Source organism: Paenibacillus glucanolyticus NBRC 15330 (assembly GCF_004000885.1).
Lineage (GTDB): Bacteria > Bacillota > Bacilli > Paenibacillales > Paenibacillaceae > Paenibacillus_AQ > Paenibacillus_AQ glucanolyticus.
On sequence record NZ_BIMC01000007.1, the window covers coordinates 1 to 115,343 of the forward strand.

106 protein-coding genes, 1 pseudogene and 1 riboswitch (1 of these 108 running past the window's edge) are annotated in these 115,343 nt (G+C 50.5%); of the genes and pseudogenes, 48 read left to right on the forward strand and 59 right to left on the reverse strand.

Going from position 1 to position 115,343, the window contains the following annotated elements:
* The first annotated feature begins 332 nt into the window (after nucleotides 1–332).
* On the forward strand, nucleotides 333–1,364 hold the full coding sequence (locus tag PGL02S_RS12610; RefSeq protein WP_006208017.1) for a ribonucleotide-diphosphate reductase subunit beta: 1,032 nt from the start codon (nucleotides 333–335) through the stop codon (nucleotides 1,362–1,364).
* A 395-nt stretch (nucleotides 1,365–1,759) separates the two neighbouring features.
* Here the strand turns inward: PGL02S_RS12610 and PGL02S_RS12615 are convergent, their stop codons facing one another.
* The 10 genes from PGL02S_RS12615 to PGL02S_RS12655 all read right to left on the reverse strand — a co-directional run bounded on the left by PGL02S_RS12615 (nucleotide 1,760) and on the right by PGL02S_RS12655 (nucleotide 11,346).
* Nucleotides 1,760–3,022, reverse strand: coding sequence for an MFS transporter (locus PGL02S_RS12615; RefSeq protein WP_051449342.1), 1,263 nt, complete (start codon nucleotides 3,020–3,022; stop codon nucleotides 1,760–1,762).
* A gap of 405 nt (nucleotides 3,023–3,427) precedes the next feature.
* Nucleotides 3,428–4,369, reverse strand: coding sequence for a GNAT family N-acetyltransferase (locus PGL02S_RS12620; protein WP_036643744.1), 942 nt, complete (start codon nucleotides 4,367–4,369; stop codon nucleotides 3,428–3,430).
* Between the two features lie 123 nt (nucleotides 4,370–4,492).
* On the reverse strand, nucleotides 4,493–4,636 hold the full coding sequence (locus PGL02S_RS28165) for a hypothetical protein (protein WP_162158349.1): 144 nt from the start codon (nucleotides 4,634–4,636) through the stop codon (nucleotides 4,493–4,495).
* Between the two features lie 155 nt (nucleotides 4,637–4,791).
* Nucleotides 4,792–5,589, reverse strand: a complete 798-nt coding sequence (locus PGL02S_RS12625; RefSeq protein WP_036643746.1) for a DUF817 domain-containing protein — start codon at nucleotides 5,587–5,589, stop codon at nucleotides 4,792–4,794.
* Between the two features lie 302 nt (nucleotides 5,590–5,891).
* On the reverse strand, nucleotides 5,892–7,319 hold the full coding sequence (locus tag PGL02S_RS12630) for an MDR family MFS transporter (RefSeq protein WP_036643749.1): 1,428 nt from the start codon (nucleotides 7,317–7,319) through the stop codon (nucleotides 5,892–5,894).
* Between the two features lie 82 nt (nucleotides 7,320–7,401).
* Nucleotides 7,402–7,815 (reverse strand): MarR family winged helix-turn-helix transcriptional regulator, encoded by a 414-nt coding sequence (locus PGL02S_RS12635; RefSeq protein ID WP_036643750.1) that lies wholly within the window; start codon nucleotides 7,813–7,815, stop codon nucleotides 7,402–7,404.
* 253 nt (nucleotides 7,816–8,068) lie between these two features.
* Nucleotides 8,069–8,836: an AAA family ATPase gene (locus tag PGL02S_RS12640; protein WP_036643752.1), complete on the reverse strand. Its 768-nt coding sequence runs from the start codon at nucleotides 8,834–8,836 to the stop codon at nucleotides 8,069–8,071.
* Between the two features lie 180 nt (nucleotides 8,837–9,016).
* On the reverse strand, nucleotides 9,017–9,607 hold the full coding sequence (locus PGL02S_RS12645; RefSeq protein WP_036643755.1) for an AAA family ATPase: 591 nt from the start codon (nucleotides 9,605–9,607) through the stop codon (nucleotides 9,017–9,019).
* Nucleotides 9,608–9,660: 53 nt separating this feature from the next.
* On the reverse strand, nucleotides 9,661–10,206 hold the full coding sequence (gene ssuE, locus PGL02S_RS12650; protein ID WP_006208007.1) for an NADPH-dependent FMN reductase: 546 nt from the start codon (nucleotides 10,204–10,206) through the stop codon (nucleotides 9,661–9,663).
* 324 nt (nucleotides 10,207–10,530) lie between these two features.
* Nucleotides 10,531–11,346, reverse strand: coding sequence for a VanW family protein (locus PGL02S_RS12655; protein ID WP_036643756.1), 816 nt, complete (start codon nucleotides 11,344–11,346; stop codon nucleotides 10,531–10,533).
* A gap of 214 nt (nucleotides 11,347–11,560) precedes the next feature.
* Here PGL02S_RS12655 and PGL02S_RS12660 point away from each other — a divergent pair, with 214 nt between their 5' ends.
* Nucleotides 11,561–12,469, forward strand: coding sequence for an SDR family oxidoreductase (locus PGL02S_RS12660; protein WP_036643758.1), 909 nt, complete (start codon nucleotides 11,561–11,563; stop codon nucleotides 12,467–12,469).
* A 26-nt stretch (nucleotides 12,470–12,495) separates the two neighbouring features.
* The gene (locus tag PGL02S_RS12665) at nucleotides 12,496–12,978 is read left to right on the forward strand and encodes a hypothetical protein (RefSeq protein ID WP_006208004.1); all 483 of its coding nucleotides are present in this window, start codon (nucleotides 12,496–12,498) and stop codon (nucleotides 12,976–12,978) included.
* Nucleotides 12,979–13,028: 50 nt separating this feature from the next.
* On the opposite strand, the gene PGL02S_RS12670 is transcribed toward PGL02S_RS12665, so the two are convergent.
* Both PGL02S_RS12670 and PGL02S_RS12675 read right to left on the reverse strand, forming a co-directional pair.
* Nucleotides 13,029–14,777, reverse strand: coding sequence for a bifunctional ADP-dependent NAD(P)H-hydrate dehydratase/NAD(P)H-hydrate epimerase (locus PGL02S_RS12670; protein WP_036643760.1), 1,749 nt, complete (start codon nucleotides 14,775–14,777; stop codon nucleotides 13,029–13,031).
* Nucleotides 14,778–14,849: 72 nt separating this feature from the next.
* Entirely contained in the window at nucleotides 14,850–15,482 is a 633-nt protein-coding gene (locus tag PGL02S_RS12675; RefSeq protein ID WP_036643763.1) for an NAD(P)-dependent oxidoreductase, read from the reverse strand.
* 341 nt (nucleotides 15,483–15,823) lie between these two features.
* Between PGL02S_RS12675 and PGL02S_RS12680 the strand changes: the two genes are divergently transcribed.
* On the forward strand, nucleotides 15,824–16,720 hold the full coding sequence (locus PGL02S_RS12680; protein ID WP_063455981.1) for a hypothetical protein: 897 nt from the start codon (nucleotides 15,824–15,826) through the stop codon (nucleotides 16,718–16,720).
* Between the two features lie 394 nt (nucleotides 16,721–17,114).
* Here the strand turns inward: PGL02S_RS12680 and PGL02S_RS12685 are convergent, their stop codons facing one another.
* Together PGL02S_RS12685 and PGL02S_RS12690 are read right to left on the reverse strand one after the other, a co-directional pair.
* Nucleotides 17,115–17,867 (reverse strand): MerR family transcriptional regulator, encoded by a 753-nt coding sequence (locus PGL02S_RS12685; protein ID WP_036643767.1) that lies wholly within the window; start codon nucleotides 17,865–17,867, stop codon nucleotides 17,115–17,117.
* A gap of 22 nt (nucleotides 17,868–17,889) precedes the next feature.
* A complete protein-coding gene (locus PGL02S_RS12690; RefSeq protein WP_063455980.1) occupies nucleotides 17,890–18,873 on the reverse strand; it encodes an alpha/beta fold hydrolase in 984 nt (327 codons plus the stop codon).
* A 148-nt stretch (nucleotides 18,874–19,021) separates the two neighbouring features.
* Between PGL02S_RS12690 and PGL02S_RS12695 the strand changes: the two genes are divergently transcribed.
* Nucleotides 19,022–19,933: a hypothetical protein gene (locus PGL02S_RS12695; protein ID WP_006207998.1), complete on the forward strand. Its 912-nt coding sequence runs from the start codon at nucleotides 19,022–19,024 to the stop codon at nucleotides 19,931–19,933.
* A 260-nt stretch (nucleotides 19,934–20,193) separates the two neighbouring features.
* Here the strand turns inward: PGL02S_RS12695 and PGL02S_RS12700 are convergent, their stop codons facing one another.
* The 4 genes from PGL02S_RS12700 to PGL02S_RS12715 all read right to left on the reverse strand — a co-directional run bounded on the left by PGL02S_RS12700 (nucleotide 20,194) and on the right by PGL02S_RS12715 (nucleotide 23,410).
* Nucleotides 20,194–20,415, reverse strand: a complete 222-nt coding sequence (locus PGL02S_RS12700; protein ID WP_006207997.1) for a YezD family protein — start codon at nucleotides 20,413–20,415, stop codon at nucleotides 20,194–20,196.
* A 147-nt stretch (nucleotides 20,416–20,562) separates the two neighbouring features.
* Nucleotides 20,563–21,429, reverse strand: coding sequence for a sulfate ABC transporter permease subunit CysW (cysW, locus tag PGL02S_RS12705; RefSeq protein WP_036643770.1), 867 nt, complete (start codon nucleotides 21,427–21,429; stop codon nucleotides 20,563–20,565).
* Between the two features lie 15 nt (nucleotides 21,430–21,444).
* Nucleotides 21,445–22,293: a sulfate ABC transporter permease subunit CysT gene (gene cysT, locus PGL02S_RS12710; protein WP_036643772.1), complete on the reverse strand. Its 849-nt coding sequence runs from the start codon at nucleotides 22,291–22,293 to the stop codon at nucleotides 21,445–21,447.
* A 37-nt stretch (nucleotides 22,294–22,330) separates the two neighbouring features.
* On the reverse strand, nucleotides 22,331–23,410 hold the full coding sequence (locus tag PGL02S_RS12715) for a sulfate ABC transporter substrate-binding protein (RefSeq protein ID WP_036643775.1): 1,080 nt from the start codon (nucleotides 23,408–23,410) through the stop codon (nucleotides 22,331–22,333).
* A gap of 358 nt (nucleotides 23,411–23,768) precedes the next feature.
* Here PGL02S_RS12715 and sleB point away from each other — a divergent pair, with 358 nt between their 5' ends.
* Complete coding sequence (gene sleB, locus PGL02S_RS12720) at nucleotides 23,769–24,428, forward strand: spore cortex-lytic enzyme (protein ID WP_036643777.1); 660 nt, start codon at nucleotides 23,769–23,771, stop codon at nucleotides 24,426–24,428.
* A gap of 171 nt (nucleotides 24,429–24,599) precedes the next feature.
* On the opposite strand, the gene PGL02S_RS12725 is transcribed toward sleB, so the two are convergent.
* Complete coding sequence (locus PGL02S_RS12725) at nucleotides 24,600–25,664, reverse strand: lactonase family protein (RefSeq protein WP_036643779.1); 1,065 nt, start codon at nucleotides 25,662–25,664, stop codon at nucleotides 24,600–24,602.
* 239 nt (nucleotides 25,665–25,903) lie between these two features.
* Between PGL02S_RS12725 and PGL02S_RS12730 the strand changes: the two genes are divergently transcribed.
* The 4 genes from PGL02S_RS12730 to PGL02S_RS12745 all read left to right on the forward strand — a co-directional run bounded on the left by PGL02S_RS12730 (nucleotide 25,904) and on the right by PGL02S_RS12745 (nucleotide 28,540).
* Nucleotides 25,904–27,064, forward strand: coding sequence for a copper amine oxidase N-terminal domain-containing protein (locus PGL02S_RS12730; protein WP_036643782.1), 1,161 nt, complete (start codon nucleotides 25,904–25,906; stop codon nucleotides 27,062–27,064).
* 145 nt (nucleotides 27,065–27,209) lie between these two features.
* Entirely contained in the window at nucleotides 27,210–27,584 is a 375-nt protein-coding gene (locus PGL02S_RS12735) for a hypothetical protein (RefSeq protein WP_006207990.1), read from the forward strand.
* Nucleotides 27,585–27,742: 158 nt separating this feature from the next.
* Nucleotides 27,743–28,159 (forward strand): hypothetical protein, encoded by a 417-nt coding sequence (locus tag PGL02S_RS12740; RefSeq protein ID WP_006207989.1) that lies wholly within the window; start codon nucleotides 27,743–27,745, stop codon nucleotides 28,157–28,159.
* A gap of 171 nt (nucleotides 28,160–28,330) precedes the next feature.
* On the forward strand, nucleotides 28,331–28,540 hold the full coding sequence (locus tag PGL02S_RS12745; protein WP_036643786.1) for a hypothetical protein: 210 nt from the start codon (nucleotides 28,331–28,333) through the stop codon (nucleotides 28,538–28,540).
* Between the two features lie 2 nt (nucleotides 28,541–28,542).
* Here the strand turns inward: PGL02S_RS12745 and PGL02S_RS12750 are convergent, their stop codons facing one another.
* The 3 genes from PGL02S_RS12750 to PGL02S_RS12760 form a co-directional block, all read right to left on the reverse strand.
* A complete protein-coding gene (locus tag PGL02S_RS12750; RefSeq protein ID WP_036643789.1) occupies nucleotides 28,543–29,940 on the reverse strand; it encodes a DUF4179 domain-containing protein in 1,398 nt (465 codons plus the stop codon).
* Entirely contained in the window at nucleotides 29,933–30,463 is a 531-nt protein-coding gene (locus PGL02S_RS12755) for a sigma-70 family RNA polymerase sigma factor (protein WP_036643791.1), read from the reverse strand. Before PGL02S_RS12755 ends, PGL02S_RS12750 begins: the two co-directional genes overlap by 8 nt.
* Before the next feature lie 219 nt (nucleotides 30,464–30,682).
* Entirely contained in the window at nucleotides 30,683–30,874 is a 192-nt protein-coding gene (locus PGL02S_RS12760; protein WP_006207985.1) for a hypothetical protein, read from the reverse strand.
* Between the two features lie 244 nt (nucleotides 30,875–31,118).
* Here PGL02S_RS12760 and PGL02S_RS12765 point away from each other — a divergent pair, with 244 nt between their 5' ends.
* The 3 genes from PGL02S_RS12765 to PGL02S_RS12775 all read left to right on the forward strand — a co-directional run bounded on the left by PGL02S_RS12765 (nucleotide 31,119) and on the right by PGL02S_RS12775 (nucleotide 33,009).
* The gene (locus PGL02S_RS12765; protein WP_036643793.1) at nucleotides 31,119–31,838 is read left to right on the forward strand and encodes an MBL fold metallo-hydrolase; all 720 of its coding nucleotides are present in this window, start codon (nucleotides 31,119–31,121) and stop codon (nucleotides 31,836–31,838) included.
* A complete protein-coding gene (locus PGL02S_RS12770; RefSeq protein WP_036643796.1) occupies nucleotides 31,835–32,410 on the forward strand; it encodes a TetR/AcrR family transcriptional regulator in 576 nt (191 codons plus the stop codon). Before PGL02S_RS12765 ends, PGL02S_RS12770 begins: the two co-directional genes overlap by 4 nt.
* 107 nt (nucleotides 32,411–32,517) lie before the next feature.
* Nucleotides 32,518–33,009 (forward strand): cytochrome c biogenesis protein CcdC, encoded by a 492-nt coding sequence (locus PGL02S_RS12775; RefSeq protein WP_006207982.1) that lies wholly within the window; start codon nucleotides 32,518–32,520, stop codon nucleotides 33,007–33,009.
* Between the two features lie 151 nt (nucleotides 33,010–33,160).
* On the opposite strand, the gene PGL02S_RS12780 is transcribed toward PGL02S_RS12775, so the two are convergent.
* Nucleotides 33,161–34,174, reverse strand: coding sequence for an NADP-dependent oxidoreductase (locus tag PGL02S_RS12780; RefSeq protein ID WP_036643800.1), 1,014 nt, complete (start codon nucleotides 34,172–34,174; stop codon nucleotides 33,161–33,163).
* Between the two features lie 60 nt (nucleotides 34,175–34,234).
* Complete coding sequence (locus tag PGL02S_RS12785) at nucleotides 34,235–34,495, reverse strand: metal-sensitive transcriptional regulator (protein ID WP_036643802.1); 261 nt, start codon at nucleotides 34,493–34,495, stop codon at nucleotides 34,235–34,237.
* A gap of 328 nt (nucleotides 34,496–34,823) precedes the next feature.
* On the opposite strand from PGL02S_RS12785, the gene PGL02S_RS12790 reads away from it, so the two are divergent.
* Nucleotides 34,824–36,572, forward strand: coding sequence for an alpha-glycosidase (locus PGL02S_RS12790; protein ID WP_036643803.1), 1,749 nt, complete (start codon nucleotides 34,824–34,826; stop codon nucleotides 36,570–36,572).
* Between the two features lie 67 nt (nucleotides 36,573–36,639).
* Here the strand turns inward: PGL02S_RS12790 and PGL02S_RS12795 are convergent, their stop codons facing one another.
* From PGL02S_RS12795 to PGL02S_RS12805, 3 genes are read right to left on the reverse strand one after another with little or no spacing between them, the layout of a single operon-like run.
* Entirely contained in the window at nucleotides 36,640–37,512 is an 873-nt protein-coding gene (locus PGL02S_RS12795) for a UbiA-like polyprenyltransferase (RefSeq protein ID WP_006207978.1), read from the reverse strand.
* 21 nt (nucleotides 37,513–37,533) lie between these two features.
* Entirely contained in the window at nucleotides 37,534–38,832 is a 1,299-nt protein-coding gene (locus PGL02S_RS12800; protein WP_036643805.1) for an aspartate aminotransferase family protein, read from the reverse strand.
* Nucleotides 38,822–40,831 (reverse strand): peptidase U32 family protein, encoded by a 2,010-nt coding sequence (locus PGL02S_RS12805; protein ID WP_036643806.1) that lies wholly within the window; start codon nucleotides 40,829–40,831, stop codon nucleotides 38,822–38,824. Before PGL02S_RS12805 ends, PGL02S_RS12800 begins: the two co-directional genes overlap by 11 nt.
* Nucleotides 40,832–41,071: 240 nt before the next feature.
* On the opposite strand from PGL02S_RS12805, the gene PGL02S_RS12810 reads away from it, so the two are divergent.
* The 5 genes from PGL02S_RS12810 to PGL02S_RS12830 all read left to right on the forward strand — a co-directional run bounded on the left by PGL02S_RS12810 (nucleotide 41,072) and on the right by PGL02S_RS12830 (nucleotide 45,721).
* Nucleotides 41,072–41,821, forward strand: a complete 750-nt coding sequence (locus PGL02S_RS12810) for an alpha/beta fold hydrolase (RefSeq protein WP_036643808.1) — start codon at nucleotides 41,072–41,074, stop codon at nucleotides 41,819–41,821.
* Nucleotides 41,822–41,828: 7 nt separating this feature from the next.
* Nucleotides 41,829–42,413 (forward strand): TetR/AcrR family transcriptional regulator, encoded by a 585-nt coding sequence (locus PGL02S_RS12815; RefSeq protein ID WP_036643809.1) that lies wholly within the window; start codon nucleotides 41,829–41,831, stop codon nucleotides 42,411–42,413.
* 252 nt (nucleotides 42,414–42,665) lie between these two features.
* Complete coding sequence (locus tag PGL02S_RS12820; RefSeq protein WP_036643811.1) at nucleotides 42,666–43,613, forward strand: helix-turn-helix domain-containing protein; 948 nt, start codon at nucleotides 42,666–42,668, stop codon at nucleotides 43,611–43,613.
* A 151-nt stretch (nucleotides 43,614–43,764) separates the two neighbouring features.
* Nucleotides 43,765–44,847 (forward strand): Gfo/Idh/MocA family protein, encoded by a 1,083-nt coding sequence (locus tag PGL02S_RS12825; RefSeq protein ID WP_036643813.1) that lies wholly within the window; start codon nucleotides 43,765–43,767, stop codon nucleotides 44,845–44,847.
* A 34-nt stretch (nucleotides 44,848–44,881) separates the two neighbouring features.
* Nucleotides 44,882–45,721: a Gfo/Idh/MocA family oxidoreductase gene (locus PGL02S_RS12830; RefSeq protein WP_006207971.1), complete on the forward strand. Its 840-nt coding sequence runs from the start codon at nucleotides 44,882–44,884 to the stop codon at nucleotides 45,719–45,721.
* A gap of 135 nt (nucleotides 45,722–45,856) precedes the next feature.
* On the opposite strand, the gene PGL02S_RS12835 is transcribed toward PGL02S_RS12830, so the two are convergent.
* From PGL02S_RS12835 to PGL02S_RS12860, 7 genes are all read right to left on the reverse strand, one after another.
* Nucleotides 45,857–46,591, reverse strand: coding sequence for an ABC transporter permease (locus tag PGL02S_RS12835; protein WP_036643816.1), 735 nt, complete (start codon nucleotides 46,589–46,591; stop codon nucleotides 45,857–45,859).
* A 2-nt stretch (nucleotides 46,592–46,593) separates the two neighbouring features.
* Nucleotides 46,594–47,310, reverse strand: a complete 717-nt coding sequence (locus PGL02S_RS12840; protein ID WP_036643818.1) for an ABC transporter permease — start codon at nucleotides 47,308–47,310, stop codon at nucleotides 46,594–46,596.
* Entirely contained in the window at nucleotides 47,307–48,221 is a 915-nt protein-coding gene (locus PGL02S_RS12845) for an ABC transporter ATP-binding protein (RefSeq protein WP_036644119.1), read from the reverse strand. The genes PGL02S_RS12840 and PGL02S_RS12845 overlap by 4 nt, the downstream gene beginning before the upstream one ends.
* 79 nt (nucleotides 48,222–48,300) lie before the next feature.
* A complete protein-coding gene (locus tag PGL02S_RS28170; RefSeq protein ID WP_164762863.1) occupies nucleotides 48,301–48,480 on the reverse strand; it encodes a hypothetical protein in 180 nt (59 codons plus the stop codon).
* Between the two features lie 476 nt (nucleotides 48,481–48,956).
* Entirely contained in the window at nucleotides 48,957–50,345 is a 1,389-nt protein-coding gene (locus tag PGL02S_RS12850) for a sensor histidine kinase (protein WP_036643822.1), read from the reverse strand.
* A complete protein-coding gene (locus PGL02S_RS12855; RefSeq protein ID WP_036643824.1) occupies nucleotides 50,342–51,016 on the reverse strand; it encodes a response regulator transcription factor in 675 nt (224 codons plus the stop codon). Before PGL02S_RS12855 ends, PGL02S_RS12850 begins: the two co-directional genes overlap by 4 nt.
* Before the next feature lie 308 nt (nucleotides 51,017–51,324).
* Nucleotides 51,325–53,019, reverse strand: a complete 1,695-nt coding sequence (locus PGL02S_RS12860; RefSeq protein ID WP_036643826.1) for an alpha-amylase family glycosyl hydrolase — start codon at nucleotides 53,017–53,019, stop codon at nucleotides 51,325–51,327.
* 589 nt (nucleotides 53,020–53,608) lie between these two features.
* On the opposite strand from PGL02S_RS12860, the gene PGL02S_RS12865 reads away from it, so the two are divergent.
* The 3 genes from PGL02S_RS12865 to PGL02S_RS12875 all read left to right on the forward strand — a co-directional run bounded on the left by PGL02S_RS12865 (nucleotide 53,609) and on the right by PGL02S_RS12875 (nucleotide 57,816).
* On the forward strand, nucleotides 53,609–54,643 hold the full coding sequence (locus tag PGL02S_RS12865; RefSeq protein WP_006207964.1) for a LacI family DNA-binding transcriptional regulator: 1,035 nt from the start codon (nucleotides 53,609–53,611) through the stop codon (nucleotides 54,641–54,643).
* Between the two features lie 126 nt (nucleotides 54,644–54,769).
* Complete coding sequence (pgmB, locus tag PGL02S_RS12870) at nucleotides 54,770–55,420, forward strand: beta-phosphoglucomutase (protein ID WP_036643828.1); 651 nt, start codon at nucleotides 54,770–54,772, stop codon at nucleotides 55,418–55,420.
* 92 nt (nucleotides 55,421–55,512) lie between these two features.
* Nucleotides 55,513–57,816 carry a glycoside hydrolase family 65 protein gene (locus tag PGL02S_RS12875; RefSeq protein ID WP_036644121.1) on the forward strand — a complete coding sequence of 768 codons (2,304 nt, stop codon included), beginning with the start codon at nucleotides 55,513–55,515 and terminating at the stop codon, nucleotides 57,814–57,816.
* Between the two features lie 238 nt (nucleotides 57,817–58,054).
* Here PGL02S_RS12875 and PGL02S_RS12880 read toward each other — a convergent pair whose 3' ends face one another.
* Nucleotides 58,055–59,101 (reverse strand): EAL domain-containing protein, encoded by a 1,047-nt coding sequence (locus PGL02S_RS12880; RefSeq protein ID WP_036643831.1) that lies wholly within the window; start codon nucleotides 59,099–59,101, stop codon nucleotides 58,055–58,057.
* Between the two features lie 209 nt (nucleotides 59,102–59,310).
* Nucleotides 59,311–60,840: a GGDEF domain-containing protein gene (locus PGL02S_RS12885; protein ID WP_036643834.1), complete on the reverse strand. Its 1,530-nt coding sequence runs from the start codon at nucleotides 60,838–60,840 to the stop codon at nucleotides 59,311–59,313.
* Between the two features lie 319 nt (nucleotides 60,841–61,159).
* Here PGL02S_RS12885 and PGL02S_RS12890 point away from each other — a divergent pair, with 319 nt between their 5' ends.
* From PGL02S_RS12890 to PGL02S_RS12915, 6 genes are all read left to right on the forward strand, one after another.
* On the forward strand, nucleotides 61,160–61,549 hold the full coding sequence (locus tag PGL02S_RS12890) for a VOC family protein (RefSeq protein WP_036644123.1): 390 nt from the start codon (nucleotides 61,160–61,162) through the stop codon (nucleotides 61,547–61,549).
* Nucleotides 61,550–61,722: 173 nt separating this feature from the next.
* Nucleotides 61,723–61,834, forward strand: a riboswitch (TPP riboswitch).
* A 113-nt stretch (nucleotides 61,835–61,947) separates the two neighbouring features.
* A complete protein-coding gene (locus PGL02S_RS12895; RefSeq protein WP_036643835.1) occupies nucleotides 61,948–62,979 on the forward strand; it encodes an ABC transporter substrate-binding protein in 1,032 nt (343 codons plus the stop codon).
* Nucleotides 62,980–63,066: 87 nt separating this feature from the next.
* Nucleotides 63,067–63,360: a thiamine-binding protein gene (locus PGL02S_RS12900; protein WP_006207956.1), complete on the forward strand. Its 294-nt coding sequence runs from the start codon at nucleotides 63,067–63,069 to the stop codon at nucleotides 63,358–63,360.
* Nucleotides 63,357–64,112 (forward strand): ABC transporter permease, encoded by a 756-nt coding sequence (locus PGL02S_RS12905; protein WP_036643837.1) that lies wholly within the window; start codon nucleotides 63,357–63,359, stop codon nucleotides 64,110–64,112. The genes PGL02S_RS12900 and PGL02S_RS12905 overlap by 4 nt, the downstream gene beginning before the upstream one ends.
* 58 nt (nucleotides 64,113–64,170) lie before the next feature.
* On the forward strand, nucleotides 64,171–65,010 hold the full coding sequence (locus PGL02S_RS12910) for an ABC transporter ATP-binding protein (RefSeq protein WP_006207954.1): 840 nt from the start codon (nucleotides 64,171–64,173) through the stop codon (nucleotides 65,008–65,010).
* A 98-nt stretch (nucleotides 65,011–65,108) separates the two neighbouring features.
* Nucleotides 65,109–65,924: a TatD family hydrolase gene (locus tag PGL02S_RS12915; RefSeq protein ID WP_006207953.1), complete on the forward strand. Its 816-nt coding sequence runs from the start codon at nucleotides 65,109–65,111 to the stop codon at nucleotides 65,922–65,924.
* Between the two features lie 30 nt (nucleotides 65,925–65,954).
* Here the strand turns inward: PGL02S_RS12915 and PGL02S_RS12920 are convergent, their stop codons facing one another.
* The 4 genes from PGL02S_RS12920 to PGL02S_RS12935 form a co-directional block, all read right to left on the reverse strand.
* Nucleotides 65,955–66,131, reverse strand: a complete 177-nt coding sequence (locus tag PGL02S_RS12920) for an aspartyl-phosphate phosphatase Spo0E family protein (protein WP_006207952.1) — start codon at nucleotides 66,129–66,131, stop codon at nucleotides 65,955–65,957.
* Between the two features lie 184 nt (nucleotides 66,132–66,315).
* Nucleotides 66,316–67,869 carry an extracellular solute-binding protein gene (locus PGL02S_RS12925; protein ID WP_036643839.1) on the reverse strand — a complete coding sequence of 518 codons (1,554 nt, stop codon included), beginning with the start codon at nucleotides 67,867–67,869 and terminating at the stop codon, nucleotides 66,316–66,318.
* A 71-nt stretch (nucleotides 67,870–67,940) separates the two neighbouring features.
* Nucleotides 67,941–68,825, reverse strand: coding sequence for a carbohydrate ABC transporter permease (locus tag PGL02S_RS12930; protein ID WP_006207950.1), 885 nt, complete (start codon nucleotides 68,823–68,825; stop codon nucleotides 67,941–67,943).
* 30 nt (nucleotides 68,826–68,855) lie between these two features.
* On the reverse strand, nucleotides 68,856–69,836 hold the full coding sequence (locus PGL02S_RS12935; protein WP_036643842.1) for an ABC transporter permease: 981 nt from the start codon (nucleotides 69,834–69,836) through the stop codon (nucleotides 68,856–68,858).
* A gap of 354 nt (nucleotides 69,837–70,190) precedes the next feature.
* Here PGL02S_RS12935 and PGL02S_RS12940 point away from each other — a divergent pair, with 354 nt between their 5' ends.
* On the forward strand, nucleotides 70,191–72,509 hold the full coding sequence (locus tag PGL02S_RS12940; protein ID WP_036643845.1) for a helix-turn-helix domain-containing protein: 2,319 nt from the start codon (nucleotides 70,191–70,193) through the stop codon (nucleotides 72,507–72,509).
* A gap of 103 nt (nucleotides 72,510–72,612) precedes the next feature.
* Here the strand turns inward: PGL02S_RS12940 and nfsA are convergent, their stop codons facing one another.
* On the reverse strand, nucleotides 72,613–73,353 hold the full coding sequence (nfsA, locus tag PGL02S_RS12945) for an oxygen-insensitive NADPH nitroreductase (RefSeq protein WP_036643848.1): 741 nt from the start codon (nucleotides 73,351–73,353) through the stop codon (nucleotides 72,613–72,615).
* 177 nt (nucleotides 73,354–73,530) lie between these two features.
* Nucleotides 73,531–73,734: a cation transporter gene (locus tag PGL02S_RS12950; RefSeq protein WP_006207945.1), complete on the reverse strand. Its 204-nt coding sequence runs from the start codon at nucleotides 73,732–73,734 to the stop codon at nucleotides 73,531–73,533.
* A 302-nt stretch (nucleotides 73,735–74,036) separates the two neighbouring features.
* Between PGL02S_RS12950 and PGL02S_RS12955 the strand changes: the two genes are divergently transcribed.
* From PGL02S_RS12955 to PGL02S_RS12990, 8 genes are all read left to right on the forward strand, one after another.
* Complete coding sequence (locus tag PGL02S_RS12955) at nucleotides 74,037–74,654, forward strand: DUF5317 domain-containing protein (protein ID WP_006207944.1); 618 nt, start codon at nucleotides 74,037–74,039, stop codon at nucleotides 74,652–74,654.
* Between the two features lie 264 nt (nucleotides 74,655–74,918).
* Entirely contained in the window at nucleotides 74,919–76,775 is a 1,857-nt protein-coding gene (locus tag PGL02S_RS12960) for a bifunctional diguanylate cyclase/phosphohydrolase (RefSeq protein WP_036643851.1), read from the forward strand.
* 129 nt (nucleotides 76,776–76,904) lie between these two features.
* A complete protein-coding gene (locus tag PGL02S_RS12965) occupies nucleotides 76,905–77,135 on the forward strand; it encodes a hypothetical protein (protein ID WP_006207941.1) in 231 nt (76 codons plus the stop codon).
* A 175-nt stretch (nucleotides 77,136–77,310) separates the two neighbouring features.
* Entirely contained in the window at nucleotides 77,311–78,411 is a 1,101-nt protein-coding gene (locus PGL02S_RS12970; protein WP_234972778.1) for an ArnT family glycosyltransferase, read from the forward strand.
* 167 nt (nucleotides 78,412–78,578) lie between these two features.
* On the forward strand, nucleotides 78,579–79,163 hold the full coding sequence (locus tag PGL02S_RS12975; protein ID WP_228029887.1) for a SurA N-terminal domain-containing protein: 585 nt from the start codon (nucleotides 78,579–78,581) through the stop codon (nucleotides 79,161–79,163).
* A 97-nt stretch (nucleotides 79,164–79,260) separates the two neighbouring features.
* On the forward strand, nucleotides 79,261–80,022 hold the full coding sequence (locus PGL02S_RS12980; protein ID WP_036643854.1) for a stalk domain-containing protein: 762 nt from the start codon (nucleotides 79,261–79,263) through the stop codon (nucleotides 80,020–80,022).
* Between the two features lie 267 nt (nucleotides 80,023–80,289).
* Nucleotides 80,290–80,790, forward strand: a complete 501-nt coding sequence (locus PGL02S_RS12985) for a sigma-70 family RNA polymerase sigma factor (RefSeq protein ID WP_006207937.1) — start codon at nucleotides 80,290–80,292, stop codon at nucleotides 80,788–80,790.
* Complete coding sequence (locus PGL02S_RS12990; protein WP_036643856.1) at nucleotides 80,787–82,043, forward strand: anti-sigma factor; 1,257 nt, start codon at nucleotides 80,787–80,789, stop codon at nucleotides 82,041–82,043. Before PGL02S_RS12985 ends, PGL02S_RS12990 begins: the two co-directional genes overlap by 4 nt.
* A 123-nt stretch (nucleotides 82,044–82,166) precedes the next feature.
* Here PGL02S_RS12990 and PGL02S_RS12995 read toward each other — a convergent pair whose 3' ends face one another.
* Entirely contained in the window at nucleotides 82,167–82,361 is a 195-nt protein-coding gene (locus tag PGL02S_RS12995; protein ID WP_036643857.1) for a hypothetical protein, read from the reverse strand.
* Nucleotides 82,362–82,570: 209 nt separating this feature from the next.
* On the opposite strand from PGL02S_RS12995, the gene PGL02S_RS13000 reads away from it, so the two are divergent.
* The gene (locus PGL02S_RS13000; RefSeq protein WP_036643860.1) at nucleotides 82,571–85,030 is read left to right on the forward strand and encodes a UvrD-helicase domain-containing protein; all 2,460 of its coding nucleotides are present in this window, start codon (nucleotides 82,571–82,573) and stop codon (nucleotides 85,028–85,030) included.
* 86 nt (nucleotides 85,031–85,116) lie between these two features.
* Here the strand turns inward: PGL02S_RS13000 and PGL02S_RS13005 are convergent, their stop codons facing one another.
* Both PGL02S_RS13005 and PGL02S_RS13010 read right to left on the reverse strand, forming a co-directional pair.
* A complete protein-coding gene (locus PGL02S_RS13005) occupies nucleotides 85,117–86,844 on the reverse strand; it encodes a phospho-sugar mutase (RefSeq protein WP_051449343.1) in 1,728 nt (575 codons plus the stop codon).
* A 43-nt stretch (nucleotides 86,845–86,887) separates the two neighbouring features.
* Nucleotides 86,888–87,919, reverse strand: coding sequence for a LacI family DNA-binding transcriptional regulator (locus tag PGL02S_RS13010; protein WP_228029888.1), 1,032 nt, complete (start codon nucleotides 87,917–87,919; stop codon nucleotides 86,888–86,890).
* Between the two features lie 353 nt (nucleotides 87,920–88,272).
* Between PGL02S_RS13010 and PGL02S_RS13015 the strand changes: the two genes are divergently transcribed.
* The 9 genes and pseudogenes from PGL02S_RS13015 (at nucleotide 88,273) to PGL02S_RS13055 (ending at nucleotide 98,347) form a co-directional block, all read left to right on the forward strand.
* On the forward strand, nucleotides 88,273–89,592 hold the full coding sequence (locus PGL02S_RS13015) for an ABC transporter substrate-binding protein (protein ID WP_036643862.1): 1,320 nt from the start codon (nucleotides 88,273–88,275) through the stop codon (nucleotides 89,590–89,592).
* Nucleotides 89,593–89,597: 5 nt separating this feature from the next.
* A complete protein-coding gene (locus PGL02S_RS13020; protein WP_234972779.1) occupies nucleotides 89,598–90,476 on the forward strand; it encodes a carbohydrate ABC transporter permease in 879 nt (292 codons plus the stop codon).
* A complete protein-coding gene (locus tag PGL02S_RS13025; protein ID WP_006207931.1) occupies nucleotides 90,463–91,302 on the forward strand; it encodes a carbohydrate ABC transporter permease in 840 nt (279 codons plus the stop codon). Before PGL02S_RS13020 ends, PGL02S_RS13025 begins: the two co-directional genes overlap by 14 nt.
* Before the next feature lie 146 nt (nucleotides 91,303–91,448).
* On the forward strand, nucleotides 91,449–93,089 hold the full coding sequence (locus PGL02S_RS13030) for an alpha-glucosidase (RefSeq protein WP_036643865.1): 1,641 nt from the start codon (nucleotides 91,449–91,451) through the stop codon (nucleotides 93,087–93,089).
* 42 nt (nucleotides 93,090–93,131) lie between these two features.
* Nucleotides 93,132–94,076 carry an MTP-1 family protein gene (locus PGL02S_RS13035; protein ID WP_006207929.1) on the forward strand — a complete coding sequence of 315 codons (945 nt, stop codon included), beginning with the start codon at nucleotides 93,132–93,134 and terminating at the stop codon, nucleotides 94,074–94,076.
* A 55-nt stretch (nucleotides 94,077–94,131) separates the two neighbouring features.
* On the forward strand, nucleotides 94,132–95,193 hold the full coding sequence (locus PGL02S_RS13040; RefSeq protein ID WP_006207928.1) for a BtaManbiosPhlase: 1,062 nt from the start codon (nucleotides 94,132–94,134) through the stop codon (nucleotides 95,191–95,193).
* A gap of 345 nt (nucleotides 95,194–95,538) precedes the next feature.
* Nucleotides 95,539–95,947 (forward strand): annotated as a pseudogene (locus PGL02S_RS13045) (VOC family protein).
* Between the two features lie 287 nt (nucleotides 95,948–96,234).
* Complete coding sequence (locus PGL02S_RS13050) at nucleotides 96,235–97,737, forward strand: MDR family MFS transporter (RefSeq protein WP_036643867.1); 1,503 nt, start codon at nucleotides 96,235–96,237, stop codon at nucleotides 97,735–97,737.
* 4 nt (nucleotides 97,738–97,741) lie between these two features.
* Nucleotides 97,742–98,347 (forward strand): PadR family transcriptional regulator, encoded by a 606-nt coding sequence (locus tag PGL02S_RS13055; RefSeq protein ID WP_036643869.1) that lies wholly within the window; start codon nucleotides 97,742–97,744, stop codon nucleotides 98,345–98,347.
* Nucleotides 98,348–98,433: 86 nt separating this feature from the next.
* Here the strand turns inward: PGL02S_RS13055 and PGL02S_RS13060 are convergent, their stop codons facing one another.
* From PGL02S_RS13060 to PGL02S_RS13070, 3 genes are all read right to left on the reverse strand, one after another.
* The gene (locus PGL02S_RS13060) at nucleotides 98,434–99,264 is read right to left on the reverse strand and encodes an aldo/keto reductase (RefSeq protein ID WP_006207924.1); all 831 of its coding nucleotides are present in this window, start codon (nucleotides 99,262–99,264) and stop codon (nucleotides 98,434–98,436) included.
* Between the two features lie 246 nt (nucleotides 99,265–99,510).
* Nucleotides 99,511–99,882: a hypothetical protein gene (locus PGL02S_RS13065; protein ID WP_006207923.1), complete on the reverse strand. Its 372-nt coding sequence runs from the start codon at nucleotides 99,880–99,882 to the stop codon at nucleotides 99,511–99,513.
* Between the two features lie 100 nt (nucleotides 99,883–99,982).
* Nucleotides 99,983–100,567, reverse strand: coding sequence for a nitroreductase family protein (locus tag PGL02S_RS13070; RefSeq protein WP_036643872.1), 585 nt, complete (start codon nucleotides 100,565–100,567; stop codon nucleotides 99,983–99,985).
* A gap of 327 nt (nucleotides 100,568–100,894) precedes the next feature.
* Between PGL02S_RS13070 and PGL02S_RS13075 the strand changes: the two genes are divergently transcribed.
* A complete protein-coding gene (locus PGL02S_RS13075) occupies nucleotides 100,895–102,895 on the forward strand; it encodes a S9 family peptidase (RefSeq protein WP_036643874.1) in 2,001 nt (666 codons plus the stop codon).
* A gap of 192 nt (nucleotides 102,896–103,087) precedes the next feature.
* Here PGL02S_RS13075 and PGL02S_RS13080 read toward each other — a convergent pair whose 3' ends face one another.
* From PGL02S_RS13080 to PGL02S_RS13125, 11 genes are all read right to left on the reverse strand, one after another.
* A complete protein-coding gene (locus tag PGL02S_RS13080) occupies nucleotides 103,088–104,248 on the reverse strand; it encodes an N-acetylglucosamine-6-phosphate deacetylase (RefSeq protein ID WP_036643876.1) in 1,161 nt (386 codons plus the stop codon).
* 97 nt (nucleotides 104,249–104,345) lie between these two features.
* A complete protein-coding gene (locus PGL02S_RS28175; protein ID WP_155984656.1) occupies nucleotides 104,346–104,498 on the reverse strand; it encodes a hypothetical protein in 153 nt (50 codons plus the stop codon).
* Between the two features lie 59 nt (nucleotides 104,499–104,557).
* Nucleotides 104,558–105,295 (reverse strand): glucosamine-6-phosphate deaminase, encoded by a 738-nt coding sequence (locus PGL02S_RS13085; RefSeq protein WP_036643880.1) that lies wholly within the window; start codon nucleotides 105,293–105,295, stop codon nucleotides 104,558–104,560.
* 30 nt (nucleotides 105,296–105,325) lie between these two features.
* Entirely contained in the window at nucleotides 105,326–106,600 is a 1,275-nt protein-coding gene (locus PGL02S_RS13090; protein WP_036643882.1) for a Gfo/Idh/MocA family protein, read from the reverse strand.
* Complete coding sequence (locus tag PGL02S_RS13095) at nucleotides 106,593–108,713, reverse strand: alpha/beta hydrolase family protein (RefSeq protein WP_036643884.1); 2,121 nt, start codon at nucleotides 108,711–108,713, stop codon at nucleotides 106,593–106,595. Before PGL02S_RS13095 ends, PGL02S_RS13090 begins: the two co-directional genes overlap by 8 nt.
* On the reverse strand, nucleotides 108,710–109,951 hold the full coding sequence (locus PGL02S_RS13100; RefSeq protein WP_036643887.1) for a Gfo/Idh/MocA family protein: 1,242 nt from the start codon (nucleotides 109,949–109,951) through the stop codon (nucleotides 108,710–108,712). The genes PGL02S_RS13095 and PGL02S_RS13100 overlap by 4 nt, the downstream gene beginning before the upstream one ends.
* A 16-nt stretch (nucleotides 109,952–109,967) precedes the next feature.
* On the reverse strand, nucleotides 109,968–110,798 hold the full coding sequence (locus PGL02S_RS13105) for a carbohydrate ABC transporter permease (protein ID WP_036643889.1): 831 nt from the start codon (nucleotides 110,796–110,798) through the stop codon (nucleotides 109,968–109,970).
* Nucleotides 110,791–111,672: a carbohydrate ABC transporter permease gene (locus PGL02S_RS13110; RefSeq protein WP_006207913.1), complete on the reverse strand. Its 882-nt coding sequence runs from the start codon at nucleotides 111,670–111,672 to the stop codon at nucleotides 110,791–110,793. Before PGL02S_RS13110 ends, PGL02S_RS13105 begins: the two co-directional genes overlap by 8 nt.
* Nucleotides 111,673–111,753: 81 nt before the next feature.
* Nucleotides 111,754–113,067 carry an ABC transporter substrate-binding protein gene (locus PGL02S_RS13115; protein ID WP_036643891.1) on the reverse strand — a complete coding sequence of 438 codons (1,314 nt, stop codon included), beginning with the start codon at nucleotides 113,065–113,067 and terminating at the stop codon, nucleotides 111,754–111,756.
* Nucleotides 113,068–113,394: 327 nt separating this feature from the next.
* A complete protein-coding gene (locus PGL02S_RS13120; protein ID WP_036643894.1) occupies nucleotides 113,395–114,435 on the reverse strand; it encodes a LacI family DNA-binding transcriptional regulator in 1,041 nt (346 codons plus the stop codon).
* Between the two features lie 194 nt (nucleotides 114,436–114,629).
* Nucleotides 114,630–115,343, reverse strand: the 3' portion of a protein-coding gene (locus PGL02S_RS13125) for a glycoside hydrolase family 5 protein (protein WP_036643896.1). The gene runs 663 nt beyond the window's last position; only the last 714 of its 1,377 coding nucleotides appear in the window; its start codon lies beyond the right edge, outside the window; it ends in the stop codon at nucleotides 114,630–114,632.

Sequence of the window (115,343 nt, forward strand, 5' to 3'; positions counted from 1 at the left end):
CTCCCTTGGGGAATCGCTTCTCATGCGGTGCGGGGACCTTTGAGGTACTTCGCGCGGTTGTTGAGTTGCTGTCTGCTGGGATCGCTCTCCCTTTGGGAGTCGCTTCGCATGCGGGTGCTACAAGCATCGAACGGCTGTAAGCGGGATTGAATATACTTTCTAATACAAGACTACAAGGGTAAGGGTATCCAAGCGGAAGATTTTACGTCCGCCTTTGAGAGCCCTTTGATACCATTAAATACATTCAAGCAAAGGGCGGACTACAGCGGCTGGAGAGTGGATACCCGTCCCTCAACCCGCCCTATTATGATATGCAAGGAGAGAGAATTGGCATGCAAATGCAAAAGATATTTAACACCGAAGCACCCAACCGCTCCACCCGTGTAATTGAAGGTGAGTGCTCCGGGATCTTGAACTGGAACGACATTCGGATGCCTCATATGTATAAACTGTACAAGGTGCTGCTGCTGAACCACTGGATCGCGGACGAAATCCCGATGTCCAAGGATGCGCAGCAGTTCCCTACACTGGACTCAGAGGAACAGCGTACCTTTAAAATCAACATCTCCCTGCTGGCTGTGCTGGATTCCATGCAGACGATGTTTGTCAGCGATGTGAAGCGTTATTTTACCGACTCGTCACTCGAAGCCATCTCGGCCATCATCGGTCAGCAAGAGGTCGTTCACAATCAATCCTATTCCTACGTGCTCTCTTCCATTGTTTCGGATCAAGAGCAGAAGGAAATCTTCGAATACTGGAAGCATGATCCGGTTCTGCTGGAGCGCAATCAGTTCATTTCAGATATTTATCAGAACTTCCGCGATAATCCGTCGCCGCAAACCTTCTTTGAAGCGATGGTGGCCGACCTGATCCTGGAAGGTATCTTCTTCTATAGCACGTTTGCCTTCTTCTACAACCTGGCTCGCGACCAGAAGATGATGGCAACCAGCCAGATGATCTCTTACATTCAGCGTGACGAGAACCAGCACTGCTACTTCTTCGCCGAAGTATTCAAACAGCTGCTCAAGGATTTCCCAGAGCTGAACTCCCAAGAGAACATCGACTACCTGTACCGCACCATCGACCGTGCCGTTGAGCTCGAGACCAACTGGGCACACTACACGCTCAGCAATGTACGCGGCATCGATCTGAACGAGTTGGGCGACTACATCAAGTACATCGCAAACCGTCGTATTACGATGATGGGTCTGGAAAAAGCTTACCAAGGCGTAGACGTCAACTGCATGCCATGGATCAAGCCTTTCTCGGATGAAGCTCTGAACGCAACCAAAACCGATTTCTTCGAAGCCAAATCCCGTAACTACGGCAAGGTTGGCGACGACAACGGTTTTGACGATCTATAACAGAGTCTTCAAAGTCCTTGGGACACCCGCAAGCTTTGCAATATTCTTAAAAGCGCTTCTAGGCTAATATAGCACTAGGAGCGCTTTTTCCCTTTGGGAACGCTAAAAGATTGGCGTAGGGACGATGAAGCCATTGTGTACTGATATTGAGTCTCTGCCTACAGGGGGCCGGTCTTCTATCGGTCGGTTAAACTGAGCTACCTCAACAACATCTCACCACGAGACCATTAGGCAAGTCCCCAAAAAACGAACAAACCTCGGAGTCATTGTCTCCGAAAGTATGATGTGATTTTCTAAGGGGGGAATCGCTTTCTCGCTTAATAAAGAAATTCGCTCACTCAAATAATATTTCAATTTATGGATATTTTCTAAATTCCATTAGAAAACTTTATATTCTAATGGGTTGTATTAATCTGTTTTACTGTTCCGACAACAATGTGTTTTTTCACATAGAATATAAAGAATATTCCTAGGCCAATTTCTAACACACTGGTCAGTATAGGTACAGAGCGAATTCCAAAATGGTATATAAAGACTCCAGTTAGAAACGCCCCCACTTGTATAGAAGCTAAACTACAAGTGTTCCAAAGGCCAAACAATCTTCCTCGTAAATGAGCAGGCACGTCAGTTTGCATTATTTGTCGTTCAAAAGGTACGATAAATGCACCTACAAAAGCGAATAACATTAAACTAATCGCACCTTGATAGAGGTGCTCTGTAAAACCAAAGAGCGTCCAGGTCAGCCCCATCAATATATATACATAACCATACTTATAAGGGTTCTTAAACAAGAACTTGTTATTAGCTAACCAGTAGCCTACCAATACTGAGATAATACCTTCAGATATATAGAGTAAACTGATACCATAATGCTTTGTTTCATAGACATTGGATACAAATTGCTCTAACATCAAATTAAATGATCCAATGATTATTCCCCCTGATAGAGCTGCAAGTAGGACAAGTTTTACAAATTTTTGTTCTTTTATTACTTGTATTCCTACAACAAACTCCTTTTTGATGTTCTTGGAACTTACCATTTTCCTATTGTTTTTCATGGTAATTCTACTAATTATAATTGCTGAAACAAAAAATGAAAGCGAGGTAACCATCCAAGCAATATCCAGATCTAAGAAGGAAATTAAGGTTCCACCAGCTGCAGCGCCTAGTAATCTAATAGAACTTGTTATTGTGAAATTAAAGGAGTTAGCTACAATTAAATCATCCTCTTCAATTAAATCAGGTATGATCGTTTGACGTGCAATAGTTGCTAAAGAGTTTAGAAGTCCACCTAAGAACCTTAATAAACAGAATAAAATCCAAGCATACATACCACCTAGTAACGGAACAACGATATATCCTAGAAATAAAATTCCCCGAAATACTTCTGAAAAAACAATCACCTTCTTCGGATTAAATCGATCGACTAAGAAACCAACTAAAAAACTAAACATTAAAGGCGCAAGTCCACTTACAGCCCATAACATCCCTAGTTGAATTCCATTGTCTGTAATTTGATTAAGTAATACAAGCATCGCTATGAAGGAACCCCATGAGGTTAAACCTGTTAGAATGTTCGTATACGTTAAATATTTGTAACTGGGGTATTTCCTCCAAATTAATGAAATCTGGTTCGTTTTTTTCAATTTAATCCCCATCCCCTCTCTTTAAGTAGGATTCGAATTCTTGCCAATCTATTTTATTAAGTATCTTAAGGCATTCTAAAGTCATTAACTCTCACAAATTATCATTTCGCCTCCTTCATTTTATGTGGAAATTTTAACAATATATTAAGAAAATGTATATTGAGAAATTATTCTCTGTTGATAGGTCTTATAAAATTCATAACTTAAATATTGGAATAATATTAAAAAAAATATAAATACATTACGTCTGCCTGAATCCTTGATCCAATGATATTAAAATTGAAAAAATCAAAAAAAGCTCCTTCAACAAACACAAACCTCCGCGATATTCCTGCCAGGAATATCACGGAGGTTTTTTTAACGCACTTGGATCGGCTGCATTCCAATCATCATCTTATCATCTTGCTATCTAGTGGGTTACCACTTGGCTGCCCATACCTCGATTTCTACCTGAATGGACGGCATCGCAAGTGCCGGCACGTAGGCCATCGTCATGGCCGGCGCCTTTCCACCATGGAACTTTTCCCACACCTGATGGAAGTGTACCCAGTCTACCTGCTGTACTGCCCAAATATTGATTTTGACGATATGATCCGCCGAGAGTGCTTCTGCTGCCAACAGGCGCTGAATGTTCGCCAGGGTATTCTCGACTTGTTCCTTCATATCATCCGGCAATCCCCCCTCCATATCGGTTCCCACCTGCCCGGACAAGACCAGCAGCTCGGCTCCCTTCGGAACCTTGGTAACATGGGTATAAGGCCCGATTGGCGGAGCGATGACAGAGGGATTGTACCGCTGAACTTGGGACTGAGACCGGTGATCCTCTTCATTCAGAATAGCCAGCGTCTGATGGTCCTCCCACTGTCCGTTGATGTTTACATTTTTTCTGGCAATGCCTTCCTGATGGAATCCGGCTTTACACAGCACTTTAATCGATCCCAGGTTATGCGGCATTACCCCCGCCTCAATCCGGTGGAACTTCAATTCCTGAAAGGCATGCTTCACCACCAGCTGAACGGCCTCCGTCATATAACCCTTTCCATTATGGCGTTGGTCCAGGAAATAACCGATCCAGCAGCTCTGCAGATTCCACCGCACCACTTCGGTCAGCATGATCTCCCCGATAACCTCTTCGGTGTCTCGCAGCCCAATCACATAGAGATATCCCTGATCCCTTTTACTTGATTTCAGGGCTTCTTGAATCCGTTCCAGCTGTCCCTGGCGGGTATAGAAGGCTTCTTCTCTTAAACCCGTGAACCGTTGAAAAAAATCCCGATTCTCCACCTCAAGCTTCAGCAGCGCATCCGCATCCGATTCCTCTACTGGCTTTACATAAATCTGTTTTCCTTGCAATAACATAGCGTACCTCTCCTCTACCGGAAAAATGAAAAACACAAAAAACACCACAGAGCTCCTGTGGTGTACATGCCGATCTATGCAGCCACAGGTAAGCGACCTGTGGTGTTTAATTCCACTGCATCCTCATTCGAACAACCGAATGGAAGGATCCTTGATCGCTGAATATCCGATTATGGACATACTTCTCCCGTCCTCGGATAGATCAAAGAAAACAGCGGTGGAGCATCCCATGCCTTTGGACAAAGACGCCAACGATCTTTTTTTCATGTGAACACCCCTCCGTTCCATCTCATGTTGTTCCTATATTCCAATCCTCTATATTCAGAACATACTCGTTCTCATCCTGCATCTTCAACGTAAGTCTATAGTTAACCATAGTTACACGTGTTCTGCAAGCAGGATCCAATATCAACGGAGCCGCCTCACATAACCGTTCCCTTGGGATTGTCCTTGGACGGCCCTCTGCCCAGCTTAAGGTGCTTCAACTGAGCCACGATGATGACACTGATCACCACCAGCAGGAACCACGAGCTGATTTTGCCGATATGCACCAGACTCCATGTCCGCTCCTGACCCGGATAGGTCCAGGCCCCAAGGAAGGTTGAAATATTCTCCGCAATCCAGATGAAGAATCCAATCAGCAGAAACGACAGCACCAGCGGCATCCGCAGTGTTTTGCCGTCAACGTCAAAGTACACCACCGTTCTGCCGAACACCACGAATAATAGCGCCGTAAGGAGCCAACGGGCATCCCATACATAATGATGGGTGAAGAAATTAGCATAGATCGCGGCGCTCAGCAGTACGGTGAGCATAGGCAGCGGCCAGCCGGTAATACGCAGATTCATTCGCCGCCAAGCCTGACAGATATAACTCGCAACACTTGCATACATAAAGCCGCTGTACAGCGGCACCCCGCCGATTTTACTCCAGGCTTCCTCAGGGTAAGACCACGACCCCATATGGACCTTATACAGCTCCAGCATCAGGCCGATGACGTGAAAGACACAGATCACCTTCAGCTCATCCCACGTCTCCAGTTTACTGACAAGCATCCCGATTTGAGCCAGCACACATATAAGAAGAATGAGATCATAACGCGGGATTCCTGGAATTTCAATGATTTTGCTCAATGCGAGCGCTCCAAATATGATAACCGGAAAAATACAGGACAACGCCTGCTGATAACCGAATACCCATAACTTTCGTATAAAATCCATAAGTCCCTCCTGCATAGCAGCTCATTAGGTTCACCCTACCACAGACCCTGATTTGAATAAAAGAACAGCATTGTCATAATTGACCCAGGTTATCCTCGATAAAAAGTAAAAGAGAGAGCAGCACCTTCTACTGCTCTCTCCGTTCGATATCGTTCCAGACTATTTGTATTCGCGTGTCAGCACCCTCATGCAATACAACGCATAATCGTTTAATCGCTTGATGTTATTAGAAATCATTTGCCATAGGTCATGCTTTAGCGATCAGATGAATGACCTTCCTCAAATACCCGATACCGGCGTGGTCAGACTGCGACATGCTGAACCGGTTTTTTCTTTTTGACTCGTAACAAAAATGTAAGAGGTATGGCCACGACAGCCACCATCGTCCCGATCAGAAATACGTCATCGATGCCCATCGTGGTGGCAACGCCCTTGGTCGTGGCACCCGCTCCCATATAGTATGAGGTTCTGGATACCACCAGCGCACTGAAAATGCCGATGGATAACGAGGCAAGCCCTTGACGAGCCCAATTCGTTATGGATGACGCATGGCCCGAATATTCACTGGACACCGCACTCATCGCTGCATTCGTTAACGGCATATTACACAGCGCGATACCGAGGCAGCGGATCAATTGCAGCAGTGAAATGTACAGCACCGAAGTATGAGTGCCGATTCCGCTAAAGGCCAGGGTGGCGGCCACAATGATCAGGACACCTGTAATCACCAGCCGGAACGGACCGATCCGATCATAAAATTTGCCGATAATCGGCGAGGCAGCCGCCATGACAATCGCTCCCGGCAGCATGATCAGCCCCGTATCCATTGGAGACAGCTTCAGCACAGTCTGCAAATACAGCGGCACCAGAAGCGTTCCGGTATAAAGCGATATCGTCACAATACAGTTCAGCATTAAGCTGTACCGAAACCGCGGAAACTTGAATACCTTGAGCTGCAGCAGCGGGGATTTGATGCGCAGCTCCCACCTAACAAAGAACAACAGCAGCAATATGCCGGAGAGGAGCAAAGACAGCGTCTTCCAGGAGCCCCATCCCCAGTCATTGCCGTGACTGAACGAGAGCAGGAGCAAGGAACTGCCCAGCACCACGGTCAAGAAACCGAGGAAATCAAACGTCTTTTTCTCCGTCAGTCTGTAGAAGGGTATGAATTTACTTACGATGACGATAGATATCAGGCCAATGGGAATATTCAGAACAAAGATCGATTTCCAGCCAAAATATTGAACCAGCCAACCTCCCAGGGTTGGTCCGATAACGGGTGCCAGCATGGAGGCAAGGCTCCACAGCCCCATCGCATAGGCCTGCCGCTCACGCGGGAATACCTGATAAATAATCGTCATCGTAATCGGGATGATCATCCCCCCGAATACGCCTTGCGTAATCCTGAACGCAATCAGCGTCTCGATATTCCAGGCGACAACGCATAACAGCGACGATAGGGTAAAACCTATCAAAGCAAAAATGAACAGCCTTTTATAACTGAGCTGGTCCCCCATATAGCCTACGATGGGAGCCACAATTCCGGTTGCGAGCAGGTAGCCGGCCATCAGCCACTGGGTGGTGCTCAGCGTAGCATCGAACTGCTCCATCACAACCGGGAAAGCCACATTAATCGTGGTAATGCTCAGCACGGCCAGAAAATTGCCGAAAAACACAGCGCTCATAATTAGCCAAAATGAAGATTTCTCTTGTGTCTCTTGTGTATTCACATGAAGCCTCCTAAAACAAAATAAACCCGCCCAGGTCTGGTTAACAGAGCGGAGGCGGGATACGAGAGCATCGACTTGAACGTTATGGAAATAATTTTTTGCCCAGCAATCGCAGCAAAATATACAGATGATCCGCCTCATCCTGATCCATCTGCTTGAAGGATTCCATGACGGCATAATCCCCCTCGCTGCGAGCATCAAGCACAAGCTGCCGGCCAGTCTCCGTAAAATTGACATAGTGGCTTCGTCCATCGCTCGGATTGGGCGTTCGAACCACCAGCCCCCGTTGCTCCAACGCATCCACCAAATACGTAATCGTCGCAGCTTTAAGCTCCATATGCTCAGCCAGTCGATTGGGAAGCCAAGGCCCCTGCTGCTCAATCAAACTTAAGATCTTATACTGATTCATTGTCAATTCGTTCTTTCTCAGATGACTTAGAAAAGATACGACCCGATGCCTCGTCATTTTATCCGACAACTCACGATACATGTCCATGAGTCTCTCAACGCTTGCTTCTCTTTCGTTCTCCAGAGCATTTCACCTCGGTTCTTATTTTAGTTCAACAATTCTAAGTTGTAAACACCATTTTCATGATTTTCATTCCTTTTAACCCTTATATACAGATGATATCCACTTAATTACTTAAAAAGTTCAAAGTTTATTTCACATGTTTGAAGTGGATTTCTTCCGAGAAAAAAGGGCGCCTCCGATCCATAAGATCTTACGGCACCCCTTGCTGTTATGTTAGCTATTCCTCATCGTCTGCAAACAATTCGCGAAGCATCGCTCCCCGATTGTTAACAAATTCCTTCGTGATCATATAATGGTCCGTATCTTCCAAGCTCGATTCCTCCACCCCGTCGGAGGTCAGCTTGTATATAATGGAATCCGGATAAGCCATGACGATAGGGGAATGGGTGGAAATAATAAACTGCGAATCCTTCTGCACCAGATCGTGAATTCGCCTCAGCAGCGCTAACTGACGGAACGGGGACAGCGCCGCTTCCGGCTCGTCCATAATATAGAGCCCGTTTCCCCAAAAGCGATGCAAAAAGGTGGCAAAAAACGATTCACCATGTGACTGCTGATGGAGCGATTTGCCGCCGTAGGAATCTTTAATGGGAGGGCCGATGCTCTCTTCGGCATCCAACCGGTCGATATTTGTCGCGACGTTATAATAACTCTCCGCCCGGAAGAAAAACCCGTCACGCGGTTTCCGCGCGCCCCGGACGGTTCGAATATATTCGTGCAGCTTGGAATGGGTCTCCTCGGTCGAGAACGAGAAATTTATCGTCCCCCCTTCCGGATTAAATCCGAGCGCCGTCGCAATCGCTTCCAGCAGCGTCGATTTCCCCATGCCGTTCTCCCCGACGATATAAGTAACCTTCGGATGAAAATCCAGCCCGTCCAAGCCCGCTACAGCCGGCAGATTAAAAGGATATTCATGAAATGAAGGAATCCGCTCCCTCATCAGCTCAACACTTCTCAGATAGGCAAGCATAACCGAACGATCCAACCCTTTCCCTCCTTGGTCTCCATAAGCAATTCCTGGATCTACTATATAACATTCCTGCCTCTGTTCCAATTCGGAGAGCGGTTGCTTGCCGCCACCCTTGCAGCCACAAAAAAAGCGCGCTATCACAGACAATGGATGGGAGCCTGTGACGGCGCGCTTCTTCTATATATGCCAAGCGAACTATTCGCGAACGATAAATTGATAGAGATCCTCGACCTTCTCTTCCGTTAAATCTCCACTGTTATCAAACACCTTGATTGATGCTTGCGGAATATCCCAGTTCACTTCCGGAACAAATTCGACGCGCTTCTTAAAGTCGTCCCAGTGATCAAGCTTCCACTGATCCCGCTCGGTCCGTCTGTCAATGATCCGCTCCTTCTGCAAATCCATATCCTGAAGCGCAACCACAATGACCTTCACATCCACATCCTTCTTCGTTAACCCCGCAGACGTAATAACCTCTTCGATCCATTCGCGGTTTTTGAGCTCGGCGGTAAACGGAGAAATCATGAACACGTTCTGTCCTGCATTCAAGTTCTCGATGCAAATATCCTTGGTTGTATCATACTCCAGATCACGCAGATTCTCTTTATAGAAAGAAGAGTCCCGATCGTTTGGATCATGGCCGTTACTTTCAAGGAACTTCTCAACAAAGCGTCCTCCAACCGTATCACGGTCGAGAAATGCAGCCGGCATGCGGACTGCCAGCTTTTTGGCTACTGTAGTTTTACCTGTACCTGCTACCCCAACAAAAAACACCAATTTTTGCAAAATGATACCCCTCCATATCCTATCTCCCCGGTTCTAATTCCTGACCATTATAACTAAACGCGTTCTGTCCGATAACGGGTTTCTTCAATAAGTTCCTCCATCGCGGAGGCCAGGCGTTCCTGCAGCACTTCCGCTACATCGAATCCGCCTTCCTCGGTACGGGCTACCTGAGCATCCACCGCATACACCCCGCCCAGAATATGCCGGGCACCGATGGATGAAAGCACCGGCTTCAGTGAATAGTCAATCGCCAGCAGATGTGCAAGACTGCCGCCAATGAACATCGGAAGCACAATCTTACCAGCCAAACCTTTTTCCGGAATAAGGTCTAGAAAGGTCTTCAGCACACCCGTGAACGAAGCTTTATAAACCGGACTTGCCACAATCACGGCATCCGCTTCGGCCACAAGACCGTTCGCTTTGACAATATGCTCGCTCTCAAATTTCGTATGAATCAAATCCTCCGGCGGCAGTCCCGCCACGTCGATCCGGCTTACTTGGAAATGGGCAGCAGCGAGCGCCTGCTCCGCTATATCCATAACCGCATTCAAGCGGGATCCGACTGTAGGACTCCCGTTAATGATAACAGCTTTCGCCATAACAATTCACCTCGGCTAACCTTATAATGTCATCCTTATCCGTTCCATAAAACAGCTATTAATCTCAGAAAAAAAAGACTTCACATGGTACTGCAAAGTCTTCTGGTGATTGGCTTGCTTGATCCGACTTTAACAGATATAAATCAGGGCAAACTTGTCAGAATTAATATCATCGTATCAATGTGTCCGCGCTTTTGTCAATGCAGCAGGGAACGGTCGGAAAAACAAACCGCAGATGGCAGTAACCAGTGATAACGAATGAGGGAGATAGCCTTCTTGTGGATCCGATTGATGAACATACGTATCGATCGCTCAATGGGCAGATCAGGATGTAACGGTCCCCTTCTCAGGAAGCAGCGGCGAATACATCATAAGCGCATGATTCTCCGTGATCCACTCATCATGAATCAGCTTGCCTTCCCTGCTGAACACCTTACGCCCGATGTCATTATGCCTCGCATATCCGCCCCACGCTTCCTGGGTTATGCGATGATCTCGTTCATAAACTTCATAGCTATAGAGCGGCACGGCGGTGGAGCGCCATTCTCCAATTAGTGCCTCCTCTGACACATGTACCGCCAGCTGGTAGGTGTCGCTGGTTGGATTATAGATCTGAAGGTCCAAATAATTATAGGCACACGTAGCTCCGCTGCCAAACGGTTGGGTCCGATTCGAGTCCGGAAAAACATCGTAGCTGTGCCGATGCCGCTCCCTCACTTCAAGCGGGGTGTGCAGGGTCATCCAGTAGATGAGGTTGGAGAGTTGGCACAGCCCTCCGCCCACACCGGCCTTAAAACCTCCATAAAACAAAACCATGCCGTCTACATACCCTTTCCTGCGGGTCGGACGTCCAATGGTCCTCCAATAGGACAGCGTCTCTCCCGGTCGGATCAGAAGTCCGTCCAAATGACGAACGGCAAGACGCAGGTTGATCGCCTTATTATGCTGATACCACATATCAACATTCTTCAACTGGCGTTTTAGCGGAGTTTGGTGCCCGAATACCGAATAGTCCAATGGCGCTGAAGCATGAGTACGCGCGAGTTTACTGCTGCTCTTCATCCATTCCCAATAACGCCGGCAGGTGAAATACTGCTTGCCTGCCCATAAGCGGAATTTTGACCGTTTGACGGGTTTCATCAGGTGACCGTCCTCCCTTGGGTCATTCGATTTAAATTTTGGAAATATTTTACCACACTGCAACCAAAAGATCGTGTGAAAATTGGCAGGAACTCCTCAGGCATACGATCTTTCTCCTATTTCGGCCGTAAACGGCACCCGGGACTGGGCGAATGCATAGAGATAAGTAATGCATCATCAATCCATGTCATTGATATACCAGAGGAGGAATGAAATGAAGCCCCAGCAGCCCATTCCATATATAGGCTCCAAAACCGAATGCAAGGAGCAGCCGATCGCCTTCCCTCCCCAGCATCAAAACTGCCAGCCTGGTTTAGAGAGCCTGATGTCGCCGCGCCCGATCAGTGAGGACCCCGCCTACCGGGGCAGCGGTAAGCTGGATGGCAAAGTCGCCATTGTAACCGGGGGCGACAGCGGCATAGGCAAAGCGACGGCCATTGCTTTTGCCAAGGAAGGTGCCGATCTGGTCATTCCATACTTATATGAGACCTCGGATGCCGAAGTCACTAAACAACGAATCGAATCGCTTGGCAAACGCTGTCTTCTGATGAAAATCGATCTGCGGTACAAAAAGAACTGCGAGACCGTGGTTAACGAGACATTAGCCTGCTTTGGCAAGGTGGATGTGCTCGTGAACAACCATGCCGTTCAATATGTACAGCACAGCATTTTGGATATTACGGAAGAACAGCTGTATCACACCTATCAGAGTAATATCTTTCCTTTTTTCTTCATGATTCAAGCCGCCCTGCCTCACATGAAATCCGGAGCCTCTATCATTAATACGGCCTCCATTACCGCTTATGAAGGATTTAAGGAGCTTATCGATTATTCCTCAACCAAAGGCGCCATTGTCTCCCTGACCCGATCCCTGGCCCTTTCGCTAGTGGATCAAGGCATCCGCGTCAATTCCGTCGCTCCGGGCTCAGTATGGACACCGCTCATACCTTCCAGCTTCTCTGCCGACGAGGTTGCCGTATTCGGAACGAATTCACCGATGAAGCGGGCCGCACAGCCCTATGAGTTGGCACCAGCCTATGTCTACCTGGCTTCGTCCATCACCTCTTCTTTTGTCACGGGTCAGGCCATTCACGTAAACGGCGGAGAGATGGTCACCAGCTAGTATGGATTCAGCAGACGTTCGTGGAAATGAATATCAAGCAGAGGATGTGTATCATGAATACCGGTATTCCCAGACGGTCCGGCCGTATGGACATGGGGTTTTACGCGTTAAACAAGCTGGCAAGCGCCGGCATTGCCGTGTTATTGCTGAGCCTGCTCGACTGGGTGTGGCCTTCCAGCGCTGAAAGGGCCTCGGCATGGTTAGGACTTTACATGCCGCAGGAGCACTGGGTATATGGATATGCGTTGACGGCCTCTCTCGCGGCCGACGCTATCCTCTCGTTCCTGCCCACACTGCATAAAGGCAAACAAGCCGCCGTGTACGGAGCGGTCGGATTTCTGTTCTTCGCCCTGTTTACGGGCGGCAATCCGGAACATCTGTGGATCCGCGCAGCAGCTGGAACGCTTACACTTCTCCTGTTCTTGTGGGGGAAGCATGCCTTCTCCAGCCAATCCCTGGCCACCCCTTTCTTTGCGTTGGCCGTCCCCGTGCTGTGCTGGGTGATCTGATCCGTCGTTTTTAACAAGAAGAAGGGCCTTCTGATGAAGGCCCTTCTAGTTCAAAGCATATCAATGACATCCCCGGCGATGACCGATGCGGGATGTCCCCGGTGCCGTGCGGCCCGCTCACCGGCACGGCCATGCAGCCACACACCGAGCGCGGCTGCAGACGGACCGGCATAACCTTGCGCCAGCAGGCTGGCAATGATGCCGGTGAGCACGTCCCCGGTACCTCCGGTCGCCATGCCGGAGGTACCGGTTGTGTTGATGTAAGCCTGTCCGTCCGGCGAAGCCACCACGGTACGCGCCCCCTTGAGCACGAGGGTAACCCCGTGCTCGGCAGCAAACCCTGCAGCGGCACCGATCCGGTCCTGCTGCAGCTCCGCGGTCGGCGTGCCCAGCAGCCGGGACATTTCCCCTGGATGCGGAGTCAGCACCGTGGCCGCGGAACGCGGTTTCCAGGCGCTGAAATCGCCGGACGATGACAGCATATTAAGCGCGTCGGCATCCACCACCAGCGGTCCTTCCCACGCTTCCCACAGTCGCCGAAGCCATCTGGAGTCCCCGTCAAAGCGGCCGAGTCCAGGACCTACAGCCAGCACGTCCCGGGTCTTGGCGAGCTCCAGCACCCGCTCAGCGGAGGCTTCGTTCCAGTTGCCTCCACTCTCTTCATCTGTTGCCGGAGCGAGCATGATTTCCGGTGCAGCTCCGCTTAGCGGCAGCACCAGGCTGGCGGGCAGCGCCCAGGTCACGAGGCCGCAGCCCGCGCTAAGCGCCGCACGGGAAGCGAGCAAACCTGCGCCGCTCATCGTGCGGCTGCCGCCTACGGTCAGCACATGACCGTAGGTGCCTTTATGTCCTTCCGCCGTGCGATAACGCGTGACATCCGCATCCAGCTCCGTCCGAAGGACCTGCGGGGTGAGCAGGTGCGTGCGGACGCCCTGCTCCCGGCACAGCGATGCAGGGATGCCGATGGAGCGCACCACCACCCGGCCTGTCGACTCGGCGCCGGGGTGCTGCACCAAGCCTCGCTTCAGGAAAGCGAGGCACACCGTCACCGCCGCCGAGATGCACGGCTCATGCCGCGCGCCGGTATCGGCGTCCAGTCCGCTCGGAATATCCGCGGACACGACCGGCAGGCCGCTGTCATTGGCGGCCTGGATCAACGCGGCGTAAGCGCCGCGGGGCGCGCCCGACGCGCCCGTGCCGAGCAGCGCGTCCACGATGCCGGTGAACGCGCCGTAGTCCACGGAGGCACGGCCGTGGACCAGAGTCGGGATGCCGAGCGCTGCCGCGGCATCCCGCTGCACCGCCGCCTCGCCGGTAAGCGAGGACGGCTCGGCGGCGTAGAGCAGCGTGACGCGTACGCCCGCGTCACGCAAGTGCCGGGCGGCGACCACGCCATCGCCGCCGTTATGGCCCTTGCCCACCAGAATGAGCCAGTGCTCCTGCGCAGAAAGCGCGGTGGGCAATCGCACGTCTCCGTCTAGGACAGGCGACGGACGGCTCATCTCCAGGGCAAGATCATTCGCGGCAAAAGGGGGGCCCATAGCAGTCGAATGCTCCGTTAAGGCTTCGCCTCGCTCCTGTCCGCTTGCCTGCGCAGGCGCGGAGGCAGTTCCGGCTGCTCCGCTCGTTCCGGAAGATGGTAAGCCGTTCCTTCTTCCTCGCTCCATCAGGCATAACTTCAAGACTTCCTCTGCGATCGCCTTGCCTGCATTTTCCATAAGTGCTGCCGCCGGAATACCGATCCTATGGATCACATGGTTGTCCAATGCCCTCATCTGTTCAGACGTCACAACATACATCCAAGCTCTCCCCTTTGCTTCGATATACCTTACACCCTTGCGGCAATGACTGAGGCTGCATCTCCATTACAACTAATAAGCAACGGTAAAACGGGACTTTACAAACTGGGGGTCATCCAGCTCATCGATTATCGCAACGGCGTAATCCTCGACCGAAATCCGGCTGCTACCGCTCTCATCCGTCACCAGGCGGTCCATGCCAATCCGAAACTGTCCGGTTCGTCTTCCCGGCTCGATGATGGCTGCCGGACTGACATAAGTCCACTCCAAATCACATTCCTTATAGATCTCGTAAGCATCCGCATGCGCGCGGGCGAGCGGTCGGATCTCCTCCGGAAATTCAGGTGTATCCATAAGAGGCACCCCGCTGTCCGCAATAAGACTTCCTGCACCCCCAGCAATCAGCAGACGGGATACGCCGCCGCGTCTCGTTCCCTCCACAATAGTGCGCGCAGCAGCAAGGAGTTCCTCTTCCTGCCCGAATTTGGGACCAAATGCGCTGATCACGGCGTCATGACCTTGAATAGCCTTCTCCAGCGATGAAGGATCCATCACGTCGGCCTCCGCTTTCTTCAACCGTTCATGCTCCGTATCCATCCGATTCGGATTACGCAGCACCGCCGTCACTTCATGACCCCGGCGCAGGGCTTCCTCTGTAATTCGTCTGCCTATCGTTCCACTTGCACCAATGATGGCTATATTCATGTTCATCGCTCCTTAGACTTAAAATTATACTATATCATCCTTCTTCATAAGCGGCATCTATTCTACAGTCCATAGCTTGTCCACCCCCAGCCTTGCTTAGGCAAGACTCTTCTCCTAATTAATTATCCGGTTATGTTCCTCTTCAAACTCCTATTATGCATCTTTACACCCATAATAAAGCCTAAAGACCTATAAAATACGGCAAAAGTAACTCCGATATATACGTAAGTGCTGCATAAATATGAATATAATTCTTTCACAATGACTTTAAGCGCAATCCTTACGTTGCATGCACCTGTCGATTCATGTCGTGTAAGATATCGAAAGGAGAACAACCCTTTATGAAAAAATTTAGTATTCGCTTGCTGACCCTTTGTCTATCCAGCAGTCTCTTGCTGCTTTGCAGTTTCTCCATGTATCCACCCGGCCCGGCCGAAGCCAAAGCCACCCAAAAATCTACCTGGTTCTGGGAAACTCCGCTGATTGAGAATGCTACACCGGAGATTCTGGATTTCGCCTCCGACCAAGGGGTCAATGTACTCTATCTGCAGATGAACCGTGATGTCCGTCCGGAACATTACCGCAAATTCATTCGCCTGGCCGGTCGGCAGGGCATTGAAGTGCATGTCCTTGGCGGTGCGCCGAACTGGGCGCTGGAATCCGAACGCCACCGTCTCGAAACCTTTATCCAGTGGACGGCCGAATATCAGGCTTCTGCTGCCCCGGATGAACGCTTTGCCGGTATTCACGTTGATATCGAGCCCCATGTGCTGGGCGAATGGAAAACCAATTATGATTCGGTCGTGAAGCAATGGCAAAACAACGTTCGCTATCTGGTAAAGGAAGCTCGCTCCTTAAACCTGCCGATTGCGGCAGATATGACCTTCTGGCTGCATACCTACAAGCTGCCCGATCAATCCATGACCCTCAGCAGCTGGATGATCCAGCAGTTTGATCAGATCGTCATTATGGCATACCGGGATTCCGCCCAGAACATTTACAACCTGGCGGCTGCCGAATTAGCCGAAGCCGACAAATATGGTAAGGAAGCGCTGGTCGCCGTTGAGACCAAATCGAGCAATGAAGGCAACTACGTTACCTTCTTCGAAGAAGGAACGGCCTTTATGGAAAAAGAGCTGTCCAAGGTCACTGCATTGGCAGGCGGCCACGCTTCGTTCTCGGGAACCGCTGTTCACGAATACAGATCCTGGAAGGAATTGCATGGCTTAAACCGCTAACATTGCAACGCACTCATCGTTATCATTCGAAAAAAGATGGCGTCTCAAGAGGCTCTTCCTCTGACGCCATCCTTTATGTTCAGTAGAAGGAATGAGTCCCCTCCATCGGGTAGATCCCTGATCAATCTCAAACGGCCAACATGAGAAGCAGTACGTAACCCACTGTCATCTTCGCTCGCTGAAACGGCGCTTTCTTTACCTGCAGTTCCGTGTTCATCCTGACCCCTCCCGCTCTTTCGATGCTACCGTCTTATTCATATACTATATGCGGGACGGTCTCTTATGTTGCCTTGAGGAAAAATTGTTTGCCAAGAAAAAAACGATTAGCCATGCAAACAGTAGAGTACGATTTAGGCTTCCTGCATAAGCAGCATAACCTTGGCTGCAATGCAGCTCATTCACGATCAGGATAGCGCTTCAAGACGTCCTGCAAATATTGTTCTGCTTCCATTACAAGCTGACGTTCTCCCGTGTTCCATTGATCCCGATTTCGATCGACTGCTAAGAAGGCAGCATGAATCCGTTCGTCGCCATATGTCACACGTTGAACCATCCGTTGCCATTCTTGGGCTAAGGTCCTGGCTAAACGGGATTCGATGGGAACCTTTGAGGCCTTATAAGCTGCAGCTTGCAGCGATATTTTTCTGAACGCATTATAAAAATCCAATGCAGCCTGCTCAGAGTTAAATACTTTTTGAAATAGCCGCGAGTCTTCCTCCGAAAATTGGTATTCTTTCCAAGCCGACATATCGACCTCATTCAACGAACGCATGAGATGGGCTAACAGCTCCCAGGGAACGTTGTAACCTTCTTTCATCATTTCCTTTGCGACATGCAATCCGTCAAGCTTGGCTTGGATACTCTCTTTCTGTGAATAGAGCACCGATTCCTGGTAATCTAGAATGTTCTCGATATCCTGCTCCTCGGTGCCTACGATCAATTGTTCTTTGATCTTTCTTAAAGAGAAACCGATGGCTCTATAGAACATAATCTGTTCAAGTACATACAACTGTTTATCATAATATACCCTATGCCCCAGCTCATCCCGCTCCGCCTTAAGAATCCCTTCATTATCGTAATACTGAATGGTTCGCGGAGTTATTCCCGACAATTGACTGATTTCTTTTACGGAATATTTTTTTCCCATGAACCCATTCCCTTCCTGTCCCTTACTCGATTTTCGCTAAAAAAGCTTCTATCGTTTCCAGTAACTCTTTAGGGTATTCCCCGTTAATTGCATGCGAGGCATCTTCAAATACGACCATCTCGCTATTAGGGTCTTTCAGGGAATCCATCCCCGTTTGATACGACTTTTCAGCATGATGCATCGTCGATTGTCCAGCTAAAATTCCGAGCACCGGTATCGTCAGCTCAGCTAGTCGTTCCGGCTTGATGGCTTCCGGCATGGGCAGCTTGCTCTTGAATGTCCGCATACCGGTTTCGATTAATTTGGCGGTCGGGTCGCTGTCATCAACTTCAGCCCCGCCGGATATATAGCTGAGCATTTTCTCCCGGATTGGTTTGGGCACCATGGGCACAGACGCCGGAATGGATACAAGTATCATTTTCAGTGGAATGGGGCCAAACACATAGACAGGGTCCAGCAATATGAGCGAGTGAATCTTCTCATGATGCTTGAGCGCCACATTCGCCGCACTCCACCCGCCGAACGACAGCCCTAATAGGTGGATCTCTGATTCCGGCAGCTGGTCCAGCACTTGCTCTAACCAATCTGCTTGGTCCGCAGCGGTTTCGATCCGTCTGGTTTCTGTGCTTAAACCCGGCTCTCCTATCAAATCAAGGGTATATACAGGCCGGTGTTCTAAAAAGCCGCTTAGATTGGCCTCCCACATGGGTGTAGCAGATCCTTTTCCGGGAAGCAGCAACAAGGGTGTTTTATGCGGTGTATCGCTCTCCCGGAACTTGTAGAGCTGCACCACGCCAAAATCGGTATTAACCTTAATCGATTCAACCGGTTCTGGTAATTGATTCATCGCCTCATCATAAGCCGCCGCGTATTCCTTCTGCCCATCCTCTGTAACAAAACCGCTTAACGACCCGTCATCTCTGAATAGAAAGCCTATTACCGTCAGTATAGCTAGTATAGCAATGAGAATGCTACCCAAGAACAACCATCCTTTTTTTCGTTTCAACTCAATCCCCTCCTAAGGTGACTATAGGATATGACGTAACGTTATACGCAACCCCCATGCTCTCCATAGCTGCCTGTTTCAGAATCGGCTTGAATTCCCTTCCTTCTTGTGCAATAGTGAAAGGTAGAATATTGAAGGAGGGATCGGCTTGTCCCTTACGGAATGGATGGTTGATATCTTTGGCTCTCTGAACGCGCTGGTGGCTGTGCTTCTGGCCACAGCGGTATTTTCGGGCCTGTACATATACAGTGCATCCCGTCTCTTGGGTGCACGCAAGGATTCGCTTGCCCGTATTCGTCAGTCCTTGTCCATCTACACCAGGCTTGCGGGACCTCTCGGCACGGTAATCAATCGACCGACTCGAACGGCTATCCCGGAGGATCTCCTCATCCGACTGCTTCAGGAATGCAAATCCGCAGACCTGCTGATTCGGGAACTCCACGAACAGATTGATACCTTTCTAAGCGACCGCGATGAATCCAGGCTGACAACACTGCACAAACTGCTGAATCGCGAAATCGACCGGCTGATGAAGGAACGCGATGAGCTGGTTGGACGTCTTGAGAAACCCGGATGGGGGATGGGACTATGGCTGCTTCTGAAACCTGCCGTACCTGCACTGTCACTGGGAGCTGCAATCCTGTGGACTGCGATTCTCGTCCAGGAGCTCCGTCAGTCCTCTGCCTGGACAAACCCCGAGGTATGGTGTTTATGGCTCTCCAGTATGATTGCAACGGTCTCTTTTTACCGTCTGTTGATGGATTCCAGAAGAAGGTCTCATGGCGTTATCTATACCGTACTGCATCTGCTGATTCTCATCTCTGCATTGACTAATCTAATCTGGATTGAGGCCTCTCCTTACGTTCTGGCTACCCAGTGTTTACTGTATCTGGCAGGTTTCCGGGTTACAGCCACGCGACAGCGGCGCAAGCGTCCCTACGCAGGTCACCCGGAGTTGATGGAGCAATTCCTGCACCCTGCCGGAGAATATGATCCTCTAATTGACTCAGCTGGTCTAACTGAACCGGAGACCGTCAACAGCCCTTTGCGGTCAAGATAAAACAGAACGATGCAGCACATCCAGCCCGCGCCGATCAATACGGCCGGGCTGTTATTTATAATTCATGATCTTCAGATCGCAAGATTTTGCGTAAGTACGGATTAATAATCCACTTTTCTCGTGCTTATACAAAAAAAAAGAACTTCCAAATTAGTCATGACATGCGCCTATCATCTGCATCGGTTAACACTCCGATGTCTGCTCAATAGGCCGCATTTCATTATATCTGCGGAAGTTCTGTTTCTGCTTATCCTTAGGGATCATCTTGTGTTCGTTCTTCGCTGCTGGCCGGGCGCCCGGGCTGGTCCCGACGTCTTGACCGTGCCGGAGGCCGTATTCTCGAAACGCTTGCGCTCCGTTCGTTCCATCTGGACGATTTGACCCTCATGCACTACGATTTGCAGCGAACCGAATTCCATGTCGTTCAGCAGGCCTGCTATGCGTTCGAGCCACATTTCATCCACCTTTAACGGTTTAGCCATGGATACGCCTCCTTACCGGGCAAAGCCCCAAAATATATACTCATCGACACGACCTGAAATGATGGGTTACACTTGCTTACACTCGTTAATCATTCTTTTCCAACCAACATAGTATGAATTTACATTAGCATGGGTTGGAAAGGACTGTCAATGAGCATTTTTTCGTGTAAACCAATTTTTAAGCAGCAGTGTAACCAGCGCTAATAACAGCAATAATGAGGCGACGGCGAACGATGCCGAAAATTGATACTCGTTATACAAAATTTCGACATGCAGCGGTAAGGTGTTGGTCTCGCCGCGGATATGGCCGGATACAACGGAGACCGCCCCAAACTCGCCCATCGCCCTGGCGTTGCACAGAATAATGCCATACAGCAGCCCCCACTTAATGTTGGGAAGGGTAACCCGCCAGAATATCTGCCAGCCCTTGGCGCCAAGCGTTACGGCTGCCTCCTCCTCCTTCGTCCCCTGCTCCTCCATGAGCGGAATCAGTTCCTTTGCCACAAATGGAAACGTAACGAATAACGTAGCAAGCAAAATGCCAGGTACAGCGAATATAATCTTGATATCATGGGCGCCCAGCCATGGGCCGAACCACCCCTGCCGGCCGAATATGAGCACGAAGATCAGCCCCCCGATGACGGGCGATACCGCGAACGGCAAATCCAGCAGCGTGACAAGCAGATTCTTTCCTTTAAAATGAAACTTCGTTATGGTCCAGGCTGCGATAACGCCAAAAATCGAGTTGAGCGGTACTGCAATTGCCGCTACCAACAATGTCAGCCGAAGTGCGGATAAAGCATCGGGATCGGATAAGGCAGCGATGTATACCTCCCATCCCTTCTTAAACGCCTCGGACATCACGGTAACAAGCGGCAATACGATTAGCCACAGAAGCACAAATCCAGCCAAGCTGATTAATGTCCATTTAACCCACGGTCTCTCCGCTGCTGCCGGAGAGGAGGGGGCGCTGCGTTTCGCTGCAGAAATAGCAGAAGGCACAGTTCCAGCCATTATGTAACCCTCCCCTTAGCGCGCGGTTTTCCGCGACCAATGCTGTAGAATGTTAATGCCCAAGAGCAGTACAAACGAGATGAGCAGCAGAATCAAGGCAACTGCCGTTGCACCGGCGTAATCAAACTGCTCCAGCTTGGTCATGATCAAGAGCGGTGCAATCTCCGTCTTCATAGGCATATTTCCCGATATGAACACCACGGATCCATATTCCCCAATTCCGCGGGCGAAAGCTAATGCAAAACCAGTCAGCAGCGGCGGGATCAGGGTAGGCAGGATTATGGTACGAAAAGTACGCCATCGACCTGCTCCGAGTGTCGCTGCCGCTTCTTCCGTATCCCGCTCCGCATCCTCCAGCACCGGCTGTACCGTCCGTACAACAAACGGTATGCCAATAAACATCAAGGCAAGCGTTATGCCCATGGGCGAGAAAGCCGCCTTGATGCCAAGAGGCTCAAGCAAAGATCCAATCCATCCGTTAGAGGAATAGATCGCAGTCAAGGCAACCCCCGCCACTGCGGTTGGCAGCGCGAAGGGTAAATCGATCAAGGCATCCCACAGTTTTTTACCAGGAAAGTCATACCGCACCAGCACCCATGCCAGCAGCAAACCCAGTAACGTATCGATCAGTGCCGCCATCGCCGCCGTCCCGAGACTCACTCGGTAAGAAGCAAGTACCCTCGGATCACTCGCAACAGACCAGAACTTCTCCCATGTGAGTCCGGTCTGGTTGAGAAGTAATGCAGACAAGGGCACCAGCACTACCAAACTCATATATAACACGGTAAGTCCCATTCCGATTCCAAAACCGGGGAGCACTCTGCGATTACCTCTGCCTTGTCCCTGTACTTGGATCAAAGCCATATCCTCTCATCCCCTTCTGCCTTCGGCTTGATGCCGATCAGCTGCCTGGCACGTAAATCTGATTAAAGATGCCGCCGTCATTGAAATGCTTGGTCTGTGTTTCTTCCCATGTTCCAAATACGTCCTTAAGCGTAAACAATTCGATAGTCGGAAATTTCTCTTTGTACTTGTCGGCTACGCTTGCAAGCGTCGGACGGTAATAGTTCTCAGCCGCAATCGTCTGCCCTTCTTCACTGTACAAATATTTCAGGTAAGCTTCCGCAACTTCACGGGTTCCCCGCTTGTCAACGTTCTTATCCACTACGGCAACAGGCGGCTCTGCCAAAATGCTGACCGATGGATTCACGATTTCAAATTTATCCGGTCCGAGCTCGTTGATGGAGAGGTAGGCTTCATTCTCCCAAGCCAGCAGCACATCCCCAATTCCACGCTCTACAAACGTCGTTGTCGCACCACGGGCACCACTGTCGAGCACGGGCACATGGGTGAACAGCTCTTTAACGAATGCCTGCGCTTTCGCTTCATCGTTATTGTTCACTTTCAAGGCATATCCCCACGCCGCTAAATAGTTCCAGCGTGCACCGCCGGAGGTCTGCGGATTCGGCGTAATGACTTCCACGCCGTCCTTGATCAGATCCGGCCAATCCTTGATGCCTTTCGGGTTGCCCTTGCGAACGAGGAATACGATGGTCGAGGTGTAGGGAGCGCTGTTATGCTCAAACTTGCTCTCCCAGCCTTCATTAATCAAGCCTGCCTGACGAATCGCATCGATATCATATCCGAGGGCCAGTGTGACCACATCCGCCTCCAAACCGTCGATGACCGAGCGGCTTTGCTTCCCTGAACCCCCGTGCGATTGCTTGAATGTGACCTTCTGTCCCTGCTCCTTCTCCCAATGGGCTGCGAAGGCTTTGTTGTACTGGTCATATAACTCCCGAGTTGGATCGTAAGAAACATTGAGCAGCTCCACACTTGGCTTGCTGCTTGAACCCGAAGCCGGCGCTTCTCCATCGGCGGTTGCAACTGTCTCTGTTTTCTGTGCACCGCAAGCCGTAAGCGCCGCCGTCAACAGCACTGTCAAACCTACGAGTATCCCTTGCTTCAACACCTTTTTCATATGGATCACTCCCCCTACTAATCTCTACTAAACAGGCCTTATGGCAAAAAAAGACGGAGGAAAGCTCGTCAGAACAGAGTCAAACCGGCTTCATGCCGTGCCTGCATTGTCTTCGAGCGTTCCTCCGTCGATACGGTGAGAACAATATAATATAATTCCTACCTGTTTAGTGTGTTATGTAGCTATTGTAATAAGTACCCCCCCAGCTGTCAAACCTTTTTTTCAAAAAATTTCAAGTTCGTCGCAACTCGGTCCACAGAACCATTTTTGGTGCCACTAACGCAGTCACTGCGCGATTTTCCATTTACTGATGGTTGTATGAAGCTGTTTCCATCCTTATAATTCAACCCCAAAGGAGATGATCACCATACGAAAGCAATCATGGAAAATAATTTCTGCTCTTTTCCTGAGTATCCTTCTGTTCATGCCCGCATTTGCCCAAACAACAGAGGCAGCTCCGCTGTTAAAGCCGGGCAGCGAGAACGGGGATGTCTGGGACCTTCAATATCGTCTGAAAACACTGGACTTCTACACGCAACCGCTGGATGGCAAATATGGAGCTAACACAAAAGCAGCCGTTACGCGTTTCCAGAAGGAATACGGGGTGCCCGCTGATGGAATTACCGGTGCACAAACCTGGAGACAGCTGAAAAAATATACGTTAAATCAATCCGAGATGGATATCATGGCAAAAGTCATATACAGTGAAGCCCGCGGTGAGCCCTACAAAGGACAAGTTGCTGTGGGAGCCGTTGTTATGAACCGCATTCAATCCGGCGAGTTTCCGAATGATATTCGGGGCGTTGTTTTTCAAAAGGGCGCTTTTACAGCCGTCGATGACGGCCAATACTGGCTAACGCCGGACCGAACTGCTTATCTCGCTGCAATGGATGCCGTCCGCGGATGGGATCCGACGTACGAATCCCTTTATTACTTCAATCCAAAAACAGCGACCAGCCAATGGATCTGGTCCAGACCGCAAGTGGTGCAGATCGGTAATCACATCTTTGCTCATTAATCCACTGAATGATTAAACACCTGAATTGCTACAAGCATCGCTCTGGCGAATGTGAACGCTGCGATTTGTAATCAGGTTATCAGGTATACAACAAGGGCTGCCCACTCGGCAGCCCTTTTCGTCTTGTTCTATTGTTTGTCTGGTGCACAATTCATGCTAGCTTAGCAGCTCTTATGCCTTCGCTTTCTCAACGGGACAGATGCACACCGGACGTGTCACTTCTAATGTATAGCCTGTAGAGACCAGATTGCCAGTATCCGGATCGATCCGGTAACTTGCGATCAGGCCATTGTCCTGATTCGCCGCAAGCAGGAACCCATCCGGCAGAATATTAAAATGGCGCGGCGTTTTACCGCCGGAAGACACCCAATTGACTGCACGAAGCGTACCGGCTTCCTGATCGATTACATACTGCACGATGCTGTCATGCCCCCGATTGGAAGCGTACAGATAACGACCGCAAGGAGACACCAGCAGATGCGAGGAGGTGTTGCTGTCCATCACAACGTCCTCCGGTAGGGTGGATATATGCTGCAATATTTTCAAATCCCCGAACGTTGCATCGTTGGCATAAGCCGTTACCGTACTGTTGAGCTCATTCGTGCCGTATACCCACTTGCCTGACGGATGAAAGGCAACATGCCGCGGCCCCGAGCCCGGCGGCAGACTGATCTCGCGGTGGGTCACGAGTTTGCCGTCCTCCAGACGGTACAGATTCACATCATCCATGCCCAGATCACTGACTACGATATATTGGTTCAGCAGGTCTTCAAATATCGAATGCGGATGCGCCTCCGATTGACGGTCATCCCGGAGCCCGCGTCCGCTGTGCTTGATTTTGGAAGTAATCTCCCCTACCCTGCCGTCTTTCTCCAAAGCAAGCACCGAAATATGTCCATCGCTGTACCCTGTCGTGAGCAGATACTTCCCGCTGGACGTACGAGAGACATGGCATGCCCCGGATGAACCGGTGGACTGAACATTCAGCAGGGTCAATTCACCGTTCACCAGATTGGCCGAATAAGCAGACACATCGCTTTCACCCTTCTCGCTGGCCGCATACAGCACGGAGATGGAGTCGTCAAAATCAAGATACGTCGGGTTCTCTATGCCAGCCGTTCCGCCCAATAGACGCAGCTCGCCCGTTCCCCGATCCATCGCCCCCCAATGAATTCGATTCTCTTCCTCTGAACCATAGGTTCCTATGTAAAATATCAGTTCCTGTCCTGCTGTCATGTGCTCCACTCCTTTGTATAATGAATGGGCCGGTTGACCCGGCCTGACTCTTACTATGTATTACCCAGCGGAGCCTCATGCTTACCCGACTTTTTACAAGTGGTTCCGGCAGGTAACCGTCTCCTGGTTACTACCAATAATTACTTGCAAAGAAATGTATTGCTACCGTTGGTTTTATCATGTACGATTACCACAATTACCTCTCTATTCTATCATTCGTTGAAGGAGATGACAGCAAATTGAAGAAAAAAATCAGCCTGCTGGCTATCGCATTCCTGTTCCTGTTCGCAAGTGCGGCACAAGCTGCTCCGGCGAAGAATCAGGGGAAAATCCGGGTCTACCTCGATAACCAGGAAATCAAGTTTCAGGCAGAGCCTATTATGAAGAACGGGGTCACCTTCGTTCAATTCCGTCCTTTGTTCCAGGCATTGGATTATAAGGTCAATTGGAACAGCGCCAACAAGCAGGTGACAGGTACATACCTCGATCAGAAGCTTCAAATGACCATCGGCCAGAAGACCGCGTATGTCAATGGAGTCAAAACCTCGCTCCAGATCGCACCCTTTACCGATGCCGGCAACACGCTGGTGCCCCTTCGTTTTGTAGCTGAAGCTACAGGGCTGCCAGTGAAGTGGGACCCCAAGGCGCGCACCATCAAGATTGACCGCGAAGGCGCAATCGACAAAGCCACCGATGAGGTGAAGAAGCTTTACCACGCACTTGAAGAGGCAGGAAATGCCAAGAAATTGGATGCCGCAATGGCCTTATTCCATTCGAAGTCTCCTGTTCTTGCGAAGACCAAAGAAGGCTATCAGAACCAATTCAAATACGACCTTCATGTATCGAGTGATGTATGGGAAGTAACGGTAGCGGGAACATCAATCCACGCATTCACCAGCGTTACCCTTGAGCGCAGCAGCGGCCCTTTTACATGGGATGTTACACTCCATTACGAGAATCTCCTGAAAAAGGATGCGTCGGGTGCCTGGAAAATCTATGATCTGAATCAATATGATACGGAATATCTGGCAGGGGATAATCTGCTCGATGCGAATCCGAAGGTGCCGGAAGCAGAACTGAAAGCCATCCGCGAATCCATTGACACGCAGTACAAGGGCTTCAATGAAGAGAATGGTCCCCTGCTCATGTCCGTTATTCATCCGGACTCGGCATTCTATGAGATGTTCCAGAACAGCATTGCTGAAGGCATCTTCGATGAAGTGAATTTCAACCTCACAGCTGAAGTTGTCCGTCCGGTCTTCTTCCAGGGAGAGGAAACCGTAGTCTACATCGAGGAAACCGACGATGCGGACGGGGATATCATCAACACAACTTCACTCTACTGGCTTAAAAAAGCAAACGGCCAATGGCTAATCTATGATGTGCTGGAGCTTGAATAGAATCTGAATGAACCAAACACTCACAATAACCGATGATCCTCGCAAGGGTCGTCGGTTTCTTTTTTTTGTTAAATCTTCCTCCATCCAGGTCTACTTCACCACAGGTGACATATATCATAGTAGTCATGCATTTAGGAGGGATTGTATGGGTGTCAAATTAATCAGGATTGCTGCGGTTTACTTTGTGCTCGGGGTGCTGCTTGGCATGTACATGTCGATATCCCACAGCTATGATTACGCCTCTGTTCACGCACACGTCAACCTGCTGGGCTGGGCGTCTCTGGCTCTTGCAGGCGTTATCTATCATCTGTTCCCTGCAGCCGGGGAATCGACCGTTGGCAAAGTGCATTTCTGGCTGCACAATATCGGTCTGCCTGTCATGATGATTGGTCTCGCACTACTGATGAGCGGTGTTGAATCCGTTGAACCGGTAATTGCGGTAGGTGGCGTTCTGGTAACGCTGGGCATTCTGGCTTTCCTCTATAATGTGCTGATCCACGTCAAGAGCAGCACGAAGTAGGATGAAGGTTAGGTATTGGACGATGTATTTGGAAGGATCACCCGAATAAGGGTGGTCCTTTTTCATGTTTTCTGGGGCTTCCCCGGCGGGAGATGGGTCATAGTTACCGAGTATTGGGTAAAAAGAGAATACCTTTCTCTTAGAAGGAGGCAACACACATGGAGACAAACACAAACACAGCAATTCAAGTCCAGTTCCACTGCCGTCAGTGTCAAACTGATATCCGGGTTGCGTTCGAATCAGAACAGTTTAACACGGTCCACTGCCCGCAGTGCGATTTCAGCTATTCACTCATGAAACCTACGATAGGTGAAGAAATATTGCTTGATTGGGAGAAAGAAGCCGTATTTCAAAAAATTCGGGCAGACCAAACCGAACATGACAAAATGGAGCTGATGCTCCTGGTCATTAAGGTAGTTGAGCTGCTGACCTGGCGGGATGAAGGGAATGGCCACATTCGGGCCATCGAGACGCTGCGTCAATGGCTGCTCCTTAACGGAGTACCCAAAGCTCTAATCGAGCTGCTCGATGCAAAGGGAACCGAAGGAAGCTCGCCTAACAAGCATAGGGAATAGCGCAATCAATCTACGATTTAGGATATAAAGAAACAAGAAAAGGAACTGCCCCCGTCATCAGGTCGGGCGGCAGTTCCTTTTGTGTCCAAGAGTCGTCCTTATAGCATGCTTGCAAATGTGGGACCATTCCAGATCATCATACGTAATTATGGTTAAAGGAGCTGATTATCCATGTTCAACTTCATTTTTACTGCGTTAATAGGCATTGCACTCATCGCGATTGGCAGATATTCCATCCGACATCCGGATTCATGGTGGTTCAGAAGATCGAGAGATGACATTGAGCTCAGCGATTTGAGAATATGGTACTTAAAATTTGCCGGCAAAATGATCATCGCATTCGGTGCATTGGTTATTCTGATGAGCTTTCAGCATCTCTAATTTCATTGAATCGGCACCTCGAAGGCCTGCTCCATGACGCCAGGGTAGCTGCTTAGTGTGAACGTGAGCGGCTGAGGATATTCTTGCGGTTTAAGGTATATATACTGAGTAATCCTGCTTATTCCCGTATCGGAAGAAGAATGGGATGATGAGTTGACTCCCCCTGCATCCTCATTAATCATATGTTTGTTCCCCTCACCATCCACGAACTCGGGCTCAATCGATACACTGCCCATATGCCTGTCGGCCCGCTCTTCATATTCCAGTGTCAGCATATGCTTCGTATACTCTCCGAACTGAATGTCTCCATCCGGCGAACGGATTACTTTCCCCTTCTCCGTATCAACAACGAGCTGCATCGTGGAAGGGTCAACTGCCTGGAATCCGTCCGCCTTCAGCATGATTGATTCGGGTTTCTCCAATATATTGCTTTCGAAGAAATAAGTCATATCTCCTCCCCCGGCACCCGGCAAGAACGCGGAATCGCTGTTCAATCTGATCTTCTCACCGTTAACGACAGTCTCCAGATAAACACCCCACAGACCGGATACCTTCATGGTATTGCTTGACGGAATGTTGGCTTTCACAACAATTCCAGCCGGTGACAGAACGGCTTCCTTCAAGTAGAACCTCTGCTTCTCAATCTGCAGCATTTTGTTGATTGGAATCGTGGTGAGGTACTTCTGGGCAGTCTGTACATCAATGGAAACGTTAATATCGATCACCTGCTCGTTTTCCGCCGAGGATTCATAGACCGTATTCGTGGAATACGGGGCCAGGATAAAAGAGAAGGTCAGCTCCTGCGGCAGCGGGGTGTCCTCATTCGTCTGAACATCCAGTTGGGATCGGTGCAGCACACCGGGTGCCAGCTTGTTCCCTCCGGAAGAGCCCACACTGTAGGGCAGCGAATCGCTTGAGCCCGGATGCTTCAGTACGACCCTCTTCAAGTCGGCCGGATCCTCCGCCATATTCTGGACAGTATAAAATACGTCCATCCGCTGGGAGCCCACCAGCACCCCGTTCACGGTTACGGTGTAGTCTCCCTTTGTTACCGATTGATTAACCGGCTGAATCATTCCATATTTATTCGCCGTATTCAGCGTAATATCTTCGCCAAAATCAAACCCCGTCAGCGGCGGATACGGCCCTTGAGCCGCCATCTGCTCCTTCGGCTTCAATCCGCTCTCGTCCCCGCCCCATACTGCCAGCAGCAGCGCGGCCGCTACGGTTACCATCACCGCGGAGAAGGAAACCAAACGGGCACGAAGCTGCCGGTGGCGCCGTCCTCTCCGCATCCCGCTTCGAACCGCCGCGTCCAGTGCTTCATCGGTGACAGCCTCTGTGCTGACCTCCGCGGATTTATTCATCTCTTTCAGCATGCGCTCTTCCTTCTCAAACATGGAATATGGCACCTCCTGGCTCGATTTTCTGCCGAAGCAGCTTTAATCCCTGATGAAGCCGGGTTTTGACGGTCCCCTCAGGACAATCCAGAATTTTCGCGATATCGGCGATCGTCATGTCCTGGTAATACTTCAGAATCAACACATGGCGATATTTGGGTTTCATGCGGCTGAGTGCCCGCTCCAGATCCAGCTTGCTGTCACTGACCATCTCGGCAGCCATCTCCTGGCTGCGTACCTCCTCTACCGGCACCGTGCGCTTTTTTCGTTTCTGCTCATCAATACAGCAGTTAATCAATATCCGGATAAGCCAAGGAACAAACGCCTCCGGATGCTTCAGCTTCCCGCACTTCATCCACGCCCGGTATACCGTCTCCTGCAATACCTCCAGTGCGTCGCTCTCATTATGCAAATAACTGTACGCGATTGCGTATAAACGCCTGCGGTGCTCCGTTACGAGTGAATAGAATGCTTCTTCATCCCCTCTGCATGCCGCAGCGGCAAGCTCTTTATGATCCATCATGCGATATACCTTCCCCTCATCCGACCTGCCTCGTTATTCAATCACTGTATATAAGACTGCGGTGTGTTTCAAACGGTTTTTTTATTTTTCTCCAACCTCACTAGACAAACAAACAAAAGGCATCGTCTGACGACAAGTTTCAAGCCCCAGCGCATGCTGTCCCGAACAGGCACAAAAAAAGCCCACCCGGATAGGGCAGACCTGTATTTCATTCTTCGTTTAACTTCGTCTTCTGCGTATCTTGAAAAAGTAGTGGTATCCCAGATAGGCGATGCCGCATAACAGCAGCATAAGCGCAGAAATCCAAATGACAGGAAGCAAATATGGCGTGTGCTGGCTGGCTATATATAACAGTACAGCGGAGAAGGCATACATCACCATCAAAATAACGATGCGTTTGAAAATATCCATGTCGTCCGCCCCTCATTCTTCATAGTAAAACAATCTACAATTTTTTCCGATTATCTATCATTATGGTAACGCAAAACGATGAATATTGCACTCAAAATTTGGTAAATTTATAAAAATTTTAGCGATTTAATTGACAAATTCATGAAAATGTTACAATTCAGGCTTAATTTTAGGCTTGATAAAACTAATTGTATTAGTTATAATACTAATATGATTAGTTTACGACGAAAGGGGAACTCTTTTTATGTTAAAAACTACGATAGAGCACGTGACCCAAATTTCTTTTCTTCCTCGTTTATTCCCGGTTAATGTCTACCTTGTTGAAGAAAACGACGGATTGACACTTATTGATGCCGGGATGTCTTTTTCCCAAAAAGGAATCCTTCAAGCTGCATCCGCTATAGGCAAACCCATAACCCGCATCGTATTGACCCATGCCCATGGTGATCATGTCGGAGCTCTCGACGGGTTAAAGAAGGAGCTTCCGGATGCCTCTGTTTACATCTCGCGGCGTGACGCCTTGCTCCTTAAGGGCAACACCGAGCTCCTGCCTGGAGAGCAGCAAACTCCGATTCGCGGAGGGATCCCCAAGAACATAACCACGGTTCCCGATGTGCTGCTGAGCGGGGGCGATTCCATAGGCTCACTCAAAGCCATTGCATCCCCGGGTCATACACCTGGACATATGGCATTTCTCGATGAGCGCAGCGGTATCCTGATTGCGGGCGATGCTTGGCTAACCCGGGGCGGATTAGCTGTATCCGGCATGCTTAATCCCTTGTTTCCTTTCCCTGCCATGGCTACATGGAGCAAAGAGCATTCGCTGCAAAGCGCCACATCATTGACTGCCCTGAAGCCCGCCGTTCTGGCTGTCGGCCATGGAAAAATGCTAACCAACCCGACCGCCAGCATGCAGCAGGCTGTTACGCAAGCGGAATCCGCTTTCAGGAGAAATACGAAATGAGCCCGAGACCCGGCATAGATCGACTCCAGCTGCTTCAATCCGCGGCCGAGCTCGCGGATCAGGGTGGGCTTCACGCTGTGACCTTGGCTGCACTTGCGGGTAAGCTTGGGGTTCGATCCCCTTCCCTGTATAATCATGTAGACGGACTTTCAGGTCTGCATGCCGCTCTGACGCTGCATGGACTGCAGACCCTCCACGAACAAATGCTGAAAGCTGTCGCCGGCCGCTCAGGTGAAGACGCGCTGCGTTTCGTATGCCTTACCTATGTTGACTTTGCAAGATCCCACCCCGGATTGTATGAAGCTGCGCTGCAGCCTCTACGCCCGGACCAGCAAGAGACGCAGCGCGTAGGGAATCAGATTGTGGAGCTGCTGCTGCGGATATTGACTCCTTACCAGCTTAGTGAGCCGGAGGCTCTTCATACGGTACGAACACTTCGCAGCCTTTGTCATGGCTTTTCCTCTCTGGAACGTTCCGGTCAATTCGCACTCGATCTGGATCTGGATGACAGCCTGAATTTCATGATCCGGATATTCATTGACGGGCTCCATCAACAGAACAGCCAGCGATGAAGCGCGGAACCTCTGCATTTGCCTGATTTTGCCTGGCATAAGAATGTGCTATAATCAGAAGAAGCACACTGTCGTGTCATCTTATTTATGGAAAGAGGTTCTGAATTGTGGTTGACTTCGATTCCCCAATTCTTCAAATAGGCTCTACGATCGCCATGCTGGTTATGGCCGTGACCGTGATTTTCATTCGGATGAAAGCGAGTCATCGTCCCGTAACCGTTAAGAAGATTATCATTCCGCCGGTTGCGATGAGCACCGGATTTCTGATGTTTGTAGAGCAGCAGGTCCGCATCCCCTTATGGTGGGCAGGAGCAGCCTTTTTGGTCGGCTGGTTCATCTTCTCCTATCCCCTGATCCGAAGCACGAAATTCGAGAAGGTCGAGGGACAGATCTTCATGCAGAAGTCGAAAAGCTTCGTCTACATCCTGCTTGGTCTGCTGGCTGTCCGGCTCCTGCTGCATGGATATATTGAGCAGCATATTTCCATCCCGCAGACAGCGGCGCTGTTCTTCATGCTGGCTTACGGGATGATTGTCCACTGGCGCATCTCCATGTATCGCCAGTATCAGCAATTCTCGACCCCGGAGGCTGCAATGTAACACGCTCTTCCAACACCATGACAGCAAAAAAGAGTGCCGAATCACACTGGAAGGAAGGCCAATGCCTTCTGGGCCCCAAACTCCGTCTTGAGGAGTTTCCTGCAGGCCCCATGTGAATCTGGCACTCTTTTATATTGTAAAACAGAGGTTCCTACTTCTGTTCTTCGCTTACTTTCACCAGCTGTTTTCCCAGGTTCTCGCCTGTGAATAGCCCCAGAAACGCCTCCAGGGTCTTATCAAAGCCATCAACCACATTTTCGGCGTGTTTGATTTTGCCGTCTCTCAGCCATTCGGCCAGCTCATGCAGTCCCTCATTGTACCGGCTGGCGTAATCGCCAACCAGGAACCCTTTCATCAGCGCGGTATTGGTAAGCAGCAAGCTCTGAATTCTCGGACCTGTGTCCGGTTTCTCCAGATTATAAAGTGCGATTTGCCCGCAGATCGGGATCCGCGCGTTTTTGTTAATCAAGCGCAGGACCTGATCGGAAACGTCACCACCCACATTGTCAAAATAAACGTCAACCCCTTCGGGACAAGCCTCGACTAGAGCTGCCTTCAGATCATCCGTCCGATAATTGATCGCCGCGTCGAATCCAAGCTCCTCGGTCAGATACGTTGTCTTCTCATCCGAACCGGCAATACCGACCACCCGGGCTCCCTTGATCTTGGCAATCTGCCCCACAATCATGCCAACGGCACCTGCACCGCCAGATACAACCACCGTTTCACCAGCCTGCGGCTGGCCGATATCGAGTAGTCCAAAGTAAGCTGTCAGCCCCGTCATCCCCAGTACACCGAGTGCTGTCGATACGGGTGCGAGATCCGGGTTGACCTTACGCAGCGTCCCAGTGCTCACAGCGGCAAAGCGCTGCCATCCCCAGCTGCCTGTGACAAGATCGCCCTCCCGATAGGTCGGATCCGTCGATTCCATCACCTGCCCTACTGCGCCGCCTGCAATCACCTGTCCGACCTCATAGGGTTTGGCATAACTTTTGGCATCACTCATTCTGCCCCGCATATATGGATCAACCGATAAGTATACGGTCCGTACGAGTACTTCTCCCGCCTGCGGGACAGGCAAAGGCTGTTCCTCAAACGCAAAATCAGACTCATCCGGCATACCTTGCGGCCGCTTGGCTAGAATAATTCGTTCATTTACCGACATTTGAGTACCCTCCTTAAAAAAGCCGTTATCATACCTTTACCCATTTTGCCCGTTCACAAATTACCTGCTCTTTACAAGCAAATTCACGGCCTCCAGCACAAGCTTCTCCGTATCCTCACCGTTCTCCTCGGCCTTGCGTACACAATCCACCAGATTTGAGCTCACAACAACGCCAATGGTCCGGTCAATCGCCGTGCGTGAAGCGGATAATTGTGTGATGACTTCCCGGCAATCCTTGTTCTCTTCCATCATCTTCAATATCCCGCGAAGCTGTCCTTCAATCCGCTTGATCCGGTTTTTCATCTGATCATCGTACTGCATTTAATTTCCTCCTAAAATACCTGTCTCCATGTTCAGGCCTGTCCTTGTCTCTCCATTATACAACAAACCTCCGCTCTTTCCTCACAAGCCTATCGCTCCAGCCGGACCTCCGGTATCATTCGTTGTCATTCTTCTTGAATGTCCTACGAGGGGCTTGTATACGCTCACAGCCCATGGTATATTTTTAAAGAGCAAATGAAATCATCGACACCTGAGATTCCAAATTCATAATCTAAAGGCAATGTTATCTTACAAAGGTACAACCTCGGCTATTCATAGTCCTGGCTGTGCCTTTTTTTATTTTACTTAATCTAAGGAGGAATTATCGATGTTCTTGGAAGCCATCTATCACCGTCCGCGCAAAAACTGGTCTTATGCTTACGACGGAACGACCATCCATCTCAGAATCCGCACCAAAAAAGATGATATTACCGAGGTGTACGCGCTTGCTGGCGACAAATATTTATGGGATCAGACGATGGAATACATTCCGATGACCAAGCTGTCCTCGGATGAGATGTTCGATTATTGGGAGTGCGAGGCAACCCCTCCCTATCGCCGCCTGAAATACGGCTTTCTGCTCCAGCAGGGCCAGGAAAAGCGCTGGATGACCGAATATGATTTTCTGACGGAGCCGCCGGCCAATCCGGACCGCCTGTTCGAGTATCCGTTCATCAATCCGGATGACGTTTTCCAGCCGCCGGCATGGGTGAAGGACGCCATTTTCTATCAAATTTTCCCGGAACGCTTCGCAAACGGCGACACGAGCAATGATCCGGAAGGCGCCTTGCCTTGGGGCAGCGCAGAGCCAACACCGAAGAACTTCTTCGGCGGTGACCTTCAGGGTGTAATCGACCACCTGGATTATATTAGTGAGCTTGGGGTTAACGCGATTTACTTCACGCCGCTGTTCACGGCAACCACAAACCATAAATACGATACCGAGGATTACCTCGAAATCGATCCGCAGTTCGGCGACAAGGACACGCTGAAGAAACTCGTGGACCTGTGCCATGCGCGCGGAATCCGCGTCCTGCTGGATGCGGTATTCAATCATTCCGGCAAAACGTTTGCCCCATTCGTTGACGTGCAGAAGAACGGCATGAACTCCAAATATAAAGATTGGTTCTACGTTCGTTCCTTGCCGCTGGAAGTCGTGGACGGCATTCCGACTTATGATACCTTTGCATTCGAACCGCTGATGCCGAAGCTGAATACGGAGAATCCGGAAGTCCGAGCTTATCTGCTGAAGGCGGCAGAGTACTGGATTAAGGAAACCGGCATTGACGGCTGGCGCCTGGACGTGGCCAACGAGGTGGGACACAGCTTCTGGCGCGAATTCCGTCAGGTTGTCAAGAAGGCCGACCCGGATGCTTACATCCTAGGCGAGGTATGGCATGAATCCTCGATCTGGCTCGAAGGCGACCAGTTTGACGCTGTCATGAACTATCCGTTCACCAACGCTGTTCTGGACTTCTTCATCAACCGCACCGCAGATGCGGAGAAGTTCTCCTTCATGCTTGGCAAGCAGCTTGCGGGATATCCAAGACAAGCCAGCGAAGTGATGTTCAACCTGCTGGACAGTCATGACACCGCCAGACTGTTAACGCAAGCCAGCGGCGACAAACGTCTGATGAAACTCGCCGCCATGTTCCAGTTCACGTATTTCGGCACGCCATGCATCTATTACGGCGACGAAATCGGCATGGACGGCGGGCACGACCCGGGCTGCCGCAAATGCATGGAATGGGATGAGACGAAACACGACAAGGACCTGTTTACGTTCTACCAAACGCTCATCAAGCTGCGCAAAGAGCATTCTGCCCTTCGGACCGGCAGCTTTAAATTCTTGCATGCCGAGAAGAACGGCGGCAAAATCGCTTACCTGCGTGAGGACGACAACGAAACGATCCTCATTGCCATCAACAACGATAAGGCCGGCAACACGATTACCGTCCCTGTACTGGATCCATCCTGGACCAACCTGTGGAACGGCGAGAGCCTTAATGCGAAGCAAGGCCAGCTGACCGTCAAGCTGCCAGCTTACGGCTTCGCTATTCTGAAAGCCGGGAAGTAATAACAAAACTCCCTTTGATGCCATAACCCGATGTACGGGCTGGCAGTCAAAGGGAGTTTTTTTACTATCACAGCAGAAACTGATCAGCCAATGTAAAGAACAGAATCGTCATACTGATCACCTGATTCAGGTTGTAGGAGGCCAGATTCATCACCTTGCGGCTGGAGGGCTTTATGATACGATGCTCCGTGGCAAGCAGCAGCATGGAGATGATAATTCCTGTCAGATAGAGCCAGCCCAAGCCTTGGATAACATAAAGAGAGACCAGCAGCATAACCATAATGCCATGCAGCGACCTGGAAATGAGGAGAGCCCCTTTTAATCCAAACACGCCAGGGATACTGAACAAACCTGTATTACGATCGAACTCGATATCCTGTGTCGCGTAAATAATGTCAAAGCCTGCAATCCACAGCATCACAACCGTACCGATGATGAACGGGATTATGGCGAATTGCCCCGTTACGGCAAACCATGCCCCGATCGGAGCCGAAGCAATCGTAAAGCCCAGGTACAGATGGCACAACCACGTAAAGCGTTTTGTGTACGAATACGAGCAGATCAGTACAACCGCTACCGGCGACAGCACCAGACACAGCAGATTCAGCATGCCTGCTGCAAGGATGAAGATTGCAAAGTTAACGATGACAAACACATGAACCTCACGAGACAACAGGAGTTTTCTTGGCATGTGGCGGTTAGCCGTTCTCGGATTCGCAGCATCAAACTTCAAGTCGGCGATGCGGTTGAAGGCATTGGCCCCATTACGGGCAGCAACGAGTGCAACGAGTGACCACAGCATGACGCGCCAAGACGGGATGCCACCCGCTGCCCAGATCATGGAAATGATCGCAAAAGGCAGCGAGAACAGCGTATGGGAGAACATCACCAGCTCTCCGAACATTTTAGTCTTATGAACGAACTTATTGATCATCTGCATTAGGATATCACCCTCATCTGTTCACTTCTGGGATAACCCTGCAAGCGCGCTATCCAAGGAGATCAGCATCGCTTCGATTTCCTTCTCCGGGGTAACCATCGCCGGCTGAAAAGCAAGTACGTTTCGGCCCACGCCATTTTTGCCGATGATAAAACCTTCCTCCTTCATACGCTCCAGAAGCATATCCGTCCATGCTGCACTTTCCTGGTCCGACGCGCCGTGGATTTCGGCTCCCGCCATAAGACCCTTGCCTCGAACATCAGCGATAACGCCATATTTGTTCTGTAAGTCCTTCAAACCTTCGATGAGCCGGCTGCCGACTCGGCCGGACCGTTCAACCAAACCCTCCTGCTCGATGTAATCCAAGACAGCAAGCGCTGTTGCGGATGACACCGGATTGCCTCCGAAGGTCGATGCAGAAGGCCGATTCAGACTGGCGGCGATCTCATCCGTTGTGGAGAAGGCGCCGATAGGCACGCCATTGCCCAATGCCTTCGCCATGGTGAGAATGTCAGGCACAATGCCATAATGCTCGATCCCGAACATCCGTCCCGTACGACCGCAGCCTGTCTGAATCTCATCGGCAATCAGCAGAATGCCGTGCTGCTCCAGCATCGCCTTCAACTCGCGGAAATACCAATCCGGCGGCACGATCATTCCCCCGTTGCCTTGGATCGGCTCCACGATCATTGCCGCGAACGTGCCCCCCTTCTCCGCCAATACACTCGCTAATGTATCCAGAGAACGGCGTGCGGCAGCTTCCTGATCCATGTCTGGATCATAGGGACGCGGAATAAACGTAGTCACGTCTCCATCCAGGAAGTCGTCGGTACGCCACATGGGGATGCCTGTCACATTCATGGTCAGGAAGGTGCGGCCATGAAGGCCGTATTCCAGCGCCAGGAAGTGGCGACGCTTCGTATGCAAACGTGCGACAAGCAGGGCGCCCTCATTCGCCTCGGACCCGCTGTTCACGAAGAACGTTCGCTTCAGGTTTCCAGGCAAAATGCCGTCTGCCAACCGCTCCGCCAGCTCCACCATGGGCTGGGTCAGGTAGATGGTTGACGTATGCTGCAGCTTCTGGAGCTGCTCGATCGTACGGGCGGTAATGGCTTCATTGCAGTGACCGCAAGCAACCACCGACACCCCCGTAAAGAAGTCGACATACGATTTGCCATCATGACCGTAGAGCATATGCATTTTGCCACCGACAATCTGAGGCGGCTCTTTGTAGAAATTAGCGGTGCACGGGTAGCCGTACTGCCGACGCTTCGCCACGATAGCTTCCGGGCCGATATATGCTTGGTCCTCATGCGCCATGGAAACTCACCTCTTCGGATGGTTTCCGTTCTCCCTCACGCTGCATAACCGTGCCGAATTGCAGCGAACCCAGGGTATATCCGGCATAGATCGGCGTCATGCCTTCGAACAGCTTGCCGCATAAATTCAGATTCCGCGCAGCCTGGCAATACAACCGCACCAGACCGCGAAGCTGCTCTGTCGTATACGTCTTCCCTTCAATGCGGAAATGATTCACACCTGCTTCATGCAGTTCCTGCAGGAATGGCATGTAGCACAGCTCCTTCGCCATAGCCAAGTGGTTCCGACCAGCGGCATCGCGGTATACAGGATTCTCTCCTTTATCGGTAAGCAGCACGAGATGACGGTTATCGACATACTTGTTATCTTCTTCCGCAATATACTCCATCTCTTCCGCATTTGCGTATAGGTCATGCTCAAGATACATCACGATGGGCGATCCGTGAACGATGATCTCGGTTGTAAATTCCGGATGCCGGAGCAGTTTCGTCAGATCGTTAAGCTGAAGCTCCAGCGACGGATGGATTCTGGTGATGCCAAAATGCTTCTGATAGAACGAAGCCGCCATATGGTTGTAAATGTTCAAGCTGAAATCGGCCATCATCGGCAGCTCCAGGGATTGGAACTTGTGCATGGCACCGATGTTGGAGACAAGCAAACCATCCAGCCCATAATGATTGTGCTCTTTGCCCTGCTTCAGAAAATGAGCATACTGCTCCATATGCAGCTCATCCATCATACGGGGCATGCCAAGGATAATCTTGGCGCTGCCTTTGTCCGCCGTTAAGGCTTCGATATCCTCACGGCCAAATGGAATATCCGGCTGGAACACATCGCCTGCCAGGTAAATGGAACTTGCTCCTTCTTCCAATGCCGCGCGAGCCTGCTCCATATTGTTCACATGCACTGTAATTTCCGGAATCGCGGCGCTCTGCCGTTCCCGCTTCGCATATCGAAGCGATTCCTTCACTTGGATCAACCGCTCCTCCTTCATCTCACGTTCGGCGGTTGGCGTACTGAAAACCTTCCCCGTGCTGTAGAACTTGCCTGTCCCCTCATAACGGCGATTAATGAAATCGAGCCCCGGCTTGCCGAAGGCATATGCCGTCGTGAAATCGCGCTTTCGGTTCTTATGCAGCGTATCCGATCCCTCCTCGCGGTTGTAGCCCAGCGGATCCGCAATATAGCGATCGATTGCATCTCCGTAGGAATTAACGACCATCAGCAAGAAATCAATATCTCTCATCCGACCTTCAATCTTGAAGGACGTAATGCCGGACTTGATCAGCTCCGGAATATGCTCGTACATGTACATATCCTTCGCTGCAAGCGGATATTCAGTTGGATAGACGTAACCATCCTTCTTCACCCGGTAATCCCAGCGGCATGGCTTCATGCAGCGTCCGCGGCTGGAGCTGTTGCCGAACAGCATCGAGCTGTACAAGCAGTTCGCACCGTGGACCGTGCACATATCGCCGTGAATAAAATATTCGAATTCCATCCCGCTCTTGGCATGCAGCACTTCCACTGTCTTCAGATCCATCTCCCGGGAAGCAACGATACGTGAAACCCCCAACGCTTTAACGGCTTCGATCATGTCCAGATTATGAACGTTCATCATCACTGAAGAATGAACCGGAATATTCGCATAGTTCATCTCTTGAATCAGAGGAAACACGGCCAGGTCCTGCGCAATGATTGCATCGGGGCCGATCTCGTTCAGGAAAGCAAAATAACGCTTCGCTTCCTCCAAATCCTCTTCATCCAACAGGTTATTCACGGTGATATAGGCACGCTTCCCGCGATCATGAGCCATTTGGACAGCTTCTCTGACCTCTTCGTAACTCAGGTTATATCCCTTGCGCATCATGCGCATGTTCAGGGAGGGTCCCCCGAAATAAACAGCGTCGCAGTTTGCGTCAATGACGGTCTTGAATATCTCGAATGTTCCGGCAGGTGCCAACAGTTCCACTTCTTTACCGCTAAAATATCGAGCCACAGTCCGTTCCCCCTTAGGCTTTACATTTAATTTTCTCGATTGTAACATTATTCACATCCCATATAAGTGAATTAATTCACAGCGATATTCCATACTCAATGCTTCCTGAGCAGCACCTGAATCGGGTGCGTAACTCCTGATTATGTATTTTCGTTTTTATATTGACCGACCGTTCATTCAATAATAAAATAAACCTATCAAGACAGTAGAATAAATGTAAATCAACTGGAGGATATTCTAATGGATCTGCATTACGAAGTGTATGGAAATGGAAAGCCTGTCGTCCTTATTCACAGCGGTGGAGCGGATATGAGGGATTGGAGCTCGGTTGTGCCTCTATTATCGGAGGACTTTCATGTTATTGCCTTTGACGGTCGCGGAGCCGGCCGATCTCCTTCCCCCATCGAACCTGCCAATTACGTGCAGGATTTGTTATCTCTCCTTGATCACCTGAATATTCCTCAAGCTGCGGTTGTTGGTCATTCCATGGGCGGGCAGATTGCAACAGAGTTCGCGATCCAATATCCTGAAAGAGTGTCGGAACTGATTCTCATTGCACCTGCCCTGTCCGGTTTTCCCTACTCTGAGGAAATGCAAGCTTACATGCTGCGGGTAAGCGCAGCCGCCCCAGATATCGAGAAAATGATCGAACTGTGCATAGAGCCCCCTTCCTATGAGATAACGAGAAACCATGCCGAGCGGGGGCTTATGATCCAGATGCTGCGCCACCATTTTGAGCATACCTTTACCTGGGCTACCTTTGACTCGGTTTGGCCGGAACCGCCGGCGATGGAGCGTTTAGAAGATATCTCTGCCAAAACGCTCTTTATCATAGGCGATCATGAAATGCCCGATAACCGGCAGGTAGGAGAACAATTTCGGAGGGTTCCGGGCGCTCGCTTTGTCACTATCTCAGAGGCCGACCATATGCTCACACTAACGCATCCGAATGAATTATCCCGACATATCATCCAATTTGTGAAGGACTGAAGGTTTCATGCCACGTACACCAAGCGAGAACGAACGCATACGCCAGATCGCGAAGGATAAGATTCAGGAAGCCGCCATGGATTTATTCATACATCAAGGCTACCATGCGACTTCCATCAGCGATGTAGCCAAACATGCGGCAATATCCAAGGGACTGCTCTATAACTATTTTTCAGGAAAGGAAGCGCTGCTGGCCGCCATGGTTGAGGATCGCGTTGCAGGTGTGGCCAAGGTTATGGAGGATGCCGCTTCGCTTAAAACTCCTGCAGAACAGCTGAGGTTCATCATTGAGCATGCGATCGACAACGTCTATCAGCAGCCGGAAGTCTTCCGATTCTACCTGCATCTTCAAACCCAGCCCGAGGCCGACCAAGAGTTGATACCTTACGGCAAGCGTCTTGTGGAAGAAGCCGCCCGGCAATTTGAGATTCAATGCGGAATCTTCCAGATGCTAGGGGTCCCCGAGCCGCGTAAACGTTCCATGTATTTTTCTTCTACACTTCAAGGCATTATGCTCATGATATCCACCTATCCCCAGCAATTCCCTATAGAAGAAGTGAAGGAGCAGATGCTGAAGGAGTTTTGCTCGTAAAGGAAAAGAGCCGCGGATTTCCCATATTTTTGGAATCCGGGCTCTTTATCATGAATCTATAGCTCCTCATCTACTTTCGCCAGCCCACACTTTCTCAAAATCCTCATCGTATCCTCACCTCTAAACATTCAGACACATGACTCTGACCACAGGAATCCGCTAACTTTTTCAACTTTTCCTCTTCCTTCATGTAATGAATCAGTTATGCTATGAATAACAGGATCTTACACGAGCGCGGGGAGGGAACGAATCATGGCTATTCACTGGCTGGAACCGGATATCGCCGAATGTACCCGGAAAGGTATCGCCTACTTTACATCGGAGCTGGAAATGACAAACGGCCTGCCTTGCAAAATGTACCGAATTACCGAGAAGTTCGGGAGTTTGTCCGATCATATGCACGATTATCTCCAAATCTGGTATGTCAGCAAAGGTGAATTCATCCACACCCTCTATGGTCAGAAATACCGAATGGTCCAGGGAAACATATTCGTTCTTCCTCCATATAGCGTCCATCGCGTGGAGATGATACCGGGGGAAGAGCTGGAGGTGCTCGGCTGCGAATTCATGCCTGCCTTCATTAATGAACGACTCGATGGGAAGCCAGCTGAGCCGAATCTGTTTGACCTCTCCTTCATCGAGCGTTTTATAACTACGGAAGACAGCGTTCCGCTCAAGATTACCTTGACCGGCAGCAGCGATCTGGCCGTGAAGGAACTGCTTACCGAAATGCTGGCCGAGTACGGAAGCCGGGGTCCATTCTTTGATATTTTGCTAAAAGCCAATCTGCTGAAGCTGCTGGCGATCTTGAACCGCGAGCATGCCGACCAGGGCAAGCTTAAATCGTCAAGCTCGAGCAGCGACCCGTACCGGGAGCCCATCCTGGAATCGGTCCAGTATATTCATGACCATTATGACCAGCCCCTGTGGCTGGAGGAACTGTGTGCCCGGACGATGATGTCCCGGACGAATTTTTGTCGCCGGTTCAAGGAAGTTACCGGCCGGACCTTCAGTCAGTACCTGGCCAATTACCGGATACGAATGGCGATGCGGCTGCTGACGGAGCCCGAACTGACGATAACCGATGTATGTTTCAAGGTCGGTTTTAACGAGCTTTCCTACTTCTGCCGCATTTTCAAGAAGTATACGGGAACGACTCCTGCTTACTACAAAAAGAACGCATTTAAAACCGTTGACTAGCGCCCTCGGTACGATAATCCAATAAATAAACACGATAGTGAAATCGAATAGATCGTTCCCATGCTATACTCTGGGCAAGCAAGAACGAAGAATCGAGTGACAAGTCCCTGTAATCACTGCATCATCAATCCACGATTTTGGAGGAGAACCGATGAACAAAATTACAATTGCCGTGATTGGCTGCGGTACGATTGCAAACAGCGCCCATATTCCCGCCTACATAGCCAACAAAGACGCCGAAATCAAGTATTTCTGCGATATCGTGAAGGAACGGGCCGATGCTGCCGTAACCAAATACGAGTGCGGCCAGGCCATTGAGGATTACAACCAGATCCTGAATGATCCCGAAGTGGATGCCGTATCGATCTGTACGCCGAATGATGTGCATGCATCCATCGCCATGGATTGTCTGCGGGCAGGCAAACATGTGTTATGCGAAAAGCCCGCCGCCCGTACCTACGACGAAGCTCTGGAAATGCAAAAGGTTCAGCACGAAACCGGCAAAACCCTCAATATTGGGGTGGTCAATCGCTACAATGAAAGCGTAAACAGAATCAAGAAAATGATTCAGAACGGTGATCTCGGCGAGCTGTATCACGTATATGCCAGCTTCCGCTCCCACCGCTCGATTCCGGGTCTCGGCGGGGCCTTCACAACCAAGGCCATCGCCGGTGGCGGCGCGCTGATCGATTGGGGCGTTCACTTCCTCGATGTCGTGATGTACTGCACAGGCGACCCGAAGCCGAAGACCGTGTCCGGGCAGGCTTACTGCAAGCTGGGCAAGGATATGGAGAACTACACCTTCCTCAAAATGTGGGCAGGTCCTCCGAAATATGAAGGCACCTATGATGTCGACGATTTTGTCACCGCTCTGGTCCGCACCGAGGGCCCAACCATTTCCCTGAACGGCGCATGGGCGCAAAACATCGGCGCCGAAGAGATGTTCATCGACTTCCTCGGGGACAAAGGCGGCATACGGTTGAAGTATGGCGCAGACTTTACCTTCTACACCACGGAGGACGGTGCCTTGATTGAGACAACGCCAAAATTCAACCTCGGCAGCATGTTCCAGAATGAGATCGATAGCTTCATTCAGTGCATTCAAACCGGGGAAAAACAGCCGTCGCATATCGATACCGTCATCCTGTCCTCCCAGATTATCCAGGCGATCTACGATTCGTCCGACCAAGGGGCGGAAGTTTCGCTGCAACCCGTAGCCCAGAACAGCCATTAACCTATAGTTCGAAGCCAGGGAGGCCTATTTTACCATGAAAAAAATCGGATTCATCGACCTGCATCTGGACCAATTCCATGCGAATAAATATCCTGGATGGATCGATCAGGCTACAGGAAGTGCCATGAAGGTCGTTTACGCTTACGGCAAAAGAGATAAAGAGAACGGGCTCACAAACGCAGCCTGGTGCAAGGAGAATGAAATTGAGCTGCTGCCCGCTATCGAGGACGTGGTGGAGCGCAGTGATTACCTGATCGTGCTGTCCCCGGATAACCCGGAGTTCCATGAGGAGCTGTCCCGGCTTCCGCTGCAATCCGGCAAACCGACCTATATCGATAAAACGTTCGCTCCTGACCGAGAGACAGCGATCCGAATGTTCGATCTGGCCACAGCCCACGGAACGCCGATGTATTCAACGTCTGCCCTTCGTTTTGCCAGTGAGTACACGGAGCTGGACCGGAGCGGCATTCAGACCATTAGCAGCTGGGGGCCCGGCGGATTCGCCAACTATTCGATCCATCAAATCGAACCCGTAGTCCGTTTGATGGGAGCAGATCCGAAGAGGGTCATGTTCGTTGGTACACCGGACTCTCCTGCCCTGCTCATCGATTACGGTAACGGACGACAAGCTGCCGTGAATCATCTTGGGGAGAATTGCCCTTTTACTCTAGGCATTAAAAATGAAGATGGCAGCTTCAAGCAAGTTACCGCCCATTCAAATTTCTTTGCCTTGTTCATCGAGAATCTGGTGAATTTCTTCGAAACGGGCAAGCCTGCCGTTGACCCGGCTGAAACCATTGCCGTCATTACCATCATCGAATACGGATTAAAGGCAGCCGCCACCCCTTATGCATGGGTAGAGCTGCCGAATTAGCAAGGGTTCGCTTCAACCATAGCAAGATAGCGTAAAGAGCTGCTCCAGCAGGCCATCAAGGACCTGGGGCAGCTCTTTTATCATTGGTGAACGCTTCTTATCGGAATGCATCCGCTGCACTCCGGTTAGGAGTAATCACACTTCCTTGCGCTGAAAATAGATGAATCCTCCGAGGAAAAATAACAGAAACCCGCCAACAATCACGATCATAAGGCTCTCAAACGGAATATTGAAGGCGCCGAAATCGGCTTGACCCGCTGGCATCATCGCAAGAAAGGGCTGTGTCCACGGATAATAAGGGGCATACGTCTGCGAGTTAGCCACCAAGATGTTTGGGATGGTGAATACAACGTTTAATGCCAGCGGTGCGGCAAAGCTGCTCCAGGCCGTGGAAACACCAAGCTGAAGCGCGGCAAGCGGCAGACAAGCAACCCAGCCACCCACCAGGCTGCGCAGCAGCATCTCCCAAGGAATCGGAGCCTCGATCCTATGGAACCATCCAGCTCCCATGACAGCCACCAGAAACAGTACTTGCACGGCAGCAAGCAAGATAGCCACCACCGTGAATTTGGCAGAATAGACGACGCCACGCGACACCGGCAGGACCAGCAGCTGCTTCCATCCCCCACCGGTATGCTCGTAGCGGCACACCATTGCACTGAAAATCCCGGTCATGATCGGGAGCAGCAGCATCGCATGCAGAAAACACATCATGGATAGCAAATACTCCCATGGGGCTCCCTGGATCGGATTGCCACCTAGAATCCCCAGCATCAAAACCAGTACCCCATTCAGCAGAATCTGCGGCCATAATTTGGACTTCGACAGCTTGAGCCACTCTGCTGATATTGCTCTTGTATAAGACGCCATCTCTAGTCCACGTCCTTCCGGTTGAAATGTATGAGTCCAGCTGCAGCAATGACCGCCCCAAGCAGTAAACCTGCTCCTATAAATGTCGCTTTTTCAGGACCGATGTAAGCGAGCAGCGGCCATTTCAGCGGCACCCAATCTGGAAACTCCATGGCAAACATGGATACTACCGAAGCGGTGATGCCTATCGCCGAGGATATCCCTTGATTCTTGAGCGTCAGGCTTAGCCATAACTGAAAAGCCAAGACCGGCAGCGCGGCGAACATAGGCAAGAACCCAATACGTATCAGATCCATATACGGCATGCGATCCGCACCCATTCCTAGCAGCATGCCAAGTACGGCGACACTTACCGTCAGCAGGATACAGGATACGCAGAGTATCAAGAAGGCCTGCACGAATTTTGCACTGAATACAGCGGTTCTTGAAATGGGCAATGCCAGCAGCTGCTTCCACGAGCTGAGCTGATGCTCCACGTTGGCCATCAGCGAGCAGATCAGCGTAATGCCCAGGAACAGGGCGATGGGAACAAAAAACGTAACATTCTCCAGCAGCCCGCCCCAGGGATCTGCCGCATACGTTTTCATCAGATAATCATACCGAAGTCCAAAGTTCAGCCCTTGCATCGCCGCCAGTCCGATGGGACCGAGCGCCGCGAGAAACCAGATGCCTTTGCCCCTTATTTTCAGCCAATCGGCGGACAGCGCACGGAACATCATATCCGGCTTCCCTCCCTTACGATCTGCATGAAAATATCCTCGAGTGACCTCCGCTGCTCCTCGACACGGTACACGGCATGCTGATTCTCAACGAGCCGCTTCACGAGCAGGGCGACCTTGGCATCCTGCATATTTTCCAGCTCCAGCATATGGTCTCGCAGCACCCCTTGGCAGCCCAGGTCCAGCGCCAGTCCGAGCGCAGCCTCCGGCTCCGATACCGACAAGCGGAACCCGCTGGATGCGGTGGATACCAGATGGTCGATGGTATCCTGGAACACCATCCGGCCGTCACGGATGATGCCGACTTTATCGGCCATCTGCTCCACCTCGCCCAGCAGGTGACTGGACACCAGTACGGTAATGCCGTATTGACGCGGCATGTTTTTGATCAGCTCCCGGATTTCATGAATGCCGGATGGATCAAGGCCGTTGGTCGGCTCATCCAGGATAAGCAGCTCCGGATTGTTGAACAAGGCGGCTGCAATGCCAAGACGCTGCTTCATCCCAAGGGAGTATCCCTTGACCGGTCGCTTGGCTTCCTTCGTCAGGGAGACAATCTCCAGCACTTCCGCGATGCGGGACTTCGGCCCGCTGGTGATCCGGCGAATCGCCTCCAGATTCTCAATAGCCGTCAGATGACCGTAATAGGATGGGTATTCCACGAGAGATCCTGTCCGCTGCAAAATGTTCATTTTCTCGCGCTTCAAATCCTTGCCGAACAAATGAATCGCCCCGCGCGTGGGCTGGATCAGTCCAAGCAGCATGCGAATGGTCGTTGTTTTCCCTGCTCCATTCGGTCCCAGGAAGCCGTAGATATCGCCGCGGGCAATCTCCAGGTTCAAGTCCACAACTGCCGCGCGGTTTTTATATATTTTATATAAGCCTTTCGTTTGAATGACGAGTTCCGTCACGTTCATCACCTCAGGATACATCCTACATGGCCAAGGTTAAATGCCGGTCGACCTGAAGTTTAAATTTAATTTAAAAAAGTTAAGCATGAGTGGTTGCGTGCTGTTCAGACCGCTGCGGGACCGGACCGCTGTTAATTCCGGGAAACTGAATCTGTCCAGGGTAGTTTACCGAATTTAAAGGCGAACGCTTCGCTTCTCCAGCAACAATTCCGTTCCCTACGCCGGTGCTTTTGCGCTTTTGCACAAATACAAGAGGCACTTCACTAAGCAGCGCTCATTAGTATTCCCGCATCTATGCCCAGCGACTCGGAAATACTATTAGCGAGTGCCCGAATATGATATAATCACTTTGCCGAAACGCTGATTGCGTCCGTACAGGGGGGCTACCTGACGCTGATGATGGCATGCCAATCACTCTGCTCTCTCATAGGTAGATTAATCATTACGATGGGGGCGTGGTTAACTATGGATATGAATGTACTGGTACATGTGGATCTCAAAATGGATTTCTCTCTCAGTCTAGCAACTGTAGCCTGCCTTGCTTATGAACCAAGTTCACTGACGAGCTCGTGAAACTCGAGCGAAAAGCAATTGTGCGGAGACACCCTGGAAGGGTGTCTTTCTTGTTAGTCACGCAAAAAAAGAACCAGCTAACACGCCGGTTCCCCATTTTCAAATATGCCTACACCCTTTCACCATCCGAGCACGATTCTTATATCCTCGATACCTGAAACCTCACCGCCTCCAGATGCTGATCCTCGTGCCTTCATCCGAGCTTTCCACATGGCAGCCCAGGCCCATTTCCCTTGTCAAGTGATCCACGATAGCCAGGCCAATGCCCGTGCCTTTGTTCTGCGAGCCGCCTTCGATTCCCGGTCCGCGATCCGAAATGACAAGCATGCCCTCAAGCCCTTCTCTCTCTTCCGTATGTATACCGATATACTGTCCTGATTTGGCGTGACGGACGACATTTTGGAACAGATTATCCAGAAGCCTGCGGAACCACAGCACATCCACATTCCAGTTGAGCGGCTCGTCGCGCACTTGGATATCGGGTTCGATTCCCGCCTTCTCCCACACCGGATACCAAGCAGCTGCACTTTCCTTGACCGTCCGCAGAACGTCCGTCGGTTCCATGTTCAATTTCACTTTGCCGCTGGCCAGCAGATTGTAGGACAACATATTGTCGATCAGACCGCCCAAGTCCGCGATTTTCGACTCGATGAGGGACAGCGATTCTTTGCCTTTCTCACTCAGCGGCTCCCGCTCCATAGAGAAAATATGGCTTCGAATCACCGTCAGCGGTGTTCTCAGATCATGTGACAGATTAGCAATCAGCGACTTGCGCAGCTCCTCCTCCTCACGCTGACGGCGCTGCCCCTCCTCTAACTGGATGACCATATGGTTATAGCCTTCTTCCAGCTGCCCGATCTCGTCAAGCTTGGTTAAGGCGACCGGCTGCGGTAAACCCGTCACGGTGTGAGGGGAGGTCATAGCAGAACGAAGTCGCAGCAGCCGCTTGCGGATGCGCACGAAGAACAGCCAGGAGACCACAATAAACAGAACCGACATCAAGGTTATAAACAGGCCATACATCGCCGTTTCGCTGGCGATTGGCTGCTGGACACTGATGTATTTTCTCGGTATCTGCATCACCATGAATCCTTCTCCCGATACCTCTCCACCGATAAAGGCCACCGAAGTGAACGGATCTCCGTCCACGGCATTCTTCATGAATTGAACCGTGTAGGGTGCGCTCCATACCTCGGGGAGGCTTGGCTGCACCGGCATCTGCAGCCTCGTCTCATTGCTGCCGTCCACCCAGAACATCGAGATCTCCGGATACTCCAGCTGAATGGAATGCAGCCTTCGCTCTATGGCTTCTGGCGAAGCCCCGCTTAATGTTGCTGCCTCCTCGTGCCACATCTTCTCTAACACAGTACCACTTGTATACTTCTCGACAGGTACAGCCGGTTTCTCCGAGAACGTATCGTTCACGAACCAGTAAAGAATCGAGGCTAACGGAAACATGATCGGCATGAAAATCATGGCCAGCGAGATTAACAGTAAATACCGGTTGGTCAACGATTTGCGGAACCTTCCTCTGTTCCTTCTCCATCTCATGCTCTCACCCGATAGCCCAGCCCGCGCACAGTCTCAATAATCTCCGGTGTGGCGGGGTCCCGCTCCAGCTTCTCGCGAAGATAGCGGATGTGAACCATCAGCGTTTTATCCCCTTCGATATAGGACTCGCCCCAGACCGATTCATAAATCTGCTCCTTGGTCATCACACGCCCCTGATGCTGGAGCAGGTACATAAATATCTGATACTGTTTACCGGTCAGGAGTGTCTCCTCGCCGGTATCCTCGTTCACAATCCGATTCTCGGCCTCATACACGGATAAGTGCTTCACTCTCAAAGGCTCTGCAGACTTGACGACGGACCGCCGAAGCAGCACCTCAAGACGGGCAGCCAGCTCGTCCGGATGGAAAGGCTTCGTCAGATAGTCATCGGCAAATTCCAGCCCCTGCAGCTTATCGTCAATGGCAGTTCTGGCCGAGAGCATCAGGATAGGCAGACCGGGATATGCCTTCTTGATTCGCTGTCCGATCGTAAAGCCGTCAAGTCCCGGAAGCATGACGTCCAGAATGACGACGGCACATGCCGCCGCTTCCTCTACGGCCCTCTCCCCGCTGAGCTGCCACCGCACCTCATAACCCTTGTCTTTAAGAAATTCACTGACCCAACCGCCGATTTCATGGTCGTCCTCGATATATAGAATGCTTGAGCTCATCGTAAATCTTCCTTTCGAAGCAAATGTTCAATGTCTGCCAGGTGCTGCAACAGCCGCAAAAAGTGATAGCAGTCCATTGTATGCATGCACTGTGCTCCATCATTTGTCATTCATTGTAACACGGGATATCCGAAGTTCGGATAACGGATTGGGTATCCTCGTTCCAGTCAGCATCCTGCCTCATCACCATAAGACACCTGTGCCCTCCCGACCTCATGAAAGTCACTTCCCCAAAAAAGGACCCCGAGCACGCCTCCTTCCAGGGGCTCGGGGTCCTTGTTATGTTTCACTATAGGAATGAACGCAGCCTACTCCAATACAACGGTTGTATACGGTGGCAGCGTTAAGCTGCTGCCGTTTAATGCCGCACTGTCGTCTGTTGTTCTCGACAGTGACGAGAACCCGCTCTCTCTGTTCTTCGATGCCACATCCACCATCTGTTCCTTGCCGGACAGGTTATGGACCACAAGCGCTTGGTTGTCGTTGGTACGTCGGACGTAAGCCATGACCTGCGCATTTCCGGAAGCATAGGATTCAATGGTTCCGTTCTGAAGCGCAGGCATTTCATTACGCCAGCGGATTAACGTGCGGTAACGGGACAGCAGGGAATTCGCATCCCCCATCTGCTGCTCCACACCCTGCACGGCATCGCCCCGGTTATGCTTCAAGGGCTCCCATGTCGTCTGCCCCTTATCACTGCCCGTGTTGGACCAGATCATCGGCTCCCGGATCTGCTCATCCGGCTTCGCCCCCTTCATGCCGATCTCTTCCCCATAATAGATAAATGGATTGCCCGGCATCGTCAGCAGGATGCCAGCAGCCATTTTGGCATGATTCTCATCATTGTTCAGCTGAGACATCACACGATTCATATCATGGTTTGTCAGGAATGTCGCATCCGTGAACTTGCCGCCGGATACTTGACTGAATAAGCCGTACATCCGCTCCAGCGTGAAGGCAAGGTTGTTATCCTTCTCGTTGAGCGCTGCACCCACGATGCTCTCGCCCAATCCAAAGTTGAAGCCGGAATCGAAGGCGTTATCCAGGTACGGCGCAATAACGGCAGCGGAATTATCCCAAATCTCACCCACGATATAAGCGTCCGGGTCCACCTCATTCATGCTGGTGCGGAATTCCTGCCACCAGGCCGTATTCTTTGCCGTGGTTGCCTCACCCTTGTCAGACATCAGATCCTCGTAGATATGCTTGGCGGCATCAATCCGGAAACCATCCACGCCGAGCTCCAGCCAGAACTTGCCGATATCCTTCATCTCCTCGCGTACCTTGGGGTTATCGAAGTTCAGATCCGGCATTCCGCCCCAGAATGTGCCCATGTAATGGGCACCGTTCATCTCGTGCCACGGGGAGCCGCTGCCGGCTGCGCTGGAACCGGAAGGTGCTTTACCCTGATCCTCAGCCCAGATATACCAATCCCGGATCGTGGAAGCTTGATCAGCCGCGGACTCTTTGAACCACGGGTGCTCCGTACTTGTGTGATTGACAACCAAATCCATGATAATCTTGATTCCACGCTTATCCGCTTCCGCAAGCAGCGTCTTAAAGTCCTCCAGCGTCCCGTAATCCGGATGTATGGAGCGATAGTCCGTTACATCATAGCCATGATAGCTTGGTGAAGGATTAATGGGCATCAGCCAAATACCGGTCACGCCAAGATCATCCGATGTATCCGGATTTCCGTCATTCAGGTAATCCAGCTTCTCGATGATACCCTTCAAATCACCGATTCCATCCCCATCGGAATCATAGAATGAACGTACAAAGATTTCGTAATAAACATCGGATGGCTGCTCATCCACCTTGTTTTTCTGCGGAGCAGGTGCCGGGGTGTCAGGCTGCTTGGTTTCCTGTGTGGCCTTCGGCTCAGCTTCCTCTTGAGGTGGAGTCGCGCCGCCGCTGCAGCCGGCAAGCAAACCTCCCGCAAGCGCGAAACTTGCCAGCCATAGAGGCACAGCCTTACGTGTACTCCTTTTTTTATGCACCATACCTATTTCCCCCTGTTGGATATATATTAAGTTCACTGAAATCCGCCTTGCTATGCTTGTAATTCGCCATCATCAGCGCAAACGTTTGAATAATATTAAACGAAATTTAGAAATAAAACGGTTACATAATACAGCATGTCTTGAATTCCATCTCAGATTCCCGGTATCCCTGGTTATTTAACCCAACTATATCATAACCCACTCTTCCATTTTGTTAAATCGTTTGCACAAGGCCGTATTAAGTTATTTTCCGGTTTTTTCACGTGATAATACCCGCCTTTCTCCTGATTTCTAATCCTTTCTTCTTTTTTAGTGCATTTGTGAATAATTGCGCTCAGCTGACTTGGATACGTATTTACAAGCATTTCGATAAACGTTAATATAGCAGTGTGAAACCGTTTAACATACTGTACCTATATAGCTTTAGATCTGCCTGTATCAAGTATACTCGGGGCCTGACAGACCCACAATTAAATAAAGAACAACGGACCGCGCTCTAGCGGAAGTTATTCTGGTGAAATAAGGGAGACTCCAGTAGTCGCTTTCTTATTTTCAAAAAAACGCAAACGGTTCCACTGGAGGTCCTACTATGTCTGTAACGATTAAAGATGTCGCAAAACGAGCGGGCGTATCCCCCTCCACCGTCTCACGGGTGCTTTCCAATCATCCGAGAATCAGCCGCGAAACCTCGCGCAAAGTGAAAGAGATTATGGAGGAAATGGGCTACCATCCCAATATTATGGCCAAGAGCCTGGTTTCCAAAACGACAGAAAGCATATGCGTCATCCTGCCAAAACCAGCGGAAGAGCTGTTCCTCAACTTGTTCTTCATGGAGCTGATCCGCGGTATTGTCACACAGGCGAACCGTTCCGGATACGATGTGTTAATCAGCTCGGGCGGCAACGAGAAGGAAGAGGTCGAAGCCGTATCCAGGCTTCTTAACGGTCGGCGTGTCGATGGTGCGATCTTGCTGTACTCCAGGCAGGATGACCAGGTCGTCGATTTTCTCAAGTCTAACAACTACCCGTTCGTGCTTGTCGGCCGAAGTGAGAAATATCCTGACTTGTTATCCGTTGATACCGATAATGTGCAGGCAGCCTATGACGCAACCAAGCATTTGATCTCCCTCGGGCATAAACGAATCGGCTTTGTCAGCGGTCCGCCTAACCTGATCGTGTCTCAGGACCGGATGAAGGGTTATGGAAAAGCACTCGCCGATGCGGGGCTTGAGATGAGAAAAGAATGGATCGTCGAAGGTGAATTCCTTCAGGAAAGCGGCTATCGCGCCATGTCCTTTTTCATGAACCTGCCCGAGCGCCCGACCGCACTCGTCATTGTAGATGATATTGTATCCTTCGGCGTGCTGCGCGGACTTCACGAGCTAGGTTACAAGGTACCCGAAGACGTATCTATTATCAGCTTCAACAACATCTCGCTGACCGAACTGTCGACCCCGCCGCTGAGCAGTGTGGACATCGGCATTTACAACCTGGGTTACACTGCTTCCCAAGCACTGATCCAGACTGTTCGTAACGATGACAAGACGGTACTGCCGCACCGTTACATCATTCCGCACCGGTTGATGATCCGCGAATCCTCGATGTATTCGCTGCCCAAATCCTAGACTCGCCTGGTGGAATGGAAATGATAACGACGCGAAGTACTTCAAAATAAAGAAGCATCGTGGTGCTTCCTTTATTTTTGCTGCTTGGTTCAAACGTTTGCACTAATATTCTTAAGGAGGATTATCATGTCATCCATAACTGCTTGTTTATTCGATCTTGACGGCGTTCTGGTGGATACCGCCAAGTATCACTACATTGCATGGAAGCGTCTTGCCGGGGAGCTTGGTTTTGATTTCACCGAGCAGGACAATGAGCGCTTGAAGGGAGTCAGCCGGATGGCTTCCCTCGATATTCTGCTTGAAATCGGCGGAATGACGCTTGATGAAGACGCGAAGCTGGCACTTGCGGAGAAGAAAAACGCCTGGTACGTCGAGTATATTTCCAAAATGGATGAATCCGAGATTTTGCCCGGAGCACTCGACTTTATCCAGGCTCTGAAAGCCCGCGGCATTAAGGTTGCTCTGGGCTCGGCCAGCAAGAACGCCATGCTGATCTTGAACAATACCGGCCTCACCCCTTATTTCGATGCCATTATCGACGGAACGAAGACCAGCCAAGCGAAACCGGATCCGGAGGTTTTCACCATGGGGGCCCATGAACTTGACGTTCAGCCTGATACCTGTGTCGTATTCGAGGATGCAGAAGCCGGAATCGAAGCTGCCACTCGCGCCGGTATGCGCAGTGTCGGCATTGGATCCCCTGAAACCTTGGGACGCGCCGACATCGTTCTATCCTCCCTGGAAGAGTTCACGGTGGACCGTCTGCTGGAATTGTAGAAGCATGAGCTCATACGCTTTGGGCAACTCTAGCAGCATCATCCCATATAGATATGCAACCATTTTCCCTACTTATAAAGGAGCCGATGATTGTGAAACAATATTTAAAGCTAGATGAATGGTCAATTATTGAAGAGGGCTTTGATCCTCATACGCATGAAATCTCGGAAAGTGTATTCAGTATCGGTAACGGATTTATGGGCCAGCGTGCCAACTTTGAGGAAGCCTACAGCGGTTCATCGCTGCAAGGCAGCTACATGGCCGGTGTCTACTATCCGGACAAAACCCGTGTAGGCTGGTGGAAGAACGGTTACCCTGAATATTTTGCCAAAGTGCTGAACAGCACCAACTGGATTGGCATTGGCATCGAAATCAACGGCACGCCGCTTGATTTGGCGAAATGCACAGTGAAGAACTTTGTCCGTGAGCTGAATATGAAGGAAGGTTATCTTTCCCGCAGCTTTACCGCTGTCATGGAAGACGGCAAGGAGCTCAAAGTCGAAGCCATCCGCTTTGTGAGCATTGTGCGTCATGAGATCGGAGCCATCCGCTATGCAGTGACCCCGCTTAATTTCGGTGGTGAGCTGACCATCACGCCTTATCTTGATGGCGATGTGAAGAACAAAGACTCCAACTATGACGAGAAGTTCTGGCTGGAAGTGTTCAAGGAAGCGGCTCAAGGATCAGCTGCCTTAACTGTAAAAACCAAGAAACTCGATTTTCATGTGACGTCCGTGATGTCCTACAACATCGTGAAGAACGGCGAAAAGCTAGATGTGCAAGCAGAGCTGATAGAACAAGAGAAATATGCCGCCAACCGTGTAAGTGTATCCGTATCGGAAGGTGAAGTCATCACCGTCTATAAATATGTCACCAACGTCACTTCCCGCAATCATGGCCTGGGCGAACTGGTGAACGCAGCGCGTGCGGTGCTGGAGCCGGCCGTCGAAACCGGATTTGAGCTGCTCTTGAAGGAGCAAGCTGCAGCTTGGGGCGACAAATGGAAGGAAAGCGATATCGTTATCGAAGGCGATGTGGCAGCCCAGCAGGCGATCCGCTTTAACATTTTCCAGCTCAACCAGACTTACAGCGGCGAGGACGACCGCCTGAACATCGGACCGAAGGGCTTTACCGGGGAGAAATACGGCGGCAGCACCTATTGGGACACCGAGGCTTACTGCTTGCCATTCTACCTGAGCACCGCGGATGCCAGCATCTCCCGCAACCTGCTCATCTACCGCTATAAACACCTGGAAAAAGCGAAGGAAAATGCCAGGAAGCTTGGTTTCACCAAAGGTGCTCTCTACCCTATGGTGACGATGAACGGTGAGGAATGCCATAACGAATGGGAAATTACGTTCGAAGAAATTCACCGTAACGGCGCCATTGCGTACGCCATCTATAACTATGTTAACTATACCGGCGATTTCTCTTATCTTGGTCAATACGGACTGGAAGTGCTCGTGGAAATTTCCCGTTTCTGGGAAGAGCGCGTGAATTACGTCCCCGCGAAGGATCAGTATATGATGCTGGGTGTAACCGGACCGAACGAGTACGAGAACAATGTGAACAATAACTGGTATACCAACCGGATTGCCAGCTGGACGATGGAATACACCCTTGATGTGCTGGAATATTTGAAAGAGAACGAGGATTCCCGCTATGCAGAGCTTACGGCGAAGCTCGAGCTGCAAGAGGTAGAAACGGACAAGTGGCAGGATATCATCAGCAAAATGTACTATCCGGAAGATGCGGAGCTCGGCGTATTCCTGCAGCAGGATGGTTTCCTCAACAAGGAACTTGTTCCCGTTAAGGAATTGGACCCTGTACATCTACCGCTGAATCAGAACTGGTCCTGGGACCGCATTCTGCGTTCGGTATATATCAAACAGGCTGACGTATTGCAAGGATTGTTCTTCCTGGGCGACCAGTACGATCTGGCAACGAAAAAACGCAACTTCGACTTCTATGAACCGTTCACGGTACATGAGTCCTCTCTCTCTCCTTGCGTACACTCCATTCTCGCATGCGAGCTTGGATATCAGGAGAAAGCGTACGAGATGTACCTTCGTACAGCTCGCCTGGACCTCGACAACTATAACAACGATACCGAGGACGGCTGTCATACAACCAGCATGGCAGGAACCTGGATGTCCGTTGTGCACGGCTTCGGCGGCCTGCGTGTAAAAGACGGCGTATTGCACCTGAATCCGTTCATTCCGGGTCACTGGTCTTCCTTCTCCTTCAAGGTCATGTTCCGTGGATCCCGACTGAAGGTCAACGTGAAAGGCAGCGAGACCATCATCGTGAACGAGACGGATACACCTGCTGTCCTGAACGTGAACGGCAAAGAATACAGCATTAGCGGACTTGGAGAGGTAAAAGCTGCAAGATAAGCGGTACGGGGACAACGGGGACATCATGTCCCTTCCCCTCCCATAAACAAGAGCCCTGGATATTATTCCAGGGCTCTTGTTTGTATATAGAGAATGGGCCCCTCAAGCATCCCTTCTCATTATGAAGGGGCCCATTCTCATCCTTGGCAGGTATCTGTATTGCAGGGTCCAGCCAAGGCTTCACCAATCAGCTGCGAGCTTCATTCTCACTTTAGCAGGTATTTACCGATTATGTAGGCTATGAATAGATCAGTTGAGAATGCGGATCACGCGGAGGGCGCTCGGATGGTTTACCGAACAGATACCCCTGCGAGAGCTCGATCCCGATATCTCGGCAAAAATGAAACTCCTCCCGTCTCTCAATGCCTTCAGCCAGCACCATAGCCCCGAAATCATGAGCCATGTTCGTGATCATTTCAAGCTGCTTCTGCTGGGCGGCATTTCGATCGCAATGGTCGATAAGACTCCGGTCGATCTTCACATAATCCGGCTTAAGCCTGATCATCTGCTCCAACGTGGAATAGCCCGCCCCTACGTCGTCCATGGCTACCGAGATCCCGTGACTGCGATAAACCTCGAATATCGATTGGAGGTGCTTCACATCATCGATCTTCTCGGTCTCCACAACCTCAAACACGAAATCCCTCGGATCCAAATGGAGCCTGTCGATGGTATTAAAAGTATGACTGAGACACATCTGAGGATCATATATCGACGATGGCAGGAAGTTTACGAAACGTTTCACACCTAAAGGAAGCCACTCTGCGCTGGTTTCAATTGCACAGGTTCGTGCCGCTCGGTCCAGAAAAGAATGCAGTCCGGTTTTTCGGGCGGTCTCAAACAGCTCATACGGTTGGAACGCGACTCCCCCCTCTATCGGACGAAGCAAAAACTCATATGCAACGATCTGCTCAAAGTGATCTACAATGGGCTGCATATAGCTCGTAAACTGCTTATGTAAAATGACATTGACCATATCGTAATGCTCCATCTGCAGCTCGAACTTCTGCATAGGGGTCCACGTATGCCGGATCTGTGGAGCTTCTCCACCGGTAACACAGAAGGACAGCTCTTGACGAATCTTCAGCGGAAGGGGTTGCAGACACTTTATCATGGAGATTAGTTCCGCAAGTTCCTTATAGTTCACAGCACAACCCTCATTGTTCTCTTGTACCGTGTAGCCGTTCAGTGCAAGCAAGCCAATAAGCTCACCGCTTGCAGGCTTCATATGAACGGTCCCCTGGTCCTCAATCGGTTCAAAGGTGCTGCAATTGTCGCAAATCATGTTCGTCCTCCTTGGCAAGCTAGCTCTCACTATGCTTCTTATCGGCATTTTGAATATGATTTCTTTGCATTTTATGGATTTTATATCGAAGTTATGACCTGTTTTATGAGAAATGCGCAAGATTCGTGCAATGATAGGGTATTAATCTACAAAAATCGACTTATATTGCTTTTAACAACGCATTGTCGATATTTCTGGTTATCCATCCCTTATTCAATCTTCTGGTCCAAAAGCTGCAGCTGCATCGTCCGGTCCACATCGAAGTGCCAGCGGGCATTCCGCTCCTTCGCGGCATACATCGCTGCATCCGCACGGCCAATGAGCTCCTGATCGTTCCGGGCATGATCGGGATACACGGCAATGCCGATACTCGGCGACGTTCTAACTTCATATCCCTCCAGTTCATAAGGCTCGCTGAGCAGCATCCAAATCTCCTCCGCCATCCAGATCAGCTCCTGATCCTCCCCAGCCGACTGGATCATCACAGTGAATTCATCTCCCCCTAGACGGGACACCAGAATCCCTTTGGATTCCAGCGACTGAAGGCGGCATGCAACCTTGCGGATCAACAGATCTCCGGCACGGTGGCCATAACGATCATTCACCTTTTTGAAACGATTCATGTCCATGTAGAGAAGCCCTACCCGCGATCCTGTCCGATCGGCCTCTAACAAGGAGCTGGACAGTCTTGCGTTGAAGTAACGACGATTATACAATCCCGTCAGATCATCCCGGTGAGCAAGCGATTCGCTCTGCCTCAGACTTTCATGCAGTCGATGTAACAAGCGGTCATTCTCATACTGGATCAGGATCTGGCGGAACAGAATCAGAATGACGCACAGGGATAGACCGGTAAACAGACCGTTCCAGCCACCAAACCGCTGCGCCATGAGGGCAAACATTCCGCCCAGCACGCCATATGGAAGCAAATATCTGACGATCAAGGTTCCTACAGGATGCGGTTCCCTCTCTTTCACCGTTTGATTTCCGGTATCGGGTGCGGGCTGTGCACCTGCAGAAGCAATGAAAAACACAGATAACGTATGTAAAGGATCAAGATATGCACGAACTTCGAGATTCACGAAATGGACGAGATAAAAGTGCAGAGCATCACCCATAATATAAGCGCTTCCGCCAAGACTTAATGAAATGACCGCCCATTTCCCTAATTGCCTGGTATTAAAATACAACACCACGGTAAAGAAAATAAGTACCATTCCGCACAGCGGAAACAGCATATCCACCCATACGCTTCCTGTCCCCCCCGAATACGTACCGTCCTGAAGTTCGGGCTTGATTAAATACTCCCAGCCCACCGTCATGAACGTTACGCCAACGATGACGATATCCAGCATAAACCGCAGCCCCCTAAGCGGGCCTTGAACATGCCGGAACAAATAGATGAGGCAGCTGGCGAACAGGATCACTTCCAGTCCCCAGAAATAGCTGGATATCTGGAAAGCGCTCTCTTTCCCGAACCCGAAAAAAAAGGAGGAGACGATCCGGGCCACTGCATCGGCCATCAGTCCGATACTTACCATAAACCAAAACCTGCGAAGATGTGCCTTATAACGCCGGCTGACCCGGATTAAATACACGGAGGCGGCCATAGGAGCAATAATGACTAGCACACGCTGAAGCGATAAAGCATCAGGCATCCACAGAACAGTCATTATCTGAATAAATGCATATATAATGGCGAGTCGAATCCACAGATGATCTGCTGGAGTTGGACTCATAAGCACTCCCCCTTGGCAAAAAGGTAAGCTTGTACACGATGGATGATTTAGGTCTTTTGAATTAAGCTCTCTATTCCTCATGATACTTTTTACCCATCCAAAAGTAAAGACGAGGAAATCAAAGAAAAATCATCTATCCGGCACATCGCTAGAAGATCTATATAATGAAGTTTTTCTACTGGACGGGTGTACTTCAAATGCAAGGACTACACTCAATAAACACGTGAAAACCTGAAAAGTTTCTATATCAATCACCCACTTGACGTATAGGAATCATATGATATTATTCTTCATATCTTATACGAACCGGAAAGGGTGTATGGCAGTGTCACAGAAACGATTGGATCATGTTGGTATTGTAGTTCGAAACCTGGAAGCCACGATAGCGTTTTACACGTCGGTAGTCGGCCTTGAACTAAAGAATCGCCTGACTCATACCAATGGGGTCATTCAACTCGCGTTCCTCGGATTTAATGGAAGTGACGAGACGGAAGTCGAACTTATCCAGGGTTACAGCGACTCGCTGCCTTCGGAAGGAACGGTGCACCATTTTGCAGTCAGTACGGATGATATTGAAGAAGAGTATGCACGCGTCCAAGGACTTGAAGTTCCTCATCTGGACGAGGAAATCGTCACTCTCCCGAACGGCTACCGTTATTTCTTCGTGCATGGTCCCGAAGGTGAATGGATCGAGTTCTTCCAGCGTTAACCCGCACGCAGCAAGGTATCCAACATTTCATCTCTTAAAATGTTCATATGCTGAACTCTTGGGCTGCCTAAACGCGGTTCCCTACATAAGGCCTGTCCTGTTCATGACCTTTTTCGAAAACTAGACAGGTCTTGGTGTTAGGACTATAATAACGGATGTACTGATCGAAACTTCATAAATATCGGGGGAGCTGGAATTTAGCCGGCTGAGAGTGTATCCGCTTTGATACTGACCCTTACACCTGATCTGGGTAATGCCAGCGTAGGAAGCCAATGTTTGCGGCAGCCATATTTGCCGTACTATACACTTACGCCGTCATGCGTCCTGAGATTATCGGGGCGCTTTTTTTGTGGAATTGCGAGGTAATAGAAATAGAACTCATAAGGAGAGAAGACACGATGAAGAAGGGAAGATGGGTCCCCCTGCTTCTCGCTTGTGTCCTGCTGATGGTTGCGGCGGGATGCGGTACAGGCGGACAGAACAAGAACACAGGCGCTGAAGGAGAAGAGGCCAAGAGTCCTGGGAAACTCCGTGACGTGCAGCTGATGCTCGATTGGTCCGCCAATACCAATCACACGGGTCTGTATGCAGCGAAGGAGCTCGGATATTATGAGGAGGAAGGGCTCAACGTCCAGATCGTCCAGCCGGGAGCCGGTGGAACGGATACGCTGGTCGCATCCGGTAACGTGCCGTTCGGCATAAGCTATCAGGAAGGGGTAACCCTCGCCAGAACGCAAGGCTTGCCGCTCGTCTCCATTGCGGCGATCATTCAGCATAATACATCCGGCTTTGCCGCTCCCAAGGACAAAGGGATCGTGAAGGCTGGAGATTTCGAAGGTAAATCCTATGGCGGCTGGGGCTCCCCCGTTGAGGAAGCTGTCATGAAATCCATCATGGAGATCGACGGTGCCGATGTCAGCAAAGTCAATATGGTCAACATGGGCGATGCCGATTATTTTACTGCCGTCAAACGCGACATTGATTTCGCCTGGATCTTCTACGCCTGGACGGGCATCGAAGCCGAGCTCCGCAATGAGCCGCTTGATATGATCTATGTGAAGGACTACTCTGACCAGCTCGATTATTACACGCCGGTCATCGTGACCAACGAGAAGCTGATCCAAGAGGACCCTGAGCTTGTCAGAGCCTTCATGCGGGCTACTTCCAAAGGATACAACTATGCTATTGAGCATCCTGAGGATGCAGCAGCGCTGCTCTCGAAGGCCGTGCCTGATCTGGATGCCGAGCTGGTTCTGGCCAGCCAGAAATGGCTGAGTCCCCGCTATCAGGATGACGCGCCTCGTTGGGGTGAACAGAAAGCCGAAGTATGGTCGGGGTATGCCGACTGGATGTTTGAGCGCAAACTGCTGGAGAAAGAGCTTGATGCAGACCGCGCGTTCACCAATGATTTTTTACCGGAACAACCATAAGGTCTTTTCTATCAAGAAGAGAATCGGCCTGACAGCAGGCTGTCTCTCTTTCATAATCATATCGCTGCACGAAAGGTTGGATTATATATGGCGAACACCCTCTTGAGCATTCAAGTGATACCCCGGACGCCGGGTGGACGGGACAGCATCCCTTATGTGGATGAAGCGATCAAGGTTATTGAGGACTCGGGTGTGAAGTACGAGGTCCATGCACTGGAGACAACCATGGAAGGAGAACTCTCCGAGCTGCTAAAGATCGTCGAGCGCATGCATGAGGCGCTGGTGAATGCGGGAAGTCCCAGCATCATATCCCAGGTCAAAATCGCACATCATCCGAGCGGCATCAGCATGGATAAGCTGACTGAGAAATATCGTCCATGAGAAGCTGGTGGAGCTCCGTCTGGCCGCCTGTTGTGGCGGTCCTCTTCTTTTTGCTGGTATGGCAGGCGGCGGTATCGATCTTCGATATCGAAAAATTTATTCTGCCTGCGCCAACGGCGATCGGATCCGAGGCAGTTACCGGTGCTGCCGGTCTTTTCCAGCATACATTAGCCACCCTGCAGCTAACCTTGATCGGGTTTATCATCGGAACAACAATCGGACTTGTGATTTCACTGGCTCTGCATATGGTGCCTTTTCTAAAAACAGCTCTTTATCCGCTTCTGATTCTTAGCCAGAATGTACCGACTATCGCCCTTGCGCCGCTCCTCATGATCTGGTTCGGCTTCGGCATGCTGCCCAAGGTTATTGTGATTACCCTGGTCTGCTTCTTCCCGGTGGCCATTGCGGCTCTGGACGGGCTCGCCCGAACCGATCGCACCATGATGAATTACATGCAGATGGCGGGGGCTACATCATGGCAAATCTTTACCAAGCTGGAGCTGCCTCATGCCCTTCCCTCCATCTTCTCCGGGATTCGGATCGCGGCCACCTATTCCGTCATGGGTGCGGTCATCGGAGAATGGATCGGCTCCGACCGGGGAATCGGTTACTACATGATGCTGCAAAAATCCGGCTACCGCACGGATCGGGTATTCGTTGCGATTCTGGTCATCGTCCTGCTCAGCCTGCTGATGGTTCTGCTTATCACCCTGCTGGAGAAACGGCTGATCCGTTGGAACCGGAAAAGCTAATGCCCAGCAGTCATGGGCCAATACACGATCATCCTTAATGAAGGAGGTATTTCGCGATATGACACAACAAGTTGCTCCGCCGGTCCAGGGTGGGCTTAATCCCCCCTCCGTGGAAGCCTCTCGGACGCCTGCGCTGGAGGTACGAAACCTTCGGAAAACCTTCCGCGACCGACGCAGCGAGGTTCATGTGCTGGATGACCTTGCGCTTCAGGTACAGCCCGGTGAATTCGTCTCGATTATCGGGCCGTCAGGCAGCGGAAAAAGCACACTTTTCCACATCATCGGTGGCTTAACGGCTCCTGATTCCGGCTCAGTCTTCATGGATGGTCGTGACGTAACGGGAAAAAAAGGGCTCATTGCCTACATGCCTCAGCAGCCTGCCCTGTTCCCTTGGCGAACGGTGGAGGACAACGTGCTGCTTCCCGAGGAGCTCAGAGGCACCCAGAAGGCCGTCGCCAGGGCAAATGCCCGGCGCTGGATGGAACGGGCCGGACTTGCCGGCTTCGAGAAGGCGTATCCGCATACCCTCTCAGGAGGGATGCAGCAGCGGGCCGCCTTCCTGCGCGCATTGATGAGCCCGCAGGAAGTGATGTGTCTGGATGAGCCCTTCAGCGCACTCGATGCACTGACACGCAGTGATATGCAGCGCTGGCTGCTCGATATATGGGAGGAGACGCGCCGTTCGGTGCTGATGATTACCCATCATATTGAGGAAGCACTTCTGCTCTCCGACAGCATCTATATTCTGTCGGCGCGGCCTGGGGCCATTTTAAAACGAATCGAGGTCCCGTTCCCCCGTCCACGCCGTGAGGAAATTCTGCTGGATCCATCCTTCATCACGCTGAAAACCGAAATATCCGCCATGATGCGGGAGGAGCAGCAAGAACGCGGACAGTAACAACGTGAACCGTAAACAGAATAATCATTCATCATCCAGCTCCCATCACATCAATGCCACAGAGCTTCGAGAAAGCTTGGTAGAAAGAGTATGTAACGATGAAATCACTAACGCAAACAGGGGCCGGAGCTCCACTGTTAGACACCCACATTCATCTGGACCGTTATTCGTTATCCGATCAGGAAGCGATTGTGGCGGATATCCGGCATAGCGAGGTTCAGAGCATCATCTCTGTCTCTATGGATCTGGCTTCCTGCAAACGGAATCTGGAGCTGTCCCGGCTGTACGGAACAATGGTACGGGCTGCATTCGGTTATCATCCGGAGCAGCCTGTCCCCTCCTCTGCTGAAACGAAGGCGCTGCTGGACTGGATGGAAGAACATGCCGATGACATGATTGCCGTCGGTGAGGTGGGTCTCCCCTATTATGCAAAATTAGAAGCTGAATCCGAGGGCCGTTCGTGGGATAACCGTCCATATGAATATCTACTGGAACAATTTATTCTTTTTGCGAAAAAGCATCATAAACCTGTGATTCTGCATGCTGTATATGAAGATGCGGAAACCGCATGTCGCTTGCTCGAAAAATATGGCGTCACCCGTGCCCATTTCCATTGGTTTAAGGGCTCTCGTGACACCTTGCTGCGGATGGCGGGTAACGGATATTATATCTCCTTTACGCCTGATATCCTGTATGAAGATGAAATTCGTGAAATTGCTCGCCTATACCCCGATCATCTTGTTATGACCGAGACCGATGGACCTTGGCCGTTCGAAGGTCCCTTTGCCGGGCAGATGACCCACCCTCGGATGACCTCCGCCGTTGCCGCTGCCTGGGCAGAGCTTCAAGGGGTATCCGTGCTTGCGGCGCGGGAGCGGTTATACGAGAATGCCGTACGCTTATACGGCCTATAAGAAAAGCTATCCATACGCCAAGTCGATTGTTCAAGCAATCGGCTTGTTCTCTCTAAGGACTCGATTATATTGATTAATCAGTTCGTCGAGCACAATCGATTGTCTGAGGACTTTGGGATGATTAAAATCACGATACCGCTGCTTTATCTTGTGAAGCTTGTGCCGCTCTCGCTCGATATCAAACTTTATGCCTTCCTTCGTTTCCATGACTTTATGTCCTCCCCTCATGTAATATTTTATACTTTAATGTAAAATTATAGGATGTATGATATTAGACATCAAAGACTTAACATGAGGGGCTGTTTTCGATATTCATGCCTCTAGAAAAACACCCGCGAAAAACCCCGCAATGCGTGAATTCACACGCATTGCGGGGTTTGGGATCACTCCATTATTTTGCAAACTTCTCTTGATATACCTTCGTCATCTCTTCCGTAATTTCCGCCATTTTCGGATCATTTTTTATCGTCTCAATCAATTTATCGTACGACTCAACCGGTTCTTTCCCGGTGATGACCATGACACGCATATCCTCCACTTTCTTGGAGATTTCTGGATAGTATTTGTTATAGGCTTCCGAATACAACTCTCCCGAAGGATTCGGAACCTGCACCGTCTTGCGCTCCGTGACGATGTCTACGTTCCGTGTGTATACTTCATCCGGCATCCCTACCGCGTTGATGGCCATGTCGTCACTTACAAGGTGAATGAAATTGTTCAGGTTGCCGTCACCTGTCTTATCCTTGACGGCCTGCGGCGTTGCAACCTTCTTTCCGTTCTCGACGGTGTAATGGACTCCCTCAATCCCGTAGGTCAGCATCTCATTTCCTTCCGGGCTGTAGCCATAGTCGAAGAGCTCCAGAATTTTTTTCACTTTTGCCTCCGGCACTTTCTTCGGAATCAGGTACACTCCATAGTACGGAGATCCTGAAGGCGTATACTTCACTCCGTTTGGATTCTCCAAGTAGGCAAGCGGCATCAAATCAGCCTTGGGATCCACATTTTTCACCGCTTCGCCAGTTACCCACGCATGGTTCATGGACATGCCGCCTACCCCTGCCTTGGCACTTCGCATCGTATCCATCACCTGCGAGAACTTCATGATCGCAAAATCTTTGGGGAACAATCCTTCTTCATAGGCCTTTTTGATCCACAACATGGCCTCCTTGGACTCGTCCGACGTAAGGATAGGAGACAGCGTATTATCGGCCTCCAGCTTCCATGCCCCTTGCGTTTCATTAAAGAGATTATAAATGTAAGCAAGTGCGCCGGGATTCGCCGCATATGGAATTTCATCAGCCTGTCCGTTACCATTCGGGTCCTGCTCTTTGAAAGCTTTTAACACATTATGAAACTCATCCAGTGTCTTGGGCGTTTCCAGCTGAAGGGCATCCAGCCAGTCCTTGCGGATCATCGGGAACACACCGCCGCCATAGCTTGGATAGTATCGCGGAATGACAATGTTCTTGCCGTCCACCTTGGTGATCTCCCACATGTCCTTCAACTCTTCGCGATTTAAATTAGGGTAGTCTTTGAGAAAAGGCGTCAAATCCCAGAACACCCCCTGCTTCAGCATCTTCTGAAGCTGAGGGTTCTGCATCGTTTCCACAAAAGTAACCTCTGGAAGATCACCGGATGCGAGCATGACATTGATCTTCTCTTCAGCCGTGGATGGGGACAGCCACGTAATGTTCAGTTTGGTATTGGTGTGTTTCTCCAGCTCCTTCCAAAGCGGATTGGTGTTGTCAATAAATTCGGTGGCATAGTTCAAGGTCTGGATCGTAATGCTGGTAGGTTCACTGCTGTCTGTTCCTCCCACGTTATCGCTCGAGGCGCTACCAGCCCCGCTGCCGCAAGCACTAAGCAAGAGCGAACTTGCCAAGAGCAGCAGCCCTGTCATTTTTAAAAACGGCTTACCTGACTTTGGTTCCATGTTGTTCATCATTAGACCTTCTCCCTTATTTAGAATTATTCGACCTGACTGATCATGGTGGCAAAAACAGACCGTATATCGACTCATTCCTTGACGGAGCCCACCATCGCCCCTTTGGCGAAGTGTTTCTGCAGGAATGGATACACTAACATGATTGGAACGGTTGCAATAACAACCGCTGCCATCTTCAACGTTTCCGTTGGAACGGGGCGGTTCACTTGGAAGGCGAATCCTCCGCCACTGCCCGAACCCATTGTGGTTGGATCTACAAGCATATTCTGCAGCAGCACCTGCAGCGGCCACATTTTCTGGTCATTAATAAACATCAGTGCGTTGAAGTAGGTGTTCCAATAACCGACCGCAAAGAACAACCCGAAGGCTACCAGCGCAGGCAGCGACAACGGCAGGATAATCCGCCAAAATACCCCGATATCATTGGAGCCGTCGATCATCGCGGCTTCCTCCAGACTTTCCGGGATGCTGTCGAAGAATCCCTTCATGAGCAGCACGTACCACGCACTGGTCAAGCTGGGCAGGATAAGCGACCAAATGCTGTCAATGAGTCCCACGTTACGGACGACCAGGTACAGCGGAACCAGCCCTGGCGTAAAGAGAAAGGTGATTAATACCATAACCATCATGGCCTTGCGAAATCGAAGGCGTTTACGGGACACCGCGTAAGCCAGGCCCCCGGTCACGAGCAGGCTGAGCAGCGTGCCCACCGTAGCCAGAAACACGCTAACGGAGATCGAAGTGACAAACAAGCCGTTGGACAGCAGATGCTTATAAGCATCCAGCGTCCAAACGCGCGGCCACAGAATCAGGCTTCGTTGATAATACTCCACGGGATCGGTAAACGACAAAATAACGGTATAGTAAATGGGAAATATCGTTGCCAAACCGATGATCAGCAGCAGACTGTTATTTACAAGACCAAACAGCCTTGTTTTCCATCCTTTCTCATGCATGCTTTACTCCTCCTTGTCTTCGCCGATCTGTTAGTACAAGCTTTCTTGACCGTATCGCCTTGCCAATCGGTTGGCCGTAACCACCATAATGACACCGACAATCGATTTGAATAATCCGATAGCTGTACTGTAACTGAACTCACCCTGACGAATCCCGACCCGGTACACATAAGTATCGAACACTTCGGCTACATTGGTGACAGGTGCATTCATCATCAGATAAATCTGTTCGAATCCCGTATCGAGGATCGTGCCCAGGCGCAGAATCAACAGAATCAGGATCACGTTACGCATCGCGGGCAGGGTAATGTGCCACATCCGTCTCATCCGTCCCGCACCGTCCATGACCGACGCTTCATATAATTGCGGATCCACTCCGGCAATGGCGGCGAGGAAGATGATCGTTCCCCATCCAATCTCCTTCCAGATGGACTGCGCCGTCAGCATGCCCCAGAAGTAGTTCGGGTTGGAGAGAATATCAACCGTCTGCCAGTCCATGGAGATTAACCACTTATTGAACAGGCCCTCCGATTGCGAGAACATCAGGTAGGTGAGGCCATAGATCAATACCCACGACAAAAAGTGGGGGATATACACCAGAGATTGAATGGTCCTCTTATAGATGGAGCTTCGTACTTCGTTCAGCATCAAGGATAGAATGATCGGTGCCGGAAAAAAGAAAATCAGGCTCAGGAAGCTGATCGCTAACGTATTTCGCAGCAGCATCCAGAAGTCATGATTGGAGAAAAACCGGGTGAAATGCTCAAACCCTACCCAAGGGCTTCCGAACACCCCAAAGTAGGGAGAATACTCTTGGAAGGCTATGACGAGATTCGTAATCGGAATATATTTGAAAATGATAAAAAAGATAAGGCCCGGCAAAGCCAGCACATACAAATACTTGTCACGCGCAACATCCGACCATATTCGTCCCCATTTTGTTTTGGATTTCAATGGAATGGGCGGCCTCCTGTTTCCTTTTGCCGACCGAACGGTTTCTTGTGCTTTCATCGTTACTCCCTCACTTTCAGCCTTGTCGTGTCGTTCAACATACCGTTATCGGAACGTAACCTTAATGTAAACGGTTGCAAAATTACCTGCAATTCTACTTTTTTTCCGCAGGACCTTGAATCCGGCTCCGGTCGATACAGTGCACGGCGAGTGCTGATTCTGCAAGGCATGTCTTATGTTCCATTTCCTTGGATTGCACTTTTTTTCCTGGGTGAATAAACAGCTTCTCACCAACACCAATAGGAAAATATGATCTTTTCAACCAATCCGCTCATTCGCTATGATAGTATTTAATCATTTCCGGCTTTCTACGATTTAGCCTTGAATTGTCTATGCCAACAGGGGGTTAAAGTAATGAGGCAGCAGAATCCTGAATCCGGTTTCAAAGGTATTATGTATTGGAGAAGCATCGCGCTTGCCGTGCTGTTGACATGCCTCCCCATCTCAGCCATAACCGCCGTTTACCTGTATGTGGGGAACCAGCATATGATCAACCAGTATCAGCAGCGCAACGAGGAAGCTCTGGTTGACGCCGCGAGACAAGTGGACGAGCAATTCACCCAGTTGGTCCATTATGCGCTCAATATGGTCGTGAAGCCGCATTTTAAGCCCTCCTTGTCCGACATGGACTTTGTATCGAATATCGAGGAGACAAACGAGCTGTTTAATACACTGAACCTTGTGGAAAACGCCGATCCCCTGGTGGATCAGGTCTATCTCTACATCAAAAAACAAAATAAAATCATGGAGCCCGACCTCGGGCTTCGAACGCTGGATCAGGCTCAGGATGCGTTAAACTTTAACAAACTCATGGAAGGGGATTCGGATATGTTCTGGGTCCATGACCTGGAGCGGCCTTTCAATAAGGAGAGGTCCTCACACGCACTCGTCATGAGACTTCCGTTCAACGGTCATACACCCTACGGCGCGATTGTCATCTACATCGATCCGTCGAAGCTGCATGTGATCCGCAATAGCGAGAATCTCTCGTTCCTGCTGGATGACCAGGGCCATATCATCGGGGAATCCGGAATGAGCCGCAATATGCCAAAAGCGATGAGTGCGATTCTGGAACAGCTGAAGCTGCCTCAGAATGCCCAACACACAAATCATTTGCGGATGAAGGTTCCAGTCGATCAGGATGTACTGCTGGTGAATACCGTTCAATTTGAGAAAATGCAGCAGAATTGGACCTATGTGTCCGGAACGCCGCAATCCAACATCATCGCTCCCACGAAGCCTTATACCCATATCATTCTGATCTGTTTTGCCTTTGCGCTTGCGGCTTCCCTGGGCGCAAGCTGGTTCGCCTCCAAGAGCATGTACCGTCCGATCCGCAAGATGCTGAATATCATTGGCGGCGATCAGAGCAAGCAGAACTCGCGATACAATGAACTGGATTATATTGAACACGAGTGGAAACAGTACCGATTCTCGCATGATACACTGCAAAATCAATGGAAGCGATCCTTGCCCTCGATCAGAGAAGCTTATATCAATCAATTTCTGAGCGGACAAGCCTCTCACCTGACGGAGCCCGAGTATGTGGTCAAGCTGCAAGAGATGGAGCTTGATATTACCCATAAACATTTCTCCGCGATGGTGCTGCAGCAGCATACTCACGGGGAGGACCGCGCGCCTCTAACGGAAAACGATCAGCATCTACTTACCTATGCCGCATTGAACGTCATCCAGGAGCTGGCCGAGGACATAAGAGCGTATATGCATCCCATCAATTTCTTCGACGGCTCCTTCGGTGTCATCTTGATCGTTCCAGACTCCCACACAGCCGACGAGCAGATGCACAGGATGAAGCTGCTGTGCGATCAGATCATACGGGCACTGCGCGATACACTCCGCATGTCGGCAACCATCGTATTAGGGGGACCGAGCTCAACCTGGACCGATGTTCCTCATATTCTCGAGCAGGCCAAAAGGGCGCTGCATTACCGCTCCTTCGATGCAGGCAGCCAGCTGCTGGAAGCGGACACGGTGCTTTCCCAGAAAAATGACTGGATCGACTATCCGCTGGAATTGGAGCAGGATTTCATTCATGCCTTGAATCTCGGACTTCAGAGGGATGCGCTTCGATCCCTAAGCCGCTTCGTAACGTCGCTTCAGGCCGGAGGAGGCTCGGAGTGGCATGTCCATCATGGGCTCATGCGTTTAATCACAAGCGTTCACCGGTCTATGCTGCAGGCCGGTTTAAATCCGTATCAGGTGTATAATTTCTCCAATCTGCAGGAACAGATGTCCCTGCTTCGGGACCCGAAGGCCTGTGTGGACTGGTTCCAACGCGAAATCATCGGGCCCTACCTCGAGCAGCTGACCAAGAACTTCAGCAGCTCCATGAAATCGCTAGTCGAAAACGTGCTGGAGCAAATCGAGCAGAACGGGATGCAGGACCTCTCCCTGGATGTCATGGCGATGGAGGCCGGCGTCAGCGCATCCCAATTGAGCAAAGCATTCAAGCAGATGACGGGCACCAATTATATCGACTATCTGACAACGTTCCGAATGAACCGCTGCAAAGAGCTGCTGCTGACCACGGATCTTCGCATTCATGAGATTGCGGAAGCCGCGGGGTATCAGCCCCCTTATTTCAATCGGATGTTCAAAAAACTCGAAGGAATCACGCCTGGCCAATACCGTCAGCAGGGAATTGGCAAATGATATGGCACAGGCATTATGAAGAACCGCTCTCCATATAGGGAAACATTGAAAAAGCCGCTTTAAGGTTGCGGGAAGCAACCCTAAAGCGGCTCTGTTCATTATACTAACGCTTCATAAAACCCTTCCCGTTTAGAAAGTCCTTCATGTGCAGTCTTACCGGCTCCGCCAAGCGTTTGGCCATAAGTTCAGACCACGGCGTGCTGTTCTTGCCTGCTGTCCGCTTGGATAGATAATCCGCGGAAACCTGATCATAACTTCTTACTTCCTCAATGGCTCCCGGATTGTAGCTGTCCCGGTGCAGGACCGCTTCTACCGGAAGGCGTGGACGAAGCCCCGGATCCTGGTCCGGGTAGCCGAGGCACATGCCAAATACCGGATAGACCAGGTCCGGCAGCTCCAATGCCTCGGAGAAATCAGCTATCGAGTTGCGGACCCCTCCGATGTACACAATGCCAAGACCCAGCGATTCCGCAGCAATCGCGGCATTCTGCGCAGCCAAAGCGGCATCCACGGTGGCCACAATGAAATTCTCGGTGGAATCTTCATACGTCTCCTTGTCACCCGAATGCGCCTCAGTACTTTTTTTCAAACGGTAAAGATCTGCGCACCACACAAGGAATACGGGGCACTCTATAATATAGGCCTGATTACCGGCCAAGCCGGCCAGCCGCCGCTTCTTCTCCTGATCGGTAACCGCAATGATGCTGTAGGCTTGAACATTACTGGATGTGGATGCCATCTGGCCTGCTGCCACAACGGCCCTTAGCTGCTCCTCCGACACCGGCTTGTCCAAGTATTTGCGAATCGATCGATGATTCATCAGCAGTGACAATGTATCGTTCATCGGGTACTCACTCCTTCATGTTCTATAAGAATGGTTCCATCTATTATGAAACTTCAAATCTGGCTGCGCAAGCTCACACAGCCTGTGACTTTACAGCAAAAAAACCGGAATGCCAGTATCCGGCATCCGGTTTCATATTCAGCCAAGGCTCTCAGCTTTGGAATTTAATGGGCTCCATCAGGATACGATATCATACCCTTGCTCTTCAATCGCTTCTTTCAGTGCTTCAAGGCTAATCTTGCTCTCGTCATATTCGACAGCCACTGTATTGGATGCAAGATCGACCTTGCCTGACGCTCCCGCACTCTTCAGCGCGCCTTCAACCGAGTTCACGCAATGATTGCAAGACATGCCCTCCACTGTCAATGTCACCTGTTTCATGATGTTGTCCTCCTATTTACATGATATTCGTTACACTTTAACTGTACTATACCCCCCATAGGTATGTAAAGTTCATGAATTTGCTTCTTTCTGCAATAGAAACACGAAAAAAGTAGGAAGATTTATCCTTTTAATCTGTTATAATGTATATAAACTCTTAGATTCAAACATAAAGGGACAAGCTTTTTAAATGATTCTCCGAAATTTTTCCATAAAATTTGAATCTGGTTGCAGGAATTACCACTTCGCTGTCGAATTATCTTATTACAGAGATACTGAACTATGAAAGTAGGAATTCTATCATGGTATTTGACGGCATTATACTAGGGTTAATTGTCGGACTGATACGAGGCGGACTCCGCCACGGACTGCTGCAATTCAGCAAGATACGTCTGAAGGGCGGCTTAATCTTCCCAATTCTCCTGATCGTACAGCTGCTCATATTCCGTTTTCAAGAGAATTCTGATTGGCTGGCAGCCGCAAGTGGATATATTTTTATGCTCATCTATGTTGCCGGCATGATCTTCCTCTGGATGAACCGGGATCAGAAAGGTTTCGGCAGTATATTAGCCGGTGTCTTCCTCAACTTTCTCGTCATGGCGGTCAATGGTGGCAGAATGCCCGTATCCATGAGTGCCGCTTCTGTTCTTGATCCAATATACGTGGACATGCTCATGGATGCGACAGCTACAACCAAACATTATTTAATGGATGCTTCCACTCGCCTGTCTCTTCTTGGTGATATCATACCGTTATCCCCACCCTATCCAAGAACACAGGTAATCAGTATCGGCGATATTATTATGAACATTGGTATTTTTCTCTACATCGTGCATCTCATGACTTCCGGCAAGAATACCACCGTTCAAAATATAATTCGAAAATCCGATACTACTGAACAAGTTGAACCACAAAATTAATAATACATCATACCATCTGGAAAGGAGGGAGAACTATGAAGAAAACTGATAAAATCAAGTATAACCGCATCGTTTTGAATGCAATCATCGTTGCTTCCGTTGTTGTCGCTCTGACTTCCGGTTATAGATTGGGATAATAAGACTTATTTCAAAAAAACAGGCTGAGAACTCCAGCCTGTTTTTTTATATCTTTTTCGTTGTTTTGCGACGCATTATATCTTAAAATGTGGAGAATACACCATGCTTTTTTGAGGAGAAACCGTTATGTCCATATTTAAGCGTCCTAAGATTTCTCGAGAACTTCCAGGACAGCTGTATTTTGTGTTTATTTCACTTATGGGCTGTTTAACCTTTCTACTAGTACATCGAGGAGAATTTTTATATTACTCCCCTTCACAGTGGGTATGGGTTTATGCAATGTTAGGTGCCGCCCTAATATTAAATTACTTCACCTTTCAGCTACCGCCTGAGGGTAATTTGCAATCCATGGATTCGTCTGTTTATTTGGCTTGCATTTTCATATACGGAGCACCATTCGCTCTTTCTGTCATTCTGTTTAACACTCTGGCAATAGCACTATATGACAGAAAAATTCCATTCTGGAAGCATTTCGTAAACTTCTCTATATATACACTTATGATCGTCGGATCCTCTCTTGTGTTCAACGCTGCAGGAGGTCAGACAGGACCTATTCTAAACAATCATTTTGGAGCTTACCTCGGCGCCTTGCTCGTATATTTTATAATTAACGTGTTTCTCCTTGGTTTCTACTATTATTTGCTATATCGGGGATCTTTATATGACATCCTTAAATCCTTCATAAAAGACACCCTGCTTGTCTATTTAAGCACGCTCATCCTGTCCATGGTTCTTTCCGTTCTTATCGTTCATAATGGCGTGTTCGGCTTAACTTTGTTCATAGGTTTGAGTATTATGCTCTCCTATTCCTTCAAACAATTATTCTCCATGTACAATGAAGTTCAAGAAAAAGCAATCAAAGATCAGCGAACAGGATTATATAATCACAGCTATTTCGAAAATTTGCTTGAAGACGAAATCAAGAAAGCCAAGGCAAATGATACACCACTGTCTTTGGCCATGATTGATATTGACGATTTCAAGAAGTACAACGATCAGTTCGGGCATTTGAAGGGTGACATGCTCCTTGGGTTCCTTGGCAATTACCTAAAGGTGGAATCCGAAGTGGCAGAGGTAGTAGCCTCTCGCTTCGGCGGTGAAGAATTCACCATCCTCATGCCAGGCTATGATGAGAACAAAGCCCGTTCCTTCATTAACAGGCTCCGCAAAAAGCTGAACGATACCTATTTCGAAGGGGTCGAAATTTTCCCGTCCGGGTGTCTCTCCTACTCTGCCGGCATTGCCACGTACCGGATTGACATCCATGACAAGTCACAGCTTGTCGAGCTTGCCGATCAGGCGCTGTACTACGCCAAGAAGCAGGGTAAAAACAACGTGCATGTATACGGCAGCGGTGCCAATAAAGAATCCGAGATTGACTTCGCGGATGACGTCCGCGATATCGAGCAGCAGCTTAAACTCTTTTTGTATAAAGACGTGGATACATTCAAGCACTCCAAGCGCGTCTTCCGCTACGCCATGGATATGAGTGAAGTGCTCGGACTCGATAGTGTGGAGCGGCGCAATTTCGTACTCGGCGCACTTATTCACGATATTGGCAAGCTTGAAATCCCTTGGGGTATTTTAAACAAACGGGACAAGCTCTCTGCCGGGGAATGGGAAACCGTAAAACGACATGTCAGCTGGGGTAAACGGATTGCGGAAACCAACGAGAAGTTCAAGGAACTGGTTCCTTATATTGAATTGCATCATGAACGTTACGACGGCGGCGGATATCCGCACGGGTTCAAGGGCATTCAAATCCCCAAGCTGTGCCGCATGCTGACTATTATTGATTCTTTTGATGCGATGACAACGGAACGCCCATACCAGAAAACCAAAACCTTCGAAGAAGGGATTGAGGAACTGCACCGATGCTCCGGCACACAATTTGATCCGGAACTTGTTGAACTGTTTGTTCATTATCTCAGGCTTAAAGCCGAAACACAGCAGCAGCCCGCAGCTGGTTTGGAGACATCATGAAGTGGATACTTTGAGTGATCTCCTGTGATCTCCTGAGTGGACCATCCCCCTCCCTCCGTCATTTCGATGTTTGATGCTTCCTCAAATAAGGTATAAAGGTAGTATCACAATGATAGTGAGGTGAGATCAGTGGCTGATAAAAAGAAGGATCTACCGCTTGATAACGGTCCCGGCAACATGGATCACCCTGAACAATATCCAACGGAAAAAGAAAGCCTGTTCGATAAATTTGAGAGCGAGCAGCATGTGGACCCGATTCCGATGGAAGATGCCAGGCTGGAGCGTCAGGAAGAGAAGCAGCGGGACGGCACATCGAAGAAACGATCTTCCAGCGCCGATAAATATCACAGCGGCTTCTAGAATGGGACAGATCCTGGTTAAATCGAACGTCATTTGAACTTATGGCTCCGTTTTTTGCGGAGCCTTTTTATTTCCTTGAATTTTCTTTAATATATAAGGGTATGTATGTGATTAACCTACAGATTATATAAAGAGTGGAGTGGAGCCTTTGTTTTCCATATGGACGTTAAACCGTGTGCAGCGAAGGTTACTGCTGATACTGATTGCAGCGGTTCTGGTGATGTCCTGTCTGCTGGTGCTGACTGGCCGACATGAACCCTCACCGAGCATTAGCAGTGTAATCGAAGAACGATATATCCAAAGTGCGGCCATGATCAGCCACCCCGGTGGAGACCTTGAAGACCATTCCTCCAGCGTCATGCCCGGTGTGCCGCTTATGATTGCCGGACTTGCTGCCCTATTCGGCAGCATGGATGCTGCTCTGGTCGCGTACCAGCTGCTCCAATGCATCTTTCATGCCTTTTCCGTTTACTTGGTATTTGTGCTGTCCCGCTACATGTTCAATACGCGAATCGCCTTTCTGTCGTGCTTCATCTATGCTCTGTTCTGGCCGGCTTACGGCGCAGTGCGTCTGATCCTGCCAGATATTACGATGCAAACCTTAATGCTGCTTCTGGCCTGCGCTGTAATTGGAGCGCTTGAATTGAGGCAGGCTGGCTGGTATGCCGCTGCCGGTGCACTTACCGCTCTTATGGCTTGTTACAATCTGCAGGCACTGCTGTACCCGGTATTGTTCATTCCCTTCTGGATCAAGTACCGCAGCCCGGTCAAAATCGTAACCGGAGGCATTATTCTGATTAGTGCCGGTTACTTGCTCATCCTGTCTCCATGGTGGCTGAACATCCCGCTTTTTAATCGGTTGAGGTATATGTCCGGGCCGTGGAACCTCGCCTCACTGTGGCTGGAATCCCGATACATTGAAGGCAACCCCTTGGTTCACCTCTTCCGAAGCATATTTGCCGGCCGCACCTCCAAGTATGCGGCTGCCATAGGTAATGAGGAAGCAAGAAGAGTCGTACAATCCGCATTGGATGCCGTACGCCTCGTTATGCTGTTCGCCGGGGTTGCCGGCGTGATCTGGTCTGTGTGGAAATACCGCCTGAAACGGCAGCTGCCGGTGCTGCTGACACTGCTGTATTTCATTGCCGCCGAATGGTTCGTTCCAAGCCTGGACGGAACCGGCTTTCCTTATTCGGTCTTTCTGCTTCTATACGCTGCATTTCTGGCAGACAAAGCGATCATATACGCGCATAGATCCCGCCTGCTCCGCAAATAGGCATCAATACGAAGCCGATCCTATCACAGCGGCCACCTACGCCTGAAAGCACTTTTGATTTCGTGCCTTCAGGCGTTTTTCCATAGTTTTGCATAACCTTTCAGGTTGATGAAACGTCTATATTAGTATTAAAGCTGCTATTTATTCATGCCAGGAGGATTGATAGCATGAAATTAAACCGTAAATTCATCACCATTCTCAGTGTCGCCGTAGCAAGCGTTCTGACGATAAGCACCATCCTGTGCTTTACCGATGCTTCCGATCACTCCGGCCAGAAACATCGCATGCGCGAAGATCTGAATGGACAGGCGTTGATTCAAGTCGGCTCCACCTACATCACGCGTACAGATTTATCCGCCTATAAGAATAACCTCACACAGAGCGACACGCCGCTGCCTGATGACTCCACACTCCTCAAAGAGATGGCAACAAAGGAATTGATGCTGCAGCTGGCTGACGACGAGGGCGTTGCAGCAAGCCTTCAGGATGGAGTTAAAAGAGCAAGGCAGCTTCGAAAGACGCTTGAGAGCCAGCCGCGGCAGGTGCAAGAGCAGCACTTGCGCATGCTGGATACGATGGGCATCAGCGAAGATCAATACTGGGAAGACTACTCCCCGCCTGAATATCGGGATATGTTATCAATCGAACGATTAGTGAATAAACTGACGACGGAGATGAAGACAAACCAGCCTGACACCATTACCAGTAAGGAGCAGTTGAAGGCTGATCTGTTGACAATTGGCTTTGGATGAACAGAGAACCGTCGTCTTTGATCCAGACATTCAATTGAGATAATACTGGATTGGTATATAATGGTGTAAAAATCCATAAACACCGTGGGAGGATATTATGAAAAAACGTTTCTCTTCTGTTCCTGCTTTTGCACTAGGCGCGATTGTCGGTGTGACGCTGACAGCGGGTACCGCCGTTGGCGCTGCTGTATATCTGAAAGCCGTCCCATCCCCTGCTAAAATTGTCGTGAACAGCTCGGAGGTCAAGCTGTCCGAACCTCCCGTTGTCATTCAGAACAAGCTGTATGTCCCTGTGCGGGACTTCTCGGAAGCGCTTGGGTATCAGGTCGGCTCTGTCGGTACCGAGGGGGTACGAATTATTCCAAAATCCTCGAACGGAGAGGCCATCCCGGTCGGCCCAACTGCACCTTCCGAGTCTGAAGGAGCACCTGCCCAAGAACGCCATTTGGTGAAAAATCTCGGGAAGCTGATCCAGGTCAACGGCGAATTGAATATGCAAAAGATTTATATTGTTATTGCTGCCGGGGAAGCCAGACTGTATTCCCAGGATGAAACAACCGGCAACGGGCTGCTGCACTATTTGATCGTAGACGGCGATTCCTCCCTATACGACCCGTTTGTTCAGATGGATGGGAAAGCCGGAGAGCTTGATTATAACCTGCGAAATTTCGACGGTCAGACACCGCTTCACCTGGCCGTCATCAACAAAAATGACTTTTACATCGACAAGCTGCTGAACCAGCACCATGTGGATGCCTCAATCCAAGATGCGTCCGGTAAAACGGCGCTGGACTATGCCGAAAAGGACAGCAAGCAGTACAAAGCGCTGACAGCTTACCTAGACAAGAACAGTAAGTGATACAAGGCGCTAACTGCTTGCCTAATGATATATGGATGCTGAATATCGCTTGCTTGAGCCCACTGCTTCTGGTGCTCAGGCACACTCCCTTGTCGTACCTACAGTTTGATACAAAGAGCCCGCTCAACTTGGCGGGCTTTTGCTTTTGCTTATTTGCTTTTACTTTTGCCTTTGCCTTTGCGCTTTTCGAGCTTGGGCCTGCCTCCATTATTATATCCCTTGTAACTTTTTGCTCCGGTTATACGTGTTTCATATAGAGAGGAGGACATGAAACTGAACAGTCTGGAGTCGATTTATCAACATTATGTGAAAGACGTTTACCGTTACTTGTACTCCCTCTCTTATGACCACCATACGGCAGAGGACCTGGTTCAGGAAACCTTCTACCGGGCTTATCTGTATCTGGAGGATTGGAAGGAAGAACGAATCAAGCCATGGCTATTTCGGGTTGCCCATAATGCTTATGTGGATTATCAACGCAAAGCCAGCCGCAGTACCGTGAAGGAAGCTGTTTTTTTCGAACAGGTGGTTGACCGTGATACGCCGGAGAACACCCTCCTACAGCAAGAAGTCCGGCATGAAATCGGCCAGATGCTGACGGCTATTCCGGAGAATCAGCGCCAGGCGATTATCTTGGTGGATTTTCATCAATTCACCTACCAGGAGGCGGCGGATATTATGGGCATCACCTTATCCCATATCAAGATTTTGCTATTTCGGGCCAGACAGCGGCTGCGAGACATGAAACGAAAGGAAGAGACGTTATGAGCGAAGAATTCAAGCAGCGACTGAAGGATTACGCAGACGGCCGTTTGAGTGACGAGGAAAAATTCGAAGTCGAGCGGGAAATGGAAAAGCTGGAAGAATACCAGGCTTTCCTGGATGAATGGATGGATAATACAGGCTCTAATAATGCTATGCCCAAGCGCCCCGACGATCAAAGCGCCCTCTCCCCCAAAAAAGAAAAGCGGATCGTCCGCCGAGGCAAATGGAGAGCACGGGTCTCCAACACGCTGACGGTATTATCCTTGCTTCTGATTGTTACGGTCATTAGTTCCATTGTAACGGCGCTATTTTATAGTGCTGGCGACCCGGACCGAACCGATAAATACCGGGATGCCATTGCTTCCGCCATCTCGATCTCCAAACCTAACATAGATGTTTCGCTAAGCAGTCAGGGCAAAACCTTCTTCAGTCAGGAAATGTCCGGGGACATGCTCAAACAAGTAGGGAGTGAACGGGTTGCAGTGGGTCAATACACCGTCAACTTCCTGTTTGGACTGCCGTCGGTCGAAATGGATTGGAGAGATGGCAGCTCGGGTTCGTCACAGATTTTCTATCGTCCAAAAGATAGCTCAGAGACTTCTTCTGCAGGCGAAGAGGAAGCTGAACGAGAAAAGCTTGAGGAACCAAAGAGCGGTGACTCTTCCACCAAGAGCGGTGACTGGTCCCGGCTTGAAAAACTGCCGGAGGGTACTGTAGCCGAGGCCTATGTTTCATTTAACCGTTTCTTCACAACCGACGAGCTGCTGAAGCAATTTGAGAACCGGAATATGGAGTCCGTCTGGTTTGCGGTTGACAACGGACCGGATACCCGATTCGGTGGGGAAGACGAAGTAATCTCGAATCCCATCGGCTTCCCGGCTTACCCTGTCTGGCATCATGACGACTTGACCGTGACCTCCTATAAGGAAGAAAAAAGAGGCTGGTTCGGCAAAGTCGTGTCCAGTGGCGGACACTACCCTTCAGTAGAAACCTACGGGGACGGGGAGCTTCGGAATGAGCATTTCAAGAAATCGCTGCGGCTTCTGCAGGAGTACAAACTGATTGCCGAGCGGGTTGCTCCGTTCGTGGACGTAGACGCTTCCTTAGCTTATGTGGAGCAAAACGGCGTTCACCTCTATGGCGCTGTCATAACCGGCCCCGTCAAGGAACTGCTCACCCTCCGGGAGGTCTCCTGGGTGCGTGACCTGCAGGTCGGGGAAGTACAGCTGTGGAATTGGAACGATTCACGTGAATGATGACTATCCTGTTACAGGAATTAGGATGAAATGACAGATCATATATCATCGTTACCTCATCCCGGGTCTCCCGCTTCTGAGAGGAATCCGGGATTTTTTTATTATTCATATAAATAATTCAGATCATAAAGGATCTTCATCCTTATCGCTGCTCTCATGCGACAAAGCCTCCATTCGCTGCTGCTTCTCCCGCTCCTCCCGTAATTTACGATCCCTCTCCATCGCTTCCGCAATGTAATCGCGCGGTTTAAGCTTGCCGTTTATGTGCAGCAGAATGCCGATGATAATGAGCTGTAATAATACAATAACAACCAGCATGTGGCCTCTCCTTTAGATTTCGCATGTTAAAATTTCTCCATCAATATAACACTTTCCGATCTATAAAGTTAGTCCTATTCACAGTATCAAGCTCCCTTTCAATGGCTGCCAGCCCATGTCTCATCCATATCCTGCGCTTTGCCAGACTTGCGAGAATCCGGTAAACTGGTTAAGACTATAACCGAAATACGAAATGATTGGTGAATTTCATGACATCCATACCCTTTTATAAACGCCCGTACGGCGGTGAGCGTCAGGATATTCCGTTTGCCAAGCTGGCTTCCTTCGAGAACAGCCAGGACCTGATCAGCGATGACGCGCCGGATGCGGCTTTTTTTCGCGGCTTGGAATCGCAGGGGCTGCTGCTGAACCGAGCCCAGATCCAGGCCGTACGACATACGCAAGGACCGCTGCTCACGCTTGCCGGAGCCGGCTCCGGCAAGACTTCCGTGCTGGTAAGCCGGACAGGCTACCTCATCGCTGCCCAGAGGGTCGATCCTGCTTCCATCCTGCTGGTCACCTTCTCATCCAAGGCAGCAGCCGAGATGAAGGAGCGTATTATGGCGCTTCCCGGCCTGAGAGCTAATGAAACCGCCAAGGTAACGGCAAGAACTTTTCACTCCTTTTTCCTGTACCTGCTGCGAACGCGAGGTTACAAACAAGAAATTCTCAGCAACTCCAGGCATCAGCAATTCATTATGAAGCGAATCCTGCGGGAAATGGGATTACAGGACAGCTACGAGGCGGAAACCCTGCTCTCGCTGTGGTCCGCTTACAGGATGAGTTTGACCGGTCTTGACGACTTGTCCGTGAAAACCCCTGCCGAAGTGGAGCAAAGACAAATCTTCGCCCGATATGAAGCATGGAAGGAAGATCATGGCCAGATGGATTTTGACGATATTCTGGTCTTATCCTACCGTCTGCTGTCTAATGACCCCGGACTTCTTGCCTCCCTTCAGCGGCGGTATCGTTATGTCATGGTCGACGAGTTTCAGGATACAGGACTGCTGCCTTATGAGCTGCTGAAGAAAATCGTCGCTCCCCACCGCAACCTGATGGTGGTCGGTGACGATGACCAGACCATATACGGCTTCAACGGCGCGCGCAACGAATTCATTCTGGAATTCGACCAGACGTTCCCCGGGGCCAAGGTGGTGACGCTGGATATTAATTATCGCTCCCTCTCCTCGATTGTCGGGCTCGGGAATGAAATGATTCGCGTCAATGAACGCCGCCGGCCCAAGCAGCTTCGGTCCACCCGCAAGAGCAGCGGCGTGCCGCTGTATCTTCGTCCCGGCGATCCCGACCAAGAAGCGGAGCTGCTCCTGACCCATATCACCGCGCAGGTTCAGGAGCATGGGAAGCCATATCGTGATCATGCGATTCTGTACCGGACCGCGAATAACAGCCGAGCGATCTTCGAGCAGCTCGTGATGCGGGAGATTCCGTTCATTCATTACGAGAACGGAGATCTGTTCTATGAGCAGTGGATTGTCAAACCGCTCATGGACCATCTGCGGCTGTCGCTGGACCGCCGCAATTTCACGGCGATGGAGGGTATGCTCCACACGCTTTACATCAACCGGGACAAGGGCATGGCCTTCATCCGGCAGCAGGATGCTCCGCGTCCCAAGAAAGGTCCTCTTTCCCACCTGCTCACGTTTCCCGGTCTTAAGGATTTTCAGATCGAGAATATAAGGACGCGCTCCAAGCTCATCAAGGGACTTAAGGCGATGGAGCCCCTTCAAGCCGTGCAGGAAATGAGGCGGCAATTCTACGACAAATTTCTGGAGGCGGACGAGCGTCAGGAGATGACCCTCCATAAGGAATTTATACAGGAGGGACTCGATGAACTGGAGGCTTCGGCAAAGCGCTTCAGCGAAATCAGCGAATTCGTCGAGTTTGTCGACCGGCTGATCATCGTTCATAAGGAAATGGCGGCTATGAAACGGGACGAGCACGCAGATGCGGTCCGGTTAATGACCATCCATAAATCCAAGGGGCTGGAGTTTCCCTCGGTCTGTCTCATCGGGGCAAGCGAAGGCATCCTCCCGCATACGTCGGCTCTGGATGCTGAGCGCAGGGACGATCAGCGCCCTCTATCGGGCAAAGAGGATAAGGCGCTTGACGCGCTGGAAGAAGAGCGGAGATTGGCTTATGTAGCCATCACAAGAGCACGGGATGAATTGATTATCAGTTCACCCGGCTTTTATCGGGGACGGAAAGCGGAGGTTTCCCGCTTCTTCCGGGATGTGTTCCTCACAGATGAACAGAGCAAGCAAGGCAACAGCATACCTGGCAAGGTCGGTGGATCGATGGCCCGCCCATCCTTTACGGCTAAACGGACGATTAGCATAGAAGCCTCGGCCAAGCACTCATCCCTGTCCCCTTCTGCCAGACCAGCCCTTGCGAGTGCTGCTGGCCATAGAAACCAGAGCTCGCGCTCGGTCTCGGCTTCCAGCTCGCTCAGTCAGACTGCCAGCGTTGCTACAGAGATCGTTGATGTGTGGCTGTGCACCAGCCCAAACTGTAAGGGCTGGCAGCGGGTCAGCACCCCTACCTCTGCTAACATACGAGACCGGGAGAACAAGTCCTGTCCCCTATGCCAATCGCCTATGAAACGGGGGCAAAAAGAGGTCCCGGTGCATCAAAGGCGCCCAAATTCGTAATGTTGGAAAAACATCATGATCAAAAAAGACTGAGCCTTCCCCGTTCTTCATCGAACGGTCAGGTTCAGTCCTTTATTCTACTTTCTCTATTTCTGAAACGGCTCGATATAGGCATCAATTCGAGCCATGACATCTTGAGTAAGCGCAGCGATCCTCGCCTGTGCCTCCTCATTGGTGCTTCCCTGAGCTGCAAAATACATCTTGATCTTCGGTTCCGTGCCGGATGGGCGAAGACAGAACCAGCTTCCATCTGCGAGACGGAACTTCAGCACATTCTCTTGCGGCAGATCATACAGTCCCAGGCTGAAATCCTCGATTTGACTAAGCTCGATACCCCCTACTTCATTTGGTGCCGATTCGCGCCAAGCGCTCATGATGCCCCCAATCAGCTGTACGCCTTGAATGCCCTTAAGCGTTCTGGTCTCCAGCTTCTCGGCAAAATAGCCATAGGTATCGTAGAGTTCCTGGAGCACTTCATATAAGGACTTGCCCTGCGCTTTATAATAAGCGCCAGCCTCCGCAATGAGCATTGCGGCAACGACAGCGTCCTTGTCACGGGCATAATTACCGGCAAGATAGCCGTAACTCTCCTCATAGCCAAAAATACATTCAAATTCTCCGGTTTTCTCAAACTGCGTCATTTTCTCACCAATATATTTAAACCCGGTCAGCGTATTAAATACGGACATTCCATAAGCTGCTGCTATGGCAGCTCCCATCTCACTGGTTACAATCGTTTTGATGATAGCACCGTTCTCCGGCAGCGTTCCTTTTTGCTTCATGGATTCTAGCAAGTAGTGCAACATGATAGCGCCCGACTGATTACCGCTGAGGATAAAATACTCCTCTTGATCGTCTTGAATCACAGCGCCCATACGGTCGGCATCCGGATCGGTACCGAGGATGAGGTCGGCGCCGCACGCCTTAGCCTGGGTGATGGCCAACTCAAACGCGGCATGCTCTTCCGGATTAGGCGATTGTACGGTTGAGAAATCGGCATCCGGCTGCTCTTGTTCGGGCACGATATCCACATGCTGAAATCCAAGATGCTGCAGCACTGCACGTACGGGAACATTACCAGTTCCGTGCAGGGGCGTAAATACAATCCGGTAATCGCCGCTCGCTTCACGAATGATTTCGGGATTTTGGCTCACACCTGCAACAGCAAGGGTATACGCATCATCAATCTCTTGGCCGAGCCATACGAGCAAGCCCTGGGCTTCGGCCTCTACCCGATCCAGCTTAACGATCTCCTCGAAAGAGCCGATGCGTCCGATCGCTTCGATTACCCTGGAGGCCGTATCGGGTGTGATCTGCCCGCCATCCGCACCGAACACTTTATATCCGTTGTATTCCGGTGGATTGTGGCTGGCCGTAATGACTATTCCCGCCTCCGCATTCAGATGCCGAACCGCATACGACAGCTCAGGTGTCGGACGAAGTGAATCGAATACATAAGCCTTAACGCCATTCCCGGCAAACACCAAAGCGGCTTCAAGCGCAAACTCCGGTGAGAAATGCCGGGAGTCGTAAGCGATTACTGCTGAAGGCGATTCATACTCCTCTTGCAGCACAGCAGCAAGTCCTTGCGTCGCTTTTCCCACGGTATAAATGTTGATTCGATTAGTGCCTGCGCCGATGACTCCCCGGAGTCCCCCGGTTCCGAATTCCAGATCCTTATAGAAACGATCTACGATTTCATTCTCGTTATGCGTTAATTCGCGAAGCTCGTCCTTGGACCCTTCGTCAATTACCCGGCTGCTCAGCCATTGTTCGTAAGCCTGTATCGCTCGTTCTTGAGTTTGAATGGTCATGCTAAACTCAGCCTCCATCTTGGGAATCATCCGTTCATTATAGTCAATCGCGCGGGGCTGCCGTTGAATCGCGCTCAATGAGTGTTGTCGGCAGCAGCAGCTCCATGTGCGGCGCATCGGGCTGCTTCATTCGCCAGAACAGCTGCCGGATCGCTGTTTTACCGAACAGACCGAGATCTACCCCCATGGTGGTGGTCTTCGGCGTAGCCAATCTGGATAGCTGGCCATTATCAAAGCTGATAATCGAAATATCGGCCGGAATATGATAACCCATATTACGAATGGTGGAATTCACGATAAAACCAAGACCGTCATTCACACAGAACCATGCGGTTGGCTGTTCATCCAGCTCCTGCAGCCGCTTCTCCATAAACTCCTGATCTTCCTGCGCATCGCTAAGAATCCAATTCGGTTGGAGTTCCATCCCAAGTTCATAGTGGGCAAGTCTGAATCCTTCAAGGCGTTCGTAATAGCTTGGAGAGAAGGACGTATTTCCAACAAAACCAATGTCTCTATGTCCGAGCTCGTAGAGATGTTTAACGACATGATAGGCACTGAACCGGTTGTTCGTAAGAATAGCATCGGCCTGCACTTCGGGATGGTGATGATCGATAAGCACGGTAGGAATCCCCGTGTCGATTAGCGTGTTCATATATTCGGTACTGAGATGCGAGAGGATCAGAATCCCGTCCACTTCTCTTCCCTCAATAAAAGGGGGGAGCGTCTGATCCTTCATCATCTGCTGGGAAATGGATTGAATGAGCAGCTTCTTCCCTCTCTTCTGCACTTCATTTTCTATCGTAAGGTAGATTTCCCCGAAAAAGCCCCGCATCGAGAAGGCAAAATCCGTTGCTACAAGAGCAATACTGCCTGTAGATTCTTCCTTGTCCTCCTGGTCCGGGAATCGTTTGCGATTACCCGTATAGACATAGCCTAACTCATCCGCCGCTTGAATGATGAGCTTGCGCGTCTCCTCGCTGACACCGCCTTTACCTGATAGTGCTTGCGAAACCGAGTTCTTGGAGATTTGCAAGTGGTCTGCGATATCCTGCATCGTAATTTTTGGCTTAGTCAAGGATAACGTTCCTTTCTCTTTATAGTAAGAATAGTTGTATAGGGTGAATGGATTCTCATCATACTATACCGAAAACCATCAGAGATTTGAAAGCTTCTTGGCTTAACATTACAAACATTATTTTAACATTACAAGTTTAATGTGTAAAGTGATATATTTGTGTAATTTACCTCACAGGAATTAATTGTTTGTTGTATTCTACATGATAAAGCGTTGACAAAAGCATGATTCATGAATAATAATGTTGATATAACGCTTTCAGTAATGAGTAATTTTATTTTGTAACGTTACAAAGATAGCGATTTAAACTTCCGTTAATGGAAGACACATTGCATTTGGGAGGAAGGGTCAACATGAAAAAATCAAGAGTTTCTTTGCTTCTGGCAATTACATTGGTAGGTGGAACGGTCCTCGCAGCTTGTGGTAATGGCGGCGGCAGCGGGGGGCAAAGCGCTGATGGTGTAACTACCGTTGAGTTCTGGGCCGCTCCTAACCCGCCGCAGCAAGCATTTTGGCAAGATATGGCCAAAGAATACGAAGCTGTGAATCCGGACGTAAAGGTTAACGTTAGCGCCATTAAAGAATCACCAAGTTCCGAAGCGAGTATTCAGGCTGCCATTGCTGGCGGGAATGCACCGACGGTAGCAGAGAATATCAATCGTGGATTCGCTGCGCAGCTATCCAACAGTAAAGCGCTGGTCGCTCTTGATGAACTGCCGCAATTTAAAGAGATGGTAGAGTCCCGTAACATGGCGGAAACGATTGCCCCTTGGGAATTTGCAGACGGCCATCAATATGTACTGCCGATCTACTCTAACCCGATGCTCATTGGCTGGCGTACCGATTTCCTCAAAGAAATCGGATATAATGAGCCGCCTCAAACCTACAGTGAGGTTCTGGAAGCAACAGCGAAGCTGAAAGCAAAATATCCGGATAAATATATGTGGGCCAAAGGCGCTGACCTTGCGGACCCTACAGCTTGGAAACGCTGGTTTGACTTCTTCCTGCTCTACAATGCAGCTTCAGACGGCAACAAATTCATTGAAGGCCAAAACCTGGTTGCTGACGATAAAGCCGGCGTTGAAATGCTGACTTTTGTCGATGATCTTCGCAAGGCTGGCGGCATATTGGCCCAGAATGCAACCGATCCATTCGAAACCGGCGCCGGTGTGTTCACTGATATCGGTCCTTGGACATTCGATATGTGGGCAACGAAGTATCCTGAACTTAAATATGGAGAGAACTTCACCCTGACCCTGCCTCCGGTTCCGGATCATATGGATCCGGCCAATGCCAAAACCTATGCGGATGCAAAAGGCCTCGTGATTTTCTCCGGTGCTCCTGAAGCGTCGCAGCAAGCTGCTGCCGAATTCTTGAAATGGGTTTATGCCAATGAAGAAAATGACGTGAAATGGTTTAAGCAAACCAACCTGCCGCCGGCACGTGATGATCTGAATGAAGTGGAAGGCTTCAAGCAGATCCTCGCTGAAAAACCGGAGCTGGCTCTGTATGCGGAAGCGGTATCCAAAGGCGTTCCTGCCATGGATAATCCAAAATTCAATGAACTGCAAACTTTAATTGGACAAGAGGCCTTCAATAAGGTCATTCGCGGCGAAATCGATCCGCAAACCGGTTGGAATAACATGAAGAAAGCGATTGAAGGTGAACTTTAATCATGATTAATAAGCAAAATAATAAGTTGGGCTGGCTTTTCGCCAGTCCCTACATTATTTTCGGACTGGTATTTTTTCTGGGACCACTGCTTTGGTCCTTGTACCTTTCTTTTACGAATTGGGATCTTATCGCCCCCGAATTTGATTTTGTGGGACTGGACAATTTCCGAAAAGCCATGGCAGCGCCCGGTGTGCAATCCGCCTTCTGGGTGACTTACAAATTCATGATGCTGTTTGTTCCACTGGTAACCGCCATGTCGCTGGCCGTAGCCGTTGTTATTCAGGGATTGCCTAAATTCAAAAGCGTATACCTGATCGGGTTCTTCCTGCCGTATCTATCCTCAGGAGTTGTTGCATCCCTGATCGTACAAGGCTTTCTATCTTACAACAGCCCGGTCAACGAGTTCTTAAGAGGCACCTTCGGGATTAATATCGACTGGCTCGGCTCACCTTTCTCTGCACTGTTTATCGTCGGTTTGATTCTGGCCTGGAAGTTCACAGGTTATTATGCGTTGATCCTGACGTCGGGTCTTGAAAGCATTGACAAAGAAGTTTATGAAGCAGCTGCCATTGATGGGGTAAGCGACAGACAGCGCTTCTGGAAAATCACACTGCCGCTCTTGTACCCTGCCCTGTATACAACACTCATTCTTTCGTTCGGCGTAACCTTCGGCATCTTTACAGAAGTTTACCAGCTGACGGGTGGCGGACCGAACTTCGCAACCAATACATGGCAGATGGAAATCTTTAATCAAGCCTTTACGAATCTGCAAGCAGGATATGCATCCGCGATTGCCATTATGGCATCGATTGTCACGTTCATCTCGATCTTCGTGATTCGTAAACTGCTGGAAAGCTGGGGGAAACGAAATGGTTGGGTCTAAGAAAAATAGTAAACGTCGTCTCGCGAGCCGCTATGTACTGGCCACCCTTCTGCTTCTCGTCATGGTGTACCCCTACTTGTACATGGTGCTCAACTCGTTTGCGGATTGGGCACAAGTGGACAGGCAGCTCGTTCCAAGCAAATTTTCTTTAAAATCCTATGAATGGCTCCTGACCGGCGGCGAGGTCGGCATTGCCCGTCCCTGGATGAATGCATTCTTCAACAGCGTCATCGTTTCAGTTGCCTCCACCTTCCTTATGATGTTGTTCGGAATCATGGTAGCCTATGCGCTGTCCAAATTGAAATTCCGCGGACGCGATACCGTGAATAACTTCGTGTTATTCCATATGTTCTTCCCGGCGATCATTCTGCTGATTCCAAACTTCCTCATCATCCAGAAGGTAGGACTTTACGATACGTACTGGGCCATGATCATTCCTAAGGCCGTCAGTTTATGGGCGATTTTCATGTACACCAACTTCTTTAAAGCTGTTCCGGATGCCTTTATTGAAGCAGCGAAGCTGGATGGCGCATCGGATTTTAAAATTTTGTACAAAATCATGCTGCCCATGTCCAAGTCCATAACCGCGGTTATCTTCCTGTTCTTGCTAATGGAGCGCTGGACAGAGCTTCTATGGGATATGATCGTTGTTCGCAGCGACAACATGCTGACACTCAACGTTCTCTTGTCCCAGATGTTCGGACCGTATGGCAGTTATCCTGGTCCGCTGTATGCTGCATCCGTCCTGCTCACCGTGCCGATTATTATCATGTTTGCAATCTTCGGCAAAAAGTTCAAGGAAGGCATGCAGTTCAGTCTCAAATAAAAACAGGATATTTTCGAAATAACGTCCGATGGCTGCAGGAAGCTCGTTTAAGAGGTCTGTACTTTACATTACAACCTGCTATTCGGGCTTCTTCTTAAATAAAGGGTGAAAACAGAAAACACCTTTCATCCGGGAGTGGAGAACGTATGGATCGATATCCAAAAAAGTGGTGGCAGGAAACCGTCTTTTATGAAATTTATATGCCCAGCTTCTGTGATGGCAATGGGGATGGCATCGGAGATTTCCCCGGAATCACATCCAAGCTGGATTACCTGGAGGAGCTAGGAATCGGCGGGATATGGCTGACTCCCTTCTATCTGTCTCCCAAGATCGATAACGGCTACGATATTTCAGACTATTACGCGGTCGATCCGCAATATGGGACGATGGCAGACTTCGATTATTTCATTCATGAGGCTCATCAGCGGGGCATCCGGGTCATTGTGGATCTTGTGCTGAATCATACTTCATCTGCCCATGCCTGGTTTCAGGAATCCAGATCCTCTCGCCTCTCTCCGAAACGCGACTGGTATATTTGGAAGTCTCCTGATGAACAAGGCGCACTGAATAACTGGGAATCCTTTTTCGGCGGAAGCGCCTGGGAATGGGATGAAGGCACGGGGCAGTATTACTACCATGCCTTTGCGAAGGAACAGGCTGATCTGAACTGGGCCAACCCGGAAGTCCGCCGGGCGATGAAGGATGTTATGGGATTTTGGCTGGAGAAGGGAATCGACGGCTTCCGGCTTGATGTCATCAATTTTCTTAAAGTCTCGGGCGAATTCCTGGATAATCCGGTAGATGAGAAAGGCAGACAGGTCCATCGATACGATCAGAACCAGGATGGGATCCTGGAGGCGATCGGCGACATTTGCGGCTATGTGCATGAACGGGAAGGCATTTTTATGGTAGGTGAAGTCGGCTCTGAGGATATGGACATCCTGCGCCGATACAGCGGCAGCGGTCTGCTCGATGTGGTGTTTAATTTCAATCTGGGCAGCCAGGAACGATTCCGGCCAGCGGATTTATATCGAGAGCTCCAATTGATGGAAGACCAACATACATCTGACCAGCTTCCAACCTTGTTCTTCAGCAGCCATGATATGCAGCGCCACATTTCGAGATTCGGCGAAGGTAATACGGAGCTGGAAGAACAGAGAGCCAAGCTGATGGGAGCCCTTATGTTAACCGCGAAGGGTATCCCCTTCCTCTATTATGGCGATGAGATCGGGATGAGAAACCATATCGCGCACCGAATCCAGGATATGCGGGATATTCAAGGCATCAGCCATTATGAGATCGCCCATAAGAATGGAAAAACGGAAGAAGAAGCATTAAGCATCGCCCGGGCCAAGAGCCGCGATTATTCCCGTTCCCCCATGCAGTGGAATGGAAGCCGTTACGGCGGTTTCTCGGAAGCGGCACCCTGGATCGGGATGGGTCCCGGGCACGAACGGATTCATACGGAAGCGCAGCGGGAGCAGCCAGATTCCATTTATTCTTTTTATAAAAAGCTGCTCTCGCTCCGAAGCCGATATCCGGCCATCGCGGCCGGTGAATACGTTAAACTCGAACGATTGACAGGTGACGCAATCGCATATACCAAACGCTCCGGTAGCGATGAAGCCGTCATCGTGCTCCAGTTCGGGAGCGAGCCGCTTAGGCTGGACCTCTCCTATTGGTCCGATAAGAAGCTGGAGATGGCAGCGGCTAGTGACGAGATTGTACCGATCGGCGGGTCTCTTATCGAAATCCCCCCTCATACGGCAGTGGTCTGGCTTTCCTAGGACGCAATTATTATATGGTTTATATAAGGAGGCTGCATGACAGTGGCAATGAATAAATCCGCAGTGAAAACATGCAAAGTGCTGTTGCAAGAATATCAAGACAGGAAGTCTAACGTTCAAAACCCGGTTAAACTGCATTTTACCGGCGTAGGCGACAAAGACGTGTATAACATCACGGCTCCATTCCGGATCGATGGGGTCACCGTGATTGCAGGCCGGGTGGAATCGCGGGACAGCGAGCATTCGGAAATTCACTTTTTTATGGAAAAGGACGGGGCTTGGATGCCCCTGGGGGGCGCACCTGTCCTCACGCTGCAGGATCCGTTCTTTACCTTCATCCAAGGCGAACTGGTGCTGGGGGGCGTTGAGATCTTCCCGCATCCTGCGATGGAGAATGCGCTGATGTGGAGAACCGTGTTCCGGAAAGGCAAAACGCTGAATGAGCTCTCCCCTTTCTTCACAGGCCCCGATGCAATGAAGGATCTACGCCTCGCGGAGCTGGTAAGCGGTGAGATTGGCGTGTTCACCCGTCCTCAAGGTGAAAAAGGCGGCCGGGGTAAAATCGGGTTCACCAAGGTAAAGTCGCTGGATGATGTGACGGTAGAGCTTGTGAACGATGCTCCTCTCTTGCCAGATCAATTTATCGATTCAGAATGGGGCGGGGCTAACGAACTGCACATTCTGAGAAATGGGCTTGTCGGCGTACTCGGTCATGTGGCCAGCTTCGATGAAGCCGGTGATCGCCACTATTATCCCATGGTGTTTGCCCTCGACCCGCAGACTGGCGAATTCAGTGATATGGAATTGATTGCTGTACGTGCCGAATTCCTGTCGGGGGAAACCAAGCGTCCGGATCTGGCTGACGTCGTATTCAGCGGAGGTCTCGTTCGCCATTCGAACGGAACCGCCGATCTCTATGCCGGAATCAGCGATGCCGAAGCACATCGCATCACCATTCAGGACCCGTTCCTCAAGTTCGAACAGTAACATTACAGCCGTTCTCATATAAAAAAAACGCTTATTTGGATAGGGGTAAACAACCATGAATATATACAGATATGAGGAGAACCCTCTCATTACACCGGCTGATGTGAAGCCGTATCATGAAGGTTTTGAAGTAATTGGCGCTTTTAACGCAGGCGTAGCCGAATATAACGGTGAGGTGCTGTTGCTGCTCCGCGTTGCGGAACGTCCGGTCAGTGCTGACCCGATGATTGTCAAAGCGCCTGTATTCAACGCAGCAACGCAGAAGCTGGATATTTTGGAATTCCGTACCGATGATCCGCGTTATGACTTCTCAGACCCTCGCGTCATTCGCAATGTGAATCACAGCGCCACCTTCGAATATCTGACATCCTTGTCTTATATTCGAGTGGCTCGCAGCAAAGATGGACATCGATTTACCATAGATGACAAGCCGCTGGTCTATCCAGCGCAGTCGCTGGAATCCTTCGGTATCGAAGATCCACGCGTCACGCAAATTGGGGATACGTATTATATCTACTTCTCCGCCGTGTCCCCGGTCGGTGTCGGTGAATCGATGGTATCCACACAGGATTTCGTGAACTTCACGCATCACGGGATGATATTCGGACCGGACAACAAGGACGTGCTGATCTTCCCCGAGAAGATAGGCGGCAAATACTATGCGCTGCACCGCCCGACCACAAAGAGTACGGGTAATCCGGAAATGTGGATTGCAGAATCCGATAACCTCTTGTACTGGGGCAACCATAAACATCTTGCCGGACTCCGTGACGGCATGTGGGACAGCGGCCGTATGGGCGGCGGAGCCGTGCCATTCCGCACGGAAAAGGGCTGGCTGGAGCTCTACCATGGCGCAACGCTCGATCACCGCTACTGCATGGGCGCCCTGCTGCTGGATCTGAACGATCCATCCAAAGTAATTGCCCGCTCCAATCATCCGATCATGGAGCCGGAAGCCGATTATGAGAAGAACGGTTTCTTCGGAGACGTGGTCTTCTCCTGCGGCGCGCTGGTGGATGGCGATGTCGTGAAGATGTATTACGGCGTAGCCGATACGTCCATGGCTTGCGCTGAGCTGAGCGTGAAGGGAATTTTGGATAGCCTGACTTACGAATAAGATGTCTGCCTGTCCAACAGGCCCTGCTGATAGCAGTACCGCATCATGATTGTTGACACAGCAGCATGAAGATAACACCACTGCGTGATGTTGACACCCAAACCAAGGCCAGCTTTAGCAGGTCTTGGTTTTTTGGCATCTGCATGATTATATTGATAACAATGCAGTTGGAAGCCGGATTGACTTAGCCGGGGAAGTAAAGCTGCTGATCCCCAAGGATAACATCCGGGTTTATTTCTCCGATTTTGCAAATATATATATGGAAGCGTATACAAAATGGGCTACAATTGTCTTATGAAATCATCTGATCTCAAGCTTATATTCATACCGAGGAGGAATGCCGTCATGATTAAAGGAATCGCCCATCTGGCGTTTTGATGTTGCCGATATGGAGAAGTCCCTGCATTTTTACTGCGACGTTCTTGGCTTTACCCGCGCTTTTGATATCCCGAACGATCAGGGCGAGCCATGGATTGAGTACATTAAGGTGTGTGATGGACAGTTTATCGAGTTGTTTTACGGTGGTCAAAATAAACCGGCACATGTACAGCGGCCTGTCGGGTTCTTCCATCTCTGTCTTGAGGTTGAAGATATCGACAGCTTGGCGGAGCATCTTCGCAAGCGGGGCATAACACTCGACGTTGAACCCGTTCAAGGGAAAGACTTCAATATGCAGTGCTGGGCCAGGGACCCGGACGGTAACCGGATCGAATTCATGCAGCTAGATGCCAGATCCCCGCAGATGAACAGCTGAATACACTCGCTCTCATCCTGTTATCACACGAAATACCGCATAGGAATAACAAAATTTCTGCTAGGCAGCTTGATGTAAAGATACGCTCTGGCAGCTGCTTGATTGCGTTACAAGGTCATCCCGCAATTAGGGGGTTGGCCTTGTTTTTTCTTGTCCAGAATGTAAGGACAGGCAGTGCCATTAAACATCTTGCCAACATCTGCTAATCCGGCTACAATATAACCACCGAATTATTCAAATTTGAATAATATATACATAGTTGAATATGGAAAAGGAGTATTCTTAACATGAATGCACAACAAAGCAACATCAAATTGGTCGTGGCCGGTCTGCTGCTGGGCATCTTCATGGCCGCCATCGATAACACGATTGTAGCCACGGCTTTATCGACGATTATCCGCGATCTTCAGGGCTTCGACCAAGTCGTCTGGGTAACCTCGATCTACATGGTTGCCGTAATGGCCGGCACACCGATCTTCGGCAAGCTGTCCGATATGTACGGGCGGAAACGGTTCTTTATATTCGGGCTGGTTGTCTTCCTGATCGGTTCCGCCCTCTGCGGGATGGCCAACAACATGACAGAGCTTATTATTTACCGGGCGATTCAAGGAATCGGCGGCGGTGCTCTTATGCCGATTGCGTTTACCATCGTGTTTGACCTGTTCCCGCCGGAGAAGCGCGGTAAAATGACGGGTTTGCTCGGTGCCGTATTCGGTACCTCCAGCATTATGGGACCGCTGCTGGGTGCTTTTATTACCGATAGCGTTGGCTGGGAATGGATATTCTACGTCAACGTTCCAATCGGGATCGTATCCTTTATTTTCATCATGACTTCCTATAAGGAGACCCGTTCCCATGCCAAGCAGAAGATTGACTGGACGGGAGCCGCAACACTTGTAGGTGCCATCATCTGCCTAATGTTCGGTCTGGAGCTGGGCGGGCAAACCTTTGCATGGGACTCACCGCAAATTTTGGGCTTATTCGGGGGATTCATTGCCCTGTTCGTTGTGTTTCTCTTCGCGGAGACCCGGGCAGCTGAGCCGATCATTTCGTTCCAGATGTTCCGCAAGCGCCTGTTTGCCTCGAGCAATATCGTGGCCTTGTTCTATGGCGCAACCTTTATCGTGGCAACCATCTACATTCCGATCTTTGTTAGCGGAGTGTATGGCGGAACCGCAACCAATTCCGGCCTCATTCTGATGCCGATGATGCTCGGCAGCGTTGCCGGCAGCCAAGGCGGCGGTATGCTCACAACTCGAACTTCGTTCAGGAACATTATGATCCTGTCGGTGTTTTGCTTTATTGCGGGTATTTTCTGCCTGAGCACGATAAATCCTGATACGCCTCGCTACCTGTTGACGATCTTCATGGTCCTGACCGGCTTTGGCGTCGGGTTCTCGTTCTCCACCCTGAGCATGGCCTCCATCCATAACTTCGATGCCAGACAGCGTGGTGCAGCCACTTCGACGAACTCCTTCCTCCGCTCGTTCGGCATGACGGTCGGGATCACCATTTTCGGTATCATTCAGCGCAATGGCCTGAACAGCCGACTTGCTGAAGCCGCAGGGAATGCACCGGCCGGTGTCCCGCTGAATGCGGATGTGGTGCTTTCGCCCGAGGTGATGGGCCAGCTTCCTCCGAACGTACGCGAGCAAGTCACGGTTTCATTGGCCGATTCCATCGCAAATACGTTTATGTGGGCGCTTGTGCCAGCGGTGCTGGCTCTGGTGTTTGTGCTCATGATGGGCAACGAACGGGTGGCCGTTCCTAGTAAGGCCAAGGGAGCCTAGTGGAATGTCGATGAAACTAGCCATTCTGGGTTTGCTGCTGGAGGGTGACTATCATCCGTACGAGATCCGGATCAAGATGAAGGATCGCGGGATGGATCAGTATACCAAACTTCAGATGGGCTCTCTCTATTACGCAGTAGACCGGCTCGCCGAGGACAGATGCATTGAGGCGGTCGAAACCATACACAGCGACAGCCGGCCGGACAAAACCATCTACCGGATCACGGATGCCGGACGCAAGCTTTTTGAACAGCTGCTGCTCAAGAAATTCAGGGACATCGAGCCTGTGCACCACCCGCTCTATATCGCCCTGCCTTTCTCACGCCACGCAGACCCAGCCGTACTTGCCCCTATCCTGCAATCCCGTATCCGGGATGCGGAGCATCGGGTGAATCATGCGTACCAACTGTATGAGGAACACAAACATATCGTTCCCCGCAGCGCCCAGCACCTCATGATCGGGCTGTATGAACACGCCAGGACCGACTTGAACTGGCTAAAAAGACTGCATGAAGACCTCGTGCAAGGAAAGCTTGGCACGATAGGCGAACCGCTGTTTCCGGAGGATGCCTCCGATGAGGAGGATCGCGGAGCCGATTCATCCCTGTAGGTCCTATCTCGGAATATGCAAAAAAAGAGCGAGAACTTCCCGTCAAAAGGGTTGTACTCGCTCTTTTTATAAGATAGAGGCAGATTCTAGAACAGGAATTCGTCCGGATTGGAGCCAAAACGTTTGTTTTGGTTCAAACCGTCAATGGCCGCCATATCCGCTGCAGAAAGCTCGAAATCAAAAATGCCGGCATTCTCACGGATACGATGGTCTTTAATCGATTTTGGAATGACAATAATACCATTCTGAATATCCCAGCGCAGAATGACTTGCGCCGTTGTTTTTCCGTATTTCTCCGCGATCTGGGCCAGCACCGGTTGATCCAGGTTGCCTTGCATCAATGGACTCCATGCTTCCAGAACGATATGATTCTCGCGCGCGTACCCCAGGAGCTCCTTCTGGGAGAGCAGCGGGTGCAATTCCACCTGGTTCACAACCGGAACAACGCCGGTGTCCTCCATGATATGCTGCAAGTGGCGGATTTGGAAGTTGCTGACGCCGATGGAACGGACAAGTCCTTCCCTTTGCAGATGAATCAAGGCCTTCCACGTATCGAGGTATTTATCTTTTCCCGGCCAGTGCACGAGGTACAGATCAATGAAATCCAGTCCCAGCTTCTTGCGGCTCGTCTCAAAAGCTTGCAGGGTCTTCTCATAACCCTGGTCTTCATTCCATACCTTGGTTGTGATGAACAGCTCGTCCCGCGAAACGCCGGATTCGCGAATAGCTTGCCCCACGCCCTCTTCATTGCCATAGACAGCTGCTGTATCGATGCTGCGGTATCCTGCAGCGATTGCTGATTTTACGGATTGAATAACCTCTTCGCCTTCTTTGGTCTTCCATACGCCGAGGCCCAGCCACGGCATTTTGACGCCGTCATTTAAAGTAGGTCCATCGGTAAAAGTTTGATTGGCCATTGAAGAAATCCCTCCCTGATGTGTAATACTGCGGTTAAAAGCCGCTCTCTTAAGTATATCAAAAGCCCAGTATCCCGCTCAATGTTACATCACATGCCAGGGCTTCATGTTCGGTTTGTGTTTTTTTCCATCTGATCCGGTTGTGATCACGCTTATTAGAGAAAAAAGGGCCGTCCCCAGCAGCCATCAGCCACTTCCAGGTCCAGCCCTTGATTCTTATAATTTGCATGTGCATGCAGCAGGAATCTAATATTTGCGTTTGAAAATCCCAAAACTCAGCAGCCCGCACGATACCATGAACAGATACGGCCCCGCAGCAGCCCCTCTGATTGTCTGCCCAAAAAAATCAACCGTTTTGGACGATACGTACATCATGGTCAAGATAATCGCTGCAAGCGCAAAAGCGTATGCAATAATCTTGTTCATCTTCTTCTCGCGAACCACTTTCAGAAATGGATAGATAAAACATACTATGAAAAACGCGCCGCCCTGCAAAAAGCCGTTCTCTGCAGCCACGCCAATATCCAGCCATTTAAAAAAGAAGGAAGCCAGCGCTAAACAGGTTGCTATAAAAATAAGTTTACTGCCCAGATCCCACAACTTGAATCGAAATTTCATCCATGTACACTCCCCTAGTGTCAATCGCCCGGATGCCATTACACCCTTCGACAAACTTAGGGTTAATTATACCGGATTTTCGCTGCCGAGGGTAGATAAACTACAGGTCTGCAGCACTATTCAGCCATACGGTCTTATTCGCTGCCGGTTGACGTTTTCCTTGCTTCGGCTCCATATCCGGATATCCGATGTACAGGAAGCCCAGCATTTTATCGTCTGGTTTCAAACCAAACGCTTGGTTCATCAGGGCATGAAAGCACGGCTCACCCGTTCTCCACACGGCACCAAGACCAAGCTCATGGATTTGCAGAAGCATATTCTGAGTTGCTGCAAACACCGCTCCGTACTCTTCAAGCTCAATCACCTTCGGGTCCGTGGAAGGCTCAACCGCCACACCGATGACAAGCGGTGCACGATAGGCCTTCGTGCGTCCCGATTCACGAGCTGCAGCTACCACCTCATCGCTGGTATCGTCGCCACCTGCAACCTGTATGTCTCCAAGAGCATTACCCAGCACGTCCCGTCCCTCTCCTTGCATCACAAAAAACTTCCACGGCTCCGTGAGCTTGTGGTTCGGCGCCCAGGTCCCTGCTTCTAAGATTTGCTCAATCCATTCCTGCGGCACGGCGTCAGGCTTGACTTTGCCAAGGCTGCGGCGCGTACGGATCGCTTCACTTACATTCATATCTGATTCCTCCCGAGCTATATATAGTTGATCTTTTTTACATACTCCTAATTGAGAGTCTATCTCAATTATAACAAAAAGAGAAGAGGAACTGCTGCGGAGTCTATCAACCACATTTCATATATAAATTGACCAGCAGAAAATTAACTGGACCTTTTCACTACGAAACCGCTATCTCATTACCTAGTATTATTGTAATTTCCCCCTCTATTTTACTAGCATTTGGATTGAAATGTTCACAATCTACCTCTTTCTTTTGTCTAGATTTTCATACCATTATCTGGGATAATAAAGGTTAACTCACAGAGAAGATTAGGAGGATGATTCATGACTGATAAGCGACTTATAACCCCGGAGGATTTGTACCGGATGCACTGGTTAAATGACCCCGTTGTCTCTCCCGCAAGCGGAGCTATAGCATACGTACATAAATCCGTCAGCGAAAAGTTCGACGGCTACCGCTCCCACATTCGTCTGCTGCCTGCAGTTGGAACCCAGGACATTCCCTTCACATCCGGCGAAGCCGATGCTGCACCTGCTTGGTCCCCCAACGGGTCAGAGCTCGCCTTCCTGCGTAAAAAAGGCGACAAGCCACAGATATGGATCATGCCTGCCAACGGAGGGGAAGCCCGCCCGGTTACCGACATGAAGCATGGTGTCAGTGCATTTAAATGGTCACCGGACAGCACGCGCCTTCTGATTCGAAGTGAGGCGGAAGCAGCGGAGTCTACCGAAAGCGAAGACCAAGGCAAAGACGATAAAAATAAGCTGCCCGAAGAAAAGATCATTAACCGCATTAAATATAAAGCCGATGGCGGCGGATTGTGGAATGGACGTAGAAATCATCTATATATCGTGAATCCGGCAACGGAGGAATGCAAGCAAATAACTGATGGCGATTATGACGTATATGCCTTCGCCTGGTCGCCGGATGGCGGCCACATCGCATACAGCAACAGTCTAGCCACGGAGCAGTTCCCGGATCCCGATCTGCGTTTGACCAACGATGTATTCGTGATGGACCTCACGGACATATCCGTAACCGAAATAACGGACGGAACGCTGTCGATCGGGTCCATTGTTTTCACTCCGGATGGGCAGTATGTTCTTATGCTCGCCAGCGATCTCAGCTGCGGGTTTGCCACGCTGACCAAGATTCATCTCGTTCCGCTCTCCGGTGGAGAATCCCGTGTCCTCTTTACGGACATGGATGTTCAGCTAGGGCACGCCGCTGTAAGTGATATGAGATCCGGTGCAGGAACGCCTCCTCTGTTCAGCAAGGACGGTCAATCGGTATACCTCCAGCTTAGCCAGGACGGCGGCGTGCATATCGGACGTTTTGCACTGGACGGCTCATCTTTTGACCTGGTGGTATCGGGTGAACGCGAGGTATATCAATTTGCTTTAACTCCTGAGGATACAATCATTTTTGCCGCTGCTGACCTGCTCCAGCCCGGCGATCTGTTCAGCTACTCTGCAGCCGAGGACAAAGAACGCCGCCTGACCCACTGCAATGAAGAGCTCTGGAATGAGATTACGTTAAGCACGCCGGAGTCCTTTACGTTCCATACCTCCGACGGCTGGCCGATTCAAGGCTGGATCATGAAGCCTGCAGGCTTTACCGAAGGCTCCAAAGTTCCGGCCGTGCTTGAGATTCACGGTGGACCTCAAGCCATGTACGCTCACACGTTCATGCACGAATTCCAGCTGCTTGCTGCAGCCGGTTATGCTGTATTCTATACAAACCCCCGGGGCGGGCACGGGTACGGTCAGGTACACGTTAATACTGTCAGAGGAGATTACGGCGGACGTGACTATCAGGACCTGATGGAAGCTGTGGATTATGTTCTCGATACCTACACATATATTGATGCCTCCCGTCTTGGTGTCACCGGCGGCAGCTACGGCGGCTTCATGACCAACTGGATCGTGGGTCATACCGACCGCTTCCAAGCGGCAGTAACCCAACGTTCAATATCGAACTGGATTTCCTTCTACGGGGTCAGCGATATCGGTTACTCATTCACGCAGGATCAGATTTGGGGCAATCCGTGGGATGACCTGGAGAAGCTGTGGAAGCATTCACCTCTCGCTTACGTGAAGGATATGAACACCCCGCTCCTCATCCTTCATGGAGAACAGGATCTCCGCTGCCCGATCGAGCAGGGCGAACAGCTGTTCATCGCCTTGAAGCGGCTCAGGCGGGAAACCCAGCTGATCCGCTTCCCGGGAGCGGACCACAACTTGTCCCGTAGCGGCCACCCGCATCTGCGGGTAAAACGCTTGAGCCATATTGTCCGCTGGTTCGAAGAACATATCGAAAAATAGAACAAAGCCAAAAAACATCCCCGTGTGTGTCGCGCCACATCGGGGATTTTTTATGGCTGTTCGGCTGGGCGAAGGAGCGCGGCTGATCTGTAGAGCCTGCGAGCGCGGCGGTTCGCGCTCATACTTTACACTCACACCCCGACGGAAAGTGAAATACTTCCCACGCTCCCCCTCTCGTTCACCATCCCGACATCAAACAGATCTATACACCGTCTCACCTGCAACTACGGTCTCCCGAACAGACATATTCGTCCCGTCCGCATAGCAATCGAACAGTGTCAGGTTCGCCGGACGACCAATGTCCAGCTCGCCTAATTGCGGCACATTCAACACCATTGCCGGGCGGCTTGTGACCGCGCTTATCGCTTCCGCCAGCGTCATGTCCGTATAGCGAATCGCATTCGCAATACCGACGTCCAGGGAAGAAGCGGAACCGGCCAGTATCGCCGGATTCTCTACCGTATGCAGGCGGCCGTCTGCCGTCAGTTCCACTGCGCCTCCGATGAGGCTGCTGTACTGTCCGGGGGCCATGCCGCCGAACATGACGGCATCGCTAACGAGCACTGCTTTCTCCCGTTTAGCCCGCAGCATGGCTTTCAGCACGGACGGTGCCAGATGGTGTGTATCCGGGATAAAGGTTGCCCATAACCGGTCATCAGCCAGCTGTTGCCAAATATAGTTGGGGTGCCGCGGCAGAATCGGCTGTGAGCCGTTCCCCAGATGGGTCGACACCGTCGCCCCTGCCTGCACCGCTTGCTCGATCTGCTCCCCGGTAGCCATCGTATGCCCGATCGCTGCCACAACGCCTGATTTAACCAGTTTCTCAATAAAAGGAACCGCCCCCTCACGCTCCGGCGCAAGTGTTACCATCCGAATTAGCCCGTCCGCCGCATCCTGGAGCCGCTGAAACTCATCCCAATCCGAATTTCGGACGTACTCTCTCGGATGCGCCCCACGACTGCCGTCTTCACCGGATAGATAAGGTCCCTCCATATGAATGCCTGCAATTGAGGCACTTCCCAAATGCCTGGATTGGACATATTGGGATAAAGCGGTGAATGCCTGACGCATCCGGTCGTAACTCCCTGTAATGACGGTTGGCAAATAGGAAGCAACGCCCCGGCGATGCAGCGCCAGCGTCACGCCTTCGATATCACTCCTCGATGTCACGGTGCCGTTCAAATCGTAGCCGCCAAAACCATTGACCTGCAAATCGATCCAGCCGCAGCTGATCCAGGGCAGCTTCGCCGATGTCTCATGCTGACCCAACGGCCGCACATCCGCGATTCGTCCATCTAACGCCTCTATTTCTACCAGTGCCCCGGTGTGCGGGAGCTTACCTCGCCACAACATAGGCGTCCCCCTAACTGTTCTATACTTGTTCTTCGCATAAATGAACTCGATATCTGTGCAAGTTCATTAAATTACACAATTACCCTCACAGGTTTGTTCATATGACGCTTTCCCAGGCAGCGGAAGCGGTGATCATGGCTTCATCGACATGCTCCTCCGCTCCAGACAGAGAACAGATGAGCATAACTTTCGGTTCACCCGCTTTGCGCGCTCTTTTCATGCTGCCGAGCACACCGGATGGTTTACACACTCGTATAACGGAATCAGCAGCTCTGCACGCATTACACCAGCATCCCTAAATCTGAATAATTAAGCCCACTGATAAATCGGCGCTGCCGATGCTTTATCCAGATACAGCATCCAGCTTGGATGGGTCTTCAAGATTGTGGCGGGCACCTGGTTATCTACTCCGCCTTTAATGGTATTTAGAATAGCTGCCGCCTTTGCCTGATGAGGCACAACCGATACGATATGGCGGCTCTTCAAAATCTGTTTGACCGTCATCGTAATCGCTTGCTGAGGCACTTTCTCATTCGATGCAAACCAGCCCTCCCTAACCTGCTGGTTCTTACACGTATCGCTCAGGTTCACGATTGTATAAGGCGACTCGTTATCAAAATCAGCCGGCGGATCATTAAAGGCAATATGCGCATTTTCTCCGATTCCAATCAAGGCCAGATCCACAGGCGCTTTCACAATTTCCTCATTCAACCGCTTCACCATGTCCTCAGGATCGCCTTCGCCGTTAATCAGCCATGCCTTGCCGACATTCGCGTAGGCCAGAAAGCGTTCCTTCAAATATTTACGGAAGCTCGCGGGGTGAGATTCCGACAGTGCGATATATTCATCCAAATGGAACATCTCGATCTTATTCCATTCCATATCCAGCTTCACAAAATGCGACAAAAACTCAAACTGTGACGCGCCTGTTGACAGGACGATGCGCGCACTTCCTTTTTCCGCGATCGTATCGCGAAGAATGGCCTCGCAAGCGCGGGCTGCCTCTAAACCTGCTTGCTCCGCATGCTCCAATATGTTCAACTGCATAATGATAATTCCTCCTTGTTGTACAGAAATTCAAGCCAGAGCGCCGCTATGCAAAAATTCCTCCAGCCTCACCATGCGCTTCTCTACGCGGGAACGCTCGGCGGCAAACGCCATCAGGTGGCTCTGTATCGACGCCTTGGCCGAAGTGAAGCTGTCATGCTGGCCCTGGGACCCCACCGACTTCACAAAATCCTGGATCAAGCGCATATCCCCGCCGCCATGGCCTACATGGCCTTCCGGATCGACGAGTTGAATCACTTCCGACTTGCCGCTGCCAAAGCGGCGGATCTCGATTTCATTGGTCTCCATCGTGGCCCGAATCTCGCCTTCGGTACCCATAAGCTTGATCGTGCGGTTGCATTTTTCCGTGAATGCACTCATCGTGAACACGGCCGTAATGTCATGCTCGAACTCCATGCTGACCACCTGATGGTCCACGACATCGTTATCGCAATGATAGACGCACCGGCCAAAAGGCCCCTCCAGCATCGCTTGGTAACGGGCCTCATAACTTGGATCGTTGCTTGCCGCCTCGCCCTTCCAGCCTGCGTTCTCGATCAGATAGGTGTTCGGCGCATAATACTGGCATTCATGCGACACCGGACATCCGTCCAGGCAGCGCTTCGGCGCGCCGGGCGGAGCGGATTCCGGGCGAAAATGAGACAGATGGCCATAGGATGCCACACTCAGGCATTGGCCTCCGGCCAGCCATTGCATGATGTCGAGATCATGACAGGATTTCGCCAGAATCATCGGGCTGGAGGACTCGGTGTTATTGAAATATCCACGCACGTACGAGTGCGCCTGATGCCAGTAGCCGACGTTCTCATTATGCTGGATCGACATCAAACGGCCGATCCGTCCTTCATCGAGCAGCCGCTTAAGCTCCTGGAAAAAGGGGGCGTACCGAAGAACATGGCAGATCGTGAGCGTACGGTCATAGGCTTCCGCCTGCCGGCCCATATCGATGCATTCCTGCCATTCCGGCGACATCGGCTTCTCCAGCAGCACATGGTATCCCGCCGCCAACGCCTTCATGGTCGGCTCATAATGATCCCGATCCCTTGTGCAGATAAAGACGGCATCCGATTGCCGCGGCCTTGCAAACAGCTCATCCCAGCTCGTAAAGCATCGCTCATCGGCCAGCCCGAACTTGGCCTGGCAGCGGCTTCGCCGCACCTCATCCGGATCGGCAACCGCCACAATCCGCATCTCATCCGGCCGCTGGAGAGCATAACTGCTATAGATCATGCCCCGGAGTCCGGCTCCGATCAGTGTGACGGTCAGTGGTTTTGATTTACTCATGTCCTTCCACTTCCTTTCTCTCTCGTTGCCCGCGGTCATCGCCCTGCGGTTCGTTCAGATCGGGAAGATCAAGCACCTTCAACATGCCGGGAAACACAACGCTCATCGCTCCCTCTTCCTCAAGCTGCCGTGCACTGGCCAACTTCGAGATGCTGCTCAAAGAGTCAACGGCCTTAACCTGTCCAATCCCCGGATCGATCACAGCCGCAAGCTGCACGTAAAGCCCTTCCCGTCCCACGGCATAGAACGGGATGACTCCTCCCTGCCATTCATCAAAGTGCGAGACGGCTTCCACACATCGAAGTACATCGAACGTGCGCAGTGCGGCCAGGCTATCCCCGAGCCAGATCAGATCATCGGCCAGCTTATGCAGCACCCCGAAATAGGAATGTGCAGGCTTTCCGTATATCGGATAAGGCTCATGAGGACCGACCCCGGACGTATTCAGCACCAGTACAGCGCAGCCGGATCGACACGTCTCCTGAATCCATTCCCAGTGCTCCTTCAATCGGCGGGTCCCTCCCCGCCAAACAGCAACGGTCAACGGCTGCTTTCGTCCGGTTGAATCCCCGACAAGTCGGAATACATAACCGCTGTTCATGATGCCTTCCTGCGACCACCACAGACGGTAATCGACCTCAAGACCCTCCACCACGCCTAGCCGGATCACGCGCGGATTCAATTCGCAAGGCTTGCGGAAAGCGTAGATCCTCTCCTGCAGCCACTTCCTTGCTTGATCCTGTCTTTGCTGCGTGGGCAGCAAGGACCGCGCCTGGGCCAGTCGATCGCAGCGATCCTCATTGAAATCCCTGATCGATCTTGCATCCGCATAATCCCGGTACACCTGACCGCTGGAGCAGCACCACAGATTTTCCGGCGGCAATGCCTCTATCTTCATTTCATAAGCTGCATTCACCCTCACCTGAAGATGCTGAACAAAAAATGCTGCCGCGGCCTCTGCCAATCGGTCCGTATAGCGATGCGTGGAGGCATCGGTCACAAGCTGCACATGGTCTGGGTGACCCAGCAGCTCCCAGAAACGCCGGCTGCGATCAACGGTACGCCGCGTACCTTCAATCGGGAAGAAATCATATTCCACCGCCAGCACAAGCAGCGGCTTCGGCGCAAAGGCGATGAGCAGATCCTCATGGTCATAACCAAGTCTGGTTAATCCCGGCCATACCTGCTCGGCATCCTGCACGCCCCCGGCATGCATATACAGCTGCCGGTTCATGATGAAGGTGGCGGGAGCTGCCGCCGCAATGCGTTCATCGCAGACCATCATCATGGCCGTCTGGGTTCCGCCGCCGGAGTTTCCCGTTATGCCAATCCTTGCCTCATCCACCTCAGGCCGCTCGCACAAATAATCCACGGCCCGCATGGCATCATGAACGAAATAGCGTGCAATGCTGTCTCCGAGCCAGTGACACTGAAACCCGCATTGCTGATGCTCTTGCGTGCCCCAAATGCGGCTCCCTTCCTTCTCCTCCGAGTTACAGAAGCTAAGGCGCTCTCCCTGTCCTATCGGATCGATAGCCATCACAATCAGGCCCGCCCGGACAAATTGCTGGATGACACGCTGATAATAAGCGTTGTGCTTGCCTTCGAACTCGTGACCGCTCAGGAAGAGGACGGCCGCGGACCGCTCCTCCCGATGATCGGGCAGGTACAGATTCGAGGTGACATAATATCCCGGACTGGACTCAAACACGACTTTCTCTACCTGAAAGCCAGCCCCACGAGTCACACCGGTCGTGCGCCCCTTAAGGAAGGGATCCGATCTGACACCTGACGCTTCACCGAACCCCCTCGCCGTCCGGATCGAACGTCCCTTAAGCGGAGCGCTGTCAAGCGATTTATCCTCCCCGGCTGTCGGCCCTTCCTCCGTTTCCGGATTCGCAGAGACATCGGGGAGCCCGCCGATGGACCTCAGGAAAGCCTCCCTGATCTCCACCTGTCGCACTCTTGCCGCCTCGGGCGTGACGATGGCATCCCGCATGGCGTCCCCGACTGCAAATGCAGCATCGGAGCGGTCAAATACATGCGTCTTCAACTGATCCCGTGTGTCATATAAAGTACAGATATACTGCTCCAGTTCCTGCACGCTGTTCATCTTAACGAGCTCCCATTAACGAAATTCGGTGATATATCCGGGAGCGTAAAGGCCCTGCCTTCGGCAATGGAGCGGTTGGCCGTAGCGCCGATCAGAAGGGATTCCGCGCCTACCGAGCTATCCGCTTGCTGCCCCAGCGGGTCGTCAATTCCCCCTTCAAACAGCGCCTTGCGCAGCTTCGCATCACCGCCGCCATGACCGGCGGCCGAGGTATTAACCTCAACAACCTCCTCGGAGCCATCGGTTCGGTAAATATGAATCCTGCTTGCTTCCCCTTGCTTCATATCTGCATTACTGTATATATTTGAGACTTCAATTCGCCCTTTACTGCCGTTAATTGCGGCGCGCCACCCCTCATACGGGCTGTATGCGACCAGGGAATAGGTAAGCATCGCATCATTGTCATACCGGACGTTGACCGACATCGTATCGTAAATATCGATCCGACTGTCAAACAGGCAGCGGTCCCGAATATATCCGTCCTCTTCTTCAGCCTGATGATAGTATTGTTCAATGAACGGGTCCTTCTCGATATCCATATAGAACTCGCAATCGGCTTTCCGGTGACAGGTCAGACACCTTGCTCCATGCTCCTGCCGATCGTCACCATACACCCGTCTCGTTCCGAAGGCATGCACTTCCGCGGGACGGCTGTCCATCCACCAGTTCATGATGTCAAAGTGATGCGTAGACTTGTGCACCAGCAGTCCGCCGCTGTTCTTCATCTCGGCATGCCATCTGCGGAAGTAATCCGCTCCATGCCTTCGGTCCAGAAACCACTCCAGATCCATGTGGTAGATCTCGCCGATAACCCCTTGAAGCAGCAGTTCCTTCACGGCTGCAAAATATGGCGCAAACCGCAGGTTGAAGGTGACCGTCACCTTCTTGCCACTCGCCTGCTCCGCTTGCAGGATCTCACGGCATTTGTCTTCATCAATCGTCATCGGCTTCTCGCTAATAACATCACACCCGGCGATCAAAGCTTGCACGATATAGGTGTGGTGTGTATAATCCGTACTCGCCACGATGACCACATCCGGCTTCACAGCCGCGATCATCTCGTGGAAATCCTCATATACGGGAATTCCTCCGCACTCCTCGCTAAGAAAGCGCGCCCGCAGCGGATTGGCATCATATACGCCTTCAAAGGCAGCGAGGTGACTCCAGTCCGTTACCATCGGCTTAGCAAACATATACAGCGCTCTGGATCCAGCGCCGACCAGCACATACTTCTTCATGTCGTAAGTCCCTCCTTCAGCCCTTCATCCCTGTCGAAGCGATACCCTGAACAAATTGCTTCTGCGCGAACAGATAAACCATGACGACCGGCAGTGTCGTAATGACGGCCCCTGCCATCAGCAGCGCTTGGTTGACATTCTCCGATTTCAGGTAGAGCAAGCCGAGCGGCAATGTATATAATTCCTTGTCTTGCAAGTAAATCAAGGGTCCCAGCGTGTTGTTCCACGCGCCCATGAAGGTGAATACCCCCAGCGCAGCCAGTGCCGGCTTGCACAGCGGCAGATAGATTTTGAAGAATATGCCCGGTGGGCTGCAGCCATCAATCGTAGCCGACTCGTACAGCTCTTTAGGCAAGGACTTGATGAACTGATGCATCAGGAAAATACCGAACGCCCCGCCCAGGAAGCTGGGCACGATCAAAGGGTAATACGAGTTCAATGCGCCAAATTCTTTCCATATGAAATAGGTTGGAATCATCGTCACTTGAGACGGTATCATCAAGGTTGCCAGCATGATCATATAGATAAGACCCCGCAGACGGAAGGTGAACATCGCAAGGCCAAAGGCCACAAATGCGCTGGAGACCAAGGAACCCACCATCTCGATCGAAACGATGAAAAAACTGTTCATGGTGTAACGACCGAAGTCGATTTTGTTCCATATCGTCACATAGTTATCCCAATTCATCGGATTCGGAATTAACTGCGGCGGCATCTGTGAAATGGCGCCTACCGTTTTCAGCGACGTGGACAACATCCATATGAACGGGAACACCATGAACACCGAACCAACGATCAGCAGCAGGTACATAAGCACCTTAAGTAAGGGGTGAGTGGTCTTAGTCATAGTGCACCCACTTCTTCTCGAAATACTTCTGGAACAGGGTGAAGACTAGAATGATGACAAACAGCAGCCACGCCGTGGCGGATGCAGGGCCCATTTTGAAGAGCAGGAACGCATCCCGGTACACCAGCAGATTCGGAACCATATTCCGTTCCGGGATCCCCGTGGTGATGGAACCGAACAAACCGAGGAACACATCAAATGCCTGAAACGCCGATATGGTCGACAGAATCATCACGAGATACACCATCGGCGTTACCATCGGGAACACAACCTTCGTCAGCTGCTTCCAGCCATTGGCGCCGTCGATTTGCGAGGCTTCCAGCACCTCTTTCGGAACATTTTGCATGCCTGCCAGAATCATGATCATGGATTGACCTACGCCCTTCCAGACCTGAACGATCGCGATGCTGGAGATCACCATCAGCCAATTGCTGCTATCAATCCATTTCACAGGGTCGAGCCCCATGGATTCCAGCGCCCAGTTGATGACACCGTATTGGTAGTTGAACATCCATACCCATACCACGCCGCCGGCGATCCACGGGGTTACGACGGGCAGGAAGTAGAACAGACGGAACAATCCCTTGGCCCGAATGGCCTGATTCAGCATAAAGGCGATCACAAACGCCATGATCGTCTGAATCGGTACGAAGATGAGCGCAAACACAAATACATTTCGGATGGACACCCAGAACTCATGCTTGTTCAAGACGCGAACCCAGTTGTCCAGCCCGATCCATCTCGGTGCGTTAAACAAATCCCACTCCGTGAAGGAAATATACGTGGAGAACACAATCGGAAATAAGAGGAATACCACGACGTTAACAACAAACGGCAATGTGAATATATAGCCCCAGTATCCTTGTTTCTGCATGACACACCTACCTTTCGATAGCGGGAAAAGAGGTGCAATCCGCTACATCGTCAAGACTGCACCCGCTCTGATCCCATGAAGCTATTTACTGGAGTCCAGCACTTCCTGAACCTTGGTATGAATATCTTTCACGCCGTCCTCAACCGAAACATTGCCTACCATGATCTCATTGACCACCTGCTGCACCAGAATGCGCCATTCGCTCCAGGTAGCATTCTCGTCCAAGGTAACGCCGCCTTCATCAATGCCGTCCGTGAAAGCTGCTTTGTTCAGCGGTTTCGTTGTACTGTCCTTCAATTGATCCAACGCCGACTTCTTCACGGGCAATGTGGAACCCGTCTTGACGATCATGTCCTGTACTTCGTCGCTGAGGTAATATTTCAGGAACTCCCAGGCAGCATCCTTGGATTCCTGCTTCGCTCTGGAGGAGACAAGCCAGGTGTTGGCTACCATCGGAACATAACGCTTGCCGTCAACGCCTTTCGGAATTTTGACAACATCCCAGTTCGTATCCGCAAAGCTCTCGTTCATATTCACCTGCAGGCTGTATTGGAGGAAATACATCGCCGCCTTGCCGCTTGCAAATACTTCGAGCTCGCCGCCGTTCGCTTTCAGAAAGTCGATGTCCGCAAAATATCCCTGGTCCAGCCCATCATACAGCTGCTGCAGCCCGGTTGCAGTCTTGGGGTCGTCAAACCGCGATTTCGTCAAGGTATCATCCAGTGCGGATCCGCCTGCCTGCTTGATCCAAGGGAACCATCCGTTGGTTATGGAGAACGATCCGATAAATCCGAATTGACTCGTTCTGTCTCCTTCCTTGACCGTCAGTGCCTTGGAGGCTTCGATCAGATCGTTATAGGTCCAGTCATCCGTCGGCACCGCGACGCCAGCTTTCTCGAAAACATCCTGGTTATACGCGAGTGCAATCGGATTAATGCCATGAGGCACACCCCAGACCTTGCCGTCGGGTGCCTTGGCCGAGAACAAACCGTCGATATATTCGTCTGCCTTCAGATCCGCTTCAATGTAGGAGGATAGATCCTCTGCTACACCGCGCTGTCCGTAGCTAAGTATGGTAGCGTTCTCTTGGAACCAGACATCCGGCATCGTGTTGCCTGCGATTTGTGTGGCGATCTTGGATGTGAAGTCCCCCCACGGCGCTTCTTGAATTTCAACCTTAATGTGCGGATGGGAGGTTATAAATCCATCGATAATTTCCTTGCTCGTCACCTCGTAGCTTCCAGGCAGCCCAATCTTCAGGGTCACTTTCTCTTTATTGTCTGTTGATTGATCAGGTGATGCCTCCCCATCGGTTGACCCGCCGGATGAGGAGCATGCGCTGAAAATCATCATAAACGCCAGCATCAGGGAGATTGCACTAAACTTCTTCGACATTGAAAACCCTCCTTTTTTTGTTTAAAAATAGGATTGCGTGTTTTCTGCTCCAGCTCATTCCAAATGTTTTAAAATTTATAGTAATCGATTTCTGTACCGAGTATAGCATGGAAGCCCTTTCTTGAATAGAGTTTTCTATTATCTAAATAATGATTTTTATTTCACAAGTCCGATTTCAGGCTTTGTATAAGGTATTACGAGGTTTATTAGGCATAGTTTTCCACATGTTATTACTGAATGGGATCAAGTCATTTTTCAGTAATCGATATCTTTTTAACGCAAAAAATAAAGCCCGAGCAATACCTGCTCAGGCTTTATTCCGCTGCATCATTTCCCCTCGCCCCGGATATCCCGGATCGACTTTCTCTCCAGCAGCTTAGGTTGAAGCATCACGTCAAACATCGGGCTGTCATCGCCCTGCATCATATCCAGCAGCATTTTGCAGGCCATCTTCCCCATCTCATAATCAGGCTGCTTAATCGTCGTGAGCGGCGGATGAATCATCTGTCCCACGTCGATGCCGTCAAACCCCATAACCGAAACCTGCTCCGGCACCTGAATATCGCGCCGGGACAGCTCGTTGATCACACCGAAGGCCATCATGTCATTGCATGCAAAAATCGCCGTCGGCTGCGGCGAGTGCTCCAGCAATTTCTGCGTCAGCTGCTTGCCGGTATCGAATTCGGTGATGGCATTGTACACTTCCTCAGTCTGAGACTCGACCACCAGCGGCTTCAAACCCGCGTCCTTCATGGCCGACATGTAACCCTGGTGAATGCTTCGGCGGCTTGGACGATCCAGCTTGGAAGTAACATAACCAATGCGTTCATGCCCCTTCTCCTGCAGATGCTTGGTCGCCAGGTAGCCTGCTTTATGGTAGTCGAACTCAATCTGATTGACGTTGTCCTCATCGATCTTCTGGTCAATTGCGATGACATTCAAGCCAAGCTTCATCAATTGTGTCAGTTGACTCTTGTCCTTGGAAATCGAGGAGATAATCAAGCCCTTGACCTGCTTCTCCATGATCGTCCTTAAATATTCATCCTCCAGCGCAGGATCTTGCAGGGAATTGCACACGATAACGGTAAAGTTATTCTGCCGGGCTACCTCTTCGATCCCGAAAATGACGGAAGAATAAAACGGATTCACAATAGAAGGAATGATGACTCCGATCGTATTGCTGCTATTCTTCTTCAGCTGTTTACCCAGCATATTCGGGATATAATTGGATTCCTTCGCGATTTGCTGGATACGCTCCTTAAGCTCCTTGCTGACAGGATAGCTGCTGTTGCTCAACACGCGTGAAACCGTCGCCGAAGAAACGTTTGCCATCTTGGCTATATCATGTATCGTGGTCGGCTTCTTCATAGTATCCCTCACTTGTAGTAATCGTTTACTATAGTAAAGTATACAAATAGCTGACATAGAAAGCAATAGAAGCTGGAGGACTTTCGTTTGCCCATCAACTTACTCAGCCAAGCGGCAGCAGACTGATAAATTGAAATGGCGGCACAAGGATTACCCTGAGCACCGCCATTTCTCTATTTAACATTTTTCGGCAACTACTGCTTATCAAGTCCCTCTTTCAGAGCATCCCACATCGGACTGTCGATCTCTATTCGAGGCGGCTGCTCTCCCTTTTCAATTGCCTCCCAGTACTTCCAATTCGGCTTTTTATCTCCCATCTCGTAATCCATCCCGTCCCAAGTGTCTTCTCTGAATGCGTAGAACGCCCAATGCCAGCCATATTCGTTAAATATGGATATCAAATCGGCTAGATATTGATCTGCTCCGGTTACCATCCGGTTAATCCCGAACTCCTCGGCAATAATCCGATTGGCAGGAACGTTATGTTCAGCCGCCCATTTGGCAACGGGCTCCAGAAATTGTTTTAAAGTTTCTTTGTTGAACTCCTTTTCTGTTTGCTGTTCTCCAACCTTCACTTTTCCCGGATATTCAATTGCAAGGCCCTTTTTCTTGTTCTGACTTGTCAGTTCATAAGGCTCATACATATGGAAAGCGTATAACACGTTATCATCCTGCACCGGCTTCAAATATTGGAATGCCCACGGCGTGGCATATAGGCCCGAGTTCAAAATAATGGGTGTATCGGAATCCACCGTTCGAATGGCCTTGACGATAGTATCGTACAGCTTATTCAAGTCTGCGGCTGTGCCCTCAACCCCCTTATACCATTCGGCATCATCCTCAGTCCAGAAATCGTGAAAGCCCGTCGCCGTTTCGGGATGCGGTTCGTTGATCAGATTGTAACCAAT

Bases quoted from the DNA above. Each gene is read 5' to 3' on its own strand.
- PGL02S_RS12610 (WP_006208017.1), top strand. From the start codon at position 333: ATGCAAATGCAAAAGATATTTAACACCGAAGCACCCAACCGCTCCACC.
- PGL02S_RS12615 (WP_051449342.1), bottom strand. From the start codon at position 3,022: ATGGGGATTAAATTGAAAAAAACGAACCAGATTTCATTAATTTGGAGG.
- PGL02S_RS12620 (WP_036643744.1), bottom strand. From the start codon at position 4,369: ATGTTATTGCAAGGAAAACAGATTTATGTAAAGCCAGTAGAGGAATCG.
- PGL02S_RS28165 (WP_162158349.1), bottom strand. From the start codon at position 4,636: ATGAAAAAAAGATCGTTGGCGTCTTTGTCCAAAGGCATGGGATGCTCC.
- PGL02S_RS12625 (WP_036643746.1), bottom strand. From the start codon at position 5,589: ATGGATTTTATACGAAAGTTATGGGTATTCGGTTATCAGCAGGCGTTG.
- PGL02S_RS12635 (WP_036643750.1), bottom strand. From the start codon at position 7,815: ATGGACATGTATCGTGAGTTGTCGGATAAAATGACGAGGCATCGGGTC.
- ssuE (WP_006208007.1), bottom strand. From the start codon at position 10,206: ATGGCGAAAGCTGTTATCATTAACGGGAGTCCTACAGTCGGATCCCGC.
- PGL02S_RS12655 (WP_036643756.1), bottom strand. From the start codon at position 11,346: ATGAAACCCGTCAAACGGTCAAAATTCCGCTTATGGGCAGGCAAGCAG.
- PGL02S_RS12660 (WP_036643758.1), top strand. From the start codon at position 11,561: ATGAAGCCCCAGCAGCCCATTCCATATATAGGCTCCAAAACCGAATGC.
- PGL02S_RS12665 (WP_006208004.1), top strand. From the start codon at position 12,496: ATGAATATCAAGCAGAGGATGTGTATCATGAATACCGGTATTCCCAGA.
- PGL02S_RS12670 (WP_036643760.1), bottom strand. From the start codon at position 14,777: ATGTATGTTGTGACGTCTGAACAGATGAGGGCATTGGACAACCATGTG.
- PGL02S_RS12675 (WP_036643763.1), bottom strand. From the start codon at position 15,482: ATGAATATAGCCATCATTGGTGCAAGTGGAACGATAGGCAGACGAATT.
- PGL02S_RS12680 (WP_063455981.1), top strand. From the start codon at position 15,824: ATGAAAAAATTTAGTATTCGCTTGCTGACCCTTTGTCTATCCAGCAGT.
- PGL02S_RS12685 (WP_036643767.1), bottom strand. From the start codon at position 17,867: ATGGGAAAAAAATATTCCGTAAAAGAAATCAGTCAATTGTCGGGAATA.
- PGL02S_RS12700 (WP_006207997.1), bottom strand. From the start codon at position 20,415: ATGGCTAAACCGTTAAAGGTGGATGAAATGTGGCTCGAACGCATAGCA.
- cysW (WP_036643770.1), bottom strand. From the start codon at position 21,429: ATGGCTGGAACTGTGCCTTCTGCTATTTCTGCAGCGAAACGCAGCGCC.
- cysT (WP_036643772.1), bottom strand. From the start codon at position 22,293: ATGGCTTTGATCCAAGTACAGGGACAAGGCAGAGGTAATCGCAGAGTG.
- PGL02S_RS12715 (WP_036643775.1), bottom strand. From the start codon at position 23,410: ATGAAAAAGGTGTTGAAGCAAGGGATACTCGTAGGTTTGACAGTGCTG.
- sleB (WP_036643777.1), top strand. From the start codon at position 23,769: ATGATCACCATACGAAAGCAATCATGGAAAATAATTTCTGCTCTTTTC.
- PGL02S_RS12725 (WP_036643779.1), bottom strand. From the start codon at position 25,664: ATGACAGCAGGACAGGAACTGATATTTTACATAGGAACCTATGGTTCA.
- PGL02S_RS12735 (WP_006207990.1), top strand. From the start codon at position 27,210: ATGGGTGTCAAATTAATCAGGATTGCTGCGGTTTACTTTGTGCTCGGG.
- PGL02S_RS12740 (WP_006207989.1), top strand. From the start codon at position 27,743: ATGGAGACAAACACAAACACAGCAATTCAAGTCCAGTTCCACTGCCGT.
- PGL02S_RS12745 (WP_036643786.1), top strand. From the start codon at position 28,331: ATGTTCAACTTCATTTTTACTGCGTTAATAGGCATTGCACTCATCGCG.
- PGL02S_RS12750 (WP_036643789.1), bottom strand. From the start codon at position 29,940: ATGTTTGAGAAGGAAGAGCGCATGCTGAAAGAGATGAATAAATCCGCG.
- PGL02S_RS12755 (WP_036643791.1), bottom strand. From the start codon at position 30,463: ATGATGGATCATAAAGAGCTTGCCGCTGCGGCATGCAGAGGGGATGAA.
- PGL02S_RS12760 (WP_006207985.1), bottom strand. From the start codon at position 30,874: ATGGATATTTTCAAACGCATCGTTATTTTGATGGTGATGTATGCCTTC.
- PGL02S_RS12765 (WP_036643793.1), top strand. From the start codon at position 31,119: ATGTTAAAAACTACGATAGAGCACGTGACCCAAATTTCTTTTCTTCCT.
- PGL02S_RS12770 (WP_036643796.1), top strand. From the start codon at position 31,835: ATGAGCCCGAGACCCGGCATAGATCGACTCCAGCTGCTTCAATCCGCG.
- PGL02S_RS12780 (WP_036643800.1), bottom strand. From the start codon at position 34,174: ATGTCGGTAAATGAACGAATTATTCTAGCCAAGCGGCCGCAAGGTATG.
- PGL02S_RS12785 (WP_036643802.1), bottom strand. From the start codon at position 34,495: ATGCAGTACGATGATCAGATGAAAAACCGGATCAAGCGGATTGAAGGA.
- PGL02S_RS12790 (WP_036643803.1), top strand. From the start codon at position 34,824: ATGTTCTTGGAAGCCATCTATCACCGTCCGCGCAAAAACTGGTCTTAT.
- PGL02S_RS12795 (WP_006207978.1), bottom strand. From the start codon at position 37,512: ATGCAGATGATCAATAAGTTCGTTCATAAGACTAAAATGTTCGGAGAG.
- PGL02S_RS12800 (WP_036643805.1), bottom strand. From the start codon at position 38,832: ATGGCGCATGAGGACCAAGCATATATCGGCCCGGAAGCTATCGTGGCG.
- PGL02S_RS12810 (WP_036643808.1), top strand. From the start codon at position 41,072: ATGGATCTGCATTACGAAGTGTATGGAAATGGAAAGCCTGTCGTCCTT.
- PGL02S_RS12815 (WP_036643809.1), top strand. From the start codon at position 41,829: ATGCCACGTACACCAAGCGAGAACGAACGCATACGCCAGATCGCGAAG.
- PGL02S_RS12820 (WP_036643811.1), top strand. From the start codon at position 42,666: ATGGCTATTCACTGGCTGGAACCGGATATCGCCGAATGTACCCGGAAA.
- PGL02S_RS12825 (WP_036643813.1), top strand. From the start codon at position 43,765: ATGAACAAAATTACAATTGCCGTGATTGGCTGCGGTACGATTGCAAAC.
- PGL02S_RS12830 (WP_006207971.1), top strand. From the start codon at position 44,882: ATGAAAAAAATCGGATTCATCGACCTGCATCTGGACCAATTCCATGCG.
- PGL02S_RS12835 (WP_036643816.1), bottom strand. From the start codon at position 46,591: ATGGCGTCTTATACAAGAGCAATATCAGCAGAGTGGCTCAAGCTGTCG.
- PGL02S_RS12840 (WP_036643818.1), bottom strand. From the start codon at position 47,310: ATGATGTTCCGTGCGCTGTCCGCCGATTGGCTGAAAATAAGGGGCAAA.
- PGL02S_RS12850 (WP_036643822.1), bottom strand. From the start codon at position 50,345: ATGAGATGGAGAAGGAACAGAGGAAGGTTCCGCAAATCGTTGACCAAC.
- PGL02S_RS12855 (WP_036643824.1), bottom strand. From the start codon at position 51,016: ATGAGCTCAAGCATTCTATATATCGAGGACGACCATGAAATCGGCGGT.
- PGL02S_RS12860 (WP_036643826.1), bottom strand. From the start codon at position 53,019: ATGGTGCATAAAAAAAGGAGTACACGTAAGGCTGTGCCTCTATGGCTG.
- PGL02S_RS12865 (WP_006207964.1), top strand. From the start codon at position 53,609: ATGTCTGTAACGATTAAAGATGTCGCAAAACGAGCGGGCGTATCCCCC.
- pgmB (WP_036643828.1), top strand. From the start codon at position 54,770: ATGTCATCCATAACTGCTTGTTTATTCGATCTTGACGGCGTTCTGGTG.
- PGL02S_RS12880 (WP_036643831.1), bottom strand. From the start codon at position 59,101: ATGATTTGCGACAATTGCAGCACCTTTGAACCGATTGAGGACCAGGGG.
- PGL02S_RS12885 (WP_036643834.1), bottom strand. From the start codon at position 60,840: ATGAGTCCAACTCCAGCAGATCATCTGTGGATTCGACTCGCCATTATA.
- PGL02S_RS12890 (WP_036644123.1), top strand. From the start codon at position 61,160: ATGGCAGTGTCACAGAAACGATTGGATCATGTTGGTATTGTAGTTCGA.
- PGL02S_RS12895 (WP_036643835.1), top strand. From the start codon at position 61,948: ATGAAGAAGGGAAGATGGGTCCCCCTGCTTCTCGCTTGTGTCCTGCTG.
- PGL02S_RS12900 (WP_006207956.1), top strand. From the start codon at position 63,067: ATGGCGAACACCCTCTTGAGCATTCAAGTGATACCCCGGACGCCGGGT.
- PGL02S_RS12905 (WP_036643837.1), top strand. From the start codon at position 63,357: ATGAGAAGCTGGTGGAGCTCCGTCTGGCCGCCTGTTGTGGCGGTCCTC.
- PGL02S_RS12910 (WP_006207954.1), top strand. From the start codon at position 64,171: ATGACACAACAAGTTGCTCCGCCGGTCCAGGGTGGGCTTAATCCCCCC.
- PGL02S_RS12915 (WP_006207953.1), top strand. From the start codon at position 65,109: ATGAAATCACTAACGCAAACAGGGGCCGGAGCTCCACTGTTAGACACC.
- PGL02S_RS12920 (WP_006207952.1), bottom strand. From the start codon at position 66,131: ATGGAAACGAAGGAAGGCATAAAGTTTGATATCGAGCGAGAGCGGCAC.
- PGL02S_RS12925 (WP_036643839.1), bottom strand. From the start codon at position 67,869: ATGATGAACAACATGGAACCAAAGTCAGGTAAGCCGTTTTTAAAAATG.
- PGL02S_RS12930 (WP_006207950.1), bottom strand. From the start codon at position 68,825: ATGCATGAGAAAGGATGGAAAACAAGGCTGTTTGGTCTTGTAAATAAC.
- PGL02S_RS12935 (WP_036643842.1), bottom strand. From the start codon at position 69,836: ATGAAAGCACAAGAAACCGTTCGGTCGGCAAAAGGAAACAGGAGGCCG.
- PGL02S_RS12940 (WP_036643845.1), top strand. From the start codon at position 70,191: ATGAGGCAGCAGAATCCTGAATCCGGTTTCAAAGGTATTATGTATTGG.
- nfsA (WP_036643848.1), bottom strand. From the start codon at position 73,353: ATGAACGATACATTGTCACTGCTGATGAATCATCGATCGATTCGCAAA.
- PGL02S_RS12950 (WP_006207945.1), bottom strand. From the start codon at position 73,734: ATGAAACAGGTGACATTGACAGTGGAGGGCATGTCTTGCAATCATTGC.
- PGL02S_RS12955 (WP_006207944.1), top strand. From the start codon at position 74,037: ATGGTATTTGACGGCATTATACTAGGGTTAATTGTCGGACTGATACGA.
- PGL02S_RS12960 (WP_036643851.1), top strand. From the start codon at position 74,919: ATGTCCATATTTAAGCGTCCTAAGATTTCTCGAGAACTTCCAGGACAG.
- PGL02S_RS12975 (WP_228029887.1), top strand. From the start codon at position 78,579: ATGAAATTAAACCGTAAATTCATCACCATTCTCAGTGTCGCCGTAGCA.
- PGL02S_RS12980 (WP_036643854.1), top strand. From the start codon at position 79,261: ATGAAAAAACGTTTCTCTTCTGTTCCTGCTTTTGCACTAGGCGCGATT.
- PGL02S_RS12985 (WP_006207937.1), top strand. From the start codon at position 80,290: ATGAAACTGAACAGTCTGGAGTCGATTTATCAACATTATGTGAAAGAC.
- PGL02S_RS12990 (WP_036643856.1), top strand. From the start codon at position 80,787: ATGAGCGAAGAATTCAAGCAGCGACTGAAGGATTACGCAGACGGCCGT.
- PGL02S_RS12995 (WP_036643857.1), bottom strand. From the start codon at position 82,361: ATGCTGGTTGTTATTGTATTATTACAGCTCATTATCATCGGCATTCTG.
- PGL02S_RS13000 (WP_036643860.1), top strand. From the start codon at position 82,571: ATGACATCCATACCCTTTTATAAACGCCCGTACGGCGGTGAGCGTCAG.
- PGL02S_RS13005 (WP_051449343.1), bottom strand. From the start codon at position 86,844: ATGACCATTCAAACTCAAGAACGAGCGATACAGGCTTACGAACAATGG.
- PGL02S_RS13015 (WP_036643862.1), top strand. From the start codon at position 88,273: ATGAAAAAATCAAGAGTTTCTTTGCTTCTGGCAATTACATTGGTAGGT.
- PGL02S_RS13025 (WP_006207931.1), top strand. From the start codon at position 90,463: ATGGTTGGGTCTAAGAAAAATAGTAAACGTCGTCTCGCGAGCCGCTAT.
- PGL02S_RS13030 (WP_036643865.1), top strand. From the start codon at position 91,449: ATGGATCGATATCCAAAAAAGTGGTGGCAGGAAACCGTCTTTTATGAA.
- PGL02S_RS13040 (WP_006207928.1), top strand. From the start codon at position 94,132: ATGAATATATACAGATATGAGGAGAACCCTCTCATTACACCGGCTGAT.
- PGL02S_RS13050 (WP_036643867.1), top strand. From the start codon at position 96,235: ATGAATGCACAACAAAGCAACATCAAATTGGTCGTGGCCGGTCTGCTG.
- PGL02S_RS13055 (WP_036643869.1), top strand. From the start codon at position 97,742: ATGTCGATGAAACTAGCCATTCTGGGTTTGCTGCTGGAGGGTGACTAT.
- PGL02S_RS13060 (WP_006207924.1), bottom strand. From the start codon at position 99,264: ATGGCCAATCAAACTTTTACCGATGGACCTACTTTAAATGACGGCGTC.
- PGL02S_RS13065 (WP_006207923.1), bottom strand. From the start codon at position 99,882: ATGAAATTTCGATTCAAGTTGTGGGATCTGGGCAGTAAACTTATTTTT.
- PGL02S_RS13070 (WP_036643872.1), bottom strand. From the start codon at position 100,567: ATGAATGTAAGTGAAGCGATCCGTACGCGCCGCAGCCTTGGCAAAGTC.
- PGL02S_RS13075 (WP_036643874.1), top strand. From the start codon at position 100,895: ATGACTGATAAGCGACTTATAACCCCGGAGGATTTGTACCGGATGCAC.
- PGL02S_RS13080 (WP_036643876.1), bottom strand. From the start codon at position 104,248: ATGTTGTGGCGAGGTAAGCTCCCGCACACCGGGGCACTGGTAGAAATA.
- PGL02S_RS13085 (WP_036643880.1), bottom strand. From the start codon at position 105,295: ATGCAGTTGAACATATTGGAGCATGCGGAGCAAGCAGGTTTAGAGGCA.
- PGL02S_RS13090 (WP_036643882.1), bottom strand. From the start codon at position 106,600: ATGAGTAAATCAAAACCACTGACCGTCACACTGATCGGAGCCGGACTC.
- PGL02S_RS13095 (WP_036643884.1), bottom strand. From the start codon at position 108,713: ATGAACAGCGTGCAGGAACTGGAGCAGTATATCTGTACTTTATATGAC.
- PGL02S_RS13100 (WP_036643887.1), bottom strand. From the start codon at position 109,951: ATGAAGAAGTATGTGCTGGTCGGCGCTGGATCCAGAGCGCTGTATATG.
- PGL02S_RS13105 (WP_036643889.1), bottom strand. From the start codon at position 110,798: ATGACTAAGACCACTCACCCCTTACTTAAGGTGCTTATGTACCTGCTG.
- PGL02S_RS13110 (WP_006207913.1), bottom strand. From the start codon at position 111,672: ATGCAGAAACAAGGATACTGGGGCTATATATTCACATTGCCGTTTGTT.
- PGL02S_RS13115 (WP_036643891.1), bottom strand. From the start codon at position 113,067: ATGTCGAAGAAGTTTAGTGCAATCTCCCTGATGCTGGCGTTTATGATG.
- PGL02S_RS13120 (WP_036643894.1), bottom strand. From the start codon at position 114,435: ATGAAGAAGCCGACCACGATACATGATATAGCCAAGATGGCAAACGTT.